This window comes from Pseudomonas sp. R3.Fl, from assembly GCF_023516765.1.
Lineage (GTDB): Bacteria > Pseudomonadota > Gammaproteobacteria > Pseudomonadales > Pseudomonadaceae > Pseudomonas > Pseudomonas citronellolis.
This window is the reverse complement of sequence record NZ_JAMGSO010000001.1, coordinates 230,687-346,029: the sequence shown is the minus strand read 5'-3', so window position 1 is coordinate 346,029 and position 115,343 is coordinate 230,687. Positions and strand designations below refer to the sequence as shown.

Sequence of the window (115,343 nt, the reverse complement as noted above, 5' to 3'; positions counted from 1 at the left end):
ATTCCAATCCAGCACGCCCAGCCGGCCGGCGCAGGCAAGGCCAACTGGCTGCCGGCGCCCAAGGGCGACTTCTACCTGCTGCTGCGCCTGTACCAGCCGGACGCCAGCATCCTCGATGGCAGCTACGCGCTGCCGCAGGTGACCCGCGCCCGCTAGCGGCGCGGCGGATCGCGGACGGAGTCCGCTCCTACAGAGAGGAATACCGGGCTTCACGGCGACCTGTAGGCGCGGGCCCTGCCCGCGATTTCGCGCGCAGGGCGCGCTCCTACATGGGAATGGCGTGGGTGGGGCGGCGTAGGTGCGACTGTCCTGCACCCCGCGCCGAGATGCGGCGGATAACCGCGAGCGGTTATGCGCCCTACGAACTCGCCGGCTGACGCTGAACCACCTGACCGCTCCGAACGACCCCCTCTCCCGCTTGCGGGAGAGGGCTGGGGAGAGGGCGCTCCTCCGCGAGTCTTTTCGTAGGAGCGAGCTTGCTCGCGAACAAACTCCGCTGCGGGGCTCGTTCGCGAGCAAGCTCGCTCCTACAGGGAGGAATGCCGGGCTTCACGGCGACCTGTGTAGGAGTGGGCCCTGCCCGCGATTTCGCGCGCAGGGCGCGCTCCTACATGGGAATGGCGCGGGTGGGGCGGCGTAGGCGCAACTGTTCTGCACCCCGCGCCGAGATGCGGCGTATAACCGCGAACGGTTATGCGCCCTACGAACTCGGCGGTTGACGCTGAACTATCCGACCACTCCGAACGGCCCCTCTCCCGCTTGCGGGAGAGGGCTGGGGAGAGGGTGCTCCTCCGCGAGTCTTTTCGTAGGAGCGAGCTTGCTCGCGAACGAACTCCGCTGCGGGGCTCGTTCGCGAGCAAGCTCGCTCCTACAGAGAGGAATACCGGGCTTCACGGCGACCTGTAGGAGCGGGCCCTGCCCGCGATTTCGCGCGCAGGGCGCGCTCCTACATGGGAACGGCGCGGGTGGGGCGGCGTAGGTGCGACTGTCCTGCACCCCGCGCCGAGATGCGGCGTATAACCGCGAACGGTTATACGCCCTACGAACTCGCCGGCTGACGCTGAACCACCCGACCGCTCCGAACGGCCCCCTCTCCCGCTTGCGGGAGAGGGCTGGGGAGAGGGCGCTCTTCCGCGAGTCTTTTCGTAGGAGCGAGCTTGCTCGCGAACAAACTCCGCTGCGGGGCTCGTTCGCGAGCAAGCTCGCTCCTACAGGGGAGTAGAGTGGGTGGGGTTGCGCAGGAGCGGATCTCATCCGCGAACCTCGCCGGTGGTTCCGGCTATCGCGGACAAGGTCCGCTCCTACGAAGAGCACTGGAGGCGCCATGGTTCGGGTGGCCCGGACCGCAAAAAAAATGGCGACCCGAAGGTCGCCCAAAACCACAGGTGCTGCTGCTCAGCGAACCCCGTCGCTGCGCAGGGCAGCCGGGGTGAATTTGGCGGCGGAGGAGGGTTCGCCGAAGCGGATCCAGCTCTTCTCCTGGTTCATCATGCCGCTGACCGCGTAACGGCCGGAGATCAGGTCATACAGGGACTCCAGGGCGTACCAGGGCACCTGCTGCTTGTAGTCCTGGGTCAGCATGGCCTCGCCCACGCGCCACAGTTGGCCGCGGCCGTCGTACTGGTCGGACAGGGCGATGCTCCAGGAGTCCTCGTCGACGTAGAAGCGGCGCTTGGCGTAGATGTGCCGCTCGCCCTGCTTCAGGTTGGCTTCCACCACCCAGACGCGGTGCAGCTCGTAGCGCGCCAGGTCCTGGTTGATGTGGCCGGCCTTGAGGATCTCGTCGTACTTGTGCTTCGGCGAGGCCAGTTCGTAGTTGTTGTAGGGGATGTAGATTTCCTTCTTGCCCACCAGCTTCCAGTCGTAGCGGTTGGGCGCGCCGTTGTACATGTCCAGGCCGTCTGAGGTGCGCAGGCCGTCCACTTCGGTGGTCGGGCTGTCGTAGGCCACCTGCGGGGCGCGGCGCACGCGGCGCTGGCCGGCGTTGTACTGCCAGGCCATGCGCGGTTCCTTCACCTGGTCCAGGGAGTCGTGCACCAGCAGCACGTTGCCGGCCAGGCGTGCCGGCTCGGTGACCCGCGACTTGTAGTAGTACAGGAGGTTTTCCGCGTCCTTGGCGTCCAGGTCGGCCATGCCCTTGGGCACCGCCAGGTCTTCCTCGTAGCGGATGGCGGTGAAGCTGCCGCTGGTCTGCGGCGCGGCGGTGACCGAGGCGCGCAGGATGTTCACGCCACGGAAGCGGGTGATGTGGTTCCACACCACTTCCAGGCCGTCCTTGGGAATCGGGAAGGCCACCCAGCGGCTGTCGGCGAAGCCCTGCAGGCCGTTGCCGCCTTCCACCAGGCTGGTCTTCAGCGCGCTGGTCTTGGCTGCCTGGTAGATGAAGTCCGGGACCACGGTGCTGCGGTGGCTCGGGTAGACGTTCATCTTGTAGTCGGGGTAGCGCTTGAACATCGCCAGCTGGCCTTCGGACAGCTTGGCCTTGTACTGCTCGACGTTCTGCGCGGTGATGGTGAACAGCGGCTTCTCGCTGGCGAAGGGGTTGCCGGGGAAGCCCTTGGCGTCCACCGCGGCGGCGTTCTGCGCCAGGCCACCGGTCCAGGCCGGGATGCTGCCGTCGGCGTTGCCGGCCTTTTCCGCGCCCAGCGGGGTGAGGCTGGTGCCCAGCTTGGCGGCTTCTTCCGGCGACACCGCGGCCAGCACGCTGCCGGCCAGCAGGGACAGGGTGAATGCGCCGATCACTCGTAGTGCTTTGTTCATCGTTGAGTCCTCGCGGATCAGAAGTTCACGCCGACACTGAACGCGAGGAAATCGCGGTCGATCAGGGTGTTGTAGTCGCCGCCGAAGAAGTTGGTGTACGACAGGCTGGCGGTGTAGGTGTTGCGGTAGTCGGCATCCAGGCCGAGGCTGATGGCCTTGGCGCCTTCGTTGAAGGTCGGGCCGTAGCCTTCCACGTCGTGGGACCAGGCGATGTTCGGCTTCAGGTTGATGCCGGCGATGGCGTTGCCGTACTCGAGGATGCCGCGGGCACGGTAGCCCCAGGAGGTGTTGGTGTAGAAGCCATGGCTGTTGTTCGGCGCCCACTGGCCGAACAGGGACGAGCGGCCGTAACGCATGGAGCTGGTGGGTTCCAGGTCGCTCAGGTGGGTCAGGCCCAGTTCGCCCACCACGGTCAGACGGTCGGCTCCCATCACCTGCTCGAAGAAGTGGGTGACGGTGGTCTGCGCCTGGGTCATCGGCTTGCGTTCGTAGCCGTGGTTGTCGGCGCCGGGAGCGCTCTGAATCGCCGAGCTGCCCGGTGCTATGGGGTTGAGCACGGCCAGGCTGACGTCCGAGGTGTTGATCTGCAGCGGCATGTTCGGCCGGTAGCTGAGCTCGCCGCTCCAGGCGGTACCGCTGGGCAGGGTGGTGGCGAAGCTCAGGCCGTAGAGGCGGATGTCCTCGGGGTATTCGACGAAATAGTTGCTGTTGCCCAGCACCGTGCTCAGGCCCATGCCCTGGACTACCGAGGAGCAACCCGGGCGGCCGCCGCAGGCGGCGCCCACGGCCGGCAGGATCTGCGCCAGCGAGGCCAGGGTGGCGGCATTGGCCGTCTGCGAGCTGTAGTAGAGGTTGCGGCTATGGTAGTTCATGGCGTAGGCGCCATACTCCACGTCGTCGGTCATCCAGCGCAGGGCCAGGCCCCACTGGCCGCTGTCGCGCGGGTCGCGATCACCGCTACGCGGCATGATCACCCCTTCGTCGTTGGCGAGGAAGCCCTGGCCGTTGGCCGCGGCGATGGGCTCGAACTGCGCCATCAGCGAGCCGAAGCCGGGCGCGGCGTTGTTGGCGTTGTTCAGGTTGCAGCCATGGGGAACCACGTCGTTGCCGAAGTAGGTGCCGCAGTTGTCCAGTACCGTCTTGTCCCAGCCGAGCTGGTAGAAACCCTCTACGGACAGGCTGTCGGTCACGCTCTGCGACAGGTAGAACATGTTCACCGGCAGCAGCGCTTCCTTGATCTCGGCGCCGGGGCGGCGTAGGGCGGAAACGTCGACGGGGTTGATGCTGTTGATGCTGTTGGGGATGAAGGTGCTCTCGCCCCAGCTCACCACCTGCTTGCCCAGGCGCACGCTGCCCGGCAGGTTCTTGATGTCGTAGTTGTGGTAGGCGAAGGCATCGAGCAACTGCACGCCGGAAGAGCGGGCGCCCTTGTCGCGGCCTTCGTCGCTGATGTCCTTGAACGGCCGGCTTTCATCCTTGAGTTCGAAGTCGTACCAGTACTTGCCGCGCAGGAACACGCCGGTATTGCCGTACTTCAGCTCCAGGTCGTGGATGCCCTTGAACAGTTTGCTGAAGGTCTCGCCCTTCTTGAAGTTCAGGCGACCGTCATCTTCGTTGTGGCCGACGATGTTGCCGCCGTTGTTGTAGCCGATGAAGTCCTTGTCCGGATCGCTCATGCCCCAACTGGCACCGATGGACAGGGAGGAGTCGAACTGCCCTTCGATCTCGCCGATGTTGAAGTTGACCGCTTTGGCAGGGGCGGCCACGCCCAGGGCGACGGCCAGCGCGAGCAGCTGCGGTTGGAAGAATCCAGGTCTTGTTATTGTTCTCATGAAACGCTCCAGTGCAGGGGGTGGAAGACTGCAGGCACAAGCTATGTGGAGCGCCGGGGGCGGATAAGCGCGCGAAAGTACGAGTGGCGTGTCGGAAGAAGGTATGAGTCGTGCTGTGGCGCGGGTTTCAGCGGGGTTCAGCAATGCGATGAATGGTCCTTCATTCACTGGTTCGGTGGGGCGTGGGAATCGTCTGAAGGAATTCCCCGTGGCAACGCGCGCACCGGGCCAGGGCCCGGTGCGTCAGGAGGTCAGAAGGGCGCCCGCGGGCGCGCGGATCAGATGAGGTAGCCGCCGTCCACCGCCAGGCTGATGCCGGTGGTGTAGCTGGAGGCGTCGCTGGCCAGGTAGAGCACGGCGCCGGCCATTTCCTCGGGGTTGGCCACGCGCTTGAGCGGCACCCGCTGCAGGATGCCGTCGAGCACCGCCTGGTTCTGCACCAGGGCGGCGGCGAACTTGGTGTCGGTGGGCCCCGGCAGCAGCGCGTTGCAGCGGATGCCGAAGGGCGCGCATTCCTTGGCGAAGACCTTGGTCATGCTGATCACCGCGGCCTTGGTCACCGAGTAGATGCCCTGCAGCTCGCCGGGGCTGATGCCGTTCACCGAGGCGACGTTGATGATGCTGCCGCCGCCTTGCGCCTGCATCAGCTTGCCGGCTTCCACCGACATGTAGAAGTAGCCGCGGATGTTGACGTCCACGGTCTTCTGGAAGGCGGCGACGTCGGTGTCCAGCACGTTGCCGTACTGCGGGTTGGTGGCGGCGTTGTTGACCAGGATGTCGAGGCGCCCGAAGCGTTCGCGGATCCAGGCGAAGGTGGCCTGGATCTGCTCCGGCTCGCCGATGTGGCAGGCCACGGCGCTGGCCTTGCCGCCGGCGGCCTGGATGGCTTCGGCCACCGCCTGGCAGCCCTCCAGCCGGCGGCTGGATACGATGACCTGGGCGCCCTGGCGGGCCAGCAGGTGGGCGATGGCTTCGCCGATGCCGCGGCTGGCGCCGGAAACGAAGGCGACCTTGCCGCTGAGGTCGAAGGGGGCGGGTGTGGACATGGGCTGCTCCGGGAACGGTTGCGAAAGGGGCCGGCCACCGCCCCCGGTCGGATCAGGAGGCGCGTCTAAGGGCGGGGCCGGCCAGGCGAGGATAGGCAGCGGGGCGGTGGGGCGATATCGCTCGGAAGTGCGATCAGGATGATGAATGGGGATGATGGGGCCGGCATGTGGCGTGCCGGCCCCGGCTGGCGCCTCAGACCTGCTCGCGGGCCGGCAGCATGGCGCGCAGCACGCCGTCGCGGCGCACGTGGTGGTGCCAGATGGCCGCGGCGGCGTGGCCGAGGATGAGGGCGAAGAGCAGGTACTGGGCAGTGACGTGGAAGGCCTTGGCCGCCTCGCGGGCGGCATCGGACAGCGGCAGCGGCGGGATTTCCACGAGCCAGAACAGGTTCACCGGGCGCTTGCCGAACAGCAGGCCGGTGAGCGGCATGAGGATCAGCAGCGCATAGAGCAGGGCATGGCCGGCCTTGGCGGCCAGCAGCGTGAGGCGCTCGTCGGCCGGCAGCAGCTGCGGTGCGCCATGGCGGGCGCGGACCAGCAGGCGAGTGACGGTCAGCGCCAGGACCGTGAGGCCCAGGGATTTGTGCAGGGTGAACACCCCGCCGACGCCGCCGAGCAGGCCGGCGAACAGGTCTTTGCCGTAGGGCAGGGCGATGATGGTCAGCACCAGGAGGGCGCTGAGCCAGTGGAGGGTGATCTGGGTGGGGGTGTAGCGGGCTTGGGTCACGGGGGTTCCTCTTTGCGGACGCTGGCCCGGCCTCGGGTGGGCGGGGCGTTTTTCTAGCGGGAGCGCAGGAGGGTAACCGAAGGGGGTGGCGGCTATTGGGGGAAGGCGTTGCAATTTGTTGTGAGGGGCGTTGGCTCCGGGGGCAAGAGCTCGCCCCAGCCCTCTCCCGCAAGCGGGAGAGGAGGCTGTTTGTGCCACCAGGGGCCGGTGTGGCCGGTGAAGCCCCGGCGGCACGCAGAGCGATAGGCAGCGCTAGAACCCACTTTCGCGCATGAACACCGCCGCCAGGTGCATCAACCCGTCCACCAGCAAGCTGCGGCGCTGGCCTTCGATCTGCAGGTGGCCGCGGGTTTCGTGGAGGTTCGGTGGCGCTTCGTCCAGCTGCACCAGCACGTGGAACAGCGGGCTGCTGGGCACCAACTGGTCGCCGTGGGGCTGCACCGCCAGCGGGCCGCCGTGGCGGGAGGCCAGGGCCGGTTGGCCCAGCTGGCCTATGCGCGTGGTGCCTATCTGCAGGACCTTGCCGGTGATGGCCCGGGGCACGCCCTCGGGGTAGAAGCGCACCGCGCTGCCTTCGCCCAGGCGCTGGATTTCGTCGGGGCCGACGTAGGCGTCTACCTGCCAGCTGCGTGGGTCGATGAGTACGCCCAGGGGCTCGCGGGTGCCTATCCATTGGCCGCCGCGCCAGTCCGGGTTCAGGTCCAGCCACTGGCCGGCGAAGGGCGCCTGCAGGTTCAGCCGGGCGATTTCCGAGCGGGCGGCGCGGGCTTCCTGGAATTGCACGCCGTAGCGCTGGCGGGTGGCGGCTTCCTCGGCCAGGCCGGCGGGGTCGGCCAATAGGCCGGCCAGGCGGGCGCGGTAGCCTTGCATGCTGGCTTCGTTGCCGGCCAGGCGGATGGTGATATCCGGCTGGTCGAGCACCACCAGGGTCTGCCCGGCCTGCACCGGGCCGGCCTTGCGCACTTGCTGCAGCAGCGCCGGGAAGGGCGCGTAGAGGCGCACCTGGTGCTCGGCGCGGGCCAGGCCCACGGCGTGGATCTGGCTGCGCCAGGGCACCGCGACCAGCAACAGGGCGGCCGCCAGCAGGAGGAGGAACAGGTGGCGGCGGCCGCGGCGCACTTCGCCGCGGTGTTGCCACCAGTGTTTCAGTTCGCGCCAGATCGGCTGCACGATGAACCAGGAGATTTCCACGGCGAAGAGAAAGATCCCGAGCAGTTTGAAGAAGAACAGGTAGACGGTCACCGCGATGCCGAGGAACAGCACCAGGCGGTACACCCAGGTGATCATGGCGAAGGCCACCAGCAGGCGCCGCTGGCGCGCCGGGAAGGCTTCCGGCCAGGCTTCGTCGAGCCCCAGCAGGTTGCGCCGCAGGGTGACCTTGGCCAGGGCCGTGGCGCGTTCGTGCAGGTTGGGGAAGTCGAGCAGGTCGGAGAGGATGAAGTAGCCGTCGAAGCGCATGAAGGGGCTGGCGTTCAGCGCCAGGGACAGCGCCCAGCTGGTGGTGGCGAGGTAGAGCAGGGCGTTGCGCAGCGGGCCCGGGTCGCTCAGCGCCCAGCCCAGGGTGGCCAGCCCGGCCAGGCCCAGTTCGGTGAGGATGCCGGCGCTGGCGATGGCCAGGCGTTGTTTCGAGTTGCGCAGCTTCCAGCTCTCGCCGGTGTCGGTGTAGAGCATCGGCCACATCACCACGAAGGCGATGCCCATGTGCGCCACCTTCAACCCCAGGCGCGTGGCCACCAGGGCGTGGCCCATTTCGTGGAGGGTCTTGGCCACCACCAGGGCCAGGGCGAAGCTGAGCAGGCCCTCGGTGGAGAAGGACTCCACCACGTCGTGGCGGAAGGTGTCCCACTGGTGCGCCACCAGGACGATGCCGAGCAGGCCCAGGCTCACCACCAGCACGCCCATGAAGGGGTGGAACAGCCAGCCCAGGGCGCCGGCCAGGCGCCGCAGGTGGCGTTGCGGGTGCAGCAGCGGGATGCGGAAGAACAGGTAGTGGTGCAGCCACCATTTCCAGGTCAGGAACTGCTTGCCCTCGCTGGCCTCGCGCAGGCGCTCCAGGGCCTGGGCGCCGGGGCGCACCAGCTGGTGGCGTTCGAGGAAGGCGCGAAAGCCCAGCACCTGCTCGACGTCGGGCTTGAGCGCGGTCTGCTCGGCGATGTCTTCGGCGATGCGCCGAGGCGTCTGTTCCCAGCGCAGCAGGCATTCGAACTCCAGCCAGCCGATGCGGAAGAAGCGGTTGGTGACGTTGTCGTGGATCACCCAGGCCGGCTCGCCGTCGGCATTGCTGCCGGCCTCGGCGATGTCGAGGTCGTCGCGCAGCGGCGGCGTGGGCAGGTCGTCGGCGGCGGCGTCCATCACCAGCCGGTCCAGGCGCGGGCGGCGGCCAGCGGCCGGCGCAGCAGGTAGTAGCCCAGCGGTACGCGCTCGCCATAGAGCTTGGCGGTGCCGTGCAGGCCCAGGCGGGCGTGGGCCGGGGCGCCCTCGACGCTGGCCAGCAGGCGGTAGGAGGCCACGCCGTCGTCGCCCGGGCGCGCTTCGTAGCTGGTTTCGAGGATTTCCCCGTGCAGCGGCGAGAGCGGGTAGGCGGTGAGGAACAGGGTGACCGGCGCGCCGCTGTCCAGGGCGATGGCGTCGGCCACCGGCAGCTGGATGCGCATGCCCGGCTGGCGGGGATCGGCGACCTGGAGGATGCGCTCGCCGGTGACCACCGGCTTGCCCAGCCAGTCGTTGGGATCGCTGTACACCGCCACCCCGGCGCGCGGCGAGAGCACCGTGGTGCGCGCCAGCTGCGCCTGCACCGCGGCCAGTTCGGCGCGGCGTTGCCGCGCGGTGCCGTTCAGCACCGCCAGCTCGCCCTTGCTCTGCGGGTTGTCGAAGGCGCGCTGGCTGGCCGCCAGCAGCTCGGCGTCGGCCACCGCGACTTCCTTGGCCAGCACTTCGGCGCGGCTGCGCAGGGTGGTTTCGTCGAGGGCGAACAGCGGGGTGCCGACCTCGACGCTCTGGTTCGGCCGCACCAGCATGCGGGCGATCACCCCGTCGATCGGCGAGCTGATCACCTGGGCGTTGCGCGACACCACCTCGGCCGGGGCCAGCGCGGTCTGCCGCACCGGCACCAGCAGCATCACCGCCAGCACCGCCACGCCGAGCAACAACTGGCGCCAGCTGGGGCGCCAGAAGCGCAGCGAGCGCGGCCTGCCGAAGGCGGCCCAGCAGTGCGCCCAGGTCTGGAACACGCCCTGCAGCAGGTTCTCCACCGAGGGCGCCGGGGCTTCGTCGAGGAGGAACACCAGCAGCCCCAGGCGCTGGCCGTGGCGGTCATGCAGGGGGATGACCCAGAGCCCGCTGGGCCACCACTCGGCCCAGCCTTCGGCGATGTCCTCGGGCACTTCCAGGGTTTCGCGGGGCAGCCAGCGCGGCGCGGCGTCCGCCACCTGGCCGCTCAGCCAGCGCCCGGCGCGGCGCAGCCAGACCAGGTAGGGCGAGTCCTCGGTGGGGCGCGCCAGGCCGGAGATGCACAGCAGCTCCAGCTGCTGGCCGTGCTGGGCCAGCACCAGCGCCTGGTGGAAGCGCAGCAGCGCGTAGAGGTCGTTGGCCATGGAGAAGGCCAGGGCGTTCAGCGACTCCGCGGCCAGGGCGCGGTCGCGCAGGTTGGCCAGGCTCAGCAGCAGCTGGGGTGGCGGAAACATCTCGCTCATGGCTGCCTACTCTTGCGCGTCGGGGAAGCGCGCGGTACCGCTCATGCCCGCGATCAGTTCAGGATAGGCCGCATCCAGGCGCGCCTCCAGCTCGACGGTCTGGGCCACGGCGTCGACCCGCGCGTTGATGGCGCTGACCTTGGCCGGATAGCGCTTGCCGGTCTCGTGGATCTCCACTTCCACGGGCATGCCGGGCTTGAGCTGTGGCAGCAGGGTGGAGGGCACGTTCAGGCGCACCTTGAGCGCGCCGTCGCTGACCAGGTCGAACAGCGGCGCGCCGGCCTGCACGGTCTGGTACGGCTTGACGTAGACCTTGGCCACGCGCCCGGCGAAGGGCGCCTGCACCTGGCAGTAGCCGGCCTGGGCGCGGGCCAGGGTGAGGGCGCCCTCGGCCTTGCTCACCTCGGTGGTGGCCATGGCCACTTCCAGTTCGCCGGCGGCGTCGAGCTTCTGCAGGTTGCGCTTGGCCGCCAGGTTCTGCCGGGCCATGCCCAGCTCGGCGGCGGCGACCTTGGCGCGGGCCTGCACTTCGACGCATTGCAGCTGGGCCAGCAGGGCGTCCTTGCCGACCTTCTGGCCGAGGCTGGCCTTGAGTTCGCCGAGGGTGCCGTTCATCTGGCTGGACAGGGTGGTTTCCAGGTCCGACACCAGCAGCACGCGGATGGCGTTGGGTTCGTCGCCGGCGGCAGGCGGCGGGAGGGCGGGATCGCCGTCGGCGGCGAACGCCGACGGCAGCAGGGCGAGGAACAACAGCGGCAGGAACGACAGGCAAGGCTTACGGCTGTGCGGCATTGGCGCTTCCTTCGTGGCTGCTGGAGGGGGCGTTGCTGGAGAGGTTGCTGCCAGAGAGGTTGCTGCCGGGCAGGCTCACGCTGCTGGCGGTGAGCAGGTTGCTGCCGGTCTCCTGTTCGAGGGTGCGCTGGATTTCCCGGGCCAGGGTCTTCACGTCGTGGTTCTCCACCTTGTCCGGCAGCACGGCGAAGCCCACCGAGTTGTACAGCCGGCCCCAGGCGGCCTGGGCGTCGGAGTAGGCGGCCTCGCGCTGGTAGCGCGAGAGCAGGTAGCGGCCCTCGGCGCGGATCAGTTCCAGCTCGGTGCCCAGGGCGGCGCTGCGGGCCTTCTGCGCGTAGTCCAGCAGGCTCTTGTCGACGCGCAGGCTGTCGTTGGCGAATTCCACTTCCTGGCGCGCCAGCTGGTAGCGTAGCAGGCCGACGCGGACCTGGGTGAGGATGGCCATGGACAGCGCGGTGCGGCGCATGTCGTCGGTCTTGGCCTGGGTCTGCTGGGCGGTGTTCAGCGCCGGGTACTGCAGCAGGCGCAGCAGGTTGATGGAGACCTGCACGCCGGTCTCGTTCCAGTGGTTGTTGTACAGGTACTTGTTGGAGTCGTACTGGTAGCCGTAGTTGACGCTGACGTTGGGCCACAACTGGGCCTTGGCGATCTTCAGGTCGTTCTCGTCGACGCGCTTGCGGTACCACTCCTCCATGATTTCCGGGCGGTGCTGCAGCGACAGCTGCTCCAGCTTCTCGACGTTGCTGGTGACCAGCGGCAGCGGCGGCTCGCTGGTGTCGGCCAGGAGCATCTTCGAGTTCGGCGGCAGCGACATCAGCGCGGCCAGCTCGGCGCGGGCGAACTCCAGGTCCTGGCGGCGCACGGTGAGCATGTACACCGAGTCGAGCAGGGCGCGCTGGTAGGCGAGGATGTCCTGGCGCGGCAGCAGGCCCTGGTTCTCGGCCTCGCGGGCGGCGGTGAGGGCGCGGTGGGTGCGCAGCAGGAGGTTGTCCACCTCCGGCAGCAGGCGCTGGGCGCCCAGGGCCCGCCAGTAGGCGTTGCGCACGTCCTGCATGACGTTCTGCGCCACGCGCTCGCGGCGCTCCTCGGCCATGTGGATCTGGTCGGCCTTCTGCTGGGTGCGGTAGTAGGCCACGCCGAAGTCCAGCAGGCTCCAGGACAGGCCCAGGCTGTCGATGTCGCGGTAGCGCTCCTCGGAGGTGGACGGGCGCAGGGACACCTGGCGGTCCTGGATGCCGATGGAGGTGCCGCCGGAGTCGTTGTTGCGCCCGGCGTAGCCGGCCGAGGCCACCAGGCGCGGCAGCATCTCGTGGGCGGTGACGTCGCGCAGGTCGGCGGCCAGGGCGCTTTCCAGCAGCTTCAGGCGGTAGTCGAGGTTGTATTTCAGGGCCCGCGCCGCGGCCTCGTAGAAGGTGATGGGCGCGTTCACCGGCTCCTGCTCGCGGTACATGCGCGCCTGGTCGTCGATGACGCGCTGGCGCATCTGCTGTTCGTCGTAGGGTTTGGACTCCATCAGCGAGGAGCAGGCGCCAAGCACGGTGCTGACGGCGATGATGGCACTCAAGGCCTTGAGGCGTTGTCCCGGCATAAGCGTTCCTTGTTGTTCCATGCGTGTTCTTTTCTGTCGATCCCGATTCAATTCGCGCTCCCCCTGCGTTGCGCGGCATCGCGGAGCTGTTGGCGGAAGCCGCGGGCGGTCTGCGCGGGCTTCTCGGCGGCCGGCACCAGGTCGCTGGCGCGCGGCGCCCAGAGCGAGGGTTCGCTGAGCAGGCCATCGGCGCTGAGGTTGGCGCGGCCGTGGCGGCCGTCGATCCAGGCCCTTTCCCGTTCGCTGGCCTCGCGGCTCTCGGCCACCGCCTGGGCCACGTACTGGCCGGGCACCAGGCCCAGGCCCGCGCCGATCGAGTCCGCCTCGACCTCGGGGGTGAGGAACAGGTCTGCGCGGTTGCCGTCCACGTGCCACATGGATTGCATGAGGCGCAGCTCGATGCTCTCGACTTCCGGCAGCACGAAGATCGCCGGCTCCAGGCCCAGGCCGGGGGCATTGCGCTGGCCGTCGCCGGGGCGCTGGCCGAAGTAGGGGCCGGCCGGCGGCTGGATGTAGGGCGAGGCGATCTCCAGGGTGATGGTCAGCTCGGCCTGGTCGGTGGCGCCGGCGAGGTCGGCGACGGTGTAGGTGAAGACGTCCTGCAGCACCCGGCCCAGGCCGGCGGCGGCGAGCACCTCGGGGTTGGTCTGGTCGATGCTGTAGGTGTAGCTGCCGTCGGCGTTGAGGGTGAGGAAGCCGTAGCGCCCGGCCAGCACCTGGCCGACGCTGCCGGCCGCGCCGCTGGCGTTTTCCGCGCCGACGCGCACACCGACCACGGTCAGGCGGTCGCCGCCGTCGACGTCGCTGTCGTTGGGCAGCACGTTGCCGCTGGCCTGGGGCGCGACCACCTGGTCGCTGGCGGTGTTGCTGTCGTTGCGCGCCACCGGGTTGTCGTCGGCGCCCTGGATGGTCACGGTCAGGCGCGCATCGGAGGTGGCGCCGGCGGTGTCGCGCATGCGGTAGGTGAAGACTTCGCGCAGGGTCTCGCCGGCGGTGCGCAGGGCCTGCACGACCGGGTCCGCGTTGTTCACCTCGTAGCGATAGCTGCCGTCGGCGTTGATCACCAGGGTGCCGTAGCGGCCCTGCAGCACGCTGCCGGCCGCGGCCACGGCGCCGGTCTCGCTGCTCACCCTGAGCACCTGGCGCGTCTCGCCGTTGGCCAGGCTGTCGACGTCGGTGTCGTTGTCCAGCACGTTGCCGGTGGGGTTCACGCCTGGGGTGGCGTTGTTCACCCCGCCGGCCTCCACGGCGATGGCGGCGTCGTCGTGGGCGATGGGGGTGTCGTTGGCGCCGTGGATGACGATGACCAACTGGGTGCTGCTGGTGAAGAACCAGGTGTCCGCGATGGTGTAGGTGAACACGTCGGTCAGCGTCTGACCCGCGGTGCGCAGGGCCTGCACCTCGGGGTTGGCGTTGTCCACGCGGTAGCTCCAGCTGCCGTCGGCGTTGAGCGTCAGGGTGCCGTAGCGGCCCTGCAGCGGCGTGCCGACCACGCCGTCGGGCGGGGTGCTGGTGTCGGTGCCGGTGCGGATTTCGGTGACGGTCAGCGGGTTGTTTTCCAGGTCGGTGTCGTTGTCCAGCACGTTGCCGCCGGGGTCGACGCCCGGCACGTTGTTGTTCAGGCCGCCGGCCTCGGTGGCGTCGGCGCCGTCGGGGTTGGCCACGGGCGGCGAGTTGAGGCCGAACACCACGATGTGCAGCTGGGCCAGGTCCACCAGGCCGCCGCCGTCGCGGACTTCGTAGGTGAAGTAGTCGCTGAGGGTTTCCAGCAGGCCCAGCTGCTGGACGATGGGGTTGCCGTTGTCGACGTGGTAGGTGTAGGTGCCGTCGGCGCCGATGATCAGTTGCCCGTAGAGGCCGTCGATGATGGTGCCGTTGGCATTGCTGGTGCCTGGGCTCACCGCCACCAGGGTGCCGCCGGCGCTTTCCTGGCCGCTGCGGATGCCGCTGACGTTCTTGCTGTCGCCGGCGTCGACGTCGGTGTCGTTGTCCAGCACGTTGCCGCTGGGGTCGAAGCCGTCGCTGATGTCCGGTTTCGCCGCCAGGGCCAGGTCCAGGTCGTCGTTGGCCACCGGGGTGTCGTAGGCGCCGCGGATGGTCAGGGTGAGCTGGGCGATGTCGCTGGCGCCGGCGGTGTCGTGCATGCGGTAGCTGAAGGTCTCGACCAGCGTCTCGCCGGCCTTCAGCGCCTGCACCCGGGCATCCTGGTTGTTCAGCACGTAGCTGAAGGCGCCGTTGGCGCCGATGGTCAGCGTGCCGTACTGGCCGCTGATCACCTGGCTGCCGCTGACAGTGGTGAAGGTGCCGCCGGCGGCCTCGGTGCCGGTGCGGATGCCGTCGACCGTCTTGCTGTCGCCGGCGTCCACGTCGGTATCGTTGGTCAGTACGTTGCCGCTGGGATTCACCCCCGGGGTGCCGTTGTTCACCCCGCCGGCCTCTACGGCCTCGGCGCTGTCGTTGACCGCCAGCGGGTTGTCGTTGCGGCCCTGGATGGTGATGGTCAGGGTGGCGGTGGTGGTGGCGCCGGCCAGGTCGCGCAGGGTGTAGGTGAAGGTTTCCTGCAGGGTGTCGCCGGCGGTGCGCAGGGCCTGCACCAGCGGGTTGGCGTTGTCCAGCACGTAGCTGAAGCTGCCGTCGGCGTTCAGCGTCAGGGTGCCGTAGGTGGCGATGAAGGCGCTGCCCACGCTGCCGATGCTGGAACCCTGGCGGAAGCCGGCCACGCTGAGCACGTCGCCGGCGTCCACGTCGCTGTCGTTGCCGAGCACGTTGCCGGTGGGGTTGCTGCCGGGCGTGCCGTTGTTCAGGCCGCCGGCCTCGATGGCGGTGGCGCTGTCGTTCTGCGCCACCGGGGTGTCGTTGGCGCCGCTGATGGTGATGCTGAGGGTGGCCTGGTCGGTGGCCAGGGCGGTGTCGATCACCGTGTAGGTGAAGGTGTCGACCAGTTGGTCGGCGCTGCTGCGCAGGGCCTGCACCCGCGGGTCGCTGTTGTCCAGGCGGTAGCGGTAGCTGCCGTCGGCGTTGAGCGTCAGCCAGCCGTACTGGCCGCGCAGTTCCACGCTGAGGCTGCCGGCGCTGCCGCTGCCGCCCTCGGCGCCGGTGCGCACGGCGCTGACGGTGGTGGTCTCGCCGTTGCCGGGGGAGTCGACGTCGCTGTCGTTGACCAGCACGTTGCCGGTGGGGTCGACGCCCGGCTGGTTGTTGTTGATGCCGCCGGCTTCCACCGCGGCGGCGCTGTCGTCGCGGGCCACCGGATTGTCGTTCTGGCCGTGGATGACGATCAGCAGGAAGGACGGGTCGGAGAAGCCGTCCCTGCCGTCGGTGAGGGTGTAGGTGAAGCCTTCGAACAGGCGGTCGGTGTCCAGCCGCAGCGCCTCGACGTCCGGGTTGGCGTTGTCCAGCGCATAGCTGTAGGTGCCGTCGACGTTGATGGTCAGGGTGCCGTAGGTGCCGACGATGACGGTGGGGCCGTTGCCGAGCAGGGGCGTGCCGTTCACCGTGGCCACGCTGATGGGGTCGCCGTCCGGGTCGAAGGCCAGGGTGGTGATGTCGCCGTTGGGGTCGCTGCCCGGGCTTGCGTTGTTCACCCCGCCTTTTTCCACGGCGGTGGTCACTACCACCTGGGCCACCGGCGGGTCGTTCACCCCGCGGATGGTGATGACCAGCTGGGCGCGGTCGGTGAGGCCTTCGGTGTCGGTGATCTCGTAGGTGTAGATGACCTGGATGCTCTGCCCGGCGGCCAGGCCCTGGATGCTCGCGTTGTCGCTGTTGACGTCGAAGGTGAAGGAGCCGTCGGCGCCGATGGTCAGGGCGCCGAAGGAATCCGGGTCGGTGATCTGCACGCCGTTCTGCTCGGCATAGGTGGCCTGGATCACGGTGCCGTTGCTGCCGGAGGTGCTGCCGGCGGCCACTGCGGTCATGCCGGGGGCGGACAGTTCGGTGGCCGAGCTGATGCCGGTCACGTGCAGGTTGCTGCTGGGCCGGTCGATGCGGTCGACGTCGGTGTCCACGCCGTTGCCGCCGGGCTGGGTGATCGGCCCCGGACGGCTGGGGAAGAGGATGACGTTGCCGCTGGGGTTGCTTTCCAGCGAGGGGTCGTTGGTGGCGGCGGCCTGGGCCACGGCCTGGTCGTCGCTGGCCACCGGGTTGTCGTGGGCGCCCTCGATGGTGATGCGCAGCTCGGCCAGGTCGCTCAGGCCGCCGGCGTCGGTGACGCGGTAGGTGAAGTACTCGAACAGCTGGTCGCCGACCACCAGGCGCTGCACCGAGGTGTTGTCGTTGTTCACCACGTAGGTGTAGCTGCCGTCGGCGCTGATGGTCAGGGTGCCGTAGGTGCCGGTGATGACCGTCGGGGTGCCGGCGACGACGTCGGTGATGCTGCCGGAGGCCGACTCGCGCAGGTTGCGGACGCCGGTGACGGCCATGGTCTCGCCGTTCTGGTCGACGTCGGTGTCGTTGTCCAGCACGTTGCCGGTGGGGTTCACGCCCGGGGTGCCGTTGTTCACCCCGCCGGCTTCCACCGCGGTGGCTTCATCGTTGACGCCCACGGGGGTGTCGTTGGCGCCGTGGATGGTGATGGTGATGGTCGAGGTGCTGGTGGCGCCGGCCAGGTCGGTGATGGTGTAGGTGAAGACTTCCGTCAGGGTGTTGCCGTTGAGCCGCAGGGCCTGCACGGTGGGGTTGTCGTTGTTGACGATATAGATGAAGCCGCCGGTGCTGGAAATGACCAGCCCGCCATAGGCCCCCTCGACGATGCGGAAGCTGTTCTCCGGCACCCCGGCTTCGGTGTCGCCCTGCACCCCGGCGCTGATCACCCGCAGGACGTCGTTGTTGGTGGCGATGTCGACGTCGGTGTCGTTGCTCAGCACGTTGCCGCTGGGGTCGGTGCCGGGGGTGCCGTTGTTGGTGCCGCCGGCCTCGACGGCGCTGGCCGTGTCGGGGTTGGCGATGGGCGCATCGTTGACCGGGTCGATGACGATCTGCACCTGGTCGGTGTCGCTCAGGGCGTCCTGTGGGTTCTGCCCGGGGATGCCGTCGTTGTTCGCGTCGCCGAAGTTGCCCTGGTCGTTGGTGACCATGGTCAGGGTTTCGCGGTCGCGGAAGGTGTTGAAGTCCTGGTTGCCCTTGTAATAGACCTGCGACAGCAGGACGTTCAGCTGCTGCAGGGTGCCGGTGAGCACCAGGGTGTTGCTGGCGCCGCCGGGCGGCGTGTCGTTCGGCCCCGGCGCCGTGGCGCTCTGCCAGAGCACGCCGTGCTGCACGCTGAGGGTGATGCTGAGGATGCCGCTGCCGGCGTCGGAGTCGGCCACGGCCAGGCCGGTCAGGTGCAGCACCGTGTCTTCCTGGCCGTGCTGGCCGGCGATGGTGTTGACCGGCGCTTCGTTGAGGTGCACGTAGCCGGCGTCGGCGGTGCCGCTGACGCCTTCGCCCAGGGCGATGCTGACGCTGCCCAGGCCGCTGGCGCTGGTGCCGGTGTCGGTGTCGATGCGCACCTGGAAGCGGTTGCTGGCGCTGAGCTGGACGCTCTGCGGCACCACGATCAGGTAGTTGCCGGCCGGCAGCAGGGCGAACTCGTAGTGGCCGTTGGCGTCGGTGAGGGTGCTGAACACGCGGTCGTCGCCGTTGCCGAAGATGCCGTCGGCGCCGGCCCAGGTCAGTTGCACGGTCAGCCCGGCGAAGCCGGTGCCGTCGGGCGTGGTGCTGTTGTCCGCCGACTGGGTGTCGTCCCACAGGGTGCCTTGCACCAGGCCCAGGCCGGCGCCTTCGCTGAGCACGTAGTTGTTCAGCCCGGCCGTGCCGTCCTGGCCGGTGCGCTCGCCTTCGCTGGTGCCGGCGGTGCCGGGCAGCGAGCCGCCCCAGCCGCCGGTCTCGAAGCTGGTCGGCAGGCTGGTCCAGGTCAGTACCGCCGCGCTGGACGCATCGTCCGCGACCACGGTGTTGGGCACGGTGACGGTGTAGATCACCTGCACCTTGTCGCCCACCGCCAGGCGGTCGAAGTCGACGGAGATGGCGCCGTTGGCGCTGACGCTGATGCCGGCCGGCAGGTTCGCCAGGTTCAGCGCCGTGCCGTTGATCAGGATGCTCTGCACCTGGTAGTTGCTGCCGTTGGGGAACTGGTCCTGCAGGTGCACGTTGTAGGCCGGTATCTCGCCGTTCTGGGTGAAGCTCACCGACACCGTGGTGGTCGTGGTGCCGACGCCCGGCAGGATGTCGACGACCTGTTTGTCCAGGCCGGTGAAGCTGGGCTCCACCACGCGCTCGAAGAGGATGTCGCTCTTGCCGCGGTCGACGTCCTGGCCCGCCTGGCCCACGTGCTCGATGGCCTGCACGCCGAGGGCGGCGCTGCTCTGGTTGCTGGCCACGTTGGTGACGCGCACGTTGAATTCCAGCACCACGCCTTCGATGTCGCTGTCGTTGGTTTCGGTGTTGGTCAGGTTGCCCAGGTTGAAGGTCACCGTCTGGGTGCCGTCGGGGTTGGTGACGATGCTCAGGTTGCTGGCATTGCCGTCGAACACACCGCTGGGCACGACGCCGCTGAGGTCGGCGTTGATCGCCTGGGCCACGGCGCTGTCCTGGTTGCCCTGCATCCAGACGCTGCCGCTGCTGACCAGGGTGCGGTCGCTGGACAGGCCGTTGAGGTTACTCGACACCAGGGCGATGAGGATGTTGTTCAGGTCGGCGGGAAGCAGCTCCAGCCCGGCGGCCAGCTCGATGCGGACCTGGTAGTTGGGGTTGTCGCCGGCGGGCACCAGCACCACCACGCGGTAGCGGATCACTTCGCCCACCGCGACGTTCTCGTTGAGCCCGGAGGTGTCCGTGGCGCCGCTGCCGTTGGTGGCCGGCGGGGTGTCCTGCATGCCGCCGACACGGGAGATGCGGATGCCGTTGCTGACCGGGAAGGGCAGGATGGAGTCGAGCCGGTAGTCGTTCAGGCTGCCGCCGTTGAGCACGCCGTCGGCGCCGCTGCGTTCGCCGGCGTTGGCGCCGTCGAGGCTGGTCCACTGCACCTGGGCGACGTTGTTGAATACCGCCTGGCCGGCGGCGCTGGCGTTCACCGTGCCGCGCAGGTGCAGGACGATGCTGCCGCCCTTGGCGATGTCGATGTTGGCGCCGCTGGCGGTGACCAGCTGGCCGCCCTGGATGACGAAGTCGACGCCGCCGTTGTTGGTGGCGCCGGAGTAGATGACGCCGGTGATGGTCACGCCGTCCAGCTCGCTGGGCAGGGTGTCCAGCAGGCTGATGTCGAAGGCCGCGTAGTCGTTGGCGCCGTTGCCGTTGCGGATGGTGATGGTGAAGTCCACCACGTCGCCTTCCTCGAAGCCGACGAAGTCGGGGACGGTGTCGACGGTCTGGGTGATCTGCAGGGTGGGCTCGCGCACCGTGATGGTCGGTGCGCCGCCGCTGAGGTTGACCTGGCGCTCCAGCGGCGTGGCGCCGTTGGCCGTGTCGCCGTCGGGGTCCTGGTAATGCAGGTTGGCGCTGTTCTGCAGCGATTTGTTGGCCTGGTTGCCGATGACGTTGCTGACTACCAGTTGCACGCGGATGACGAAGGTGTTGTTGCCGGTGTTGTTGTCCGCGTTGGTGGCGAAGGCGCTGAAGCTGAAGCGCGCGTCGACGCCGTCGGCGCCCAGGGTGCCGCCGACGCCGGCGATGCCGCTGATCACCACGTTGCCGGCGAAGTCCTGGGCCAGGCTGCCGCCGCTGCCCGCGGCGGTGAGGATCAGCTGGTAGCCCTGGCCGCCGTTGAAGCTGGTGTCCAGGCGCATGCCCGGCGGGATCAGGTCGTCGATGCTGAGGTTGCCGGTGCTGCCTTCGGGCAGGCGCACGACTATGTCGTAGAGCATGCTCTCGCCGACCACCAGGTTGCTGCCGGTGGTGTGGCTGGCGCTGGAGTCGCCGTCGTCCAGGCTGCCGCCGGCGAAGACCTTGCTGATCACCGGGGCGGCGACCTGCTGGTTGGCCAGCTCGGTGAGGTCGGCGCCGGGGAGGAAGTCGCTGCCGCCCTCGACGCTGGCGTAGTGGGACAGGCTCGCGGTGCTCTGCAGGGTGCGGCTGGCGGCCACCGCGGTGTTGACGGTGACGTCGTAGGTGATGACGACGATGTTCTGCCCGCTGTTGTCGGCGGCGGTGCCGGCCCGCCCGGGCAGCAGCGAGGCCACGGCGCCGGCGTCGAGGAAGGTGATGGTGTTGCCGGAGACGCTGTAGTCCACGTTCAGCTGCAGCAGGGTGCCGTCGCCGCGGTAGATCTGCAGGTTGGCCGCGGCCAGGCTGCCGCCGACGAAGGCCAGGTCCGGCGGCAGGGTGATGCTGGTGACCACGTCGAAGGCGCCGCCGCCGCCGCTGTTCTCGATGGCGGTGGCCAGGCGCAGGGTGTCGCCGGCATCGATGCCGCTGACGTCGCCATCGATCGCCGCAAGGTCGGTGACGTTGCCGCTGAAGGGCTTGCCGCCGGTGCCCGGCGCGGTCCAGGTGCCGCTGGTGCCGGTGACCGTGCCGTTGCTGCTGGAGACCACGCCGTGCTTGATGTCCAGCACCGGCTCGGCGATGGACACCACTTCCTCGACGTCCGAGGAGATCAGCGGCGTCTGGTCGATGGTGGTGGTCTGGCTGGACTGCGCGAGCACGTCCAGGGAACGCTGGTCGGCGAAGGGCTGGTCGCCGACGCGCAGGGTGAAGGTGACGACGATGCGCCCGCCGGCGGTCTGGCTGATCTCGTAGTCGCCGAAGTCGAACACGATCGAGTTGCCGGGGCCGACGGACACCGTGACCGCCCGCGTCGGGTCGCTGTCGCCGGCGCCGAAGTTCCACTGGTTGACGCCGTTGCCCTGGACCAGGTTGCCCAGGGCGCTGACGTCCAGCAGCGGCAGCGGCAGGTAGGCGGTGAGCTTGAAGTTCTCGTAGTCGCCGGTGAGCAGGTCGTAGGACAGCTGGAAGGTCACCAGGTCGCCCGGGCGCAGTTCGCCGGAAGCCGGCGGGGTGCCGCCGTTGACCTGGACGATGTCGATGTCCACCTGGCTGGTGGCGATGCTGCTGCTGGTGCTGGAGCCGTCGCTCTGGATGCCGCCGAGGTTGATCACGTCTTCGAGTACGGTGGCGGTGACGGTGGCGTCGTTGCCGAAGCTGTCGCCTTCGTTGATCTCGCTCTGCGGGTAGCTGGAGGTGTAGGCCTGGTCGATGAAGGCGTTGTAGCTGATCACCGCGGTGGTGGCGGCGGTCTGCACATTGTCGAAGGCCAGGTCGCCGAACAGCGCGCCGAGCAGTTCCGAGGCCTGGCGCAGCGACTCGCCGATGTCGATGACGATGCTGGTGGTGCCGTCGGCGTTGGCGGTGGCGGTGTAGAGCAGGTTGATGGTGCCGCTGGCGCCGTTCTGGCTGAGCGTCATGGTCAGCGGGCCGGTCAGCGTCTGGCCGTCGGCGAGGGTGTCGGTGATGGCGAACTGGCCTTCCTGGAGGATGTTCTCGCCGAAGGCGAAGTAGTCCGACAGGGCCACGTTGAGCACGTAGCGCAGGGTGTCGCCCGGGCTCAGGCCGGCGGTGCCGACGTCGGTCTGCAGCACCGCCTGCTTGTACAGGGTGATGGACTTGGCGACGAACTCGCCGCCGGTGCCGTCGCCGGTGGCGCTGAAGTCCACGTCGGTTTCCGGCGGCGTCAGGTCGCGCGGGTCCAGCGGCGTCCACTGGCCGGTGGCGCTGGGGGCGCCGAAGTCGATGTTGACCGCGTTGCCGGTGGCGGGGTCGAGCACGGCATTGCCGTCGGCGCCCACCTCGGGCACGTAGAAGGTCACGGTGGAGGTGGCCGGCGCGCTCAGGGTCGCGTAGGTGATGCTGTAGGCAGTGATGAAGATATTGTCGTTGGCGATGGCCGCGGCTATCGCCGTCGGGTCGGTCAGCACGCTGCCGTCGCGCAGGGTGATGGAGGTCAGGGTGCCGCCGGCGCCGGGGGTGATGGCGGTGACCTGGACGTCGCCCGGCACGTTCTGGGTGACCACCACGTTGTGCAGGGTCTGGCCGCTGGCCGGGGTGACGGTGACCGTCTGGTTGTGGGTGAAGTTGGGGCCGGTGGCGGTCTCGCCCTCGGTCATGTCGAGGTTCTGGGTGAGGTCGACGAGGGTCGGGTGGATCACCAGCGGGTGCAGCGTGGCTTCCACCAGGCTGGGGTCGACCGTGGGGTTGTTCAGCGAGTCGTTGCCGTACTCGAAGCCGCCGCGGGCGCCGATGGTCAGGTCCGGGTTGCCGCCGGTGAGGCTGGTGTCGGCCAGGTTGCTCAGGCTCGCGGTGATCTGCAGGGAGATGGTCGGCTGGTCCTGGGACACGCTGGCGTAGGGCACCTGCAGCACCACCATCTGGTCGCCCGGGCGCATGCCGACGCTGGCGGCGGTGATCACCAGCGGGTTGCCGTCGGGGCCCTTGGCCAGCGGGTGGGTGGCGTTGCCGTTGGCGTCGAAGGTGATGACGTAGCTCTTCACCGTCTGGCCCAGGTAGGTGGCGCTGACGAAGCTGATGCCGTCGTCGCCGTCCTTGCCGGTGGCCGGCAGGAACAGGTCGACGTAGGGCGCGTAGCCGACCTGGCTGGAGGCGTTGTTCAGGTCGACGGTGAAGGTGAACTGGCCGCCGATCAGCACGTCGCTGTCGGGCATGCTGATGCTCACCGTCGGCGCGGCGTCGGCCAGCAGGCCCTGGAAATGGTCGAGGGTGCTGGCGGACAGGGCGATGCTCTTGTCGAGGTCGCCGTGGCGCACCTCCAGGTTCCAGTCGCCGCCGGCGGCGCTGGCGCCCGTGGCGTTGCTGGAGGCGCCGACGTCGGCGCCGGTCCATTGCGCCAGGCGGTCGACCAGGGCCTGGCCGGCGCTGCCGGCGCCCACGGCGCAACCGTAGAGCTGGATGTCGGCGCCGGCGTCGAGTTCGCCGCGCCAGCTGTTCAGGGTGCTGCCGAACTGGTCGAGGTTGGCCGCGGTGAAGGTCTGGTTGCCCAGGGTGAACTGGCCGGAGGCGCCGTGGGAGAAGATCTGGATCGAGTCGACCTTGCCCAGCTGCGCCAGCGCCGCGCTGATCGCCGCCAGGGCGTCCTGGCCGGCATCCACCACCAGGGTGGTGACGTTGGCGGCGAGGTTGGCGGTCAACTGCTCGCGGTTCTCCACGCGGCTGTCCAGCACCACCAGGGTGCGCGGCTGGCCCGGGGCCTTGGCCGCGGCGGCGTCCGGGGTGCTGGGGGTGTGGCTGGCGTCGGCCTGGTCGGCGTGGTCGGTGGCGTGGTGCTGCTGGTCGGCGGCGGAGGCGGCGGCGCCGTCGAAGAGGATTCTGGGTTCCAGTGCCAAGGCCTGGCTGCGGGGGCGGAATGCAGCGATCGGACGGCTTGGTTTCGACATTTCCATACGAATACCCACATCAGAAATCAGCGATCGAAAAACAACGCCCGGACTTCTAACGCGAGCTTTCTCTGGCCATTAGCCTAGCCAGGAATCGTGAATTTGCTCAGTTTTGTTACATCAATTTCTTAAGGAAGTTTCTGAGGTATATGCACCGTACGAATTAATGCTCCCGGCAGTATTTCATGACCCAATGGTCATGATTCCTCGGGCGCTCTAGAACGCCTTTTCCTGCTGTGCAGCCGCGCTCTGGAAACAGCCATGGCCCGGATGTATTCATTTTGTGACAACCGGCTTCGAAGACGAAAACAACGCTGGGCGGGCAGGCGGGAAAACCCGCTGTAATGCCTTGGTGATTTCATATTGCCATTGCCTTTTCCAGCGCCAGCCCGCACCATGCGGCGCCGGCCCCCGTGGGGTGCCGGATGGTCCGCTGGCAGGAAGTGACGATGTTGTCGAACGGGCGAATGGGGGGCCCGCGGCGGAGGTTGCCGTGGCTGGCCACCGTGGTCGTGACCGCTACCTTTGCATGGTTCCCCGGGTGGCTGGAGGCGGACTGGGATTTCACCCTGATCGCCCGCCGCGCCGAGGCGCTGTATGGCCCGTTGGGGGCAGGGCGCGCGCGCATCGAGGCCTGGCAGCGGGTGCTGGCCGACGAGGTGGGCGCCGACGAGCAGGAGCAGCTGCGGGCGGTCAACGACTTCTTCAATCGCCAGCTGCGTTTCACCGACGACCTCGGCCTGTGGCACCAGGTGGACTACTGGGCCACGCCGGTGGAGGCCCTGCTCAAGGGGGCCGGCGATTGCGAGGACTTCGCCATCGCCAAGTACGTCAGCCTGCGCCACCTAGGGGTGCCGGCGCAGAAATTGCGCATCACCTACGTCAAGGCGCTGCGCCTGAACCAGGCGCACATGGTGCTGACCTACTACCCGCGGCCCGAAGCGGTGCCGCTGGTGCTGGACAACCTGATCGGCAGCATCCTGCCGGCCTCGCAGCGCGACGACCTGCAGCCGGTGTACGCCTTCAACGGCGAAGGGCTGTGGCTGGCCGACGGCGGCGGAGGCAAGCAGGTGGGCGACAGCAAGCGGCTGTCGCGCTGGCAGGACCTGTTGCGGAAAATGGAGGCCGAGGGGTTCCCCTCGCGCGAGTAGCGGAGTCGAGATGTCCCTGTTCAAACAACTCCTGATCGCCATCTGCCTGTTCCTGGTGGTGGCCTTCGGCGGCAGCTTCATGGTCGGCCTGGAAAGCTCCCGCGAGCAGTACGTCAACCAGTTGCGCTCCCACGCCCAGGACGCCGCGACGGCGCTGGGGCTGTCGCTCACCCCGAACATCGACGACCCGGCGATGGTCGAGCTGATGGTCAGCTCGATCTTCGACAGCGGCTATTTCGAGCGCATCCGCGTGGTCGACCTGACCACCGGCAAGGTGCTGGTGGAGCGCCAGGGCGTGCCGGACGCGGTGGCCTCGGGCGCGCCGCAGTGGTTCGTCTCGCTGATCGGCCTGCCGTCCGCCGGCGGCGACGCCGTGGTCAGCCGCGGCTGGACCCAGGCGGCGCGGGTGGAGGTGGTGAGCCACCCGATGTTCGCCATCGCCAAGCTCTGGCAGAGCGCCCTGGGCAGCCTCGGCTGGCTGCTGCTGTGCGGGGTGGCCAGCGCGTTGCTCGGCGCCTGGCTGCTGCGTCGCCAGTTGCGCCCGCTGGACTACATGGTGGCGCAGTCCCACGCCATCGCCCGCCGCGAATTCCTCAGCCTGCCGGAGCTGCCGCGCACTCCGGAACTGCGCCGCGTGGTGCAGGCGATGAACCAGATGGTGGAGAAGCTCAAGGCGCTGTTCCAGGAACAGGCCGAGCGCAGCGAACGGCTGCGCGACGAGGCCTACCAGGACAGCCTGACTGGGCTGGGCAACCGGCGTTTCTTCGACCTGCAGCTGCAGGCGCGGCTGAGCGCCGAGGAGCAGGTCAGCAGCGGCTACCTGCTGTTGCTGCGGGTGCTCGACCTCGCCGGCCTCAACCTGCGCCTGGGCGCCCAGCACACCGACGCCTTGCTCAAGGCGGTGGCCGAGCAACTGCAGCGCGCCAGCCAGGGCCTGGGCGCCGGGCGTACCCTGGCGCGCACCCGCGGTGGCGAGTTCGCCCTGCTGGCCCCCGGGCTGCTGGAGGAAGAAGCCGAGCAACTGGCCACGCGCCTGGAGGGCATGCTCGCCAGCCTGGCCAGCACCGGCGCCAGCGACCAGCCACGGGTCGCGGCCTTCGGCCTGGTGCCGTTCCACCCCGGCGAGGCGCCGGCCAGCCTGATGCTGCGCGCCGATGAGGCCCTGGCCCAGGCCGAACGCCAGCAGCACAGTGCCTGGGCGCGGCTGGACAGCGAGGCGGCGCCAGTGGCCGACGCGCGCCACAGCTGGCACCAACTGCTGGAGCGGGCGCTGCGCGAGAAGCGCTTCGAGCTGTACTTCCAGCCGGTGGTGGCCTGCGAGGACACGGAGCTGGTGCTGCACCACAAGGTGCTCTCGCGCCTGCCGGACGGGCAGGGCGGCAGCCTCGCGGCGGGCCGCTTCCTGCCCTGGCTGGAGCGCTTCGGCTGGTCGGCGCAGCTGGACCTGCTGATGCTCGACCTGACCCTGGCGCACCTGGCCGGCCACGACCAGGTGCTGGCGCTGAACCTTTCGGGCGCGCTGCTGCGCGACGAACGCGCCCTGGCCCGGGCCTTCGAACGCCTGCGCCAGCACCCGCAGTACGGCAGCCGCCTGGTGCTGGAACTGGAAGAGGACCAACTGCCCGACCAGGCCGCCCTGGAAGCGCTGACCCGCCGCCTGCGCGAGCTGGGCTACGGTCTGGCGCTGCAGCACTTCGGCGGGCGCTTCAGCATGATCGGCAACCTGGCGCGCCTGGGCCTGGCCTACCTGAAGATCGACGGCAGCCACATCCGCGCCATCGACGTGGAGAACGACAAGCGCCTGTTCATCGAGGCCATGCAGCACGCGGCGCACAGCATCGACCTGCCGCTGATCGCCGAACGCGTCGAGACCGAAGCGGAATTCCGCGTGCTGCGCGGGATGGGCATCGAAGGTGTGCAGGGGCAACTGTTCGGCGCACCGCGGCCGTGGGGGCGGGGTTAGCGACGGCTGTTCCGTCCCCCCGTAGGCGCGGGCCCTGCCCGCGATTCGCGCGCAGGGCGCGCTCCTACAGTTGGGTGTTCGTGTCACCGGGGTGTCCGGCGTGGCCGGTGAGTCCAATCGCGGACAAAGTCCGCTCCTACGCCCGCGCTTCCTGGAGCCGTAGGAGCAACTGTCTTGTGCCGAGGTGCTCTTCGTAGGATGGGTTGAGCTTGCGAAACCCATGCGGTTGCGCTGATGGGTATCGCTTCGCTCAACGCCATCCTACGAAAAGTCGTGCTTCCTGGAACCTACGCAGAAATATCCGCACGCATCGGAACGTTTCTTCAGAAGACCGAGCGAAACCCGCTCAGGAGACCAGGCGACATGAAGGTCACTGGGTCATTCCCCTTCGGGCCGGCGCAAGCGCTGTTCGCGATGTCAGATCAACCCCCCATCCTCCTCCTCGTCGATCAACCGATGCAGACCACCCAGCGCCTCACGCGCCTGGGTGCGGCTGAGCAGCTTGGAGCGCGCCGCCTCGGGCAGGTCGGTAATACGGATCACGCCCTTGGCCATCAACACCGAGATCAGGTCCTCCAGCACCCGGATCATCTCCAGGTCGCTGCGTTGCAGCTGGCGCAGGCTGTATTCGGCCTCGCGCCAGGCGTGCACTTCCTCGTCGTCGTCGGCCAGGCTGCCGCTCATGCCGGCGAAGGCGGCGCTTTCGACGCGTATCAGCCGGCCTTCGGCGTCACGCTGGATGTAAGGCATCGCCTCGTCTCCATCAGGTGTTCGGGATACCTGGCGACGCCCCGTGGGGCGCCGCCAGGCGGGCTCAGTGGTGCTCGGTCTTCACCAGCGGGTCGGCGCCGGCCACCAGCGACTTGACGATGTCCGCCGAGGTCGCGCCGTAGGTCTTGAGGTCGACGCCGGTGAGCTTGATGGTCACGTCGGTCGAGCTGTTCACCTGGCCGGTGGTGCTGATCTGCAGGGTCGAGGTCGCGGTGTCCACCTTCAGGTAGCTGAGGATGTCGTTGTGCGCGGCATCCGGCAGCAGGTCCACCAGGTCGATGCGGTCGCCGTCACCGGGCTTGAAGTCGGTGATGGTGTCGTTGCCGGTGTCGCCTGCGCGCCAGATGAAGGTGTCGGCGCCATCGCCGCCGGTCAGGGTGTCGTTGCCCTTGCCGCCGATCAGCAGGTCGTTGCCTTTGCCTCCGTCGAGGGTGTCGTTGCCCAGGCCGCCGTACAGGGTATCGTTGCCATCGCCGCCATTGAGGATGCTGTTGCCCGCGCCACCGTAGAGGATGTCGTGGCCGTCGCCGCCGTTGAGGGTGTCGGTGCTGCCATAGCCGTGCATCAGGTCGTTGCCGGTGGTGCCGGAGAACGAGTTGGTGGTGGTCGAGGCCACCGTGACGCTCAGCGTTTGCGTGGCGCTGGCCGTGCTGCCGTCGGACTCGGTGGCGATGGCGGTGACGCCCAGTGTCAGGGTGCCGTTGTAGCCGCTGGCCGGCAGCAGTTGCAGGTCGTGCAGCTGCGCCTGGGTGAAGCTCCAGCTGCCGTCGGCGTTGTGGGTGCCGCTGGTGAAGGTGGCGTCGTTGGGCACGCCGGTGATCTTCACTGAGAGGCTTTCCGAGCCGTCGGTATCGCTCAGGGCCGCGTTGATGCCGACGTTGATCGGCGCACCGTAGGTCTTGCCGCCCAGGGTGAAGGTCGGCGCGCCCAGGCTCAGGCTGGAGTCCTTGTCGGCGTCGCCGCCGTTGAGCACCAGCCAGTCGAAGTGGTAGTTGCCGCTGCTGCTGGCGGTGTAGCTCTGTACGCCACTGCCGTTGACGCTGGCGCCACGCTGCTCGGAGGAGGTCACCTGGATCAGCGTGCGGGTGCCGTCGGGACCGGTGACCACCAGCGCGACTATGTCGTTGAAGCCATTGCTGATCTCGCTGCTGGAGTTTTCGCCGTTGGTGAAGTTCCAGGCGAAGTTGACCTGGGTGCCGGCCTTGAGCGTGTAGTCCGAGCTGGTCAGCGAGCCGTCGACGACGTTGACGTTAGCGTTATGGGTGAGGGCGCCGCTCGGCGGGTTGATGCCGTCCAGCGCCCCGGAACTCAGGCCGGTCTCGGTTTCCAGGTTGGCCTGGGTGATTCCCTGGGTGGTGCTGATGCTGGTGGCGCCGGGGTTGAGCGCGAAGATGCTACCGCTGTTGAGCAGCGGCACGTCGGCCACCGGCGTGACGCTGACCGCCACCGTGGAGCTGGCGGTGCCGCCGTGGCCATCGCTGATGGTGTAGGTGATGCTGTCGCTGCCGCTGAAGTTGGCCTTGGGCGTGTAGGTCAGGGTGCCGTCGGCGTTGACCGTCACGCTGCCGTTGCTGGCGGAGGCGCTGGTGACGCTCAGGGCGTCGCCGTCGACGTCGCTGTCGTTGGCCAGCACGTTGAGGGTGACGGGCTTGTCTTCCTGGGTCGAGGCGCTGTCGGGCTTGGCCACCGGCGCATCGTTCACCGCGTTGATACCGATGGTCACGGTGGCGGTGGAGGTGCCGCCGTGGCCGTCGCTGACGGTGTAGGTGAAGCTGCCGGTGCCGTTGACGTCCTTGGCCGGGGTGAAGACGACGTTGCCGTTCTCCAGTTTCACCGTGCCGTTGACCGCGCCCTGCACGCTGAGGATGGACAGGCTGTCGCCGTCGACGTCGCTATCGTTGCCCAGCAGGGTATTGGCGGCGATGGTCAGGGCGGTGTCTTCGTTGGTCACCAGTTCGGCCAGGGGGTGGCTGAGGCCGCTGCCGCCGAGCACGCTGTAGCTGCCGCCGACGGGGGCCAGCTCGACCTTCAGCTGGGCGTTGCCGCCCTGGTCCCAGTAGAGGATCTCGATCTGGTGGTTGCCGCCCTGGGCGATGTTGAAGCTATCCGAGACGCGGGCCGTCGGGCTCTGGTTGGCGTCGTACTTGAACACTTCCACGCCGTCGATGCGGATGCTGAAGCCGTCGTCCGCCGTCACCCTGAACGTGTAGTTGCCGGCGGCGAGGTTGACCAGCCCGGTGAGCTGGACGATGGCGTCGGAGGTATTGGCCGGGTCGGTGTTGAGCGAGGCGGCGTCGCTGCCGAGGAACTTCTGCAGCTGCTTGTCGCCGCCCAGGTCGGTGCTCACGCCGTTGCCGTAGTCCAGCGCGGTGGCGGTGAAGGTGGCGCTGGGCGCGGTCTTGGCAATGAAGGCGCTGATCATGCTCAGGCTGGTCAGGTTGTTGCCGTCGGTGCCCTCGCGGTAGCCCCAGTAGTTGCCCTGCAGGCCGCCGACCAGGTAGTGGTCGTTGACCGCCACGGGGTTGTCGTTGACCGGGGTGACGTTGACGGTGAGCTTGTTCGGCGTGCTGTCGAAGGCGCCGTTGCTGTCCTTCACCGAGAAGGTGAAGCTGGCGTAGTTGTTGCCGTTGGCGTTGGCCGCCGGAGTGAACGCCAGCTTGCCCAGGTCGGCCGCGGCGATCACCTGGCCCTGGGTGACGGCGACGCCGTCGAAGGTCAGGCTGCCGGCGCCGGGCAGGCTGTCGATGCGCACCGCGCTGAGGGCGTCGTTGTGGTCGACGTCGTTGAAGCCGAAGTCGATGGCGCTGAAGCTGCGGCTGCTGTCTTCATCCAGGGTGATGGTGCCGTCGCTGCCGGTGGGCGCGTCGTTGGCGCCGGTCACGGTGATGGTCACGGTGGCCGGGGCGCTGGTGGCGCCTTCACTGTCCTTGGCGGTGTAGGTGAAGCTGACCTGGCGGCTTTCGCCCGGGGCCAGGCTGTCGAAGTCGCTGCCCGGGTTGAATACGTAGCTGCCGTCGCTGTTGAAGGTCAGGTTGCCGTTGCCGGCACCCAGGCCGCTGACCAGGGCGTAGCCATTGGGGTTGACCGGGCTGTCGATGTCGCTGGCGGCCGGCACCTGGTCGCTGAGCACGCTGTTTTCGCCGGTGGTCTTGCTGTCGTTGGCGGCCACGGGGGCATCGTTGACCGGGGTGACGGTGAGGGTGACGGTGGACTCGGCGGTGCCGTTGTGGCCGTCGTCGATCACTACGGTGAAGCTGTCGCTGCCGTTGTAGTTCGGGTTCGGGGTGTAGGTGTAGTGACCGGTTGCGGCGTCCAGCACCAGGGTGCCGTGCTTCGGTTCGTCGCCCGACTTCAGGGTGTAGGTGAGGGCATCGCCATCGACATCGCTGGCCACGACCTGGCCGGAAACCGCGGTGTCCTCGGCGGTAGTCTTGCTGTCGTCGGTAGTCACCGGTGCATCGTTCACCGCTGTGACGGTGAGGGTGACAGTGGACTCGGTGCTGCCGTTGTGGCCGTCATCGATCACCACGGTGAAGCTGTCGTCGCCGTTGTAGTTCGGGTTCGGCGTGTAGGTGTAGTGGCCCGTTGCAGTGTCGAGCACCAGGGTGCCGTTTGCCGGTCCGCTACTTGGCTTCAGGGTATAGGTGAGGGCATCGCCATCGACATCGCTGGCCACGACCTGGCCGGAAACCGCGGTGTCCTCGGCGGTGGTCTTGCTGTCGTCGGAGGTCACCGGGACATCGTTCACTGCCGTGACGGTGAGGGTGACGGTGGACTCGGCGGTGCCGTTGTGGCCGTCGCTGACCACCACGGTGAAGCTGTCGTCGCCGTTGTAGTTCGGGTTCGGCGTATAGGTGTAGTGGCCAGTTGCGGCGTCCAGCACCAGGGTGCCGTTTGCCGGTCCGCTACTCGGCTTCAGGGTGTAAGTGAGGACATCGCCATCGACATCGCTGGCGACGACCTGGCCGGAAACCGGAGTGTCTTCCAGTGTGGTCTTGTTGGCGTTCTCGGCCACCGGCAGGTCGTTCACCGAGTTCACGGTGATGTCCAGCGTCGAGCTGGCGCCGGTGTTGGTGGTGTAGGTGATCTGCGGCACGGCGCCGTGGTAGTTGGCGTCCGGGGTGAAGCTGTAGCTGCCGTCCGCCTTGATCACGATGCTGCCGACGCCGACGATGGTGGTGCCTGTGCCGGCGGCGATGTTGCCGCTGAAGCCGGCGACGCTGTAGCTGCTTACGCTCAGCGTGTTGTCCACGTCGCTGTCGTTGTCCAGCACGTTGCCGGTCACGCTGCCGTCGTCCTCGTCCATGCTCGCGACGTTCGGGAGCAGCACCGAGGGATCGTCCACCGGGGTGACGTCCAGGGTGAATGTGTGCGAAGCGCTGTCGAAGGCGCCGGCGCTGTCCTGCACGCTGAAGCCGAAGCTGGCGTAGGGGGCGCCATTGTCGTTGGCGTCGGGGGTGAATGTCAGCTTGCCGAGGTCGGCGGCGGCGATCACCTGGCCCGGGACGACGGCGACGCCGTCGAAGGTCAGGCTGCCGGCGCCCGGCAGGCTGTCGATGCGCACGGCCTGCAGGTGCTGGCCGGCATCGGCGTCGTTGAAGGCGAAGTCGGCGGCGCTGAAGCTGTGGCTGCTGTCCTCGTCCAGGCTGGCGCTGCCATCGGCGCCCTGCGGCGGGGTGTTGCCGCCCACCTGCACGGTCAGGCTGCTGCTGGCGCTGGCGCCATGGCTGTCGCTGATCTCGTAGTGGATCACCACGCTGCCGCTTAGGTTCTCGGCGGGCACGAAGTTCAGGGTGCCGTCGGGGTTGATGCTGACGCTGCCCTGGCTGGGGTCGGCGAGCACGGCCTTGGTGACGCTGAGCGTATCGCCGTCGACGTCGCTGTCGTTGCCGAGCACGTCGATGCTCGGCAACGCCACGTTGATCGGCGTCAGCGCCTGGTCGGCGTTGGCCACCGGCGCATCGTTGGTGCCGGTGATGGTCAGGGTCAGGGTGCTGCTGCCGGTGGCGCCGTGTTCATCGGTCACCGTGAAGCCGATCTGCAGCACTTTCACCTGGTTCGCGGCCAGGCTGTCGTAGGCCGCGTCCTTGGCATCGAAGACCCAGCTGCCGTCGCTGTGCAGGGTGAAGCCGGCCGGCGCGGCGCCGTCGACGGAGTAGCTCAGCTGGGCGCCATGGTCGACGTCGCTGGCCTGCAACTGGCCGGTGATTTCGCTGACCGGCTTGAGCTGGTCGACCAGGGCCTGGTTGTTTGCACCGTTGTTGGTGAGGGTCCAGCCCGAGCTGCCTTGTACCGCCTGGCCGACCGAGCCGACGACGCTGGCTTGCGGCGGCAGGTTGCTCAGCACCAGGGTGGAGTCGACGGAGCTGTCGCCGCTGTCCGCCACGCCGATCACCAGGGTGTAGGTGCCCGGCTGGTCGAAGGTGTGGCTGAAGGTCTGCGGGCCCGAGGTGCCGTAGTCGCCCACCGCGGCGACGCTGCTCAGCAGGGTGACGACCTGGCCGTTGACCTGCACGAAGGCGAAGTCGTTGTAGGGTGCGTAGTCCTGGGTGGTGAAGGTCCAGTTGAAGCTGATGGCTTCGCCCGGCTGGGTGGTGGTGATGGTCAGCGTCAGCGCCGAACCATCGGTGGCGCCGGCGACGACGCCCGGCTGCAGGCTGCCGCCCTCCACGGCGCTGGCGCTGGCGGCCTGGGCCACCGGTGCATCGTTGCTGCCGACGATGTTGACGGTGACGCTGGACTGGGTGCCGTCCGCGCTCTGGACATTGAAGGTGTCGGTCAGGGTTTCGTTCAGCTTGAGCTCGTTGTAGGCCGAATCGGCGGTGTAGCTCCAGGTGCCGTCGGCGGCGAGGGTGAAGTGGCCGTATTGGCCGGCGACGTTGGTCTGCTCGACGAAGGTGGCCGGGCTGTCGACGTCGGTGACGGTCAGTTGGCCGCCGGTGCTGATCGGGGCGTTGGTCTCGTTGATGCTGACCTGGGCGCCGGTGATGACGGCGGCGTCGTTGGTGCCGTCGATGGTCACGCTGACGCTGGAGGTGGTGCCGTCGGCGCTCGTCACGGTGAAGGTGTCGGTCAGCGATTGGCCGACGCTCAGCTGGTTGTAGGCCGAATCGGCGGTGTAGCTCCAGGTGCCGTCGGCAGCCAGGTTGAAGTGGCCGTACTGGCCGGCGACGTTGGTCTGCTCGATGAAGGTGGCCGGGCTGTCGACGTCGGTGACGGTCAGTTGGCCGCCGGTGCTGATCGGGGCGTTGGTCTCGTTGATGCTGACCTGGGCGCCGGTGATGACGGCGGCGTCGTTGGTGCCGTCGATGGTCACGGTGACGCTGGAGGTGGTGCCGTCGGCGCTGGTGACGGTGAAGGTATCGGTCAGCGATTGGCCGACGCTCAGCTCGTTGTAGGCGGAATCGGCGGTATAGCTCCAAGTGCCGTCGGCAGCCAGAGTGAAGTGGCCGTACTGGCCGGCGACGTTGGTCTGCTCGATGAAGGTAGCCGGGCTGTCGACGTCGGTGATGGTCAGTTGGCCGCCGGTGCTGATCGGGGCGTTGGTCTCATTGAGGCTGACCTGGGCGCCGGTGATGACGGCGGCGTCGTTGGTGCCGGTAACCGTGATGGTGATGGTTTGCGGATCGCTCAGCGCACCGTTGTCATCCTTGGCTTGGTAGGTGAAGGTGACGTCGCGGCTGACACCGGCTGGCAGACTGTCGAAGTCCTGGCCCGGATCGAAGGTATAGCTGCCATCTCCGTGGAAGGTGAGCGTGCCGTTGCCGGTACCGACATCACTGGCCAGTTGGTAGCCCGTGATTGTGCCGTCGACGTCGCTGGCGACCGGGACCTGACCGTTGAGCACGGTGTTTTCACCGGTAGTCGCACTGCCGGCCTGAGCGACCGGTGCGTCGTTGGTGCCGGTAACGGTGATGGTGATGGTCTGCGGGGCGCTCAGCGCGCCGCTGTCATCCTTGGCCTGGTAGGTGAAGGTGACGTCGCGGCTGACACCGGCCGGCAGGCTGTCGAAGTCGTGGCCTGGATCGAAGCTATAGCCGCCATTGGAGTTGAAGGTCAGCGTGCCGTTGCCGGTGCCGACATCGGTAGTCAGCTGGTAACCGGCAATGGTGCCGTCGACATCGCTGGCGGCCGGGACTTGGCCATTGAGAACGGTGTTCTCTTCAGTCGCAGCGCTGCCAGCCTGAGCGACCGGAGCGTCGTTGGTGCCGGTAACCGTGATGGTGATGGTCTGCGGAGCGCTCAGTGCGCCGCTGTCGTCCTTGGCCTGGTAGGTGAAGGTGACGTCGCGGCTGACACCGACGGCCAGGCTATCGAAGTCGTGGCCCGGATCGAAGGTATAGCCGCCATTGGAGTTGAAGGTCAGCGTGCCGTTGCCGGTGCCGACATCGGTGGCCAGCTGGTAGCCGGTAATGGTGCCGTCGACATCGCTGGCGGCCGGGACTTGGCCATTGAGGGTGGTGTTCTCTTCGGTCGTCGCGCTGCCAGCCTGGGCCACCGGAGCGTCATTGCTACCCGTGACGGTAATAGTGATGGTCTGCGGATCGCTCAGGGCGCCGCTGTCATCTTTGGCCTGATAGGTGAAGGTGACGTCGCGGCTGACACCGGCCGGTAGGCTGTCGAAGTCGTGACCCGGATCGAAGGTATAGCCGCCATTGGGGTTGAAGATCAGCGTACCGTTACCGGTGCCGACATCAGTCGTCAGTTGGTAGCCGGCGATGGTGCCGTCAACGTCGCTGGCGGCCGGGACTTGGCCGTTGAGAACGGTGTTCTCTTCGGTCGTGGCGCTACCAGCCTGAGCGACTGGTGCATCGTTGGTGCCGGTGATCGTGATGGTCAGGGTGCTGGAGCTGGTAGCTCCCTGCTCATCGGTGACGATGACCGGGATGCTGATGACCTGCGTCTCACCATCCGCCAGATGCTGGTAGGCCGAGTCCTTGCCGTCGAAGGTCCAGCTGCCATCGGTCTTCAGGGTGAAACCGGCCGGTGCATTGCCGTCGATGCTGAAGGTCAGGACCGCGCCGTCATCGGCGTCTGTGGCCACCAACTGGCCGGTGCTCACCTGGTCTTCGTCCACCGCTGCGCTGGCAGCCTGAGCGATGGGGATGTCATTGGTGCCGGTGACGGTAATGGTCAGAGTGCTGGTGTCGGTTGCGCCCTGGTCATCGGTAACGACTACCGGAATGCTGATGATCTGCGTCTGACCGGCAGCCAGGTGCTGGTAGGCGGCATTGCTGGCGTCGAAGGTCCATTTGCCGTCCTGATCCAGCGTGAAGCCAGCGGGCAAGGGGCTGTCCGAGCTGAACTGCAGTTGAGCGCCTTGGTCTGCATCGGTGGCCTGCAACTGGCCATTGATCTGGCTGTCCTCGTTGACAGCCGCAATGGCGGCCTGAGCGACCGGCGCGTCATTGGTGCCAGTGACGGTAATAGTCAGGGTGCTGCCACTGGTAGCGCCTTGGTCATCGGTGACGACCACCGGGATGCTGATGACCTGCGTCTGGCCGGCAGCCAGGTGCTGGTAGGCAGCGTCACCGGCATCGAAGCTCCACTTGCCATCCTGGCCCAGGGTGAAGCCGGCGGGCAGAGGATTGTCGGAACCGAACTGCAGCTGCGCCCCTTGGTCGGCGTCGCTGGCCTGCAACTGGCCATTGATCTGGCTGTCTTCGTTGACCGCTGCAGTGGCCGCCTGAGCTACCGGAGCATCGTTGGTGCCGGTCACGGTGATAGTGATGGTCTGCGGATCGCTCAGTGCGCCGCTGTCGTCCTGGGCCTGGTAGGTGAAGGTGATGTCACGACTGACACCAGCCGGCAGACTGTCGAAGTCCTGACCCGGATCGAAGGTATAGCTGCCATTGGGGTTGAAGGTCAGCGTGCCGTTGCCGGTGCCGACATCGGTGGCCAGCTGGTAGCCGGTAATGGTGCCGTCGACATCGCTGGCGGCCGGGACTTGGCCATTGAGGGTGGTGTTCTCTTCGGTCGTCGCGCTGCCAGCCTGAGCGACCGGTGCGTCGTTGGTGCCGGTCACTGTGATGGTGATGGTCTGCGGGGCGCTCAGTGCGCCGCTGTCATCCTGGGCCTGGTAGGTGAAGGTGATGTCGCGGCTGACACCAGCCGGCAGGCTATCGAAGTCCTGGCCCGGATCGAAGCGATAGCTGCCGTCGCTGTTGAAGGTCAGCGTGCCGTTACCAGTGCCGACACCACTGGCCAACTGGTAGCCGGCGATGGTGCCGTCGACATCGCTCGCAGCCGGAACCTGGCCATTCAGCACATCGTTCTCGGCGGTAGTCGCGCTGCCAGCCAGGGCCACCGGTGCGTCGTTGGTGCCGGTAATGGTCAGCGTCAGAGTGCTGGTGTTGGTGGCTCCCTGCTCGTCGGTGACGATCACCGGGATGCTGATGACTTGGGTCTCGCCATCCGCCAGATGTTGGTAGGCCGGGTCCTTGCCGTCGAAGGTCCAGCTGCCATCGGTTTTCAGGGTGAACCCGGCCGGGGCATTGCCATCGATGCTGAAGGTCAGGACGGCGCCATCATCGGCGTCAGTGGCTACCAGTTGGCCTGTGCTCACCTGGTCTTCGTCGGCTGCTGCGCTGGCAGCTTGGGCGACGGGGGCATCGTTGGTTCCGGTGACGGTGATGGTGATGGTCAGGGTGCTGCCACTGGTAGCCCCCTGGTCATCGGTGACGACCACCGGGATGCTGATGACCTGGGTTTGTCCCGCAGCCAGGTGCTGATAGGCGGCATCGCTGGCGTCGAAGCTCCACTTGCCATCCTGGCCCAGGGTGAAGCCGGCGGGGAGGGGGCTGTCGGAGCCGAACTGCAGCTGGGCCCCCTGGTCGGCATCAGTGGCCTGCAGTTGGCCATCGATCTGGCTGTCTTCGTTGACCGCGGCACTGGTGGCCTGGGCCACCGGTGCGTCGTTGGTGCCGGTAATGGTCAGCGTCAGAGTGCTGGTGTTGGTGGCGCCATGCTCGTCGGTAACGATCACCGGAATGCTGATGACTTGGGTCTCGCCATCGGCCAGATGCTGGTACGCCGGGTCCTTGCCGTCGAACGTCCAACTGCCATCGGCTTTCAAGGTGAAGCCGGCCGGTACGTTGCCGTCGATGCTGAAGGTCAGGACAGCACCGTCGTCGGCGTCGGTGGCCGTCAGTTGGCCGGTGCTCACCTGATCTTCGTCGGCCGCTGCGCTGGATGCCTGCGCTATCGGCGCATCATTGGTGCCGGTGAGGGTGATGGTCAGGGTGTTGCCGGCGACTGCGCCCTGGTCGTCGGTGACCAGGTAGGGAATGCTGATGACCTGCGTCTGGCCTTCGGCAAGGTGCTGATAGGCAGCATCGCTGGCGTCGAAGGTCCACTTGCCGTCCTGATCCAGCGTGAAGCCGGCGGGGAGGGGGCTGTCGGAGCCGAACTGCAGCTGCGCCCCTTGGTCTGCGTCGGAGGCCTGCAACTGGCCATTGATCTGACTGTCTTCGTTGACGGCGGCAGTGGCAGCCTGGGCCACCGGTGCATCGTTGCTGCCGGTCACGGTAATGGTGATGGTCTGCGGATCGCTCAGGGCGCCGCTGTCATCCTTGGCCTGGTAGGTTAAGGTGACATCGCGACTGACACCAGCCGGCAGACTGTCGAAGTCCTGGCCCGGATCGAAGCGATAGCTGCCATCGGGGTTGAAGGTGAGTGTGCCGTTACCAGCGCCGACATCGTTGGTCAGCTGGTAGCCGACGATGCTTCCGTCGACATCGCTGGCCGCCGGCACCTGGCCATTCAGGACGCCGTTCTCGCCAGTAGTTGCGCTGTCCGCCTGGGCCACCGGTGCGTCGTTGGTGCCGGTAATGGTCAGCGTCAGAGTGCTGGTGGCATTGGCTCCCTGGTCGTCAGTGACGATTACCGGAATGCTGATGACCTGGGTTTCGCCATTGGCCAGATGCTGGTACGCCGGGTCCTTGCCATCGAACGTCCAGCTGCCGTCGGCTTTCAGGGTGAAGCCGGCCGGTGCGTTGCCGTCGACGCCGAAGGTCAGGACCGCACCGTCATCGGCGTCGGTGGCCGTCAGTTGGCCAGTGCTCACCTGGTCTTCGTCGGCTGCTGCGCTGGCGGCTTGGGCCACCGGTACGTCATTGGTGCCGGTAACCGTGATGGTCAGGGTGCTGCCACCGGTAGCCCCCTGGTCATCGGTGACGACCACCGGGATGCTGATGACCTGGGTTTGTCCCGCAGCCAGGTGCTGGTAGGCGGCATCGCTGGCGTCGAAGCTCCACTTGCCGTCCTGGCCCAGGGTGAAACCGGCGGGCAGGGGGCTATCCGAGCCGAATTGCAGTTGGGCGCCCTGGTCGGCATCGCTGGCCTGCAGTTGGCCGTTGATCTGACTGTCTTCGTTGACGGCGGCATTGGTGGCCTGGGCCACCGGCGCATCGTTGCTGCCGGTCACGGTAATGGTGATGGTCTGCGGATCGCTCAGTGCGCCACTGTCATCCTTGGCCTGGTAGGTGAAGGTGACGTCACGGCTGACACCAGCTGGCAGGCTGTCGAAATCCTGACCCGGATCGAAGCGATAGCTACCGTCGCTGTTGAAGGTCAGCGTGCCGTTACCTGTGCCAACCCCACTGGCCAACTGGTAACCGGCAATGCTGCCGTCGACATCGCTCGCAGCCGGCACCTGGCCGCTCAGCACATCGTTCTCGGCGGTAGTCGCGCTGCCTGCCTGAGCCACCGGCGCGTCATTGGTCCCGGTGACGGTAATGGTCAGGGTGCTGGAACTGCTGGCGCCCTGGTCGTCGGTCACCACTACCGGGACGACGATCACCTGGGTCTGGCCTTCGCCCAGGTGCTGGTAGGCCGGGTCCTTGCCGTCGAAGCTCCAGCTGCCGTCGGGCTGCAGGGTGAAACCGGCGGGAGCTTTGCCGTCCACAGTGAAGGTCAGGCTGCTGCCGGTGTCGGGGTCGCTGGCGGCGATCTGGCCGGTGAGCTGCCCGTCCTCGGTGGCCTGGGCCTGGGCGTTGCTGGCCTGCGGTGTGTCGTTGGCGCCCTGGATGTCGATGTTGATCACCCGGGTGTCGCTGGCCCCGGACGGGTCGCGGACGGTGACGGTGAAGCTGTCCTGCGGATGCTGGCCGGCCGGCAGGGCGTTCACCGCGGCGGCGTCGACCACGTAGACGTAGCTGCCGTCAGAATTGACCGTGAGCTGGCCGAAGGCGCCCTTGGCGCTGCCGCTCCAGGTCAGTTGGTCGCCGTCGACGTCGCTGGCCTGCAGCTGGCCCTTGATGTCGGCGAAGCTGTCGTTGGCCGCGGTGTCGACCAGGGTGGCGCCGTAGCTGCCGCTGGCCACCGGGGCGTCGTTGACTGCGCTCACGCCGATGTCGACGGTCAGGCTGCTGGACGCGCCGCGGTTGTCGGTGACCGTCACCACGAAGCTGTCGGCGCCGTTGTAGTCGGGGTTGGGCAGGTACTGCCAGGTGCCGTCGGCATTGACGATCAGGCTGCCGTTGGCCGGGCCCCGGGCGAGGGAGTAGGTGAGGCTGTCGCCGTTCGGGTCGCGGGCCTGGAAGGCGCCTTGCAGCAGGGTGTCCTCGGCGGTGCTCAGCTGCAGGCCGGCGAGGGCGTTGCCCTGGTCGTCGACGAAGCTGGGCGCGAGGTTCGGCGCCTGCTCCTGCTGGCGTTCGCCGTCGCCCTGGCCGGCAGCGCCCGGGCCGCTGGTGGTGTAGCCGATGCTCGGGTCGACGTGGCCGCCGGTTTCCTCCAGCAGCACGAAGCTGTGGCCGCCGCCGGCCGGGCCGCTGCCACCTGCGCTGGCGCTCGGGCCGGCCGCGGTGGGGGCGAGGGTCTGGGTCGGGTCGGCGCCGGCGGCGATGGCTTTCTGCAGTTCCTCGGCGCTGGCCGTGACGGCGGGCTGGGCTGGCGCATGGGGTGCCAGTTCGCTGGCGCTCAGCTGGCTGTCGCGGCCCAGGTCGAGCACGCGGCCGTCAGGCAATTGCAGGGCCACCGCGCCGGCGTCGCCGGTCTGCACCAGGTCGCCGAGGAACAGGCGGTCGCCCTCGACCAGCACCCTGCGCTGCCCCTCGGCGGATACCGCCAGCACTTGCCCGATGACGCTTTTCACCACTGCGACGACGCTGCTCATTGCACTTCTCCCCTGAGGCTGCTGCTGGCGTGCCGGCCGGGTCGCGGCCCTGATGGCGGCGCGCCAGGTGGCATTCCCTTGTCTGCTGAAGCTGGAAAACCGGCGTCAATTAATTGGCTTAATGAGTTTTCGCGATTAGGTTTATGCCAATCTATTGACCATTTTCGAGGCATCCTAAACAATTGGCAAAACGATGTCACTGTGATGTCAAAGGGCCCCGCGAAAAAATTTTCCACGGGATTCCGGGCACCAGCGACCTCCTCACGTGCAGCGCATTCGCCGGTCCTTCGATGCCACCCCTGGGTACACGAATCGCTGTCCATATCCCTGCGATAAGGATGTTCAAACCATGCGTTTGCGTTTCGTGCCCCTGTTGCCCCTTGCGCTCTACTGCGCGGCCCCGGCCCATGCCACCACCCTGAACGAAGCCATGCAGCGCGCCATGGACGTGCATCCGGAAATCCAGGCCGGGGTGAACAGCCGCCTGGCCGCCGACCAACAACTGCGCGCCGCCCAGGGCGGCTACCTGCCTTCGGTCGACCTCACCGCCGGCTATGGCCGCGAGGGCGCCGACAACCCCACCACCCGCGGCGAGGGCGACCACTGGCGGACCATGAACCGCGGCGAGTCGGCGCTGAGCCTGCGGCAGATGGTGTTCGACGGCTTCGCCACCTCCAGCGAGGTGGGCCGCCAGAAGGCCACGGTGAATTCCCGCGCCTATGCGCTGCTGGGCACCGCCGAGCGCACCGGGCTGGAAGTGGCGCAGGTCTACACCGACGTGCTGCGCCGCCAGGAGATGGTCCGCCTGGCCGAGGAGAACCTGAAGAGCCACCAGCGCATCTACGACCAGATCAGCCTGCGCAGCGCCCGCGGCGTCGGCCGCCTGGCCGACCAGGACCAGGCCGAGGCGCGCCTGGCCCAGGCGCGCAACAACCTGCTCACCGAGCAGACCAACCTGGCCGACGCGCGCACCAACTACCTGAGCGTGGTTGGCGCCGAGCCGCTGGAGCTGAGCGAGCCGGCCGGCCTGCCGGGCCTGCTGCCGCAGGACCTGCAGGATGCGCGCCGGCAGTTGCTGGAGAACAGCCCGATCCTGCGTTCGGCCGAGTCCGACGTGGCCGCCGCCGAGAAGCAGTACGAAGCGGCCAAGGCGCCGTTCTACCCGCGCTTCGACGCCGAGCTGTCGCGCAACGCCGACAACAACCTTTCCGGCGACCCGGGCCACAACAACGATTGGCAGGCCATGCTGCGCATGCGCTACAACCTGTTCGCCGGCGGCAGCAACAAGGCCGAGCTGCAGTCCAAGTCGTACCTGGCCAACCAGGCCCTGGACGTGCGCAACAACGCCCTGCGCCAGCTCAACGAGGAACTCGGCCTGGCCTGGAACGCCCTGGCCAACGCCCGCGATCAGCTGCCCATCGCCCGCCAGTACGTGGACTACAGCAGCCGCGTGCGCGAGGCCTACCAGAAGCAGTTCAGCATCGGCGAACGCACCCTGCTGGACCTGTTGGACAGCGAGAACGAACTGTTCAACGCCTCGCGCCGTCTGGTCGACCTGCGCTACACCGAGCTGTTCACCCAGTACCGGGTGAAGGCCACCCTGGGCGAGCTGCTCAAGAGTCAGGGCGTGGTCGCGCCCCTGGCCAGCGTGGCCAGCGAAGACGTCAAACCCCAGGTGCAGCTGCCCGGCCTCAACTGAGCCGGCCGCGCGCCCAACCCCCGGAGTAGCCCCGCGTGGATCAGGAAACCAGCCAAGTCCCCTTGAGTCGTGATCCGCGCGTCCTGCTGGACGACCCGCTGCTGGACAGCCTGCTGAGCCTCTGCGCGCTGCATCGCAAGCCGGCCAGCCGGGCGATGCTCACCAGTGGCCTGCCGCTGCCCGGGCAGCGCCTGTCCGCCGAGCTGCTGCCGCGCGCGGCGGCCCGCGCCGGCTTGCAGGGGCGCCTGCTGCGGCGGCCGCTGGAGCGGATCCCGGCCATCGCGCTGCCGGCCATGCTGCTGCTGCGCGACGGCCGCTGCGCCGTGCTGCTGGGCTGGGAGGCCGGCGGCGAGGCGCGCCTGCTGCTCAGCGAAAGCGACGGCGGCGAAGTGCGGGTGGCCCGCGAGCTGCTGGCCGAGGACTACGCCGGCCAGGCCTTCTTCGCCCAGCCGCAGCACCAGCATGACCTGCAGCACGGCGAGATGATCCCCCGCGCGCGGCGCTGGTTCCGCGACACTCTCATGCGCTCGCGCTGGCTGTACGTCGACGCGGTGGCGGCGAGCCTGCTGATCAACCTCATCGCCCTGGCCGCGCCGCTGTTCGTGATGAACGTCTACGACCGCGTGGTGCCCAACCAGGCCGCCGCCACCCTGTGGGTGCTGGCCGTCGGCATCAGCGGCGCCTACCTGTTCGACCTGCTGCTCAAGACCCTGCGCGGCCTGTGCCTGGACCTGGCCGGCAAGAAGACCGACCTGATCATCAGCGCGACGCTCTTCGAGCGCATCGTCGGCATGGACCTGAAGCAGCGCCCGGCGCGGGTCGGCAGCTTCGCCCAGAACATCCACGAGTTCCAGACGCTGCGCGACTTCCTCGCCTCGCTGACGCTGACCAGCCTGATCGACCTGCCGTTCACCCTGCTGATCCTGTTGGTGATCGGCATCATCGGCGGGCCGCTGGTGTTCGTCCCGCTGCTGGCCTTCCCGCTGGCCGCCGGCATCGGCTGGCTGCTGCAGAAGCCGCTGGTGGAAACCATGAACCGCACCATGGCCCTGGCCGCCGAGCGCCAGTCGAGCCTGATCGAGACCCTCGCCGGGCTCGACGCGGTCAAGGTCAACAACGCCGAGAGCGAGCGCCAGTACCTGTGGGAGCAGACCATCGGCACCCTCGGCCGCCTGGAATTGCGCGTCAAGCTGCTGTCCAGCCTGGCGATGAACCTGACGCTGCTGATCCAGGCCCTGGCCGGGGTGGTGATGATCATCGGCGGCGTCTACCTGATCATCGCCGGCGACCTCAGCATGGGCGGCCTGATCGCCTGCTACATGCTCAACGGCCGCGCCCTGGGCCCGCTGACCCAGCTCTCCGGGCTGATCCAGCGCTACCAGCAGGCGCGCCTGACCATGCACAGCACCGACCAGATGATGGCCCTGGAGCAGGAACGCAGCAGCAGCGAGCGCCCGCTGAGCCGCCAGCAGCTGCAGGGTGGCATCGAGCTGCGCCAGCTGAACTTCGCCTACCCGAACCAGCAGGTCGAGGCGCTGCACGACATCAACCTGGTGATCCGCCCCGGCGAGAAGGTCGGCATCATCGGCCGCAGCGGCTCGGGCAAGAGCTCCCTGGCCAAGCTGATCGTCGGCCTGCACCGCGCCGACAGCGGCAGCCTCTTGGTGGACGGCGTCGACACCCGCCAGTTGGACGTCAGCGACCTGCGCCACAACATCGGCTACCTGCCCCAGGACATCAACCTGTTCAGTGGCAGCCTGCGCGACAACCTGGTGGCCGGCGCGCGCTACGTCGACGACGAGACGGCGCTGCGCGCCGCCGAGCTGGCCGGGGTGCACGAGTTCGCCCGGCTGCACCCGCAGGGCTACGAACTGCAGGTGGGCGAGCGCGGCCTGAACCTCTCCGGCGGCCAGCGGCAGAACGTCGCCCTGGCCCGCGCGCTGCTGCTGGACCCGCCGATCCTGCTGCTCGACGAGCCGACCAGCTCCATGGACAACGCCGGCGAAGAGCGCCTGAAGCAGCGCCTGCAGCCGCTCATTGCCGACAAGACGCTGCTGCTGGTCACCCACCGCGCTTCCATGCTCAGCCTGGTGGAGCGCCTGGTGATCGTCGACCGAGGGCGGATCATCGCCGACGGGCCCAAGGACGTGGTGCTGGACGCATTGAAGAAGGGGCAGATCAGTGTCGCTTAATCCGTTCGGCCTCTTCGGCCAGTCCATCCGCGGCTATTTCCGCGGCAGCGAGGACCTTTCCGGGCAGCCGCTGCCGGAAGTCAGCAAGGCCCTGGTGGAGGACGCCCCGCGGGTGGTGCGCCTGACCATCTGGGCGCTGGTCGGCTTCGCCCTGTTCCTCGGCCTGTGGGCGCACTTCGCCGAGATCGACGAGGTGACCCGCGGCGAAGGCAAGGCGATTCCTTCGTCCAAGGTGCAGAAGATCCAGAACCTGGAAGGCGGCATCGTCTCGCAGATATTCGTCCACGAAGGCCAGGTGGTGCAGGCCGGCGAATCGCTGATGCGCCTGGACCCGACGCGCTTCCAGTCCAACGTCGGCGAGACCGAGGCCGACCGCCTGGCCATGTTCCTGCGCGTGGAGCGCCTTTCCGCCGAGGTGGAGGACCGCGAGCTGCGCATTCCCGACGACGTCCGCGCCAAGGTCCCGGGCCAGGCCGGCAGCGAGGAGGCACTGTTCCACAGCCGCCAGCAGCAGCTCAAGGACGAGGTCGCCGGCCTGGAGCAACAGCTGGTGCAGAAGCAGCAGGAGCTGCGCGAGTTCGCCTCCAAGCAGGCGCAGTACCGCAATAGCCTGGAGCTGCTGCGCCAGGAGATCGCCATGTCCGCGCCGCTGGTGGGGCAGGGCGCCATGTCCCAGGTGGAGCTGCTGCGCCTCAAGCGCGCCGAGGTGGAGAACCGCGGCCAGCTGGACGCCACCAGCCTGGCCATCCCCCGCGCCGAGGCGGCGATCAAGGAAGTCGAGCGCAAGGTCGCCGAGACCCGCGCGCGCTTCCGCAGCGACGCGCTCAAGGAACTCAACGAGGCGCGCACCGACCTGAGCAAGGCCGAAGCCACCGGCAAGGCCCTGGAGGACCGCGTCAACCGCACCCTGGTCACCTCGCCGGTGCGCGGCATCGTCAAGCAGCTGCTGGTGAACACCATTGGCGGGGTGATCCAGCCGGGCAGCGACCTGGTGGAAATCGTCCCGCTGGACGACACCCTGCTGGTGGAAGCGCGCATCCGCCCGCAGGACATCGCCTTCCTGCACCCCGGACAGAAGGCCATGGTCAAGTTCACCGCCTACGACTACACCATCTACGGCGGCCTGCCGGCGGAACTGGAGCAGATAGGCGCCGACACCGTCACCGACGAGGACGGCAACAGCTTCTACCTGATCAAGCTGCGCACCCGCAAAAGCCACCTGGGCAGCGACGAGAAACCGCTGCTGATCATCCCCGGGATGGTCGCCAGCGTGGACATCATGACGGGCAAGAAGAGCATTCTCAGTTACCTGCTCAAGCCCATCCTGCGGGCGCGGGCGGAGGCTTTGCGGGAGCGTTGAGGCGTACTGCTGGGGGCGCTGGCATTTTCGTAGGAGCGAGCTTGCTCGCGAATGGAGTTCCCCGGTGGCTGCGGTGTATTGGGTTGACTCCGCTCCCTCTCCCCAACCCTCTCCCTGAAGGGAGAGGGGGCTGTCCGGAGTGGGTGGGGAATTCGGAGTCATCCTGAAACTCCTCACTCCCCTCGTCATTCCCGCGAACGCGGGAACCCAGTGACTGTGCAGGGCTCGTGCGGAGGTTTTGTGGGGGCACTTGTAGGAGCGAGCTTGCTCGCGAACTGTGTTTCCCGGCGGCTGCGGTGCTTTCGGTGGACTCCGCACCCTCTCCCTGAAGGGAGAGGGGGCTGTTCGGAGTGGGTGGGGAATTCGGAGTCATCCTGAAACTCCTCACTCCCCCCGTCATTCCCGCGAACGCGCACTACTGTCCGGAATATTTATCGGGGAAAGTCTGGAGGGCTTGCGGGGGCTGAAGGCACGGGTTAAACCGTTGAGCGCCAACTCAACCTCACAGCCCCCGCAAGATGTTCAGGATAAGCCGTTTTCACGATGTTCTAAAAGCGCTGCCTCGCGGCGTCTTCGATCGACTGGTCGCCGAGCATGGCGCCGACAAGCACAGCAAGCGCTTTGGCAGTTGGGATCACCTGGTGGCCATGGTGTACGCCCACCTGGCAGGCGCGAGCAGCCTGCGTGCGCTTGAAACCAGCTTCAACAGCCACCCCCATCAGCACTATCACCTGGGTACGGGCCCGATCCGACGTTCCACCCTGGCCGACGCCAACGAACGCCGTAATACCGAGGTCTTCGCCCAGGCAGCGCACTACCTGATGGCGGGCGTCTGCCGGCAGTTACGCCGTGACGGGAAAGAACTGCTGTACCTGCTGGATTCCACCACGATCCCCCTCAAGGGCCCTGGCTTCGACGAATGGACGCTGTCCAATCGAACCCGCTCCCAGGGGCTGAAAGTCCATGTGCTGTATGCCGAGCAGGCGGCTGCGCCCGTGCACTGCAGCTTCAGCGCAGCCAACGTCAACGACGTTGATGAAGGCAGGAGGTTGAACATCGAACCGCAGGCCACCTACGTGTTTGACAAGGGTTATTACGACTTCAACTGGTGGGCGAGCCTGGATGCCCAGAAGGCCCGCTTCGTCACACGATTCAAGTCCAATGTGCAGCTCAAGGTCCTGGCTCAGCGCGAGATCCCCCAGCAAGACCGGGAAACGATCCTGCGAGACGAAGAGGTGAGTTTCTCCAACCGCAACCCAGGTGGCCGGCGGCGTAATCACTACACCCAGCCCCTGCGGCGGATCCTGGTGAACCGCCCAGGCGATGAGCCGCCTCTGAGCCTGGCGACCAACGACCTGAGTAGCCCGGCGGCAGAAATCGCCGAGCGCTACCGGGATCGCTGGCGGATCGAGCTGTTTTTCAAATGGATCAAGCAACACCTGAAGGTCAGGCGTTTCCTGGGCCGTAGCGAGAATGCCGTGCGCCTCCAGATTCTCTGTGCGCTGATCAGCTATTTGCTGCTGAGTCTTTACCAACGCAGAACGGGAACGCAGCAGAGCCTGTGGATGTTGATGGTGGAGGTGCAGGCGACGCTGTTTCAGCGCCCTGGTCTAGAGGCCGAACGTTACCGACGACGACAGGAGCGAATGCGCGAAATCAACCTGCGTCAGGGGCAGCTGTTAATAGCATGAGGCGTGCCGGACAGCAGTGCGCGAACGCGGGAACCCAGTGACTGTGCAGGGCTCGTGCAGAGGCTTCGCAGGAGCGCCAAGGGCTCTTGTAGGAGCGAGCTTGCTCGCGAATGGAGTTCCCCGGTGGCTGTGGTGTATCGGGTTGACTCCGCTCCCTCTCCCCAGCCCTCTCCCTGAAGGGAGAGGGGGCTAGTCCGTGCCGAGAGGTGGCCTGGTTTCAGCCGGCAGTCAGGGTGCTAGCCGTCTGACTCTAGAACATCAGCATCTGCCCAACGGTCCCCTCTCCCTTCAGGGAGAGGGCTAGGGAGAGGGCGCTCTTCATGCTCTTCGAATTCCTCCCGCCCCTCAACCCCACATGACCTCAGACTGGCTCCTGGCAGACATCCACCCAATCAGCCTCGACCAGGCTCGCCAGGCGTTCCGGGGCGATGCGCACGGCGCTGTGCAGGGCGCCGGCCGCCGGCAGCACTTCGTCGAAGGCGCGCAGCGACACGTCGCAGTACACCGGCAGCGGGCTGGCCAGGCCGAAGGGGCAGACGCCGCCCACCGGGTGGCCGGTGAGTTCCACCACTTCCTCGGCGCCGAGCATTTTCGCCTTGCCGCCCAGGGCTTCCTTGAGCTTGCGGTTGTCCAGGCGGGCGTCGCCGCGGGCGACCACCAGCACGGTGCGCTCGCCCACCCGCAGCGACAGCGTCTTGGCGATGCGCCCCGGCTCCACGCCGTGGGCCTCGGCGGCCAGGGCGACGGTGGCGGTGCTGGTGTCCAGTTCGATGATGGTGATGTCGGGGGCCTTCTCGGCGAAGAAGGCGCGGACCGATTCCAGGCTCATGCTGGGGCTCCTTGCTCGGGGTTTCTCGGGAACCGGCCAATCTAGGGCCTCGGGCGGCGGGCGTCCAGCCTGGCGGGGGCGTTCGTCGCGCCGGCTTGCCCGGTCGCCGGGCCTGTCTATCGTTCTTCCTGTTTGCCGCCATCGCCGCTCGGGCGGTGCCGACGAACGGTCTGCGCTGTTGTCGATCGCGCCCCGCGCGCATCGACTACCAGGCAGAGCGGGGCAGTGGGCCCACTCGACTTCACGAGAAGAGGAGAACCACCATGCGCTTCATGGCGATAGTCAAGGCCACCGCGGATTCGGAGGCCGGCGTCATGCCCTCGGAAGAGCTGCTGACGGCCATGGGCAAGTTCAACGAGGAGCTGGTCGCCGCCGGGGTGATGCTCGCCGGCGAAGGCCTGCAGCCCAGCTCGAAGGGCGCCCGGGTGCGTTTCGACGGCGCCTCGCGCACGGTCGTCGACGGCCCCTTCGCCGAGACCCGCGAGCTGATCGCCGGCTTCTGGCTGCTGCAGTGCGACTCGTTGCAGGAGTGCATTGACTGGATCAAGCGCTGCCCCAGCCCCTTCGACGGCCCGTCGGAGATCGAGATCCGCCAGGTCTTCGAGGCCGAGGACTTCGGCGCCGAATTCACCGAGGAACTGCGCGAGCAGGAAGAACGCCTGCGCGCCCGCATCGCCGGCAAGGACTGAGCCGGCAGGAGACTCCAGATGAAAATCCAGGCCTACCTGATCTTCGACGGCAACTGCGAGCAAGCCTTCACCCGCTATGCCGAGGTGCTAGGCGGCAAGCTGCCGATGCTCATGCGCTTCAAGGACGCCCCGGACATGGGGCAGATTCCACCCGACGCCGCCGACCGCGTGATGCACGTGCGCCTGGAGGTGGGCGACCAGGTGCTGATGGGTTCGGACAATTGCCCGCCGATGCCCTACGAGGGCACCAAGGGCGTGTCCGTCTCCCTGCAGGTGGACAGCAAGGCCGAGGCCCGGCGCATCTACGAGGCCCTGAGCGAAGGCGGCCAGGTCACCATGGAACTGCAGCAGACCTTCTGGGCCGCCGCCTTCGCCATGTTCACCGACCGCTTCGGGGTGCCCTGGATGGTCAACTGCGAGCAGGACCGCTGAGCGCCGCCGAAGACGGGCCCAGCGGATGGCGCGGCCTCAGGGCTTGCCGGCCGCCTGGGCCTGCTGCTTCAGGCGTTCGGCGATCTTCTGGTTCACGTCCTGCTGCACCTGGTCGATGCTGAAGCTGGCCGGGCGTTGGCTCGGCGGCCACTCGACGAAGCTCTGCAGGAACTGCGCGGCGCGCAGGGTGCCGAAGGCGATCAGGTGGCCGTTGTCCACCAGCCATTTGTTGTACTGGTTGGACACCACGTCGGCGCTCTCGTACGGGTCCATGCGCAGGTTGTACAGCTTGGGCACCCGCAGGCAGACGAAGGGCTCGCTCCACACCTCGAAGCCGCCGGGCTTGCGCTGTTCGCAGAACACCAGCTTCCAGTCGCCGAAGCGCGTGGCCACCAGCAGGCCGTCGTCGTTGAAGTAGTAGAAGTCGTCGCGCGCGCCCTTGGGCGCCTTGCCGGTGAGGTAGGCGAGCTGGTCGTAGCCGTCCAGGTGCACCTTGAAGCTCGGCCCGCCGCTCAGCGGCGCCCAGCCCTTGAGCAGCTTCTGCTTCACCTCGGGCACGCCGGCGGCGGCGAGCAGGGTGGGGAACCAGTCCAGCCCGGAGAACATCTCGTTGGACACCTGCCCGGCCTGGATGTGGCCCGGCCAGCGGACCATCGCCGGCACGCGGAAGGCGCCCTCGTAGTTGGAGTTCTTCTCGTTGCGGAACGGGCTGGTGGCGGCGTCCGGCCAGGTGTAGCGGTTCGGGCCGTTGTCGGTGGTGTAGACGACGATGGTGTTGTCGCTGATCTTCAGCTCGTCCAGCGCCTTGAGCAGCTTGCCCACGTCGCCGTCGTGCTCGAGCATGCCGTCGGCGTAAATGTTGTCGGGCATGCCGCTCTGGCCCTTCATCGCGTCGCGCACGTAGGTGTTGGCGTGCATGCGCGTGGTGTTCATCCAGACGAAGAACGGCTTGTCGGCCTTGGCCTGCTTGTCGATGAAGTCGATCGCCGCCTGGGTGGTCTCGTCATCGATGGTCTGCATGCGCTTCTTGTTCAGCGCGCCGGTGTCCTCGATGCGGCCGTCGGCATAGGAGTGGATCACCCCGCGCGGCATGAAGTGCTTGGCCAGCGGGTCGTTCGGGTCCTTCGGCCAGGTGGGCGACTCGGGGGCCTCCTCGACGTTGAGGTGGTAGAGGTTGCCGAAGAACTCGTCGAAGCCGTGGTTGGTCGGCAGGTATTCGTCGCGGTCGCCCAGGTGGTTCTTGCCGAACTGCCCGGTGGCGTAGCCGGCGGCCTTGAGCGCCTGGGCGATGGTGATGTCGCGCGCCTGCAGGCCCACCGGCGAGCCGGGGATGCCGACCTTGGTCAGGCCGGTGCGCAGCGGCGACTGCCCGGTGATGAAGCTGGCGCGGCCGGCGGTGCAGCTGTTCTCGGCGTAATAGTCGGTGAACAGCATGCCTTCGTGGGCGATGCGGTCGATGTTCGGCGTCTTGTAGCCGAGCAGGCCCATGGAATAGGCGCTGATGTTCGACTGGCCGATGTCGTCGCCGAAGATCACCAGGATGTTCGGTTTCTCCGCCGCGCCGGCGACCAGGGTGGTGGCGGCCAAGGCGGTGGCCAGGGCTAGGCGGGGCAACCAACTGCGTGTGCGCTGCATGGCGCGGCTCTCCGTAAGGCTTGGGGTACGGGCCCGGCATGGGGCGGGGAGAGGGCATTGATAGCGGCGGGCAGGGCGGGCGCCTATCGCACCGAAGCACGACATTCATCAGCGTGATGGTATGACTGTGCGCTGTAGGGAATGCGGGTTGGCGGGCATGACAGGAGGATGTGGGGCTGACAGAAATGTTCGATAATCGCACCGATAGTCGATAATCGCATTGTTTGGCCCCCGGCCCCGGCGCTACTGTCTTGCCCATCGGCATCCTCGGATGCCCTGGACCCCAAGACGAGACCGACAATGGCTGAACTCCTGACCCTGCGCGAAGCGGTCGAGCGTTTCGTGAACGACGGCGATACCGTCGCCCTCGAAGGCTTCACCCACCTGATCCCCACCGCCGCTTCCCACGAACTCATCCGCCAGGGCAAGAAAGACCTGCACCTGGTGCGCATGACTCCCGACCTGGTCTACGATCTACTGATCGGCGCCGGCTGCGCCCGCAAGCTGACCTTCTCCTGGGGCGGCAACCCCGGCGTGGGTTCGCTGCACCGCCTGCGCGACGCGGTGGAGAAGGGCTGGCCGCAAGCGCTGGAGATCGACGAGCACAGCCACGCCGACCTGGCCAACTCCTACGTGGCCGGCGCCTCCGGCCTGCCGTTCGCCGTGCTGCGCGCCTACGCCGGCTCCGACCTGCCGAAGGTCAACCCGAACATCAGGTTCATCAACTGCCCGTTCACCGGCGAGCAACTGGCCGCCGTGCCCTCGGTACGCCCGGACGTCACCGTGATCCACGCGCAGAAGGCCGACCGCAAGGGCAACGTGCTGCTGTGGGGCATCCTCGGCGTGCAGAAGGAGGCCGCCCTGGCCGCCAAGCGCTGCATCGTCACCGTGGAAGAGATCGTCGACGACCTCAACGCGCCGATGAACGCCTGCGTGCTGCCGACCTGGGCGCTGTCCGCCGTCTGCCACGTGCCCGGCGGCGCGCACCCGTCCTACGCCCACGGCTACTACGAGCGCGACAACCGCTTCTACCAGGCCTGGGACCCGATCGCCCGCGACCGCGAGACCTTCACCGCCTGGATCGACACCTACATCCGCGGCACTAAGGATTTCGCCGAGTTCCAGAAGAAAATCGCGGAGGGCAAATGATGAGCGCCTACAGTACCAATGAAATGATGACCGTGGCCGCCGCCCGTCGCCTGAAGAACGGCGCGGTCTGCTTCGTCGGCATCGGCCTGCCGTCCAAGGCCGCCAACCTGGCGCGCCTGACCTCCTCGCCGGACGTGGTCCTGATCTACGAATCCGGCCCCATCGGCGCCAAGCCCAGTGTGCTGCCGCTGTCCATCGGCGACGGCGAGCTGGCCGAAACCGCCGACACCGTGGTGCCCACCGGCGAAATCTTCCGCTACTGGCTGCAGGGCGGGCGCATCGACGTCGGCTTCCTCGGCGCCGCCCAGGTCGACCGCTTCGGCAACATCAACACCACCGTGATCGGCGACTACAACAAGCCGAAAGTGCGCCTGCCCGGCGCCGGCGGCGCCCCGGAGATCGCCGGTTCCGCCAAGGAAGTGCTGATCATCCTCAAGCAGTCGCACCGCACCTTCGTCGACAAGCTGGCCTTCATCACCTCGGTCGGCTTTGGCGAGGGCGGCGACCACCGCCAGCAGCTCGGCCTGCCCGGCAAGGGCCCGGTGGCGATCATCACCGACCTGTGCATCATGGAGCCGGAAGCCGGCAGCAACGAATTCATCGTCACCGCGCTGCACCCGGGCGTGAGCCGCGAGCAGGTGATCGAGAACACCGGCTGGGCCATCCGCTTCGCCGAGCAGGTCGTCGAGACCGTGGCGCCCACCGAGGTCGAGCTGGAAGCCCTGCGCGCCCTGGAAGCCCGCACCGCGGCCGCCCACGGCCAGCAAGGGGGTGAGGAATGAGTCGCGAGGTCTACATCTGCGACGCCGTGCGCACGCCCATCGGCCGCTTCGGCGGCGCGCTCTCGGCGGTGCGCGCCGACGACCTGGCCGCCACCCCGATCAAGGCCCTGGTCGAGCGCAACCCGCAGGTCGACTGGGCGCAGCTGGACGAGGTCTACCTCGGCTGCGCCAACCAGGCCGGCGAGGACAACCGCAACGTCGCGCGCATGGCGCTGCTGCTGGCCGGCCTGCCGGAGAGCATCCCCGGCGTGACCCTCAATCGCCTCTGCGCCTCGGGCATGGACGCGGTGGGCACGGCCTTCCGCGCCATCGCCAGCGGCGAGATCGAGCTGGCCATCGCCGGCGGCGTGGAATCCATGTCCCGCGCGCCCTACGTGATGGGCAAGGCGGACAGCGCCTTCGGCCGCGGCCAGAAGATCGAGGACACCACCATCGGCTGGCGCTTCATCAACCCGCTGATGAAGGCCCAGTACGGCGTCGACGCCATGCCGCAGACCGCCGACAACGTCGCCGACGACTATAAGGTCAGCCGCGCCGACCAGGACGCCTTCGCCCTGCGCAGCCAGCAACTGGCCGGGCGCGCCCAGGCCGCCGGCTACTTCGCCGAGGAAATCGTCCCGGTGGTGATCAAGGGCCGCAAGGGCGAGACCGTCGTCGACACCGACGAACACCCGCGCCCGGACACCACCGCCGAAGCCCTGGCCAAGCTCAAGCCGGTCAACGGCCCGGACAAGACCGTCACCGCCGGCAACGCCTCGGGCGTCAACGACGGTTCGGTGGCGCTGATCCTGGCTTCCGCCGAGGCGGTGAAGAAACATGGCCTGAAACCCCGCGCCAAGGTGCTGGGCATGGCCAGCGCCGGCGTCGCCCCGCGGGTCATGGGCATCGGCCCGGTGCCGGCGGTGCGCAAGCTGCTGGAGCGCCTGAACCTGGCGGTGGGCGACTTCGACGTCATCGAACTGAACGAGGCCTTCGCCGCCCAGGGCCTGGCGGTCACCCGCGAGCTGGGCATCGCCGACGACGACGCCCGCGTCAACCCCAACGGCGGCGCCATCGCCCTCGGCCACCCGCTGGGCGCCAGCGGCGCCCGCCTGGTCCTGACTGCGGTGCACCAATTGGAGAAGAGCGGCGGCAAGCGCGGCCTGTGCACCATGTGCGTGGGCGTGGGGCAGGGTGTGGCGCTGGCGGTTGAGCGCGTCTGAGGCTGTCCATTGGTTTCCCGCGTTCGCGGGAATGACGGGTCGAGAGTCGTGTTTTCCGACGTCATTCCCGCGAACGCGGGAACCCAATAAACCTGCAACAATCCCCGGCGCCCGCATTACAGCGGGCGCCGCTCATGAATGAACGGGAGTCCCCGATGCCTACCGTCAAGCTCGCCGATGGCGAACTGAACTACCTCCTCGAAGGCCCGGCCGGCGCGCCGGTGCTGGTGCTGTCCAACTCCCTGGGCACCGACCTGCACATGTGGGACGCGCAGATCCCGGCCTTCACCCAACACTTCCAGGTGCTGCGCTACGACACCCGCGGCCACGGCGCCTCGCTGGTCAGCGAGGGCCCCTACAGCATCGAACAGCTCGGTGGCGACGTGCTGGCCCTGCTGGACGCGCTGAACATCGCCAAGGCCAGCTTCTGCGGCCTGTCCATGGGCGGCCTGATCGGCCAGTGGCTGGCGATCAACGCCCCCGAGCGCATCGAGCGCCTGGTGCTGTGCAACACCGCCGCCAAGATCGGCACCCCGGAAGTCTGGAACCCGCGCATCGACACCGTGCTTTCCGGTGGCGCCCAGGCCATGCGCGACCTGCGCGACGCCTCCATCTCGCGCTGGTTCACCGCCGACTTCGCCGAGGCCCAGCCGGGCAAGGTCGAGCCCATCGTGGCCATGCTGGCGCAGACCTCTCCCGAGGGTTACGCGGCCAACTGCGCCGCGGTGCGCGACGCCGACTTCCGCGAGCAGCTGGGCGCCATCCGCGCGCCGACCCTGGTCGTCTGCGGCAGCGGCGACCCGGTGACCACCACCGAGCACGGCCGCTTCATGCAGGAACGCATCCAGGGCGCCGAACTGGTGGAATTCCACGCCGCGCACCTGTCCAACGTCCAGGCCGGCGACGCCTTCAGCGACAAGGTGCTGGCCTTCCTCCGCGCTTGATGTTCCGGCGGCGCAACTGTCTTGCCGACTGCGCCGAGGTGCTTTTCGTAGGATGGGTTGAGCTTGCGATACCCATCGGACCCTGGTGATGGGTATCGCTTCGCTCAACCCATCCTACGGGGTGCCAACCGCGGTGGTTCTATGTAGGAGCGCGCCCTGCGCGCGATTCGCGGGCAGGGCCCGCTCCTACAGGTTCACGCCGAACGGTTCCCTCTCCCTCTGGGAGAGGGCTGGAAGTCAGGCGTAATCGCGGATAAATCCGCTCCTACAGGTTGACGCCGAATTTTCCGTGCGCGCCGAACGGCTCCCTCTCCCTCTGGGAGAGGGCTGGGGTGAGGGAACGGAATCCCCTCGAACCCCAGCGGCCCCGGCCAACACCGTCGATTGCCCGCCTCAGGATTTCAACTCCTCCAGCTCCCGATACAACTCCAGCGCCTGCGGGTTGGCCAGGGCGTCGGTGTTCTTCACCGGCCTGCCGTGCACCACGTTGCGTACCGCCAGCTCGACTATCTTGCCGCTGAGGGTGCGGGGGATGTCGGCCACCGCGATGATCTTCGCCGGCACGTGGCGCGGGGTGGTGTTGGCGCGGATGGTCCGGCGGATTTTCTCTTCTAGCGCCTCGTCCAGCTGCACGCCTTCGCGCAGGCGCACGAACAGCACCACGCGCACGTCGCCCTGCCAGTCCTGGCCGATGGCGATGGATTCCAGCACCTCGTCGACCTTTTCCACCTGGCGGTAGATTTCCGCCGTGCCGATGCGCACGCCGCCGGGGTTGAGCACGGCGTCGGAGCGGCCGTGGATCACCAGGCCGCCGTGGGCGGTTTCCTCGGCGTAGTCGCCGTGGGCCCAGATGCCGGGGAAGGTGGCGAAGTAGGCGTCGTGGAATTTCTCGCCCTGCGGATCGTTCCAGAAGCCCACCGGGATCGACGGGAAATGCCGGGTGCAGACCAGCTCGCCCTTGCCGCTGCGCAGGCGCCTGCCGTCGTCGTCCCAGACTTCCACCGCCATGCCCAGGCCCTTGCATTGCAGCTCGCCGCGCCACACCGGCGCTGTGGGGTTGCCCAGGGCGAAGCAGGAGACGATGTCGGTGCCGCCGGAGATGGACGACAGGCACAGGTCGGCCTTGATGTCGCGGTAGACGTAGTCGAAGCTTTCGTGGGCCAGCGGCGAGCCGGTGGAGAGCAGCGTCTGCAGGCTGTCCAGGCTATGCGTCTGCGCTGGCTTCACGCCGGCTTTTTCCAGCGCTGCGATGTATTTGGCGCTGGTGCCGAAGACCTTGATGGCTTCGGCGTCGACCAGGTCCATCAGCCGCTCCGGGCCGGGGTGGAAGGGCGAGCCGTCGTAGAGCACCAGGCTGGCGCCCACCGCCAGGCCCGAGACCAGCCAGTTCCACATCATCCAGCCGCAGGTGGTGTAGTAGAACAGCACGTCGCCGGAGTGCAGGTCGGTGTGCAGCGCGTGTTCCTTGAGATGCTGCAGCAGCACGCCGCCGGTGGAATGGACGATGCACTTGGGCACGCCGGTGGTGCCGCTGGAGTAGAGGATGTACAGCGGATGGGTGAAGGATACCGGGGTGAATTCGGGTTCGCCGCCGCTCTGGTAGAAGTCGTTCCACAGGGTGATCCGTGCAACGGATTTGCAATCCGTCGCACGGGCCTCCGGGCGCGCATAAGGCACCAGCACCAGCTCTTGCAGCGAGGGTAACTGCGCCAGTATCTCGTTGAGCTTGCCGGTCAGGTCCTGCAGCTTGCCGGCATAGCGGTAGCCGGCGCAGGCGATCAGCACCTTGGGCTCGATCTGGCCGAAGCGGTCGATCACCCCCTGGGTGCCGAAGTCCGGCGAGCAGCTCGACCAGGTGGCACCCAGGCTGGTGGCGGCGAGCATCCCCACCAGGGTCTGCCAGGTGTTGGGCATGAAGGCCGCCACGCGGTCGCCCGGGCCCACCCCGGCAGCGCGCAGGCTGCGTTGCAGGCCGGCGACCTGGGCGGCCAGCTCGGCATGGCTGAGGCTTTCGCGGCTGCCGTCTTCGCCAATGGCCACCACCGCCGTGGCTTCGTCACGGCGGCGCAGCAGGTGTTCGGCGAAGTTCAGGGTGGCGCCGGGGAACCAGCGCGCGTCGGGCATCCGCGGGCCTTCCTCCAGCACCGTGCGCGGCGGGCTGTGGAAGCGCACGTCGAAGCCATCGACGATGGCCTGCCAGAAGGCCTCGCGGTGCTCGATGCTCCAGGCGTGCAGGGCGGGGTAGTCGGCCAGCGCCAGGCCATGGCGCTGGTTGACCTGGCGGCGGAAGGCGTCCATCCGGCTGGCGGCGATGCGTTCGGCGGAAGGGGTCCACAAGGGTTTCATAGGGGCGTCCGTCCATCCACTGCTTGTCCTGTCAGTGTGGCACGGGATGGCGACGTCTTCCGCCCGGCGACGATCCGGCGATGGCCCCCGCCGGCTGGCGGCGGGGGCGGGCGCTCACTGGGCGACCCAGCCGCCGTCCATGTTCCAGGCGGCGCCGCGCACCTGGGCGGCGGCCTCGCTGCAGAGGAACAGCGCCAGCTCGCCCAGTTGCCCGGGGGTGACGAACTCCAGCGACGGCTGCTTTTCCGCCAGCAGGTCGTGGCGCGCCTGCTCGGGGCTGGCGCCCTCGGCCACGCGCGCGTCTATCTGCTTCTGCACCAGCGGCGTCAGCACCCAGCCGGGGCAGATGGCGTTGCAGGTGATGGGCGTGGTGGCGGTTTCCAGGGCGACGCTCTTGGTCAGGCCGATCACCCCGTGCTTGGCGGCGACGTAGGCGCTCTTGCCGGCGGAGGCCACCAGGCCGTGGGTGGAGGCGACGTTGACGATGCGCCCCCAGTTGCGCCGGCGCATGCCCGGCAGCGCCAGGCGGGTGCTGTGGAACACCGCGGAGAGGTTGATGGCGATGATCGCGTTCCAGCGTTCCACCGGGAAGTCTTCCACGGCGTCCACGTGCTGGATGCCGGCGTTGTTGACCAGGATGTCCAGCGCGCCGAACTCGCGCTCGACGTAGGCGATCATCTCGGCGATCTGCGCCGGCTCGGCCATGTCCGCCGGGTGGTGGCCGAGCCGCGTGCCGTGGCGGCCCAGCTCGGTCAGGGCGCCCTCGACATCGCCGAAGCCGTTGATCACCACCTGGGCGCCGGCCGCGGCCAGGCTGTGGGCGATGCCCAGGCCGATGCCGCTGGTGGCGCCGGTGACCAGCGCGATCTTGCCTTTGAGGTTCATGGTCGTTTCTCCTGCCTGTGGCGGCTCTCAGCGGGCCGCCGGGTGGTACACGGCATCAAACGATGCCGGTTGCGTAGAAGGTAGCGATCACCACGAAGACCGCCAGGGTCTTGATCAGGGTGATGGCGAAGATGTCCTTGTAGGCCTCGCGGTGGGTCAGCCCGGTGACCGCCAGCAGGGTGATGACCGCGCCGTTGTGCGGCAGCGTGTCCATCCCGCCGCTGGCCATGGCGGCGACGCGGTGCAGCACCTCCAGGGGGATGTTGGCGGCGTGGGCGGCGGCGATGAACTGTTCGGACATGGCCGCCAGGGCGATGCTCATGCCGCCGGAGGCCGAGCCGGTGATGCCGGCCAGGGTGGTGACGGTGATGGCTTCGTTGACCAGCGGGTTGGGGATGCTCTTGAGCGCATCGGCCAGCACCAGGAAGCCCGGCAGCGAGGCGATGACCGCGCCGAAACCGTATTCCGAGGCGGTGTTCATGGCCGCCAGCAGGGCGCCGGACACCGCGGTCTTGCTGCCCTCGGCGAGGCGGCTGCGGATCGCCCGGTAGCTGCTGACCAGCACCAGCAGGATGCCCAGCAGCAGCGCCGCCTGCACCGCCCAGATGCCGGTGAGCTTGCTCACGTCGCTGGCCACCGGCGCGGCCATGCCGGCCAGTTGCAGGCTGTGGGTCTTGCCGTAGAGCTGCGGAATCCAGTGGGTGAACAGCAGGTTGGCCACGCCCACCAGCACCAGCGGCGACAGCGCCAGCAGCGGGTGGGGCAGGGCGATGTCGCCGGCGGTTTCCGGCTCGTTGCGCAGCTCGCGGCCATAGCCTTCGCCGGCGGCGCGGGCGCGCCCGGCCTGGCGGCGCAGGAACAGCATGCCGGCGAAGAACACGAACAGGCTGCCGATCAGCCCCAGCCAGGGCGCGGCCCAGCCGTTGGTGCCGAAGAAGGCGGTGGGGATGATGTTCTGGATCTGCGGGGTGCCGGGCAGGGCGTCCATGGTGAAGCTGAAGGCGCCCAGGGCGATGGTCGCCGGGATCAGCCGCTTGGGGATGTCGCTCTGGCGGAACATCTCGGCGGCGAAGGGGTACACCGCGAACACCACCACGAACAGCGACACGCCGCCATAGGTGAGCAGGGCGCACACCAGCACTATCACCAGCATGGCCTGGCGGGTGCCGAGCAGGCGGATGGCCGCCGCGACTATGGAGCGCGAGAAGCCCGACAGCTCGATGAGCTTGCCGAACACGGCGCCGAGCAGGAACACCGGGAAGTAGAGTTTGACGAAGCCGACCATCTTCTCCATGAACACGCCGGTGAAGGCCGGCGCCACCGCCGACGGGTCGGTGAGGAGCACGGCGAGCAGCGCCGCGATGGGGGCGAAGAGGATGACGCTGTAGCCGCGGTAGGCGGCCAGCATCAGCAGGGCGAGGGCGGCGAGGGCGATGACCACGCTCATGGGCAGTTCTCCTGGAACTGCGCGGCACGGCGGCCGCGCATGATTATTGTGGTGGTGGCGGGAACGCCGGCGGTTACCAGAGCGGCAGCACGTAGCTGAGGATCAGCCGGTTCTCGTCCAGGTCGTTGCCGAAGTGGCTGGAACGCACGGTGGCGTTGCGCCATTTGACGCCGAAGTTCTTCAGCGGACCGCTCTGCACCACGTAGCCGATGTCCGTGTTGCGCTCCCACTCCTTGCCCTCCGGCTTGCCGGCGCCCAGCTCGATGTCGTCGCCGGACAGGTAGCGCGTCATGAAGGTCAGGCCGGGCACGCCCAGGGCGGCGAAGTCGTAGTCGTAGCGTAGCTGCCAGGACTTTTCGTCGCGGTTGGCGAAGTCGCCGATCTGCACGAAGTTGACCAGGAAGGCGTCGGTGCCGCCGATGTAGGCGAAACCGGTGTCGCCGTTCATGACCTGGTAGCCGGCGCCGAAGGCGTGGCCGCCGAGGCTGTAGGTGAGCATGGCGCCGAAGGCGCGGTTGTCGACGTTGCTATGGCCGTCGTCCTTGGAGCGGGCGAAGCGCAGGTCGGTCTTCAGCGATTGGCCGTCGGCGATGGGCAGCACGTGCAGCAGGTTGACGATGTGCTGGTCGTACAGGCCGTCGAGCTTGGCGTAGTTGTAGCCGGTGGTCAGCTGCGGCGTCCATTTGTAGCTCAGGCCGGCGAAGTCGAAGCGGTCGCTGTCGGCGCTGGCGACGATGCCGCGGGCGTTGCCGGTGGTGAGCGTCATGTCCTCGCTGTCGGAGGAATCGCGCTGGCTGACCTGGCGCAGGCGGCCGGCGTCGAAGGTCAGGCCGGCGAACTCGGTGGAGTTCAGGTGCGCGCCCTGGAAGGTCTGCGGCAGCAGGCGCGAGTCGTTGGCCAGCACGCTGGGCAGCTTGGGCAGCAGGGTGCCGACCTTGAGCACGCTGTGGGAGGCGCGCAGTTTGGCGGTCAGGCCCAGTTCGCTGTAGTCGTCCTGGGCGCCGTGGACCTTCTCGCGGTCGCGCGGCAGCAGGCCGGAGCCGGCGCGGTCGGGGCTGGAGTCGAGCTTCACGCCCAGCAGGCCGATGGCGTCGACGCCCACGCCGATGGTGCCCTCGGTGAAGCCGGATTCGTAGCGCAGCAGGAAGCCCTGCGCCCATTCCTCCTGTTTCGACTGGGGCGCGGCGTCCTGGCGGAAGTCACGGTTGAAGTAGAAGTTGCGCAGTTCGAGGCTGGCCTTGCTGTCGGCGAGGAAATCGGCCTGGACGGGGAGCGCGATGCCGAGGGTGGAGCCCAGGGTGGCGAGGGCGACGGCATGGTTGAGCGGGGTTCTGCTCATGTTTGCTAGTACTCCTGGCGCGGCGCGGCGGCGAACCGGGGCGGGCCGTGGGCCCCGTGGGTAACGTTCGTGCGCGGACGGCGTTGGTTGTTGTTATGTCGGCGTGCGGCGGATGGCCGCCCGGGCCGGATAGCGAGAACCGTGCCAGATATTTAACTAGCTGATTTTAAAGTGATTTATTTGGATTTGCGGAAAGCGTGCGCCGGGCTTTGTCTCCATTCGTGGACAAAGGCGATTGCCATGTGCCTGAAGGCACCTGGAATTCGGTTTGTCTCTAAACGTAGAAAAGTCTCTGTTTCAGGACGAAAGGCCGAGGGCGGCCATCTTCTTGTACAGCGTCGAGCGGCCCAGCCCCAGGCGCCGCGCGGCCGCCTCGACGTTGCCGGCCTGTTCGGCCAGCACGTTGCCGATCAGCTCGCGCTCGAAGGCCTCGCGCGCGGCGTAGAAGTCCTGGCCCTCGGCCAGGCTGGCGCGGTTGCCGTCCGCCTGCGCCGGCGGCGCCTGCAACGGGCCGAGGGCGGCGCGCAGGGCCTGGGCGTCCAGCTGCGCCCGGTCGTTGAGCAGCACCGTGCGCTCCAGCAGGTTGCGCAGCTCGCGCACGTTGCCCGGCCAGGCGTGGCGGCGCAGCAGGGCGAGGGCGTCGGCGTCCAGCTCGTAGAGGGCGTGGTTGTCCTCGCGCAGGTCGTCGAGGATCGCCTCGCACAGCGCCGGCAGGTCCTCCAGGCGCGCGCGCAGCGGCGGGATCCCGATGGGCACCACGTTGATGCGGTAGTACAGGTCGGCGCGGAAGCGGCCCTCGCGCACGGCCTTGTCCAGGTCGATGGAGGTGGCCGCGATCAGCCGCACGTCGCTGCGCAGCACTTCGTTGGAGCCCACCGGCTCGAATTCCTTCTCCTGCAGCACGCGCAGCAGCTTGCTCTGCAGCGGCAGGGGCATGTCGCCGATCTCGTCGAGGAACAGGGTGCCGCCCTGGGCGATCTGCAGCTTGCCCGGGCGGCCCTTGCGGTCGGCGCCGGTGAAGGCGCCCGGCGCGGTGCCGAAGAACTCCGCCTCCAGCAGGGTTTCCGGAATGGCCGCGGCGTTGATGCTGACGAAGGCCTTGCCGGCCCGCGCCGAGGCGCTGTGGATGGCGTGGGCGAGCAGTTCCTTGCCGGTGCCGGTCTCGCCCAGCAGCAGCACCGGCGCCTCGCTGGTGGCGGCGCGGCGGGCGCGGCGCTTGACCTCCAGGCTGGCGCTGCCGTTGCCGATGAAGTGCGCCAGGCTGTACTTGGCCTGGCGCGCCTGCAGCAGCGAGCGGGTGGAGGCCAGCTCCTGGCGCATGCGCTGGTAGCGGCTGAGCAGCGGCGACAGCGAGCGCAGCTCGTCGAACAGGGCGAAGCCGATGGCGCCGATGACCTGCCCGGCGTCGTCGCGGATCGGCATGCGCATCACCACCAGCGGGTCGCGCGGCATGTCGAGGATGTCCAGCAGCATCGGCCGGCCGCTGCGCACCACCTCGCGCATGAGGCTGCCGGGGATCACGCTCTCCACCGGCCGGCCGACGGCCTGCTCGGCCTCGTCCAGGCCGAAGCGCTGGGCGTAGCGCTGGTTGATCCAGACGATGTTGGCGTCGCGGTCGACGATCACGGTGCCCTCGCTGAACTGCTCGAAGATTTCGAACAGCGAGCGGATCGCCAACTGGCGGACGCTCTGGTAGTCCGTGAGGGGGGAGTTGTCGTGCATGGGCGGCCTGGTGCTTGGGGGGGCTTTGAGCGGGCACTGTACCGGGATGTGGGGGGTGGGTCAGTAGGGAAGGGCGGAGTATGGGTTGGGCGCTGGTGTGGCGGGGGAGCCCGCAACCCTCTCCCCAGCCCTCTCCCTGAAGGGAGAGGGGGCTAGTCCGTGCCGAGAGAAGGCCAGGTTTCAGCCGGCAGTCTCTGTGCTAGCCGGCTAACGCCGAAATACCAACGCACGCCGAACGGTCCCCTCTCCCTTCAGGGAGAGGGTTAGGGAGAGGGCGCTCTCAACCCCAGCCCCAGCACAATCGGGAAACCCCGTTCGCGAGCAAGCTCGCTCCTACACCAAGCCAGTCCGTGCCTGCACTCTTCAGTGATTGCCGACTGACTCATGAGCATCCAAGCACACCGAACAGTCCCCTCTCCCTTCAGGGAGAGGGCGCTCTCAACCCCGAACACCCAAGCCCCCGGGAAACACCATCACTCCGCCGCCTGCATCCCCTGCGTCTGCTTCGCCTGCTTGTAACGCAGCGCCACCGCCGGCACCGGCGAGGCCTTGCCGGTTTCCACCCAGCGGCGGATGCGCGCGGCGTCGGCCACGTGGGTGCGCTTGCCGAAGGCGTCGAGCAGGGCCAGGGCCACCGGGCGGCCGTTCATCACCGTGACCATCACCAGGCAGTGCCCGGCCTGGTTGGTGAAGCCGGTCTTGGTCAGGCGGATGTCCCACTTGCCGGCGCGCACCAGCGGGTTGGTGTTGAAGAAGCTCAGCGCGTAGTTCGGGTGGCTGAAGCGCGCGTCCTTGGTCGCGGTGGTGCTCAACTCGCGGATCAGCGGGTACTGGTAGGCGGCCTTGACCAGGCGGATCAGGTCATGGGCGGTGGAAGTGTTGTCGATCGACAGGCCGGTGGGCTCCACGTAGTGGGTGTGCAGCATGCCCAGGGACTTCGCCTTGGCGTTCATCGCCTTGACGAAGGCCACGCTGCCGCCCGGGTAGTGGTGGGCCAGGCTGGCGGCGGCGCGGTTTTCCGAGGACATCAGCGCCAGCAGCAGCATCTGCCGGCGGTCGATGCGGCTGCCCAGGTGCACGCGGGAGAACACGCCCTTCATCTCGGCGGTCTCGGAGATGTCCACGTCGATCTGCTCGTCCAGCGGCAGCTTGGCGTCGAGCACCACCATGGCGGTCATCAGCTTGGTCACTGAGGCGATCGGGCGGACCACCTCGGGGTTGCTGGAATACACGACCTTGTCGGAGTTCAGGTCCACCACCAGGGCGCTGCCGGAGGCCAGGACCAGCTGGCCGGGGGTGACTTCCGCCTTGCTGGCGGCGAGGGAGGGCAGGGCGAAGGCAAGGGTACAGGTGAAGAAAAGGCCCAGGATCGAACGACGAGTGTTCATGGATGTGATTCGCACAAGTGGAAGGGTCTACATCCATGTAGGCAATTTCCCAGAATTCTAATCCATGACCGGGGCCCGTGCATCAGCCCGGCAGTGGCCTGGAGGAAAGAATTTCAAGGGCTTGCAGGCACAAGTGCGTGTATCACTTTGAAAGCGCAACGGCGGGAATGAGAAAGTGTCTCGCCAAGTGTTGCGAAATGCGAATCCCGGGCCTGGGTGTCGGCTGTCGGATTATTCCAAGTGTCTGATTCTCAAGGTGTTGTACTTCTGTGGCATGAAGCTTGACTGGCTAAGCTGTAGAGAACGAGGCGGATCGCGGGGTTGCGTTTACCTTTACGTTAACGTAAAGATGCTCCGCGAGCCGCCGACCGGCCGGTCATGCCCATGCCTGTGGGCCCGGTCGTGAGCCCAGTCCCAGAACAAGCACAACAAGGGAACGCCATGAATCACCCGAGCTATACCCGTGGCCGCCAGGACAAGCCGCTGCTGGCCATGACCATAGGCGCTGCCTTCGACGACACCGCCAGCCGTTTCGCCGACCGCGAGGCGCTGGTGGTGCGGCATCAGAACCTGCGCTACACCTGGGCCCAGCTGGCCGGGGCGGTGGACGCCACGGCCCGCGCCTTCCTCGCCCTGGGCCTGCGCCAGGGCGACCGCCTGGGCATCTGGGCGCCGAACTGCGCGCAGTGGTGCATCACCCAGTTCGCCAGCGCCAAGATCGGCGCCGTGCTGGTCAACATCAACCCGGCCTACCGCGCCAACGAGCTGGAGTACGCGCTGAAGCAGTCCGGCTGCCGCTGGCTGGTGTGCGCCGACGCCTTCAAGACCTCCGACTACCACGGCATGCTCGCCGAACTGCTGCCGGAGCTGCGCGACTGCCGCCCGGGCGAGCTGAACAGCGCGCGCCTGCCGGAACTGAGCGGGGTGGTCAGCCTGGCCGCCCAGGCCCCGGCCGGGTTCCTCCGCTGGGACCAGCTGGAGGGCATAGGCGCCTCGGTATCCGCCGAGGAACTGGCGCAGCGCCAGGCGCTGCTGCAGTTCGACGAGCCGATCAACATCCAGTACACCTCCGGCACCACCGGCTTCCCCAAGGGCGCCACCCTCAGCCACTACAACATCCTCAACAACGGCTACATGGTCGGCGAGAGCATCGGCCTCACCGAGCACGACCGCCTGGTGATCCCGGTGCCGCTGTACCACTGCTTCGGCATGGTGATGGGCAACCTCGGCTGCATGACCCACGGCGCCACCATGATCTACCCGGCGCCCAGTTTCGAGCCGGAGGCGACCCTGGCCGCCGTGGCCGAGGAACGCGCCACCGCGCTGTACGGCGTGCCCACCATGTTCATCGCCGAGCTGGACCACCCGCGCCGCGCCGAATTCGACCTGTCCAGCCTGCGCACCGGGATCATGGCTGGCGCCACCTGCCCGATCGAGGTGATGCGGCGGGTCATCAGCGAGATGCACATGGCGCAGGTGCAGATCGCCTACGGCATGACCGAGACCAGCCCGGTGTCGCTGCAGACCGGCCCGGACGACGAGCTGGAAATCCGCGTGACCACCGTCGGCCGCACCCAGCCGCAGCTGGAAAGCAAGATCATCGACGGCGACGGCCGCATCGTCCCGCGCGGCACCATCGGCGAGCTGTGCACCCGCGGCTACAGCGTGATGCTCGGCTACTGGAACAACCCCCAGGCCACGGCCGAGGCCATCAGCCCGGCGCGCTGGATGCTCACCGGCGACCTGGCGCTGATGGACGAGGCGGGCAACGTGCGCATCGTCGGGCGCAGCAAGGACATGATCATCCGCGGCGGCGAGAACATCTATCCGCGCGAGATCGAGGAATTCCTCTACACCCACCACGCCGTGGCCGACGCCCAGGTGATCGGCATCCCCGACGACAAGTACGGCGAGGAGCTGGTGGCCTGGGTCAAGTTCCACCCCGGCCACGGCGTCGACGAGGAGGAACTGCGGGCCTTCTGCAAGGCGCGCATCGCCCACTTCAAGGTGCCGCGCTACTTCCGCTTCTGCGACGAGTTCCCGATGACGGTGACCGGCAAGATCCAGAAGTTCCGCATGCGCGAGATCAGCATCGAGGAACTGCGTGGCTGACGGACGCGAGGCGCCATGCCGGTAGAGAAGGGCACCATCTCCATCCGCCTGGTCAACGAGGCCCTGGCCGAGCCCGTTCGCCAGGGCCTCGACGCGTCCGCGCTGCTGGCCGCGGCGGGCATCGCCGGCGAACTCGTCGGCAAGCCCTACGCGCGGGTGCCGATCCAGGCCTATTCGCGGCTCTGGCTGCGTTTGGCGAAGGCGCTGGACGACGAATTCTTCGCCATGAACCGGCGGCGAATGAAGTCCGGCAGCTTCAACTTCATGGCCCGCACGGCGATCCACGAAGCGACCCTGGAGGCTGCGCTGGAGCGTGCCCTGGCCTTCCTAGGCCTAGTCTTCGACGGCCTGCAGCCACGCCTGGTGAGCCAGGACGGGGTGGCCGCCATCCAGCTCGACGAGGGCGCGGCGCCGGCGCAGCGGGCCTTCTGCTACTTCACCCTGTACCTGATGGTCCACGGCCTGGCCTGCTGGCTGGTGGGCCGGCGCATCCCCATCCTCGCCATCGACCTGCGCAGCCCGCAGCCGGACTACATCGAGGACTACCGGGTGATGTTCAGCGACAACCTGCGCTTCGCCCGCCGGCAGACGCGCCTGCTGTTCAACGCCGAGGCCCTGGCCCTGCCGGTGCGCCGCGACGAACGCGAGCTGCGGCGCTTCCTGGTCGGCGCCCCGGCCAACATCCTGGTGCGCTACCGCGACCCGCAGAGCCTGGCGGCGCGCATCAAGGCCTACCTGCGCAGCCAGCGCTGCGAGCGCTGGCCGGACCTGGAGGCACTGGGCAGCCACTTCTACATGGCGTCCTCGACGCTGCGCCGCAAGCTCGCCGCCGAGGGCCAGTCGTACCAGGCGCTGAAGGACCAGCTGCGCCGCGACCTGGCCATCGCCCGCCTGGACGCCGGCGAAGGCAACTTCGCCGAACTGGCCGAGGAACTCGGCTTCGCCGACACCAGCGCCTTCTACAAGGCCTTCCGCAAGTGGACCGGCTCCACCCCCGGCCAGTACCGCGCGCTGATGCAGCAGGAAAACGACTGGCCCGACGCCTCCAGAAATCCCCCGCCAGGCCGATAGCCTGGGGCACTCCCACGTTCCAAGGACCTCCGCCCATGTTCCTGACGCGCCTTTCGATCCAGTGGAAGATCACCCTGCTGGCCGGCCTCTGCCTGCTGTGCACCGTGGCCTTGCTGGTGGGCAGCTCGCTGCTGCGCATGAACCACAACCTGCAACTGGTGAAGACGGCCAACGCACAGATGCTCGAGGACGCGGCCCAGGCGCGCATGCAGGCGCGGGCCGAGCAGCAGGCGGAGACCATCCAGCGCTTCTTCACCGACGTCTACCACTTCGGCGACCAGTTCAGCCGCCAGGTCGCCCAGCTGCGCGCCCAGAGCGCCCGGCACGGCGTCGATGCGCAGGTGCTGCGCGAGGACCTGGTGAAGCTGGTGCACGACGGCCTGAAGTCCAACCCGACGCTGCTCAGCCTCTACGTGGTGTTCGAGCCCGAGGCCCTCGACGGCCAGGACGCCCGCTTCGCCGGCCAGGAGGCCCTGGGCAGCAACGAGAAGGGCCGCTTCGGCGCCTACTGGGCGCAGAAGGCCAGCGGCGACAGCAGCCTGGCGGTGACCGAGGCGATGATCGCCGACGCCACCGCGATGCTCGACGGCACCCCGTTCAACACCTGGTACCAGTGCCCGAAGCAGAACCTGCGGCCCTGCGTGCTCAACCCGTACTTCGACGATGCCTCCGGCCAGCGCGTGCTGATGACCACCGTGGTGTTCCCGCTGATGGAGAACGGCAAGCTGCTGGCCGTGGTCGGCGCCGACATCAGCCTGAGCCGTCTGCAGCAACTGGCCCTGGACGGCGACCGCGCGCTCTACGACGGCCAGGGCGCCATCCGCATCCTCAGCCCGGCCGGGCTGCTGGCCGGCGACAGCCAGGACGCCAACCAGCTCGGCCAGCCGCTGGCCAAGTCCGTGGCCAACGCCGCCGAACTGCTCGCCGTGCAGGCCGCCGGCGCGCCCAGGGCGCTGATGGGCGAGGACAAGCTGCAGGTGGTCGAGCCGCTGCAGGCCATCCCCGATTCGAAGAACTGGGGCGTGCTGCTGGAAGTGCCGCGCCCGGTGCTGCTGGAGCCGTCGCTGAAGCTGCAGGGTGAGCTGGATGCGCGCAACCTCAGCGGCGCGCTCTGGGAAACCGCCTTCGGCGTCGGCCTGGCGCTGGTGGTGCTGGTCCTGCTATGGCTGACTGCCCGCGGCGTGACGCGCCCGATCCTCGGCGTGGCCGGCATGCTGCGCGACATCGCCAGCGGCGAGGGCGACCTGACCCAACGCCTGAAATACCAGGGCCAGGACGAACTCGGCGAGCTGGCCGGCTGGTTCAACCGCTTCCTCGACAAGCTGCAGCCGATCATCCGCGACGTGAAAGCCTCGGTGCAGGACGCCCGCGCCACCGCTGACCAGTCCGCCGCGCTGTCGACCCAGACCAGCGCCGGCATGCAGCAGCAGTTCCGCGAGATCGAGCAGGTGGCCACCGCCTCCCAGGAAATGAGCGCCACCGCCCACGACGTGGCCAACAGCGCAGCCCAAGCCGCCGACGCCGCCCGCGGGGCCGACGGTGCCACCCGCGACGGCCTGGCGGTGATCGACCAGACCACCCGCGCCATCGACGAACTGGCCCGCGACATGAGCCAGGCCATGACCCAGGTCGAGGGCCTGGCGGCCAGCAGCGAGCAGATCGGCTCGGTGCTGGAAGTGATCCGCGCCATCGCCGAGCAGACCAACCTGCTGGCCCTCAACGCCGCCATCGAAGCGGCCCGCGCCGGCGAGGCCGGGCGCGGCTTCGCGGTGGTGGCCGACGAAGTGCGCAACCTGGCCAAGCGCACCCAGGACTCGGTGGAAGAAATCCGCCAGGTGATCGAAGGCCTGCAGAACGGCACCCGCGAAGTGGTCACCGCCATGCACAGCAGCCACCAGCAGGCCCAGGGCAGCGTCAGCCAGGTGGAGCAGGCGGTGGCGGCGTTGCAGCGCATCGGCGAGGCGGTGGGGGTGATCAACGACATGAACCTGCAGATCGCCAGCGCCGCCGAGGAACAGAGCGCGGTGGCCGAGGAGATCAACCGCAACGTGGCGGGTATCCGCGACGTGACCGAATCGCTGTCGGGCCAGGCCCAGGAGTCGGCGCAGATCAGCCAGTCGCTGAACGACCTGGCGAATCACCAGCAGGGGTTGATGGGGCAGTTTCGGGTGTGACCGGCAGGTGGGGGGCTCCCCATACCTGTAGGAGCGAGCTTGCTCGCGAACAGGATTCCCCGGCGGCTGCGGCGTTGGATGCAAGAGCGCCCTCTCCCCAACCCTCGGCTGCGCGCCCCGCCCTGAAGGGAGAGGGGGCTGTCCTGAGCGGCGTCAGACTCAGGCGCAGTCCTACACCCCGTCATTCCCGCGAACGCGGGACGCGGCTCCATCGCGAACAGCGCTTGCGCTGGCCCGAAGGGGAATAACCCAGTGACGTAGGGCGCATAACCGTTCGCGGTTATCCGCCGCTGGCCGGAACACTGGCGTTGCCGGGGGGCAATCGCGGACGAAGTCCGCTCCTACGTCCGTGTTTCCTGGAACCGTAGGAGCGGACTCTGTCCGCGATCAGCCCTTGCTCACACTGGCCGCGGTCTGGCCGAAGAGGATCTTCTTGCCTTCCTCGGTCACCGACGGCCGCGACGAATACGCCTGGCCTTTCTCATAGGCGCGCACGGTCGCCGGCCGTGCCGCTATGCCTTCGAACCAGCGCTTGAGGTGGGGGAAATCGTCCAGGTCCTGCTGCTGGCGCTGCCACGGCACCACCCAGGGGTAGCTGGCCATGTCGGCGATGCTGTAGTGCTCGCCGGCGAGATAGGGCACTTTCGCCAGGCGCTTGTCCATCACGCCGTACAGGCGGTTGGTCTCGTTGACGTAGCGCTGCATGGCGTAGGGCAGCTTTTCCGGCGCGTATTGCACGAAGTGGTGGTTCTGCCCGGCCATCGGGCCCAGGCCGCCGACCTGCCAGAACAGCCATTCCAGCACCGTCTTGCGCCCGCGCACGTCGGCCGGCATGAACTGCCCGGTCTTCTCCGCGAGGTAGACGAGGATGGCGCCGGACTCGAACACGCTGATCGGCTCGCCGCCGTCCGCCGGGGCGCTGTCGATGATGGCGGGCATGCGGTTGTTCGGCGAGAAGGCGAGGAACTCCGGCTTGAACTGGTCGCCGGCGCTGATATCGACGGGGTGGATGCGGTAGTCGAGCCCCGCCTCTTCGAGGAACAGGGTGATCTTGTGGCCGTTGGGGGTGGGCCAGTAGTACAGCTCGATCATGGGACCTCCTGAAATGGCGACGCCCCGGCACCGTGCCGGGGCGTGCAACGCCCGCGCCCAGGAGAGCGGCGCGGGCTAAAAGCCAAGACTATAGCTTTACTTGCGGTCGATCCAGACGGTCTGCGGGTTGAGGAACTCGCGCAGGCCGAAGTGCGACAGCTCGCGGCCGAAACCGCTCTTCTTCACGCCGCCGATCGGCACGCGCGGATCGGAGGCGGAGAAGCCGTTGATGAACACGCCGCCGCTGACCAGGCGCCGCGCCATGTGCTGGGCCTTGGCCTTGTCGGCGCTCCAGATGGCGCCGGACAGGCCGAACTCGCTGTCGTTGGCCAGTTCCAGGGCGTGCTCGGCGTCGCGCGCGACGATGACCGATGCCACCGGGCCGAAGATTTCCTTGGCGAAGGCGGTGTTGCCCGGCTTCACGTCGGCCAGCACGGTCGGCGCGTAGTAGTTGCCTTCGCCTTCCAGCTTGTGGCCGCCCAGCAGCAGGCTGGCGCCGTCGGCGATGGCCTGTTGCACCTGGCCGTGCAGCTCGTCGCGCAGGTCGAAGCGGGCCATGGGGCCGACGAAGGTGTCGTCCGCCAGCGGATCGCCGATCTTCAGCGCCTTGACCGCGGCCAGCAGCTTCTCGGTGAAGGCCGGGGCGATGGATTCTTCGACGATCATGCGCTTGGCGGCGATGCACACCTGGCCGCAGTTGCCGAAGCGGCTGGCCACGGCAGCTTTCACGGCGGCGTCCAGGTCGGCGTCGGCCAGCACGATGAAGGCGTCGGAACCGCCCAGTTCCAGCACGCACTTCTTCAGCGCGGCGCCGGCCTGGGAGGCGATGGCCGCGCCCGCGCCCACGCTGCCGGTCACGGCGATGGAGGCGATGCGCTCATCGGCGATGGCCTTGGAGACCAGCGGCGGCTCCACGTTCAACACGTCGAACACGCCCTCGGGCAGGCCGGCCTGCAGCCAGGCATCGCGCAACTGGTAGGCGCAGCCCATGACGTTCGGCGCGTGCTTGAGCACGTAGGTGTTGCCGCCGAGGATGATGCTCACCGCGCCGCGCATGACCTGCCAGGTGGGGAAGTTCCACGGCATCACGGCCAGCACCGGGCCCAGCGGCAGGTAGGAGATGTACGCGCCTTCGATGCTGGTCTTCTCGTCTTCCAGCATGGCCGGGCCGTGCTCGGCGTACCAGTCGCAGAGGTTGGCGCACTTGTTGATCTCGCCGCGCGCCTGGGTGACCGGCATGCCCATTTCCCGGGCTTCCATGCGGGCCATGGGCTCGACGCTGGCGCGCAGCACCTCGGCCATCCTGCGCAGCACGGCGACGCGCTCGGCCACCGGGGTTTCGCGCCACTGGCGGAAGGCGGCGTCGGTGCGGGCCAGGGTGCTTTCCAGCTGGGCGGCGTCTTCGAAGGGGTAGCGGGCCAGTTCCTGGCCGGTGGCGGGGCTGCGCGAGATGGCAGCGGGGATGGCGGCGATCTGGTTCATGGAAGGTCCTTGCACGGCAGGTGGGGCTGGCCGCCGTCGGTCGGCGGCGTCGGTTGTCCGGCCGGCGCCACTGGCGCCGGCATGGGGAAGAAAGTAAGGTGGCGCTTCATTCATGACAAATGAATAATTCAGAAAGGATCATTCTCCCGGAGAGAAACGTGGACCTGACCCAACTGGAGTTCTTCCGCGCCGTCGCCCAGGACGGCAGCATCACCGCCGCCGCGGGCCGCCTGCACCGCGTGCCGTCGAACCTGACCACGCGCATCAAGCAGCTGGAAAGCGAGCTGGGCGCCGAGCTGTTCATCCGCGAGAAGTCGCGCCTGCGCCTGTCGCCCACCGGGCGCAGCTTCCTCGACTACGCCGAGCGCATCCTCGACCTGGTGGAAGAGGCGCGCCAGGTGGCCAGCGGCGCCGAGCCCCACGGCAGCTTCTCCCTGGGCTCGATGGAAAGCACTGCGGCGGTGCGCATCCCCGAACTGCTGGCGCGCTACCACCAGCGCTTCCCCAAGGTGCAGCTGGACCTCTCCACCGGCCCGTCGGGCGAGATGATCGACGGCGTGCTCTCCGGCCGTTTCATCGCCGCCTTCGCCGATGGCCCGGCCAACCATCCGCAACTGGACGGCCGCCCGGTGTTCCAGGAGGAGCTGGTATTGATGAGCGCCCAGGGCCACCCGCCGGTGCGCGACGCCCGCGACGTGGCGGGGGAAACGGTGTTCGCCTTCCGCGACACCTGCTCCTACCGCAAGCGCCTGGAAGGCTGGTTCGCCGAGCAGCGCGTGGTGCCGGGCAAGATCATGGAGATGGAGTCCTACCACGGCATGCTGGCCTGCATCGCCGCCGGCGGCGGGGTGGCGATCATCCCCAAGGCGATGTTCGACAGCCTGGCCGGCGGGCGCAACGTGACCATCCACCACCTGGCCCCCAGCCACGCCGAAGCCACCACCTGGCTGTTCTGGCGCCGCGGCACCGACACCCCGGCATTGCGCGCCTTCATCGGCCTGCTGGAGCCGGAGCAGCGGGAGGCGGCGTAGGGCGTACAACCGTTCGCGGTTGTACGCCGATACACCAAGGCCTGTCCCGGGCGACGTGGCTGGGTCCGGAGCGCTCTCCGGCGGGGCTTCGTTGCGGGGTCTGGTGTGAGCTTGGGGTGAGGTCAAACGGCGTATAACCGCGAACGGTTATACGCCCTACGGTGCTGTTTATTGGGTTATTCCCCTTCGGGCCAGCGCAAGCGCTGTTCGCGATGGAGCCGCGTCCCGCGTTCGCGGGAATGACGGGGTGTGAGGACTGCGCCCGAGTCTGACGCCGCTCCGGACAGCCCCCTCTCCCGCTTGCGGGAGAGGGCTGGGGAGAGGGCGCTCTTGCATCCAACACCGCAGCCGCCGGGAAATCCTGTTCGCGAGCAAGCTCGCTCCTACAGGTATGGCGACCCCTACTAAATGAAAACGACCCCTCCCGGGGCCGTTTCCATCATCAATGCGCCGCAGCCTTCACCGTCCTTGGCGGCGCGTGCTCTGCATGCTCGTTCTCCTCGTCGATCACCGGCACCTCGTTGCCGTCCTTGTCGTGCAGCTTGCCGTTGAGGAAGTAGTCGCCCTCGTTCAGCGCGGCGATGTCGCGGTAGCGCAGGGTGCGCTCCTCGGCGGCGACGAACACCGACTGCTGGTCCGAGTTGCCGGTCTTGAAGTGGTTGAACAGCAGGTTCAGGGCAATGGCCATGATGGCCGAGGAGCTGATGCCGGAGTGGAAGATGGTTTCCACCCAGCCCGGGAAGTTGTGGTAGAAGTTCGGCGCCGCGATCGGCAGCATGCCGAAGCCCAGGGCGGTGGCGACTATCACCAGGTTCATGTTGTTGTGGTAGTCCACCTTCGACAGGGTGCGGATGCCGCTGGCCGCCACGGTGCCGAACAGCACCAGGCCGGCGCCGCCGAGCACCGCCGGGGGCACCGCGGCCACCACCCGGCCGACCACCGGCAGCAGGCCGAGGGTCACCAGGATCAGCCCGCCGGTGGCCACCACGTAGCGGCTCTTCACGCCGGTCACGGCCACCAGGCCGACGTTCTGGGCGAAGGCGCTCTGGGTGAAGGAACCGAAGATCGGCGCCAGGATGCTCGACAGCATGTCGGCGCGCAGGCCGTTGCCCAGGCGCTTGGAGTCCACCTTGGTGCCGATGATCTCGCCCACGGCGAGGATGTCCGCCGAGGTTTCCACCAGGGTCACCAGGATCACGATGCACATGGAGATGATCGCCGCCAGGTGGAAGGTCGGCATGCCGAAGTGGAAGATTTCCGGCATGGCCAGCATCGGGCCTTCGGTGACCTTGGAGAAGTCGGTCATGCCCAGGGCGTAGGCGATGCCGGTGCCGATCACCATGGCCAGCAGGATCGACAGGCGCGAGATGGCGGCGCTGCCCAGCTTGCTCAGCAATAGCACGATGACCAGGGTCACCGCGGCCAGGCCGATGTTCGCCGTGCTGCCGAATTCCGCCGCCTTGGGGTTGCCGCCCATGGCCCAGCGCGCGGCCACCGGCATCAGCGTCAGGCCGATGGTGGTGATGACCACGCCGGTGACCAGCGGCGGGAAGAACTTGGTGATGCGCGAGAACACCGGGGTGATCAGCAGGCCGATGGCCGAGGCCGCCATCACCGCCCCCAGCACCGCGGGGATGCCGCCGCCTTGGTAGCCGGTGGTGAGGATGGCGAGCATGGTCGCCACCCCGGCGAAGGACACGCCCTGCACCAGCGGCAGCTGGCTGCCGAAGAAGGGCAGGCCGAGGGTCTGCAGCAGGGTGGCCAGGCCGCCGGCGAACAGCGACGCGGCGATCAGGGTGCCGATCTCGGCGGGCGACAGGCCGGCGGCCTGGCCGAGGATCAGCGGCACGGCGACGATGCCGCCATACATGGTCAGAACGTGTTGCAGGCCGTACGCCAGGTTGGCGCCGACACCGAGGTTCTCGTCTTCCGGGCGGGTGCTGGAAGACGCTACAGCTGAACGGTCATTCATGGCTGGAGGACTCGCTTGTTTTTGTTGTGCCGAGCACTGTAAACACGGTTGTTCCTGTTTGGCTACTGCCTTGTATACAAAATATTGTTCGACACTCTGAACTATCTGATTCGAAAGAGAAAATAATCTTCCGCGAAATGCGCAGGCGACCGCCTGCACGCCGTCCGGAACGAAGCAAGAACCTGGCCATGTCGTCAGGAATTTTGGATGCAGGGGTGCCGTAGGTCGGCACGGCCCGCGTGGCGCGAGGGCCCGACCATCGCGGCGGCCATGGAGCGAGGTGGCCAGAGGGAAGAAGTGCACGGAAGTCGGGCGCCGCGGCCTCAATATGGTGCCGCCTACGCCCGGCTTCACGGAATGCGGGCGCGCAAATGAAAAACGCCGCGACGGGGAACCGTTCGCGGCGTTTTCGCAGGGGCGGGGAGGAGCTTCAGATCATGAAGCGCAGGATGTCCGCCCGGTTCATCTCGGTGCGGCCTTCCTCGTACCAGCGCGGGATGACGTCCTTCAGGCCTTCCTTGGTGTCGTCCAGGTTGAACGGCGCCGGGTAGCGCTTCTTGCGGTAGGAATAGATGTAGTAGGTGCCGTCGCGGTAGAGGATGCGGTCGAAGGTGTAGAAGCCGATGTGCGAGCCGTTGCAGCGCGCGGTCAGCACCACGTCGCCTTCCTCGTAGGGCAGGGCGCCCTCGGCGCATTCGTAGGTGAAGAACTCGCGCACGTCGTCCCAGTCCACGCCGCTGCTGGCGCGCAGGAAGCCCTCGGCGGTGGTCTCGGAGTCCTCGGAGTGGTCGCTGTACCAGATGAACAGCGGGATGCTCTGGTTGGACTCCTCGCCCAGCCAGCTCTCGCCGTCCAGGTACTGCGCGGTGCGCGCCAGGCCCGCCTGCATGCGGCGGTGGTTCCAGCGGTAGTCTTCCAGGGCCTCGTCGAAGGCCTCGTTGTCGGCGCTGGGCAGCACGCCCTCGGTGGCCTTGAGTTGTCCGACGCGGGCCAGGTGCTGCTGGTAGAGCGCGGCGTCCTGGATCACCACGGCGTTATCGCGGGTCAGGCTGACGCCGATCTCGGTGAAGTTGGCGCTGCCGAGGATGACCACGTCCGGCTCGATCAGGTAGAGCTTCCAGTGGATGCTCTGCTGGTAGCGGAAGTCGACGGACAGCGCCAGGTCGTCGCCGCTCTCGCCGATGCAGTACTCGATGAAGTCCGGCGAGGTGAAGGAGTTGATGGTCCCGACCACTATGTCCAGACGGTTGCCGTTGGCGCGCAGGCTTTCCACCAGGGGTTCGGTGCCGGCGGCGAAGGCGGTGACGACCGTGATCTTCTTGTCGCGCTGTTGGCCGAGGTAGCCCGCGAGGTCGTTCTGATTATCGAGGATCTGCATAGGTTCTCCAGCAGCATGGGTTCCGCAAAATGTAGGCATTGTCGCACGCCGTTGGGGAGGTTTCACGCTTGGTGCGTAAAGGCTTGCGGTAGAGCAGGGGGCTTGGTTTTTTTGTAGGAGCGAGCTTGCTCGCGAAGCGTGCTCGCCGGCGGCTATGGTGTTTCCGGTTGACTCCGAACCCTCTCCCCAGCCCTCTCCCTGAAGGGAGAGGGGGCCAGACCGTGCCGAGAGAAGGAATGGCTTCAACCTGAAACCACCGGCGTGCCCGGCTAACTCAGGAGCATTCGCACACACCGAACGGTCCCCTCTCCCTTCAGGGAGAGGGTTAGGGAGAGGGCGCTCTCAACCTCAGCCCCGCAACTCCCGGTGAACTCCATTCGCGAGCAAGCTCGCTCCTACGAAAAGCCAACCCCAAAAAAAAGCCCGCCGTAAGGCGGGCCGAAGCGGAACCAAAGGAGTCTTTCAATCGCCCATGCCATCCTCGATGGCGATGCCCTGCTTGCGCATCCGGGCGATCAGCTGGGCGCGGGTTCCCGGCAGGTTGAGCATGGTTTCGTGGCGAATCCCTGCTACTTCCTCCGCGCTGTACGGCTGGTAGCTGGCCGGCATGCTGTTGCCGGCCATGCCGTCCTTGCGCAGCAGCCAGTTGAGCATGTCCGCCAGCTGCGCATCGTTGAGCGCCGACATCGACATGCCCGGCACCCGCACCAGGAACTGGCGGCCGCCCTCCACCTTGAGGAAGTTGCCGACGAAGCCGAGCATCCTCGGCACGTCGTTGGCCTTGGAGCCGGCGCCGTTGGACAGGTGGCAGCCCGCGCACTGCAGCTGGTAGTTGGTGGCGTTGCTGTAGCCGGCCTCGGCGATCGGCGTCTGCGGCGCCTCGTTGCCCGGCGCGTGTTTCTGGTGCGGGTCGGGGATGCTGCGGGCCTGGGCCGCCGAGGCGGCCAGCAGGCACAGCAGCGCGAGGGTCGGCAGCGAGCGCTTCATCTGCCCTACACCGCGACGCCGCGGATGACCGAGACGGTGCAGTGGTAGATGTGCGACTTGGCCGCCAGGCACCAGTTCACGTCGTTGTTGTTGAACGGACGGTAGGCCGGCTCCTCGCTGTCGTTGCGGGTGCAGGCGCACTGGTTGCAGCTGTGCTTACCGCAGCAGTCGTTATAGGAAATGATGTAGTTCTTGCCGTCGGCCGGGTTGTGGCAGGTGCCGACCCAGGCCACTTGCGACACCTCGGTGCCCGGCGGGCAGCTGGACACGCTGCCGCCGCAGCAGGAGCAGAGGAAGCCGTCGATGGAGCAGTAGCGCCAGTAGTCGCAGCTGTTGGGGTCGCCCGGGTCGCCGGCCATCGGCTTGTCGGCGGCCAGGGCCTTGCCGGTGCGATCGATGGGCAGCAGCACCGGCAGGGCGGCGCCGGCCACCAGCAACGAACCCATGCGCGAGAGCAGCTTGCGCCGCGAAGTGGTGTCGGCGATGCGACGGGAGGAGCGCTCGAAGAGCTGGTCGAGGAATTTCATCGGTTATCCCTTTTTATTGTTCAGTGGGCGCTGTGCGAGTGCGCGTGGCCAGGCTCGTGGCTGTGAACCTGAGGCTGCTGGGCCTGCAGGTACTGCTGCAGGGTGGCGCTGCCCAGGTGCTCGGCCTCGAACAGGCTGTCCAGGTGCTCGCGGGAGTTGACCAGGCCCTTGGCGCGCAGGACGCCGTTCTGGTCGATCAGCGCCGCGTAGGGCAGCTTGCCGATCTGGTAGGTCATGCCCACTTCCGGGCCGACCACGTAGGTGGCGCCTTCGAGCTTGTGCTCGGCGATCAGCGCCTGCTGCGCGGCCGGCTCGCCGTCGCTGACGAAGACCACGTCCAGGCGCTGCGCCTGTTCCTTGGCGATGGACTTGATCGCCGGCAGCAGCGACTTGCAGATCGGGCAGGTGGGCGAGAGGAAGAACAGCAGCTGGGCCTTCTCGCCGGCGTAGCCGAAGTTCACCGGGCGGCCGTGGCGGTCGGCGGCGGTGACCTGCGGGGCCGGTTCATTCACGGCGACGCCCTTGTCGACCATCAGCGCGCCGGCCGGGGCGATGCGCCCGTGCAGCACGCCGATCTGGCGCACCAGGCCCATGACGACGAATGCCAGTGCCAGCAGCAGGCACCAGAGCAGGATGTTGGAAACGATCATGGCTTCCATGGTTCACCTTCCAATGAGTTTGAGCAGACGGGGGCCGTTGGCCAGCAGGCCGTCGGCGGAGACGTAGAGGAGCAGGGCGACGGCGCTGGCGGCCAGCGTCACGAAGCCGTCGAACAGGCCCAGGTCGCGGGCCTGCGGCTGCAGGCTGGCGAGCAGGGCCAGGGCGATGAGCACGGCGTTGCGCGCCAGCAGCACCGGGCGCAGCGGCTGGGCCTGGTCGGGCCCGGCGCAGCCGCAGTCGATGTCGCGACGGCCGCGCCACAGGTTGACGCCGATGGCCGCGGCGTACAGCGCCAGCAGCAGGGCGGCGGCCAGGGCCGCCAGCGAACGGCTGGCCGGCACCAGCAGGGCGAAGGCGACGGCGCCTTCCACCAGCGGCAACACGCGGGCGGCGGGCTTGAGCAGGGCCTGCGGCAGCAGCTGGTAGTCCTCCAGCTGCCGCGCGAAGCGCCCCGGCGCGCGCCACTTGTGGCTGGCGGCGCTGGCCAGGATCACCGCCACCGAGACGGCGCCGGCGATCACGTAGATGGGATCGGCTTGCATGGTCGTGCCTCTGTCAGTGGGTCAGGACCTGGGTGGCGGTCTTGGCGATCTTTTCCACGGTGCCGGTGTGCTTGCCGGCCTTCAGGTCGAAGATCTCCAGGCCGCCTTCGACGTTGGCGCCATACAGCAGCGGGGCGTCGTCGCTGGTGGCGGTCATGCTCCAGACCGGGGCCGGGGCGCTGAGGGTGCCGATCTTCTTCTGCGTCTTCAGATCGTAGACCCAGATGTCGGTGCTCGGGTCTTCCCACTTCATCGGCTCGTGCTGGTCGTGCATCAGCACGTACAGGCGGTTCAGCTTCGGCGCCAGGGCCAGTTCCTGCCAGCCGCCGGGGGCCCAGCCGGCCTTGCGTTCGGCGTCGGTGACCAGCGACCAGGTCGGCAGCACCTTGGGCTGCTTGCCGGAAAAGTCGATGGCGTGGATGACGCCCTCGGTGGTGGTGAAGTAGTAGGTCTCGCCATTGTTGATGGCACGTTCCACCAGCTTCTCCTTGTTCGGGTCGAAGAACGGCGTGCGGCTGCGGGCGGTTTCCTTGCCGTCTTCGCCGAGGGTCACCAGCTGCACGCTGCCGTCGCCGCACAGCGAGGCGAAGGCGCGCTTGCCCACCGGGTAGTTGAGCACGCAGCCGGGGATGGCGATCTCGGCGGTCACCGCCTTGGCCTGGGTGTCGACCACGGTCACCGAGGTGGACGGGGTGAAGTTGTAGACGTAGGCGAAGCGGTCGTCGCCGCTGACCGCCAGGCCGTAGCGCTGGGTCAGGGATTCGGAGCGCTTGCTGGGGATCACCACTTCCCAGGAGGGGGACAGGGTGGAAGTGTCCCAGGCGGTCAGCACGTCGGTGCGGGTGCCGCGGGTGCCGCGCGAGTAGTACAGGTCGGCGGTGTACAGGGTGTGCTGGTCGTGGCTGAGGGTCGAGGGCGCGGCGAAGCCGGTGCTGACCATGCCGAGCATCTTCTTCTGCGCCGGGTCCACCACGGTCACGCGGCCGGTCACGAAGCTGTCGAACTCCACGTCGACGACGTAGGCGCGGTGCGGGTCCGGCGGGAACGGCAGGGTCGTCTGGCCGACGGTCTCCGGCGGCAGGTCGGCGAATGCGCCGCCGACGGCGGCCAGCGAGACGCCTAGCGCCAGCGTGGTACGAGCAAGGATCCTGGTTATTCGCATGGGGGGTGGCTCCCTCGATTTTATTGGATGGTCGGACCGCGGACCGGTGTGGGCAGAAGACTGCAGCCCTAGTCTGCCCGGCGTTGCCCGGTGCTGCCTTGTTCTGCGTGCCAAGCCCTTGTCTGTCCCTGACAGGGCTTGTGCCGGCGTGCCAGGGCAAGCATCGGCGGGGTTCGCGCGGCGCGCCCTACCGTTGGTCGGCGGGCTTCACGCAGGGCAGGGCGATGCAGAACATGGCGCCATGGGGCTCGACGTTCTGCGCCCAGATGTCGCCGCGGTGGCGCGAGACGATGTTGCGGCACAGCGCAAGGCCGATGCCGTTGCCGCTGACCTTGGAGCTGAAGAAGCCGTCGAACAGCCGCTCCCGCGCGCCGGCGTCGATGCCGCGGCCGCGGTCCTCGACGCAGAGCAGGGCGCTGTCGCCCTCGCGGCGGGTGTGGATGCGCAGCCGGCGGCGCTCGGCGGGCAGCTCGGCCATCTCTTCGATGGCGTTGAAGGCCAGGTTGAGGATCACCTGGCCGATCAGCACCTTCTCGCAGCTCACCGGCAGCGCCTCGGCGCAGGGCGCCAGCTCCAGGCGCACGCCGGCCGGCTGGCCCTTGAGGTCGATGAAGTAGCGGGCGTCGGCCAGCAGCTCGTTGAGGTCGACGCGCTGCTCGGCCTGCTCAAGGCGCACCACGTACTCGCGCACGCTCTTGATGATCTCCGAGGCGTGCTCGATCTGCCGCACCGCGCTGTCCAGGCCCCAGGCCACGTTCGGTTCGACCTCGCCCTGCTGGCCGAGGCGGATCACCGAGCCCTCGATGAAGTTGCGCGTGGCCGCCAGCGGCTGGCTCAGCTCGTGGGCGATGGCCACGGCCATCTCGCCCATGGCGTTGTAGCGCGCCAGGTATTCCAGCTTCTGCTCGCTCTGCCGGCGGGCCTCCTCGGCGCGCACCTGCTCGCTGACGTCGCGGAACAGCAGCAGGTGGCCCTTGAGGTCGTCCTCGATCTCGATGTAGCGGCAGGTGGCGTGGTGCCAGCGCCAGTCGCCGTCGCAACGCCGTAGGTGGTAGCCGACGCTGTAGGGCTCGCGGCTCGGCGGCGTGCGCGAGAGGTGCTGGAGCAGGCGCTGGCGGGATTTCTCGTCGCAGGCGTCGAGGAAGTTGCGCCCCAGGTGGCGGCGGTCCGCGGCGCCCAGCAGGGCCAGGGCGGAATCGCTGATGAAGCGGATGTCGCCGTCGGGGCCGAGCACCGCCACGCCTTCGGCCAGGTCCTGCATGAAGGCCTTCAGCCGGCTTTCGGTGCGCTTCAGCTCGCGCTTGACCTTGTCTTCCTTGGAGATGTCGCGGAACTGCACCATCAGCACGTCGCGCTCGGCCAGGTGCACCAGGGTGGCGGTCGCCTCGGAAAGGATGTCCACGCCCTGCTTGGAGCGGTAGCACCACTCGATGGCGCGTTGCCCGGTGCGCGCCGCGCCCTCCAGCCAGCGCAGGCCGATGGAGCGGCGGTACTTGGGCGCCGGGTTGGTCATGTCCGGGGCCTTCAGCGGCACCAGTTCCTCCAGGCTGAAGCCCAGGGCCTGCAGCGCGGCGCTGTTGGCCCAGAGGATCTCCTTGGTCTGCGCGTCGTGCAGCAGGATGCACAGCGGCATGGCCTCGATGAGCGCGTGGAAGTCGGTTTCGGCAGGCTGGAACATGGCGGGCAACTCTTGGCGATGCGCGTTCCCGGACGCGGGGCACGGCTTTTATAGCGCGCAGCCTAGCGCGTCGGCGCTAGGAAACAACCCGGCGGGCACTAGGGGATTCCTTTAGCGCGCGGGCGGCACGCCCCAATAGAGGCCCGCTCGGCACGCTCCCTACACTGGGCCCCATCGACGGCCGCCGGCTCCCACCGGACGGCCGGCCCACAAGAAACAGGGAGACGCCCATGCCGCGTTCAGCCGCCGCCGCCACAGATTCGCCCCTCGCCAGCCGTGCCAGCCTGTTCGAGCAGGTGCTCGACGAGGTCCGCCAGCGCCGCGACGAGTTCGATGCCCGCTCCCATGTGCCGCGCGACATGATCGAGCGCTTTATCGAGGCCGGCATCTACCGCTCCGCCACCCCGCGCTGCTTCGGCGGCGACGCGCTGCCGCCGGCCGAGTTCCTGCGCCTGATCGAGCGCATCGCCGAGGCCGACGGCTCCGCCGGCTGGGTGGCCAGCTTCGGCAGCGCCAGCACCTACCTCACCGCGCTGCCGCGCGAGACGCTGGCCGAGCTGTACGCCGACGGCCCGGACCTGGTGTTCGCCGGCGGCCTGTTCCCGATCCAGCCGGCCGAGCAGGTGGAAGGCGGCTGGCGCGTCAGCGGCACCTGGAAGTTCGCCAGCGGCTGCAAGGGCGCCGACGTGCTCGGCGTCGGCATCGGCCTCGGCGGCCCCGGCGGCAAGCCGCGCACCGCGCTGCTGCGGGCCCGCGACGTGGAGATCGTCGAGAACTGGGAAGTGGTCGGCCTGAAAGGCACCGGCAGCCACGACCTGCGCCTGGACAAGGTTTTCGTGCCCGACGCCTGGACCTTCATCCGCGGCGGCCAGAGCAGCATCGACGAGCCGCTGTACCGCTACCCGACCATCGCCTACGCCGCCCAGGTGCTGGCGGTGGTCAACCTCGGCCTGGCCCGCGCCGCCCTCGACGAGATCGCCCGCATGGCCTCCGGCAGCGGCGTGACCGGTGCGCCCAGACTGGCCGACCGCGCCTACGTGCGCATCGAGCTGGGCAAGGCCGAGGCGCAGCTGCACGCCGCGCGCGGCTTCTTCTACGACGCCACCGGGCAGGTCTGGGAATCCATCCTCGCCGGCAACCCGGTGACCCCGGAGCAGGTCAGCCTGCTGCGCCTGTCCGCCGTGCACGTGTCCCGCGCCGGCGCCGAGGTGGTGCAGCGCGCCTACGCCCTGGCCGGCACCACCGCCATCTACCTGCGCCACCCGCTGCAGCGCTACCTGCGCGACGCCATGGTGGTGACCCAGCACGCCTTCCTCAGCGACGGCATGTACGACGGCGCAGGCTCCGTGCTGCTCGATGTGCCGCCGTTCCCCGGCTACCTCTGATCGACCACAAGGACAACAAATCATGACCCGACCCACCGCCGAACCCATGCGCGTGCTGTTCTGCATCGGCATCACGCAGAACTTCTTCGACCTGCCCACCGGCGAAGGCATCAGTGTCTGGAAGGGCTTCAGCCAGATGCTGGGCGAACTGGGCGCGCTGCCCGGCATGAACGTGCTCGGCGTGCTCGACGACGACCGCCTGATGGTCGGCGCCTCCAACACCGCGCCCTGGACCGTCTACATCATGGCCGACGTCGACTGCCACCAGACCGTGGTCGACGCCTGCAACCTGTTCCGCACCGTGCAGGTCGGCCAGTACAGCCTGTGGAAGTACGCCCGGATCGAGGCCCGCGTCGGCCGTCCGCTGAGCATTCCCGAAGCGGCGCGGAGCTGAGCCATGGGCCAGGCCTTGGAGCAGTTGCAAGCGCGCCTGCAGCGCCTTGAAGGCGAGGCCGCCGTGCGTCGCCTGATGGCCCGCTACATGGACCTCTGCGACGTTCCGCGCGACAGCCGGGCGCTGCAAGCCGAACTGGCCGAGCTGTTCGCCGAGGACGCCGTCTGGGAAGGCCTGGGCGCCCGCGCCGAGCAGAGCTTCGGCCGCCATGAAGGGCGCGCGGCGGTGGCGGCGTTCGTCGCCGGCTACCTGCCGCCGGCCGAGCACTTCGCGCTCAACCTGCACTTCCTCGGCAGCGAGTCGATCGAGGTCGGGGAGGGCGGCGACACCGCGCGCGGCCAGTGGCTGATGCAGCAACTGTCGACCTATGTCGACGGCCGCAGCGAGCTGTTCGGTACCCGCCTGAACCTGGACTTCCGCCGCGTCGGCGAGGCCTGGCAGATCATCCATTTCCGTACCCGGCGGCTGCTGGCCATGCCGCTGGGCGCACTCGCGGAGGGCGAGGCATGAGCATCTTCGTCAGCGAATTCGAGCTGGGCGGCGCCGGCAAGCGCGTCGCCGTCAAGGATACCATCGACATCGCCGGCCATCCGACGCGTTGCGGCAGCCGCGCATTGGCCGACAGCGCACCCGCGCAACACCACGCCGAAGTGGTGCAGCGGGTGCTGGACGCCGGCTGGCGCATCGTCGGCAAGACCAACCTGCACGAGCTGGCCTTCGGCGTCACCGGCATCAACGACTGGAGCGGCACGCCGCGCAATCCGCAGGCGCCGGAGCGCGTGCCCGGCGGCTCGTCCAGCGGCTCGGCCGCGGCGGTCGGCGCGGGCCTGGCCGATATCGCCCTGGGCACCGACACCGGCGGCTCGGTGCGGGTGCCGGCGGCCTGCTGCGGCGTGGCCGGGCTCAAGCCGAGCTTCGGCCGCGTCAGCCGCGTGGGCGTACATCCGGAACATAGCAGCCTGGATTGCGTCGGCCCGTTCGCCGCGAACATGGCCGACCTCGTCGCCGCCATGCAGGTGCTCTGCCCCGGCTTCGGCGCCGTGAACCTGCCCGGCGCCAACGCCCGCGTGGCCTTCCTCGAAGTGCCCGCCGACCCGCACATCCAGGCCTGCCTGGGCGCCGCCGCCGACCGCGCCGGCTGGCGCCAGGCGAGCCTCTACCTGGGCGAGTTCGAGGCGGCCTTCGAGGCCGGCCTCGTCGTCATCAACCACGAGAACTGGGCGGCGCTGGGGCAATTCACCGGCAAGGGCCTGCTGGGCGCCGACGTCGAGCAGCGCCTGCTCGCCGCCGGGCGCACCAGCGCCGCGCAGCTGGCCGAGGCCGAAGGCGTGCGCGCGAGCTTCACCCGCGCCATCGACTCCGCCCTGGACGATTACGAAATCCTGCTGCTGCCGACCCTGACCAGCCTGCCGCCGCTGCTCAGCGATGCGCGCAGCGGCAAGAGCGTGGCGGCGCTGACCTCCCTGGTCCGCCCCTTCAACCTCAGCGGCCACCCGGCGCTGAGCGTGCCGGTGGAGCTGGAGCACGGCGGCCTCAAGGTCGGCCTGCAGATCGTCGGCCGCAAGGGCGACGACGAACGCGTCTGCGCCTTCGGCGCGCAGCTGGAACAGGCATTGGCCGTCGAGCGGCCGACGAACAAGAAAATGGCATGAGGAGACACCCATGAGCGCCCCTGAATACCGGCTGATCGCCAAGACGGGCAGCCCCGAGCAACTGGTCCAATCCGACCGCGTCGACGTATCGCTGTACCACGACCCGGCGCTGTTCGAGGCCGAGCTGGAGAAAATCTTCTACCGCACCTGGGTGTGGGTCGCCCACGACAGCGAAGTGCGCAACCCCGGCGACTTCAAGACCACGATGATCGGCCGCCGCCCGGTCATCGTGGTGCGCGACAAGAAGGGCCAGGTCAACGTCCTGGAAAACCGCTGCCGCCACCGCGGCGCCACCGTCTGCGAAAAGCACAAGGGCAACGCCACCGGCTTCACCTGCCCGTACCACAGCTGGTCCTACGGGCTGGACGGCAAGCTGCGCGCGCTGCCGTACCCGGACGGCTACGAGGACATCCTCGACAAGGCCGAGCTGCCGCTGACCAGCCTGCGGGTGGAAAGCTACGCCGGCATGATCTTCGCCAGCTACGACGCCGACATCGAGCCGCTGGAGGACTTCCTCGGCGGGGCGAAGCACTGGATGGACCTGTTCATGAAGCAGGGCGCCGGCTTCCCGATCAAGGTCCAGGGCGAACACAAGTTCACCTTCAAGGGCAACTGGAAGATCCAGCTGGAGAACACCACCGACGGCTACCACTTCCCCATCGTGCACAAGTCGTGGATGTCCTCGGTGGACGACGAGACCAGCGAGATGCTCTCGTTCATGACCGACCCGCAGGCGGTGACCCACGCCCTGGGCAACGGCCACAGCGTGATGGTGATGGTCCCCGAGCACGTCGACCTCGACCACGACGATGGCACCGAGCAGCTGCAGGAGCGCTTCGCCCACGTCACCGAGGAACTGTCGAAGACCATGGAGCCTGCACAGGTACGGCGCATCGTCCGCTCGCTGCACGGCGCCGGCTTCAACCTCAACCTGTTCCCCAACGTGGCCATGTCCATGTCGTTCTTCCGCGTGCTGCGCCCGGTGTCGGTCACCGAGACGGAAATCCGCCACGTCGCCTTGGGGATGGACGGCGGCCCGGAGATCGCCAACCGCGAGCGCCTGCGCATCCACGAGCACTTCCAGGGCCCGTTCGGCTTCGGCAGCCCGGACGACGCCGAGGCCTGGGACCGCGTGCAGCGCGGCTCCTACGCCGGCCCCGAGGCGCCGATCCTGGTCAACCGCGGGCTGAACCGCGAAGTCGTGGCCGAGAACGGCGACAAGGTTTCCCACGCCACCGACGAAGGCGGCATGCGCGAGGCCTACCAAATGTGGAAGAGGATGATGAGCCAATGAGCAACGACACCCTGAACGGCTTCTCCGGCCCGCTGGCCAAGGCCATCGAATTCATCTGGCGCGAGGCCGAGCTGCTCGACCGCAAGGACTATGCGCAGTGGAGCGGCCTGTGGAGCGAGGAGGGCATCTACGTGGTGCCCATCGACGCCGAGGGCGACGACTTCGCCGCCAGCCTCAACTACGCCTTCGACGACGCGCGCATGCGCGCCCTGCGTATCGAGCGCCTGAGCGCCGGCTTCTCGCCCTCGGCGGTGGATTCGGCGAAGACCGTGCGCACGGTGTCGCGCTTCCGCCTGGTGGAGGCCGCCGGCGATCTCGTCGAAGTGCATTCGGCGCAGATCCTCTACGCCTACAAGCGTGGCGTGCACACGCCCTTCGTCGCCGACCTGGAGCACCGCATCCGCTTCGCCGCCGAAGGCCCGCGCCTGGAGCGCAAGGTGGTGCGCCTGATCAACGCCCAGGACGCCCTGGGCGCCATCGGCTTCCTGCTCTGAGGATGCAGCCATGACCCGTACCGCACTCGTCACCGGGGCCTCGCGCGGCCTCGGCGAATGCATCGCCCGGCGCCTGCATGGCGCCGGCTACCGCGTGGCCCTGGCCGACGTGCGCCTGGGCGACGCCCAGCGCCTGGCCGATGAACTCGACCCCAGCGGCGCCAGCGTGCTGGCGGTGGAACTGGACGTGCGCGAGAAGGCCGACTTCGAACGCGCCCGCGACCTGCTGCAGGCCAAGTGGGGCGGCTGCGACATCCTGGTGAACAACGCCGGGGTGTCCAGGGTCGCCGCGCTGATGGACATCACCCCGGAGGAATTCGACGCCTCGCTGGCGGTGAACCTGCGCGGCACCTTCGTCGCCTGCCAGGTGTTCGGCGCGCACTTCGCCAGCCGTGGCTTCGGCCGCATCGTCAACATCGCCTCGCTGGCCGGGCAGAACGGCGGCACCGCCACCGGCGGCCACTACGCCGCGGCCAAGGGCGGCGTGGCGACGCTGACCAAGGTCTTCGCCCGTGAACTGGCGCCGGCCGGCGTCACCGTCAACAGCATCTCCCCGGGCCCGCTGGACCTGCCGGTGGTGCGCGAGACTGTGGCCCCGGAACGCCTGGAACAGATCCTCAAGACCATCCCGGTGGGCCGCCTGGGCGATCCGGACTACGTCGCCGACAGTGTGCTGCTGCTGGTCGCCGACAACGCCAGTTCGGTGACCGGCGCCTGCTGGGACATCAACGGCGGCCTGTTCATGCGCTGAGAAAGCCGGCGGATGACGCGGCGCGTTATTCGCCCTACGCCGAACCCCAACGTAGGGCGAATAACCGGCACGGTTATCCGCCGCAACCGGGATGGCGGCCAGCGCGCCGCCCGCCCTGAAGCCTTGCAAGGTAAGACCATGATGAAGGTAAGAATCCAAAGGATCGTCGACGAAGCCCTGGACATCCGTTCTTTCCGCCTCGTGCGCAGCGACGGCCAGCCGTTCGACGCCTACGAGCCGGGCGCCCACGTCGACGTCACCGGCCCCACCGGGGTGACCCGCCAGTACTCCCTGTGCAGCCCGCCGGAAGATCGCGCCGCCTACCTGGTGGCGGTGAAGAAGGAAGCCGCCTCCCGCGGCGGCTCCGCGGCCCTGCACGAGCAGGTGGAAGAGGGCATGGAGCTGGAAATGGGCGCCCCGCGCAACCTGTTCCGCCTGGCCGCGGAAGCCCGCGAGCACGTGATGTTCGCCGCCGGCATCGGCGTGACGCCGCTGCTGAGCATGGCCTACAAGCTCAACGCCCGGGGCGAGCCCTACGTGCTGCACTATTTCGCCCGCTCGCCGGAGCACGCGGCCTTCGTCGAACTGCTGTCCGGCCCGGTGTTCGCCGGCAAGGTGGAATTTCACTACGGCGTGGAGCCGGCGGACCTTGAAAGCGAACTGGCCGCCAGCCTGGCACGCGCCCCGGCAGTGGCCCACGTCTACACCTGCGGCCCTGCGCCGTTCATGAACAAGGTGGTGGACGTCGCCAGGCGCAGCCGCAGCGAAGACGCCATCCACCTGGAACACTTCCAGGCCGACCCGGCCGCCAACGCCGCCCCGGCCGGCAGCTTCGAAGTGGAGCTGGCCAGCAGCGGCGTGGTGCTGCAAGTGCCGGCCGACGCCAGCCTGGTGGACGTGCTCCAGGCCCATGGCTGCGACATCGACACCGAATGCCGCGAAGGCATCTGCGGCACCTGCATAGTGGAAGTGCTGGAAGGCGAGCCGGAGCATCGGGACAATTGCCTGTCGAGCAAGGAGAAGGCTTCGAACAGGCAGATTTGCGCCTGTGTTTCGCGGGCCAGGTCGGCGCGGTTGGTGCTGGACCTCTGACACCTGCTCTTCTCTTCGTAGGAGCGAGCTTGCTCGCGAACGGTGCTTCACCCGGGCTTATGGTGTTTGCCCCGAAGAGCGCCCTCTCCCTAACCCTCTCCCTGAAGGGAGAGGGGACCGTTGGGCAGGGTTTGAAGTTATGGCGTTAGCCGGCTAGCGCAGAGATTTCCGGCGGAAACCATCACCTTTCTCGGCACGGACAAGCCCCCTCTCCCTTCAGGAAGAGGGCTGGGGAGAGGGGACGGAGCCAAGCTTAGGCACCTGTGTTACCGACGAACTCCATTCGCGAGCAAGCTCGCTCCTACAGGAAAGCCCCGAAGCCCCCTTACGGCACCCCCAGGTCCAAAACCTCCCGCACCAGCAGCGCAATGCTGGAAACCCCCATCTTCTCCTTGATCTTGGTGCGGTGCACATCCACCGTCTTCACGCTGATGTTCAGCTCGCGGGCGATCACCTTGCTGGCCTTGCCGTCGATCACCATGCCCAGCACCTCGCGCTCGCGCCCGGTCAGCAGGTCCAGGCGCTGCTGCAGCTGGCGCTTCTGTTCGGCGCCGGCGTGCACCTGCACCGCGGCTTTCAGCGCGGCCTGGATGCGCTCCAGCATCTGCTGCGGGTTGTAGGGCTTCTCGACGAAATCCAGCGCGCCGTTCTTCATCGCCTGCACCGACATGGGGATGTCGCCGTGGGCCGAGACGAAGATGATCGGCAGCGCCGCGCTGCGCTCGTTGAGCATGGCCTGCAGCTGGAAGCCGCTGGTTTCCGGCATGCGCACGTCGAGCACGAGGCACGCGGGGCTGCCGGGGTCGTAGTGGGCGAGGAATTCCTCGGCGCCGGCGAAGCACTGCGCCTGGATGCTGACCGACTCCAGGAGCCAGGCCAGCGAGGTGCGCAGGTCCTTGTCGTCGTCGACGATGTAAACAACGGGTTTGCGGGTATCCATCAGGGCACTGCCACGGTTCTTCTTATTAGGTCTGGCTCGCAGTCTTCGCTGCGGCACGCACGGGCGGGCGCACAGGCGCCCAGGGGCCAGCATACCCAGGCGGCGCCGGGCTGGCGATAAAGAAACCCCCTAGTCGACTAAAGGCCAGCCACCGCCGCCATGGGATTCGCCTGGATACCGCGCCTGGCCGCGGGGCCGTAGATTGGCAAGCATCGACAACCGGCCACAAGGGCGCGCCATGAACAACCTGAGCCAGACCCAGATCGACTTCCGCAACGCCATGGCGCGGCTGCCCGCCGCGGTGAACATCATCACCAGCGACGGCCCCGGCGGGCGCTGCGGCATCACCGCCAGCGCGGTCTGCTCGGTCACCGACTCGCCGCCCACGGTACTGGTGTGCATCAACCGCGGCAGCGCCAGCCACGAACCCTTCCGCGCCAACGGCCACCTGTGCATCAACGTGCTGCGCGGCGAGCAGGAAGAACTGGCCCGGCACTTCGCCGGCATGACACAGGTGCCGATGGCGGAACGCTTCGCCTCGGCCCTGTGGGAAGAGGGCTGCGCCGGCGTGCCGGTGCTGCGCGACGCCCTGGTCACCCTGGAAGGGCGTATCAGCGAGTGCAAGGAAGTGGGCTCGCATTCGGTGCTGTTCGTCGAACTGGAACGTGCCGCGGTGCGCGAGCAGGGCGACAGCCTGGTGTACTTCAACCGCCTGTTCCACCGCCTGGACGGCGTGTCGGCGGCGGCCTGAGGGGCGGGGCAGGGGGCTTTCATCACTGCGCGGCATGATGACTATCGACGCCGACGCGTGGCCATGCGCGAGGCATGTGGTTAGAGTCCGGCTCAAAGCCACGCCCGCGCACTAGGCGCGCGGGCCCTGACCGGAGCCTCCATGAAGTCCCTGTCCGAAACCGCCTTTTCCATGCTCGACCTGGTGCCCATCCGCGACCAGGGCACCGTCAGCGAGGCGCTGAACAACGCCGTCGAGGTGGCCCGCCACGTCGAGCGCCTCGGCTTCACCCGCTACTGGCTGGCCGAGCACCACAACATGGACGGCATCGCCAGCTCGGCGACTTCCGTGCTGATCGGCCACATCGCCGGCAAGACCGCGCGCATCCGCGTCGGCTCCGGCGGGGTGATGCTGCCCAACCACCCGCCGCTGGTGATCGCCGAGCAGTTCGGCACCCTCGCCAGCCTCTACCCGGGGCGCATCGACCTGGGCCTGGGCCGCGCTCCCGGCGCCGACCAGGCGACCATGCGCGCCCTGCGCCGCGACCGTATGCTCGGCGACGGCGAAGACTTTCCCGAGCAGGTCGCCGAGCTGGAAATGCTCCTCGGCCCGCGCCGCCCGCAGCAGAGCCTGCTGGCCATCCCCGGCGAGGGCACGCGGGTGCCGATCTGGCTGCTCGGCTCCAGCCTGTTCAGCGCCCGCCTGGCGGCGGAGAAGGGCCTGCCCTATGCCTTTGCGTCGCACTTTGCGCCGCGCTACCTGCATGACGCGCTGCGCATCTACCGGCAGAACTTCAAGCCCTCGGCCATTCTCGAACAGCCCTACGCGATGATCGGCGTGCCGCTGATCGCTGCGCCTACTGATGAAGAGGCCGAGTACCTGGCGACCACCGCGTTCCAGCGCGTGCTGGCGCTGATCCGCGGCGAAAGCCTGAAGCAGAAGCCGCCGGTGGAGCGCATGGCCGGCCTGTGGCTGCCCCACGAGCAGGAAGCAGTGGGCAACTTCTTCGGCCTGGCGGTGATCGGCGGCCCGGAGAAGGTGCGCAGCCGCCTGGAGATCCTTGTCGAGCAGACTGGGGCGGATGAGATCATCTTTACCAGTGATATCTACGACCATGCCTTGCGCCTGCGTTCGTTGGAGATCGTTGCTGGGTTGCGTTGATTCCAACGGCGCTTTGGTGTTTGTCGGTTACGTCGGCGCCGGGGGAATTCCTTTCCCTCACCCCAGCCCTCTCCCAGAGGGAGAGGGAGCCGTCCGTGCCAGCGGTGAGAATGGTGTTCGCCGGCAGCGCCAGAGTGGCCGGCAGACATAGAACTTCCAGCTTGCGCCGAACTGGCTCCCTCTCCCTCCGGGAGAGGGCTGGGGTGAGGGGACCAGCGCCAACCCGAAGCACCCCCACCCCCAGCCACCCCCGCTGTCCAATCCGCTCATCCACATAAGTCCCTTTCGACATTGCCGCAGCAACCGCCCGGCGCGAACATCCCGGTACTCCCTACAAGAACAAGCCAGGAGTTCCGCGATGCGCCCCTATGCCGCCGCCGCTGCCGAATTCGATTACGCGGCCACCGCCCGAGACACCCTCGCCGGCAGCCTCGACGCCCTCAACGCCTGCGTCGAATGCTGCGACCGCCATGCCCCGTCCGGGCGCGTCGCCCTGTACTGGGAAGGCCGCAACGGCGAACGCGCCGAATACAGCTTCGCCCAGCTGCAGGCCCTGTCCGCACAGTTCGCCAACCTGCTGCACGACCTGGGCGTGCGCCCCGGCGACCGTGTCTCCGGCATGCTGCCGCGCACCCCCGAGCTGCTGGTCACCATCCTCGGCACCTGGCGCCTGGGCGCGGTCTACCAGCCGCTGTTCACCGCCTTCGGGCCCAAGGCCATCGAGCACCGCCTGGGCATCGCCGGCAGCCGCGTGCTGGTCACCGACGCCGGCAACCGCGCCAAGCTCGACGAAGTGCCCAACGCCCCGCCGATCATCACCGTCAGCGGCGGCCAGGCGATCCCGACCGGCGACCTCGACTTCTGGAGTGCCCTGGAAGGCCGCTCCGAGCAATTCGAACCGGTCCTGCGCAGCGGCGAAGACCCCTTCCTGCTGATGTTCACCTCCGGCACCACCGGCCTGGCCAAGCCGCTGGCCGTGCCGCTCAAGGCCATCCTGGCGTTCACCGGCTACCTGCGCGACGCCGTGGACCTGCGCCCCGAGGACCGCTTCTGGAACCTGGCCGACCCGGGCTGGGCCTACGGCCTTTACTACGCCGTCACCGGCCCGCTGGCCCTGGGCCACGCCACCACCTTCTACGAAGGCGCCTTCACGGTGGAGAGCACCTGCCGGATCATCCGCCAGTACGGCATCACCAACCTGGCCGGCTCGCCCACCGCCTACCGCATGCTCAAGGCCTCGGCCGCCGAGGTGGAGCGTGAGCTCAAGGGCCGCCTGCGCGCGGTGAGCAGCGCTGGCGAGGCGCTGACCCCGGAGGTGATCCGCTGGTTCGCCGAGGGCCTGGGGGCGACCATCCACGACCACTACGGGCAGACCGAGCTGGGCATGGTCCTGGCCAACCACCATGGGCTGCAGCACCCGGTGCACCTGGGCTCGGCCGGCTACTCCATCCCCGGCCACCGCGTGGTGGTGCTGGGCGAGAACGGCGAGGAACTGCCCGCCGGCCAGCCCGGCATCCTGGCCATGGACCGCAAGCGCTCGCCGCTGATGTGGTTCGCCGGCTACCAGGGCATGGAAACCAGGGCCTTCGTCGGCGACTACTATCTCAGTGGCGATACCGTGGAGCTGAACGCCGACGGCAGCATCAGCTTCGTCGGCCGCTCCGACGACCTCATCACCACCTCCGGCTACCGCGTCGGCCCGTTCGACGTGGAAAGCGCGCTGATCGAGCACCCGGCGGTGATGGAAGCCGCGGTGATCGGCAAGCCCGACCCGGAGCGCACCGAACTGGTCAAGGCCTACGTGGTGCTCTGCCCGCAGCACCAGCCCAGCCCGGAGCTGGCCGAGGAGCTGCAGCAGTACGTGCGCAAGCGCCTGTCGGCCCACAGCTACCCGCGGGAAGTGGAGTTCATCGCCGAACTGCCGAAGACCCCCAGCGGCAAGATCCAGCGCTTCCTCCTGCGCAACCAGGAGATAGCCCGGCAACAAGAGGCGGCCGAACGCGCGGCCGCGCAGCACTGATTCGGAGAGATTCCATGCAGATTCAGGACAAGGTATTCCTCATCACCGGCGGCGGCTCCGGGCTCGGCGCGGCCACCGCGAAAACCCTGGTGGAGGCCGGCGCCCGCGTGCTGCTGGCTGACGTCAACGCCGAGGCCGGCGCCGCCCGCGTGGCCGAGCTGGGCGAGGGCAGGGCGCGCTTCGTGCGCACCGACGTGACCAGCGAGGCCGACGGCCGCGCCGCCGTGGAAGCCGCGCTGGAAAGCTTCGGCGCGCTGCACGGGCTGGCCAACTGCGCCGGCGTGGCGCCGGCCGAAAAAGTCCTAGGGCGCAATGGCCCGCACGGCCTGGACAGCTTCGCCCGGGCCATCAACATCAACCTGGCGGGCAGCTTCAACATGCTGCGCCTGGCCGCCGAGGCCATGGCCCGCAACGAGCCGGACGCCGGCGGCGAGCGCGGCGTCATCGTCAACACCGCCTCGGTGGCGGCCTTCGACGGGCAGATCGGCCAGGCCGCGTATTCGGCGTCCAAGGCCGGGGTGGTCGGCATGACCCTGCCCATCGCCCGCGAACTGGCGCGCCACGGCATCCGCGTGATGACCATCGCCCCCGGCATCTTCGAAACGCCGATGATGGCCGGCATGCCCCAGGAAGTCCGCGACTCCCTCGGCGCCAGCGTGCCCTTCCCGCCGCGCCTGGGCCGCCCCGACGAATTCGCCGCGCTGGTCCGCCACATCGTCGAGAACAGCATGCTCAACGGCGAGGTGATCCGCCTCGACGGCGCCATCCGCATGGCCGCCAAGTGACAGGAGTAACGAAAATGAACGATCCCGTAGTCATCGTCAGCGCCGTCCGCACGCCCATGGGCGGCTTCCTCGGCGACTTCAAGGACACCAGCGCCGCCACCCTCGGCGCCGCCGCCGTGCGCGCCGCCATCGAGCGCGCCAAGCTGGGCGCCGACCAGATCGACGAAGCCATCCTCGGCTGCGTGCTCTCCGCCGGCCAGGGCCAGGCCCCGGCACGCCAGGCGGTGCTCGGCGCCGGGCTGGACCGCGGCACGCCCTGCACCACGATCAACAAGATGTGCGGCTCGGGCATGAAGGCGGTGATGCAGGGTCACGACGCGCTGCTGGCCGGCAGCGCCGGCGTGGTGCTGGCCGGCGGCATGGAGAGCATGTCCAACGCGCCCTACCTGCTGGAGCGCGCCCGCACGGGCTACCGCATGGGCCACGGCAAGGTGCTCGACCACATGTTCCTCGACGGCCTCGAAGACGCCTACGACAGGGGCCGGCTGATGGGCACCTTCGCCGAGGACTGCGCGCAGAGCTACGGCTTCACCCGCCAGCAGCAGGACGACTACGCCATCGCCTCGCTGACCCGCGCCCAGCAGGCCATGCGCGACGGCCGCTTCGCCGCCGAGATCGTCCCGGTGACGGTCAAGGCCGGCAAGGAAACCCGCGAGGTCAGCCAGGACGAGCAGCCGCCGAAGGCGAAGCTGGACAAGATTCCGACGCTGAAACCGGCGTTCCGCGAGGGCGGCACCGTCACCGCGGCCAACTCCAGCTCCATCTCCGACGGCGCCGCCGCGCTGGTGCTGATGCGCCTGTCCGAGGCCGAGAAACGCGGCCTGGCGCCGCTGGCGGCGATCCGCGCGCATTCCTCCTACGCCGCCGCGCCGAACCTGTTCCCCACCGCGCCGGTGGGCGCCATCCAGCGCCTGCTGCAGCGCAGCGGCTGGGGCCTGGGCGAGGTGGACCTGTTCGAGGTCAACGAAGCCTTCGCCGTGGTGGCCATGGCCGCCATGCGCGAGCTGGACATCCCCCACGCCAAGCTCAACGTCCACGGCGGCGCCTGCGCCCTGGGCCACCCGATCGGCGCCTCGGCGGCGCGCATCCTGGTGACCCTGCTCTCGGCGCTGCAGCAGTACGACCTGAAGCGCGGCATCGCCTCGGTGTGCATCGGCGGCGGCGAAGCCACGGCCATCGCCGTCGAGCGCCTGTAAGGAGCGAAGCATGATTCCCAGCGAAGAAGACCTGCAGATCCGTGATGTCGCCCGCCAGTTCGCCCAGGAGCGGCTGAAGCCCTTCGCCGCCGAGTGGGACCGCGAGCACCGCTTCCCGGCCGAAGCGCTGAAGGAAATGGCCGATCTCGGCTTCCTCGGCATGCTGGTGGCCGAGGAGTGGGGCGGCGCGCAGACCGGGCACCTGGCCTACGCCATGGCCCTGGAGGAAATCGCCGCAGGCGACGGCGCCTGCTCCACCATCATGAGCGTGCACAACTCGGTGGGCTGCATGCCCATCGCCAAGTTCGGCACGGACGAGCAGAAGCGCCAGTTCCTGGTGCCCCTGGCCCGCGGCGAGATGATCGGCGCCTTCGCCCTCACCGAGCCCCAGGCCGGCTCCGACGCCAGCTTCCTGAAGACCCGCGCACGCCGCGACGGCGACCACTACGTGCTGAACGGCAGCAAGCAGTTCATCACTTCCGGCAGCCACGCCGGACTGGTGATCGTCTTCGCCGTCACCGACGCGGCGGCCGGCAAGAAGGGCATCAGCGCCTTCATCGTGCCCACCGACACCCCCGGCTACCGCGTGGTGCGGGTGGAAGACAAGCTCGGCCAGCACGCCTCGGACACCTGCCAGATCGCCTTCGATGACCTGCGCATCCCGGCCAGCTACCGGCTGGGCGAGGAGGGCCAGGGCTACGCCATCGCCCTGGCCAACCTGGAGGGCGGGCGTATCGGCATCGCCTCCCAGGCGGTGGGCATGGCCCGCGCCGCCTTCGAATACGCCCGCGACTACGCCCACGAGCGCGAGACCTTCGGCAAGCCGATCATCCAGCACCAGGCGGTGGCCTTCCGCCTCAGCGACATGGCCACCGAGATAGCCGTGGCCCGGCAGATGGTCCACCACGCGGCGAGCCTGCGTGAGGCGGGCCTGCCGTGTCTGACGGAAGCCTCCATGGCCAAGCTGTTCGCCTCGGAAATGGCCGAGCGGGTGTGTTCGGCGGCGATTCAGACGCTGGGGGGGTATGGTTATCTGCAGGATTACCCGGTGGAGCGTATCTATCGGGATGTGCGGGTGTGCCAGATCTATGAGGGCACCAGCGATGTGCAGCGGTTGGTGATTGCGCGGAGCCTGTAAAGAGCGCCCTCTCCCTAACCCTCTCCCTGAAGGGAGAGGGGACCGTTCGGTGTGCTTGGATGTTCTGGAGTCAGCCGGCAGCACCGAAGGTTTCCGACTGAAACCATCACCTTTCTCTGCACGGACAAGCCCCCTCTCCCTTCAGGGAGAGGGCTGGGGAGAGGGGACGGAGCCAGGCCCAGGCACCTGCGTTGCCGACGAACTCCATTCGCGAGCAAGCTCGCTCCTACGAACCCTCGACACCTCGAACCCTACCCATCCCCCCGAAACCGCCCCCGATACTCCGTCGGCGTCACCCCCAGCCTCTGCACGAACACCAGCCGCATCCGCGCCGCGCTGCCGAAGCCGCAGCGCCAGGCCACCACCTTCAGCGGCAGCCCGCTGCCCTCCAGCAACCCCCGCGCCGCGTCCAGCCGGGCGCGCTGGACGAACTCCGCCGGGGGGATGCCCGCCTCGCGGACGAACACCCGGGCGAAGGTGCGTTCGCTCATGGTCGCCACCGCCGCCAGTTCCGCCACCGACAGCGCGTCGGTGAGATGGGCCTGCACGTGGCGCTGTACCCGGGCGATGGGCGAATCGCCATCCGCTGGCGCCTGTAGATAGGGGCTGAACTGCGATTGCCCACCCTGGCGCTGGGCCACCACCAGCAGGCGCTTGGCCACGCTCAGCGCCACCGCCGGGCCGTGGTCCTCGGCCAGCAGCGCCAGGGCCAGGTCGATGCCGGCGGTCACGCCGGCGGAGGTCACCAGCGCGCCGTCGCGCACGTGGATGCTGTCGGGCTCCACCCTTGCCCGCGGGAACAGCTGCGCCAGGCGCGCGGCGTCGCCCCAGTGGGTGGTGACGCGCTTGCCGTCCAGCAGCCCGGCATGGCCGAGGAGGAAGGCGCCGGTGCAGATCGAGCCGTAGCGCGGCGTCTCGGCACAGGCCTGGCGCAGCCAGGCGAGGAGGGTGGTGGAAGGCTCCTCGGCGGGCAATTGCGGGCCGCCGGGCACCAGCAGGATGTCGAAGCCGCCGACGGCGCCGTCCAGCTCGTGCTGCGCGCCCAGCAACTGGCCGTTGGAGGCGGGGATGGGGAAGCCACGTTCGGCCAGCGTCAGCACCTGGTAGCCGCTGCCCGGCGCGACGAAGGCATTGGCTTCGGCGAAGACGTCCAGCGGGCCGGCGACGTCCAGCGCCTGCACGCCGGGGAACAGCAGCATGGCCACGCGTTTCATGGCGGATTCCTGGCGACGAATGGGCTTGCCATTGTGGTGCCGTGGTTGGCTGGCAGCAAAGCGGAAAATGAATCGAATCCTGCCAGTCCGGGGGCTTTTTACCGCAGGTGAAAGGGCGGTCAATCCATTCAGCCAGGTTGGCAAGCCCTTATTGTTACGTGTTGCGCAGTAATCCCTTGTCGTATTGCCTCTGTGTCCGGAACGGCCGTTCAACTAAATTTGTATACACGGCAAGGCCAAATGGCCAGCACGCCGGAAATCGGAGAATCCCACCATGAAACGCACCCTGTTCAGCCTGTTCGCCATCCCCCTGATGGGCGCCGCTTTGGCCGCCAATGCCGCCGACGCCGCGCCCGTGGTCTACCACTACGGCATGCAGCTCGACGTGGCCAAGGTGATCAGCATCGAGCAAGCCAACGACCGTTGCGAAGTCGCCCCGGCGAAAATGACCTACGCCGACTCCAAGGGCCAGGTCCACGTGCTCGAGTACCTGCGCCAGACCGAGATGTGCAGCGACATCTGACCCTCCCAGCGCAACGGGCGGCGTTCTTCCGCCGCCCGCGCCGCGCGACTCTGCCTCATTCTGCTCGACCTTCCTCGCAACCTTCCTTCTGCAACCGCGGCCAGTCGGCTATCTGCAAGAGCACGTCGCTCAGCGCCTGGGCGGCGCTGGAGAGCTTGTGCTCGGCCAGGCTGAACAGGCCCACGCGGCGTTCCACCGTGGGTTCGTAGAGGTCCACGCAGCGCGCGCCCAACTCCTCCATCTGCTTCACGCACAGGCGCGGCACCGCGCTCACTCCCAGCCCCTGGGCGACCATGCGCCCGACGGTGACCAACTGGTGGCTCTCGAAGGCCACCGCCAGCTTGCCGTGGCTGGCCGCCACGCTGTCTTCCAGCAGCAGACGCACCGCCGAGGGCCGCTGCAGGGTGATGAAGGGCTGCTGCAGCAGCTGCGCCCAGGTCAGCCGGCGCTGCCCGGCCAGGGGCGAGCCGGCCGGCAGCACGGCGACGAAGCGGTCGCTGTAGAAGGCCTGGAAGCTCAGGCCGTCGAGGCTGTCCGGCTCGAAGGCGATGCCCAGCTCGACGCGGCGGTTGCGCACCATCTCCAGCACCTGTTCGTTGATCACGTCGTGCACCGCCACGTTCACCTTCGGGTGGCGCTGGCGGAAGGCCATGAGCGCGCCCGGCAGCAGGTTGCCGGCGAAGGAGGGCATGGCGGCGATGGAGACCTTGCCCAGCTGCAGGGTGAAGTGCTGGCGCAGCAGCTCCTCGGCGTTGTCCCAGTCGGCCAGCAGGCGCCGGGCGATGGGCAGCAGGGTCTCGCCCTCGGGGGTGAGGGCTACGCTGCGGGTGGTGCGCACCAGCAACTGCCCGCCGAGGGATTCCTCCAGGTTCTTGATCGCCAGGCTCAGGGCCGGCTGCGACAGGTGCAGGCGCTCGCCGGCCTGGGCGAAGCTCAGGCTCTGCGCCACGGCGAGGAAGGCGCGCAGTTGCTTGACGGTCATTGATAAGTAAAGCCGAATAATCGATTGGAAAAACAAACTTAACAAATCAGTCCCCAGCGGTGAAGCTGCAGACGCTCTCCGACCGGCCGGTCGGAAACCCAAACTACAAGAGAGGCAGCAGCAGATGGCAGGACTCGACAAGCGGGTTGGCAGTTACGCGGAGGCCCTGGCCGGGCTCACCGACGGCATGACGGTACTGGCGGGCGGCTTCGGCCTGTGCGGCATCCCCGAGAACCTCATCGCCGAGATCCGCCGCCTGGGCGTGAAGGGCCTGACGGTGGTGTCGAACAACTGCGGCGTCGACGGCTTCGGCCTGGGCGTGCTGCTGGAAGACCGGCAGATCCGCAAGATGATCGCCTCCTACGTCGGCGAGAACGAACTGTTCGAACGCCAGCTGCTGTCCGGCGAACTGGAAGTGGAACTCACCCCGCAAGGCACCCTGGCCGAGAAACTGCGCGCCGGCGGCGCCGGCATCCCGGCCTTCTTCACCGCCACCGGCTACGGCACCCCGGTCGCCGAGGGCAAGGAAGTGCGGGAGTTCAACGGCCGCCCGCACATCATGGAACAGGCCATCACCGGCGACTTCGCCATCGTCAAGGGCTGGAAGGCCGACCACTACGGCAACGTCATCTACCGCCACACCGCGCAGAACTTCAACCCGGTGGTGGCCACCGCGGGGCGCATCACCGTGGTCGAGGTGGAAGAGATCGTCGAGCCGGGCGAACTGGACCCCACCCAGATCCACACCCCCGGCATCTACGTCGACCGCATCATCCAGGGGACCTTCGAGAAGCGCATCGAAAAGCGCACCGTGCGTTCCTGAGCCCACCGGACAAGAGAGACAAGAAGATGGCACTGACCCGCGAACAGATGGCCCAGCGCGTGGCGCGCGAACTGCAGGACGGCTACTACGTGAACCTCGGCATCGGCATCCCGACCCTGGTGGCCAACTACGTGCCCGAGGGCATGGAAGTGATGCTGCAATCGGAGAACGGCCTGCTCGGCATGGGCGCCTTCCCCACCGAGGAAAACCTCGACGCCGACATGATCAACGCCGGCAAGCAGACCGTGACCGCCGTGAAGGGCGCGTCGATCTTCTCTTCCGCCGAATCCTTCGCGATGATCCGCGGCGGCCACGTCGACCTCACCGTGCTCGGCGCCTTCGAGGTGGACGTGCAGGGCAACATCGCCTCCTGGATGATCCCCGGCAAGCTGGTGAAAGGCATGGGCGGCGCCATGGACCTGGTGGCCGGCGCCGACAACATCATCGTCACCATGACCCACGCCTCCAAGGACGGCGAGTCCAAGCTGCTCGACCGCTGCAGCCTGCCGCTGACCGGCGCCGGCTGCATCCGCAAGGTGCTCACCGACCTGGCCTACCTGGAGATCATCGACGGCGCCTTCGTCCTGCGCGAGACCGCGCCGGGGGTGAGCGTCGCCGAGATCGCCGAGAAGACCGCCGGGCGGCTGATCGTGCCGGATGACGTGAAGGAAATGACCTTCTGACACCCCCTGTAGGAGCGGGCCCTGCCCGCGATCGCGCGCAGGGCCAGGAGTAGCACCCGTAGGATGGTGTTGAGCGAAGCGATACCCAGCATGGGTTTCGCAAGCTCAACCCATCCTACGAAAAGCACCTCGGCGCAGCCGGCAAGGCAGTTGCTCCAACGAACAGCCGCTTGGGAGAAAGACATGCAAGACGTAGTGATAGTCGCCGCCACCCGCACCGCCATCGGCGCCTTCCAGGGCAGCCTGGCGAACATCCCCGCCCACGAACTGGGCGCCATCGTCATCCGCGAGTTGCTGCAGCGCAGCGGCGTGAAGCCCGAGCAGGTGGACGAGGTGATCCTCGGCCAGGTGCTCACCGCCGGCTCCGGGCAGAACCCGGCGCGCCAGGCCGCCATCGCCGCCGGGCTGCCCCATGCGGTGCCGGCGCTGACGCTGAACAAGGTCTGCGGCTCGGGCCTCAAGGCCCTGCACCTGGCCGCCCAGGCCATCCGCTGCGGCGACGCCGAGGTGGTGATCGCCGGCGGCCAGGAGAACATGAGCCTGTCGCCCTACGTGCTGCCCAAGGCGCGCACCGGCCTGCGCATGGGCCATGCGCAACTGGTCGACAGCATGATCGTCGACGGCCTGTGGGACGCCTTCAACGACTACCACATGGGCATCACCGCCGAGAATCTGGTGGACAAGTACGGCATCAGCCGCGAGGAGCAGGACGCCTTCGCCGCCGCCTCGCAGCAGAAGGCCGTGGCCGCCATCGAGGCCGGGCGCTTCCGTGACGAGATCGTCCCGGTGAGCATCCCGCAGCGCAAGGGCGAGGCGCTGAGCTTCGACACCGACGAGCAGCCGCGCGCCGGCACCACCGCCGAGGCCCTGGCCAAGCTCAAGCCGGCGTTCAAGAAGGACGGCAGCGTCACCGCCGGCAACGCCTCCAGCCTCAACGACGGCGCCGCCGCCGTACTGCTGATGAGTGCCGCCAAGGCCAAGGAACTGGGCCTGCCGGTGCTGGCACGCATCGCCTCTTATGCCAGCGCCGGCGTCGATCCGGCGATCATGGGCATCGGCCCGGTTTCCGCCACCCGCCGCTGCCTGGACAAGGCCGGCTGGCAACTGGCCGAGCTGGACCTGATCGAGGCCAACGAAGCCTTCGCCGCGCAATCCCTGGCGGTGGGCAAGGAACTGGGCTGGGACGCCGCCAAGGTCAACGTCAACGGCGGCGCCATCGCCCTGGGCCATCCCATCGGCGCCTCCGGCTGCCGCGTGCTGGTCAGCCTGCTGCACGAAATGCTCCGCCGCGATGCGAAGAAGGGCCTTGCCACCCTGTGCATCGGCGGTGGCCAGGGCGTGGCCCTGGCCCTGGTCCGCGACTGATCGAGCCCCGCGTGCCGGTGTGACGGACGCCCCGGACGAACTCCGGGGCGTTCGGCGTTACAAAGAAAAATAACTCCAAGAAAATCGAGGTAGGAAAAATGAACGCGAAACTGCAACTGCAGGAAAGCCGTTCCGCGCGCTTCGCCATGGCCTGCTCGGCCTGGGCCGAGCGCTGGTTCCCGGACTCCTGGGTGTTCGCCACCCTGGCGGTGCTGATCGTGGCCGTGGCCACCCTGGCCATGGGCGCGTCCCCCGGCGACACCGCCAAGGCCTTCGGCGACGGCTTCTGGAGCCTGATCCCCTTCACCATGCAGATGGCCTTCGTGGTCATCGGCGGCTACGTGGTCGCCAGTTCCGGCCCGGCCTCGCGGCTGATCGCGCTGCTGGCGCGGGTGCCGAAGAACGGCCGCTCGGCGGTGGCCTGGGTGGCCGTGGTGTCGATGCTCGCCTCGCTGCTCAACTGGGGCCTGAGCCTGGTCTTCGGCGGCCTGCTGGTGCGCGCCCTGGCCCGCCGCACCGACCTGAAGATGGACTACCGCGCCGCCGGCGCCGCGGCCTACCTGGGCCTGGGCGCGGTCTGGGCGCTGGGCCTGTCGTCCTCCGCCGCGCAGTTGCAGGCCAACCCCGGCAGCCTGCCGCCGTCAATCCTCGCCATCACCGGGGTGATCCCCTTCACCGAGACCATCTTCCTCTGGCAGTCCGGCCTGATGCTGCTGGCCCTGGTGGTGGTGTCGGTGGTGATCGCCTACATGACCGCGCCGGGCGAATCCAGCGCCCGCGATGCCGATGCCTGCGGCGTGGACGTCAGCTTCACCCCGCCGCACATGAGCAAGCCCAGCCGCCCCGGCGAATGGCTGGAGCACAGCCCGTTGCTGATCCTGCTGCTGGTGGCCCTGGCCGCCGGCTGGCTGTTCCACGAGTTCGCCACCAAGCCGGCGATCCTCGCCATCTCCGGGCTGAACACCTACAACCTGCTGTTCCTGATGGTCGGCGCGCTGCTGCACTGGCGCCCGCGCAACTTCCTCGACGCCGTGGCCCGCGCGGTGCCGACCACCACCGGGGTGCTGATCCAGTTCCCGCTGTACGGCTCCATCGCCGCCATCATGACCACCGTGAAAGGCACCGACGGCGCCACCGTGGCGCACCACATCTCCACCTTCTTCGTGCAGATCGCCTCCCACGACACCTACGCGTTGCTGATGGGCGTGTACTCCGCGGTGCTGGGCTTCTTCATCCCCTCCGGCGGCGGCAAGTGGATCATCGAGGCGCCCTACGTGATGCAGGTAGCCACCGAGCTGAAGTACCACCTGGGCTGGGCGGTGCAGATCTACAACGCCGCCGAGGCGCTGCCGAACCTGATCAACCCCTTCTACATGCTGCCGCTGCTCGGCGTGCTGGGCCTGAAGGCCCGCGACCTGATCGGCTTCTCCTTCGTCCAGCTGCTGGTCCACGTGCCCCTGGTGCTGTTCCTGCTCTGGGCCCTGGGCACCACCCTGCAGTACCTGCCGCCGGTCATGCCGTAACCACGCAGACGGCTGCCAACGGCAGAGCCCGGGCACCGCGAGGTGCCCGGGCTTTTTCATGGGTGGCCCGCCGGAGGTTCCGGCAATCGCGGAGATGGCTTCTCGTAGGAGCGAGCTTGCTCGCGAACAGATTCCGCTGCGGGGCTCATTCGCGAGCAAGCTCGCTCCTACGAAGAGCGCCTCGGCGCGGCCGGCAAGACAGTAGCGTAGGGCGCATAACCGTTCGCGGTTATACGCCGTTGGCCCGGCACACTGTTGCGACGGCCAACCTGTAGGAGCGGGCCCTGCCCGCGATTCGCGCGCAGGGCGCGCTCCTACAGGGAATGGCGCGGGCGGGGCGGCGTAGGAGCGGATCTCATCCGCGAATCGCGCCGGAACCTCCGGCTATCGCGGACAAGGTCCGCTCCTACGCTGTTTTCCGGGTTCCCGTAGGATGGGTTGAGCGAAGCGATACCCATCGCCATGGCCGCATGGGTTCCGCGAAGGAGAAGCCCAGGCTCGGCCATGGCGTCGGGGATGGCATGGGTGTAGCGGCGTATAACCGCGAACGGTTATACGCCCTACGCCACCACCACCCGTTGCGGGTCGGCGGCTTCGCGGGCGGCCTTGCGGCTGGGCTGGGGCGGGTAGATCCACTGGGTGTTGATCTGGCGCTTGAGGGCCTTGGCCTCGGCGCCCTGCAGCTTGACCTGGCGTTCCCAGCCCTCGGTGTAGACCGCGCCCCAGGGGCCCAGGTCGAGGCAGGTGACGTAGACCGGCTGGGCGTAGGCCTGGGTGGACAGGCCGAGGAGGTCGGCGGCGACGTTGTAGCCGGCGCTGCGGCCCATGTTCATGGCGTGCTGGCAGGACATCAGCGCGTGGTTGCCCGCATCGTCCACCTGCGCCAGGGCCACGTCGCCGGCGGCGAATACGGCGTCCACGCCTTTCACCCGCAGGTCGCGCGTCACGTGCAGGCGGCCGAGGGTGTCACGTTCGCCGGGCACCTGGGCGGTCAGCGGGCTGGCGTGCATGCCGGCGGTCCAGATCACCGTCTTGGCCTCGATGCGTTCGCCGGTGGTGGTGTTCAGGCCGTCGGCGTCGATGGCGTTGACCGCGGCGCCGAGGAAGCGCACCACGCCCAGCTCGTCCAGGGCCTGCTCGATCTGCGGGCGCGGGCCGGGGCCCAGGTCGGAGCCGATGACGTGGCTGCGCTCGACTATCACCACCCGCACCTCGGCATCCTCGCCCAGCACGCGGCGTACCCGCTCGGGCAGCTCGCAGGCGATCTCGATGCCGGTGAAGCCGCCGCCGGCCACCACCACCGTGTTGCGCGCGTCGCTCGGCGGCAGGTCGGCCAGGCGCGCCAGGTGCACGTCCAGGGCGCTGGCTTCGTCGGTCTGGTCGATGCTGAAGGCGTGCTCGGCCAGGCCGGGGATGGCCGGGCGGAACAGGCGGCTGCCGGCGGTCAGCACCAGGCGGTCGTAGGCGAGGCTGAAGCGTTCGCCGCGCTCGTTCACGGCTTCGACGCTGCGCTCGCCGGTATGGATGCGCTCGACGTTGCCCTGCACGTAGCGCACCCCTGCGGCTTCGAACAGCGGCAGCAGCGGCGTGGTCATGGCGTGCGGGGCGGCCTCGTGCAGGCGCGGGCGCAGGTGCAGCAGCGGCTCGGGGGCGACCAGCGCGACTTCGACGTCGCCGCGGCCGTGCTGGTCGAGGACGCGGGCGGCGCCCAGCGCGGCCCACATGCCGGCGAAACCGGAACCGATGACGAGGATGCGTTGTTGCATGGCGTGACTCCTGGGAAGGGAAAATTCGTGAAGGGGATACTAGGCGTTCGGCGGGCGGGGAATAACGGACAATCCTGGCGAAAACCGGCAGTCCAATCCTCCGAGTGCTTGGACGTGGCTGCCGGTAGCGCCTAGGCTGCTTTGGGTCCACTCAGCACATCGTCGCCCAGCCCTTGTTCGTGTAACCCCGCAGCGGAATCCGTTCGCGAGCAAGCTCGCTCCTACGAAAATCGAAAACCGAAAACAACCGAGAGCAGTGCCATGAATTTCAATCTGCAAGACAAGCTCGCCCTGGTCAGCGGTTCCACCAAGGGCATCGGTTTCGCCATCGTTCAGGGCCTGGCGCGCGAGGGCGCGCGGGTGGTCCTCAACGGCCGCAGCCAGGCTTCGGTGGACGCCGCCCTGGCCAAGCTGCGCGAGCAGCAGCCCGATGCCCGCGTCGAGGGTTTCGCCGGCGACCTGTCGCAGCCTTCGGCCATCGCCGAACTGGTGGGCCGCTACCCGCAGGTGGACGTGCTGGTGAACAACCTGGGTATCTTCGATCCCAAGCCCTTCGCGGAGATTCCCGACGAGGACTGGGAGCGCTTCCTGCAGGTCAACCTGCTCTCCGGCGTGCGCCTCAGCCGCGCCTATCTGCCGGGCATGAAGCAGCGCAACTGGGGGCGGGTGGTGTTCATCAGCAGCGAGAGCGGCGTGCAGATTCCGGTGGAGATGATCCACTACGGCGTCACCAAGACCGCCCAGCTCGGCCTGTCCCGCGGGCTGGCGGAGGACTGCGCCGGCACCGGGGTGACGGTCAACGCGGTGCTGCCGGGGCCGACGCATTCCGAGGGCGTCGACGAGTTCGTCGGCAAGCTCTCCGGCGGCCAGCCGTTCGCCGAGTTCGAGGCGGAGTTCTTCCGCAGCGCGCGGCCCAGCTCGCTGCTCAAGCGCTTCACCACGCCGGAGGAGGTGGCCAACCTGGTGGTGTACGTCTGCTCCGAGGCGTCCTCGGCCACTAACGGCGCGGCCTTGCGCGCCGACGGCGGGGTGGTGCGTTCGGCTTTCTGAGGCGCGTGGCTGCGCGGCTTCAGGCGATCTGCCGGAGCAGGTCGCGCAGCTTGTCCAGGGCCGGGTCGATGTCCAGCTTCTCGATGGCACCGAAGCCCATCAGCAGGCCCTGGCGCACCGGCTCGCGGTCGTAGAAGCCATCCAGCGGGTAGATGCCGACTTCCAGCTTGCGCGCCAGCTCCACCAGCAGCGGCAGCTTCACCGGCACCTTGAACAGCAGTGCCAGGTGGAAGCCGGCGTTGGACGGCACCGCCTGCAGCCAGGGCGAGAGGTCGCCCTCGACGCGCGCCAGGATGCGTTCGCGGCGCGTGGCGTAGATGCCGTGGCAGCGGCGGATGTGCTTGAGCAGGCAGCCGTCGGCGATGAACTTGGCCAGCGCCCACTGCGCCAGGGTCGAGCTGTGCCAGTCGTTCAGCTGCCGCGCGCGCAGCAGGGCCGGGCGCAGGCCCGGCGGCACCACCAGGTAGCCCAGGCGCAGTTCCGGCAGCAGCGTCTTGGAGAAGGTCCCGACGTAAGCCACGAGGCCCAGGCGGTCGAGGCTGTGCAGCGTCTCGTGGGGGCGGCCTTCGTAGCGGAATTCGCTGTCGTAGTCGTCCTCGACGATTACCGCGCCCAGCTCCGCGGCCCGCGCCAGCAGGGCCTGGCGCCGCGCCTCGCTCATCGGCATGCCGAGGGGGAACTGGTGCGCCGGGGTGCAGTAGATCAACTGGGTGCCGTCGGGGATGCGCTCCACGCACAGACCCTCGGCGTCCACCGGCACGCTGACGATTTCCGCGCCCTGCATGGCGAACTGCAGGCGCGCCGGCGGGTAGCCGGGGTCTTCCATGGCTACCCGGGTGCCGGGGCGCACCAGCACCCGGGCCAGCAGGTCGAGGGCCTGTTGCGCGCCGTTGCAGACGATGACGTCCTCGTCGCGGCACTGCACGCCGCGGCTGTAGGCGATGTGTCGGGCAATGGCGTCGCGCAGGCTGGGCAGGCCCTCGGGCTGCGCGTAGACCGCCCGCGGGCCCTGCATCTGGCGCAGGGCGAAGTGCACGCAGCGGCGCCAGTCCTCGTGGGGGAAGGTGGCGAGGCTGCTGGCGCCGCCGAGGAAGTCGGCGCGCAGGGTGACGCCGGCGTGGGGGTGGACGATGCGCGTCTGCAGCGCCTCCCAGGTGTCGATGGCCTCCTGGGCGGCGTAGCGGATGGTCTGCGGGCGCTGCTCGTGGCGCGGCACCCGGGCGTTGACGAAGGTGCCGCTGCCGACGCGGCCGACCAGCACGCCCTCGTAGGTGAGCTGGGCGTAGATGTCCGACACCGTCTTGCGCGACAGGCCCAACTGCTCGGCCAGCAGGCGACTGGGCGGCAGCCGCGCGCCGGCGGCCAGGCGCCCGCTGTCGATGGCCTCGCGCAGCTGCGCGTAGAGTTGCCCGCCAAGGTCCTTCTGGCCCTGGATGACGATATGCAACTCCATGAATGCCTCTCCGCGCTCGCTGTGTATTGGCGGAAGATTAGCCAGCGGCCGGGCCCGGCGCGAAGTTGCGTAGCGGTTTTTCGTCGGATTGGCCACCCTGGCGCGGTGGCGCGCCCGGCAGAATGGCCTTCATCTACCTTCGAGGAACTTCGCCATGGAACCACGCCTGGACTACTACACGGCCTCGCCGGAAGCGCTCAAGGCGATCCTGGCGCTGGAGGCGGCGACCTTCGACCTGTCCATCGAGAAGCCGCTGCTGGAACTGGTCAAGGTGCGCGTCTCGCAGGTCAACAACTGCGCGTTCTGCGCCGACATGCATGCGCTGGAGGCGCGGCGCAGCGGCGAGTCGGAGCGGCGCCTGTACGCCGTGGCGGTGTGGCGCGACTCGCCCTTCTTCAGCGACCGCGAGCGGGCCGCGCTGGCCTGGTGCGAGGCGGTCACGCTGCTGTCGCAGTCCAACGTGCCCGACGAGGTCTACCAGCAGCTGCGCAGCCAGTTCGACGAGCGCGAGGCGGTGGACCTGACCGTGGCCATTTCCGCCATCAACTGCTGGAACCGCCTGGCGGTGAGCTTCCGCCAGCTGCCGGCGCTCTAGCGCCGCCGGGGTTGCCGCGGCAGGCTGCCGGGCAGGGCGTAGTAGCGGGCCCGCGCGGCCGGGCTGGCGCGCCAGCGGCGTTCGGCGGCGAGGTCGTCGGCCCAGCGCTCCAGGTCTTTTTCGGCGGGGTGCGGGAAGAGTCGGCGCAGCAGTCGGGCGAACATGGCGGTCACCTCTGTAACTCTTTAAGTGTGTTTATACGGTTACTCAAGGCTGTATTCTGCGCTCGCCTTGTAACCTGTCAATAGTTGTTTAAAGAGTTACTGCGCCATTCGTCCGGGCAGACGCAGCCCGGCATCCGGAATAGGCCTTGGTGGGGAAGGGGAAAGGCGGCTGCGGCGGGCGCCGCAGCCGGGACGGGGCTCAGTCGAGGATGGTCAGGGTGACGTCGATGTTGCCGCGGGTGGCGTTGGAGTAGGGACAGACGATGTGCGCGCGGTCCACCAGGGTCTGCGCCTGGTCGCGCGGCAGGCCGGGCAGGGAGATGCGCAACTCCACCTCGATGGCGAAGCCGGTGGGCACCGGGCCGATGCCGACCACGCCCTCGATGGACGGGTCCTTGGGAATCGCCAGCTTGTCGCGGGCGGCGACGAACTTCATGGCGCCGAGGAAGCACGCCGAATAGCCGGCGGCGAACAGCTGCTCCGGGTTGGTGCCGCGGGCGCCGTTGCCGCCCAGTTCCTTGGGCGTGGTCAGTTCCACGTCGAGCACGCCGTCGGAGGAAATGGCGCGTCCCTCGCGGCCACCGGTGGCTTCGGCGTAGGCGCGGTACAGCACGTTGTCGATGGACATGGCAGGGCTCCTGATCAGGGAAGGGGACTGAACAGTCTTGGCCAGGCTGGCGCGGCTCGCCAGTCGCCCGATGCTGTAACTTGAAAACGCCTGGACGAGGGTTACCATGGGCGTCGACATCCCGACACCGGAGCGAGCATGCGCGAAACCACCCCCCAGCCGCCCTACATCCTCGCCGACCACCCGGTGCTGGACTTGCTCAACAGCCTGAGCCGCGCCGATGCCGCGGCCCTGTCGGTCTCCGATGCCTGGCACAGCGACGCCGACGTGCAGCACTGGCTGCGCCTGCTGAGCCTGCCGGCGGAAGGCGCGGATTTCGCCGAGGGCGAGCTGCTGGCCGCCGCCATCGAGCTGCGCGAGACCCTGCGCGAGCTGGTGAGCAAGCGCAAGCGTGGCGAGCCGGCCGACCCGGCGCGCTTCAACGCCTTCCTGCGCAAGGTCGCGAGCTACCCGCAGCTGGATTGGGACGGGCAGGGCGCGCATCTGCGCCACCAGGCCGTCAAGCCCGGCGCCGAATGGCTGCTGGCGCCGCTGGCGGAGCAGGGCGCGCAATTGCTTGCCGAGGGGGATTTCGAGCTGGTCCGCGTGTGCGAGCACCCGGACTGCACCCTGTGGTTCTACGACCGCACCAAGTCGCACCGCCGGCGCTGGTGCAGCATGGCCCTGTGCGGCAACCGCCACAAGGTCGCCGAACACCGCAAGCGCCAGCGCCAGGGCGACGCCTGAGGCTCAGCGCGGGCAGCTTGCGGCGGCCCGCGCCGGCTGCCAGGTGCCGGCCGCTCCCAGCAGCAGGGCGGCGCCGGCCGCCAGCAGCGCCGGGCTGAAGCTGCCGTCCAGGTGATAGAGCGCGCTGGAGGCCAGCGGCCCGACGATCTGCCCCACGCCGTACACCGCGGTCATGGCCGCCAGCATGTTGAAGCGCACTTTCGCCGCCGCCAGGCGCGCGGCGGGCAGGGCGATGGTCGGCGTGCCCATGAAGGTCCCGCCCACCAGCAGGGCGCTGGCCAGGTAGGCCGGGGCGCTGTGCTGCAGCACCGGCAGGATCACCCCCAGCGCCTGCACCAGCAGGTTCGCCGCCAGCGCCCGGCGCGTGCCCAGGCGCCCGTGCAGCCAGTGCCAGAAGAAGCACGACGGCGCCGCCGCCAGGCCGAACACCGCCCAGGCCTGCAGCGGCGACAGCGCGCCGCCGCGCATCAGCAGCGGCAGGTAGGTGGCGGTGATGATGTAGCCGAAGCCGGCCAGGCCGTAGATCAGCAGCAGGCTCGCCGGCGCCATGGGCACAGCGGGCGCTGCGTGCGTCGCCGTCTTGGCGGGCGCGGGCGCGGGGCGGCCCAGCGCCGGCCAGGCCAGCAGGGCGAGAACGCTCCCGGCGCCGGCCAGCAGCAGCCAGATCGCCGGGCTGCCCAGGCCCGCGCCATGGCCGCCGGCGATCAGCTCGGCGGAAATCAGGATGCCCAGGCCCACCCCGGAGAACATCAGCGGCGCGCCGCCGTGGCGTTGCATCACGTGCAGCAGCCACACCGAGGCGCCTACCAGCGCCACCGCGCTGAGCACCCCGGCCAGCAGGCGCACGCCGATGGCGAACCAGGCCGGCGCCGGCACCGCCATGGCCGCCAGCCCCAGCAGGGTGCCCACCAGGGCCACGCGGCACAGGCTCGCCGCCAGGCGTTCCGGGCAGCGCGCCAGGGCCAGCGCGCCCAGCAGGTAGCCGGCATAGTTGGCCGAGGCGGCCAGCGAGCCGCCATTCACGCTGAGCACGCCTTCGCCGACCATCAGCGGGTAGAGCCCGGTGAAGGCGAAGCGGCCGAAGCCCATGCCGATGGCCAGGATGAGCGCGGCGCTCAGCGCCAGCGCGAGTTCCCTGCGTTGCTTCACGCGGCGGCCCCCAGGGTTTCGCGGAAGCGTTCGAAGGCGCCGGTGGCGTAGCCTTCGCGCCAGACCAGGAGGATGTCCACGCTCATGATCGGCAGCAGTCGCAGCGCCGGCGGCTCGCGCTGCAGGTCGAGCAGCGAGCGCGGCAGGATGCCCACGCAGGCGCCGGCGGCGACGCAGGCCAGGATGCCGTGGTAGGAACCCACTTCCTGCACCTGCACGCGCGCGCCCTCGGCGTTCAGCCAGTCCTCGGCGATCTGCCGGTAGGTGCAGCCGCGGGCGAAGCCGGCCAGGGTGCGCACCTGCACGTCGCCCGGCCCGCGCACCGGCGGGTGGTCGCCGGGCAGGGCCAGCAGCAGTTCCTCGTGGAACACCGCCTGGCCCAGCAGGCCGCGCTCCAGGGCCGCTTCGAAGCCGGGTTCGGCGCGCAGCGCATCCGGGTGGGCGACCAGCGCGCAATCCAGGCGCCGCGACAGCACGCCGTCCACCAGCGCCTGGCTGGTGCCGGTGCTGACTTCCAGCTGCACCTGCGGGCAGGCGCGGTGGTAGGCCGCCAGCGGGCCGGGCAGGCGGCTGGCGGCGGTGCTCTCCATGCTGCCCAGGCGCAGGCTGCCGGTGGCCTCGTGGGGGTGCAGCGACTGCCGCGCCTCGGCGGCCAGGGCCAGGAGCTTCTCGGCATAGGCGAGGAACTCGCGGCCCTGGTCGGTCAGCGCCATGCGCTTGCCGTCGCGCAGGAACAGCGCCACGCCCAGGTCTTCCTCCAACTGGCGGATGCGCGTGGTGACGTTCGACTGCACCCGCTGCAGGCGCGCGGCGGCGCGGGTCACGCTCTGTTCCTCGGCGACGCAGCGGAAAATTTCCAGGCTGGATAGGTCCATCGATGATCTCTGTTGGAGAATGTATTGCGTAGAATATTCTCTGTATGAGATTTTAAGTCAACCATCGATCAGCCCAAGAGATCACCGCCATGCCCCTTCGCCAACTGCTCGGCATCGAACACCCCATCATCCAGGCGCCCATGGTCGGGGTCTCGACCCCGGCGCTGGCCGCCGCCGTGTCCGAGGCCGGCGCCCTGGGCTCCATCGGCCTGGGCGCGAGCAGCCCGGCGCAGGCCCGCGAGCTGATCGCCCAGGTGCGCGCGCTGACGGCGAGGCCGGTGAACTTCAACCTGTTCTGCCACCACCCTGGGCAGGCCGACGCCGCCCGCGAGGCCGCCTGGGTGGAACACCTGCGGCCGCTGTTCGAGGAGCTGGGCGGCGAGCCGCCGGCGGCGCTGCGGGAGATCTACCGCAGCTTCGTCGATGATCCGCAGATGCTGGAGGTGCTGCTGGAAGAGCGCCCGGCGGTGGTCAGCTTCCACTTCGGCCTGCCCGCGCAGGGCTGGATCGATCGGCTGAAGGCCGCCGGCATCGTCCTGCTCGGCTGCGCCACCAACCTGGCGGAGGCCCGCGCCGTCGAGGCCGCCGGGCTGCACGCGGTGGTCGCCCAGGGCTACGAGGCGGGCGGGCACCGCGGCATCTTTGAGCGCGACCACGATGAGCGCATCGGCACCCTGGCCCTGGTCGGCAGCCTGGCGCCGGCGCTGAAGGTGCCGGTGATCGCCGCCGGCGGCATCATGGACGGCCGCGGCATCCGCGCCGCCTTCGCCCTGGGCGCGCAAGCGGTGCAGATGGGCACGGCCTTCGTCGCCTGCCCGGAATCCTCGGCCAACGCCGCCTACCGCGCGGCGCTGCAAAGCGAGCGGGCCTGGCACACCGAGGTGACCGCGGCCATCTCCGGGCGCCCGGCGCGCGGCCTGCCCAACCGCCTGTTCAGCGACCTGCAGCGCGCCGACGCCCCGGCGCTGCCGGACTACCCCATGGTCTACGACGCCACCAAGGCCCTGGTCGCCGCGGCCAAGGGCAATCCCGACTTCGCCGTGCAATGGGCCGGCCAGGGCGCGCCCCTGGCCCGCGAGCTGCCGGCGGCGGAGCTGGTGGCCACGTTGGTGACGGAGGCCGACCTGTAGGAGCGAGCTTGCTCGCGAACCAGCCCCGCTGCGGAATCTGTTCGCGAGCAAGCTCGCTCCTACGAAGAGCACCCCGCGCAAGATAGTTGCCCCTACTCCGAACCCTCGTGTAGGAGCGCGCCCTGCGCGCGAAATCGCGGGCAGGGCCCGCTCCTACAGGTTTCCGGGAGGCACCTGTAGGAGCGGATTCATCCGCGATAGGCCTCAGTCGGCAGCCAGACCCGCCGCCGGCCGCGGCCGCCAACGTTCGGCAAGAAGCACCCCGGCGAGGGTCAGCGCGCCGCCGTACAGGTGGTGCACGCCCAGGCGCTCGTCCAGCAGCGCGGCGGCGATGGCCGCGGTGACCAGCGGCAGCAGGTTGAAGAACAGCGCCATGCGGTTCGGGCCCATCTCCTGCACCCCGCGCATCCACGCCAGGGGCGCGGCGATGGAGGCCAGCAGGCCGGCGTAGGCCACCAGCGGCAGGTTGCCGGCGTCCAGGCCGTGGTGCGGCGAGAGCAGGTACATCGGCAGCATCGCCAGCACCGCCACCAGCACCTGCAGGTACAGCAGCTGCAGCCCCGGCAGGCGTATCTGCCATTTCTTCAGCAGCACGCCGTAGAGGCCGTAGGCGAGGGTGGCCACCAGCATCATGCCGTCGCCCGGGCCGATGCCCTGGTGCGGCAGGCTGGCCAGGTCGCCGTGGGCGATCACCAACAGCACGCCCAGCAGCGACAGCAGCGAGCCGAGCACGCCGCCGGCGTTGAGCCGCTGGCCGAGCAGGGCGCTGGCAAGGCCCAGGGACATCAGCGGCATCAGCGCGAGGATGATGCCCATGTTGGTGGCGCTGGTCAGGGACGCGGCGTAGTAGGCCAGGCTCTGGTACACGGCCATGCCCAGCAGGCCGAGCACCACGATCTTCGGCAGCAGCGGGGCGATCTGCGCGCGCCGCGCCAGCAGCGGGCGCAGCACGAAGGGGCTGAGCAGCACGGCCACCGCCAGCCAGCGGAAGAAGCCGATCTCGGCCGGGGCGATGCGGCCCACGGCGAGCTTGTTGACCACGGTGTTGCCGCCCCAGACGAGCACGGCGAAGAGCGGGAAGAAATAGGTCATTGCAGCGGACATCTGTGAAGGACGGGCGCTATTGTCCCGCCGTCCGGAATGGCGCTTATACTTCATTCCGGACAACTCGCCACGCCATCCGGACATGCCCACGAAGAAATACATCCCCCTGCCGCTGCCGGACCATGTGGCCCTGCCGGCGCCGCTGTACTTCCGCTACGAC

The 115,343-nt window shown here is 68.4% G+C and carries 79 protein-coding genes and 2 pseudogenes (2 of these 81 running past the window's edge); 42 read left to right on the top strand and 39 right to left on the bottom strand.

Annotated features, from left to right (window positions below; all coding sequences use genetic code 11):
• Positions 1-156, top strand: partial view of a DUF1254 domain-containing protein gene (locus M8R19_RS01240; RefSeq protein ID WP_249916777.1) — the 3' end only. It extends 1,272 nt beyond the left edge of the window; 156 of the gene's 1,428 nt are visible here — the last part of the coding sequence; the start codon falls outside the window, past its left edge; it ends in the stop codon at positions 154-156.
• Between the two features lie 1,239 nt (positions 157-1,395).
• On the opposite strand, the gene M8R19_RS01235 is transcribed toward M8R19_RS01240, so the two are convergent.
• The 9 genes from M8R19_RS01235 to M8R19_RS01195 all read right to left on the bottom strand — a co-directional run bounded on the left by M8R19_RS01235 (position 1,396) and on the right by M8R19_RS01195 (position 23,806).
• The gene (locus tag M8R19_RS01235) at positions 1,396-2,760 is read right to left on the bottom strand and encodes a DUF1329 domain-containing protein (RefSeq protein ID WP_249916776.1); all 1,365 of its coding nucleotides are present in this window, start codon (positions 2,758-2,760) and stop codon (positions 1,396-1,398) included.
• A 17-nt stretch (positions 2,761-2,777) separates the two neighbouring features.
• Positions 2,778-4,592, bottom strand: coding sequence for a DUF1302 domain-containing protein (locus tag M8R19_RS01230; protein ID WP_249916775.1), 1,815 nt, complete (start codon positions 4,590-4,592; stop codon positions 2,778-2,780).
• Between the two features lie 278 nt (positions 4,593-4,870).
• Complete coding sequence (locus M8R19_RS01225) at positions 4,871-5,638, bottom strand: SDR family oxidoreductase (RefSeq protein ID WP_043271625.1); 768 nt, start codon at positions 5,636-5,638, stop codon at positions 4,871-4,873.
• Positions 5,639-5,831: 193 nt separating this feature from the next.
• Positions 5,832-6,365 (bottom strand): cytochrome b, encoded by a 534-nt coding sequence (locus M8R19_RS01220; RefSeq protein WP_249916774.1) that lies wholly within the window; start codon positions 6,363-6,365, stop codon positions 5,832-5,834.
• 252 nt (positions 6,366-6,617) lie between these two features.
• Positions 6,618-8,717 carry a site-2 protease family protein gene (locus M8R19_RS01215; protein ID WP_249916773.1) on the bottom strand — a complete coding sequence of 700 codons (2,100 nt, stop codon included), beginning with the start codon at positions 8,715-8,717 and terminating at the stop codon, positions 6,618-6,620.
• Positions 8,717-10,057, bottom strand: coding sequence for an efflux RND transporter periplasmic adaptor subunit (locus M8R19_RS01210; RefSeq protein ID WP_249916772.1), 1,341 nt, complete (start codon positions 10,055-10,057; stop codon positions 8,717-8,719). Before M8R19_RS01210 ends, M8R19_RS01215 begins: the two co-directional genes overlap by 1 nt.
• A gap of 6 nt (positions 10,058-10,063) precedes the next feature.
• Complete coding sequence (locus tag M8R19_RS01205) at positions 10,064-10,849, bottom strand: efflux RND transporter periplasmic adaptor subunit (RefSeq protein ID WP_116423403.1); 786 nt, start codon at positions 10,847-10,849, stop codon at positions 10,064-10,066.
• Positions 10,833-12,437, bottom strand: coding sequence for a TolC family protein (locus tag M8R19_RS01200; RefSeq protein WP_249916771.1), 1,605 nt, complete (start codon positions 12,435-12,437; stop codon positions 10,833-10,835). Before M8R19_RS01200 ends, M8R19_RS01205 begins: the two co-directional genes overlap by 17 nt.
• Before the next feature lie 47 nt (positions 12,438-12,484).
• Positions 12,485-23,806, bottom strand: a complete 11,322-nt coding sequence (locus M8R19_RS01195; RefSeq protein WP_249916770.1) for a cadherin-like domain-containing protein — start codon at positions 23,804-23,806, stop codon at positions 12,485-12,487.
• Between the two features lie 443 nt (positions 23,807-24,249).
• On the opposite strand from M8R19_RS01195, the gene lapG reads away from it, so the two are divergent.
• Together lapG and lapD are read left to right on the top strand one after the other, a co-directional pair.
• A complete protein-coding gene (lapG, locus tag M8R19_RS01190) occupies positions 24,250-24,951 on the top strand; it encodes a cysteine protease LapG (RefSeq protein ID WP_116423406.1) in 702 nt (233 codons plus the stop codon).
• Between the two features lie 10 nt (positions 24,952-24,961).
• On the top strand, positions 24,962-26,914 hold the full coding sequence (gene lapD / locus M8R19_RS01185; protein ID WP_249916769.1) for a cyclic di-GMP receptor LapD: 1,953 nt from the start codon (positions 24,962-24,964) through the stop codon (positions 26,912-26,914).
• A gap of 417 nt (positions 26,915-27,331) precedes the next feature.
• Here the strand turns inward: lapD and M8R19_RS01180 are convergent, their stop codons facing one another.
• Positions 27,332-27,664: a hypothetical protein gene (locus M8R19_RS01180; RefSeq protein WP_009622277.1), complete on the bottom strand. Its 333-nt coding sequence runs from the start codon at positions 27,662-27,664 to the stop codon at positions 27,332-27,334.
• A 64-nt stretch (positions 27,665-27,728) separates the two neighbouring features.
• A complete protein-coding gene (locus tag M8R19_RS01165; RefSeq protein ID WP_283939434.1) occupies positions 27,729-40,799 on the bottom strand; it encodes a retention module-containing protein in 13,071 nt (4,356 codons plus the stop codon).
• A gap of 349 nt (positions 40,800-41,148) precedes the next feature.
• Between M8R19_RS01165 and M8R19_RS01160 the strand changes: the two genes are divergently transcribed.
• The 4 genes from M8R19_RS01160 to M8R19_RS01145 all read left to right on the top strand — a co-directional run bounded on the left by M8R19_RS01160 (position 41,149) and on the right by M8R19_RS01145 (position 47,741).
• On the top strand, positions 41,149-42,498 hold the full coding sequence (locus M8R19_RS01160) for a TolC family outer membrane protein (RefSeq protein ID WP_043272926.1): 1,350 nt from the start codon (positions 41,149-41,151) through the stop codon (positions 42,496-42,498).
• Positions 42,499-42,533: 35 nt separating this feature from the next.
• The gene (locus M8R19_RS01155; protein ID WP_249916768.1) at positions 42,534-44,690 is read left to right on the top strand and encodes a type I secretion system permease/ATPase; all 2,157 of its coding nucleotides are present in this window, start codon (positions 42,534-42,536) and stop codon (positions 44,688-44,690) included.
• Entirely contained in the window at positions 44,680-46,050 is a 1,371-nt protein-coding gene (locus tag M8R19_RS01150; protein ID WP_074979338.1) for an HlyD family type I secretion periplasmic adaptor subunit, read from the top strand. The genes M8R19_RS01155 and M8R19_RS01150 overlap by 11 nt, the downstream gene beginning before the upstream one ends.
• Positions 46,051-46,568: 518 nt before the next feature.
• Entirely contained in the window at positions 46,569-47,741 is a 1,173-nt protein-coding gene (locus tag M8R19_RS01145) for an IS4 family transposase (RefSeq protein ID WP_249916767.1), read from the top strand.
• 361 nt (positions 47,742-48,102) lie between these two features.
• Here the strand turns inward: M8R19_RS01145 and M8R19_RS01140 are convergent, their stop codons facing one another.
• Positions 48,103-48,570: a YbaK/EbsC family protein gene (locus M8R19_RS01140; protein ID WP_249916766.1), complete on the bottom strand. Its 468-nt coding sequence runs from the start codon at positions 48,568-48,570 to the stop codon at positions 48,103-48,105.
• A gap of 263 nt (positions 48,571-48,833) precedes the next feature.
• Here M8R19_RS01140 and M8R19_RS01135 point away from each other — a divergent pair, with 263 nt between their 5' ends.
• Together M8R19_RS01135 and M8R19_RS01130 are read left to right on the top strand one after the other, a co-directional pair.
• Entirely contained in the window at positions 48,834-49,259 is a 426-nt protein-coding gene (locus tag M8R19_RS01135; RefSeq protein WP_009622245.1) for a YciI family protein, read from the top strand.
• Positions 49,260-49,277: 18 nt separating this feature from the next.
• The gene (locus tag M8R19_RS01130) at positions 49,278-49,691 is read left to right on the top strand and encodes a VOC family protein (protein WP_074979334.1); all 414 of its coding nucleotides are present in this window, start codon (positions 49,278-49,280) and stop codon (positions 49,689-49,691) included.
• Between the two features lie 36 nt (positions 49,692-49,727).
• Here M8R19_RS01130 and M8R19_RS01125 read toward each other — a convergent pair whose 3' ends face one another.
• On the bottom strand, positions 49,728-51,326 hold the full coding sequence (locus M8R19_RS01125; RefSeq protein WP_249916765.1) for an arylsulfatase: 1,599 nt from the start codon (positions 51,324-51,326) through the stop codon (positions 49,728-49,730).
• A 300-nt stretch (positions 51,327-51,626) separates the two neighbouring features.
• Here M8R19_RS01125 and M8R19_RS01120 point away from each other — a divergent pair, with 300 nt between their 5' ends.
• From M8R19_RS01120 to pcaD, 4 genes are all read left to right on the top strand, one after another.
• Complete coding sequence (locus M8R19_RS01120) at positions 51,627-52,475, top strand: CoA transferase subunit A (protein ID WP_058489861.1); 849 nt, start codon at positions 51,627-51,629, stop codon at positions 52,473-52,475.
• A complete protein-coding gene (locus M8R19_RS01115) occupies positions 52,475-53,257 on the top strand; it encodes a CoA-transferase subunit beta (protein WP_074979330.1) in 783 nt (260 codons plus the stop codon). Before M8R19_RS01120 ends, M8R19_RS01115 begins: the two co-directional genes overlap by 1 nt.
• Positions 53,254-54,459: a 3-oxoadipyl-CoA thiolase gene (pcaF, locus tag M8R19_RS01110; protein WP_249916764.1), complete on the top strand. Its 1,206-nt coding sequence runs from the start codon at positions 53,254-53,256 to the stop codon at positions 54,457-54,459. Before M8R19_RS01115 ends, pcaF begins: the two co-directional genes overlap by 4 nt.
• A 155-nt stretch (positions 54,460-54,614) precedes the next feature.
• Positions 54,615-55,403, top strand: a complete 789-nt coding sequence (gene pcaD / locus M8R19_RS01105; RefSeq protein ID WP_249916763.1) for a 3-oxoadipate enol-lactonase — start codon at positions 54,615-54,617, stop codon at positions 55,401-55,403.
• A 393-nt stretch (positions 55,404-55,796) separates the two neighbouring features.
• On the opposite strand, the gene M8R19_RS01100 is transcribed toward pcaD, so the two are convergent.
• From M8R19_RS01100 to pbpG, 6 genes and pseudogenes are all read right to left on the bottom strand, one after another.
• The gene (locus M8R19_RS01100) at positions 55,797-57,749 is read right to left on the bottom strand and encodes an acetoacetate--CoA ligase (protein ID WP_249916762.1); all 1,953 of its coding nucleotides are present in this window, start codon (positions 57,747-57,749) and stop codon (positions 55,797-55,799) included.
• Positions 57,750-57,863: 114 nt separating this feature from the next.
• Complete coding sequence (locus M8R19_RS01095) at positions 57,864-58,634, bottom strand: 3-hydroxybutyrate dehydrogenase (RefSeq protein ID WP_249916761.1); 771 nt, start codon at positions 58,632-58,634, stop codon at positions 57,864-57,866.
• Positions 58,635-58,689: 55 nt separating this feature from the next.
• Positions 58,690-60,081: a GntP family permease gene (locus M8R19_RS01090; RefSeq protein ID WP_074979319.1), complete on the bottom strand. Its 1,392-nt coding sequence runs from the start codon at positions 60,079-60,081 to the stop codon at positions 58,690-58,692.
• Positions 60,082-60,154: 73 nt separating this feature from the next.
• The gene (locus M8R19_RS01085) at positions 60,155-61,420 is read right to left on the bottom strand and encodes an OprD family porin (protein WP_058072184.1); all 1,266 of its coding nucleotides are present in this window, start codon (positions 61,418-61,420) and stop codon (positions 60,155-60,157) included.
• Between the two features lie 266 nt (positions 61,421-61,686).
• A pseudogene (locus M8R19_RS01080) lies at positions 61,687-63,142 on the bottom strand (sigma-54 interaction domain-containing protein); the annotation flags it as partial.
• A 473-nt stretch (positions 63,143-63,615) separates the two neighbouring features.
• Positions 63,616-64,530, bottom strand: a complete 915-nt coding sequence (pbpG, locus tag M8R19_RS01075; RefSeq protein ID WP_249916760.1) for a D-alanyl-D-alanine endopeptidase — start codon at positions 64,528-64,530, stop codon at positions 63,616-63,618.
• Positions 64,531-64,971: 441 nt separating this feature from the next.
• Between pbpG and M8R19_RS01070 the strand changes: the two genes are divergently transcribed.
• From M8R19_RS01070 to M8R19_RS33350, 4 genes and pseudogenes are all read left to right on the top strand, one after another.
• Positions 64,972-66,642 carry an AMP-binding protein gene (locus M8R19_RS01070; protein ID WP_249916759.1) on the top strand — a complete coding sequence of 557 codons (1,671 nt, stop codon included), beginning with the start codon at positions 64,972-64,974 and terminating at the stop codon, positions 66,640-66,642.
• A 15-nt stretch (positions 66,643-66,657) separates the two neighbouring features.
• A complete protein-coding gene (locus M8R19_RS01065) occupies positions 66,658-67,713 on the top strand; it encodes an AraC family transcriptional regulator (RefSeq protein WP_116423420.1) in 1,056 nt (351 codons plus the stop codon).
• A gap of 35 nt (positions 67,714-67,748) precedes the next feature.
• Positions 67,749-69,029 (top strand): annotated as a pseudogene (locus M8R19_RS33355) (methyl-accepting chemotaxis protein); the annotation flags it as partial.
• Between the two features lie 102 nt (positions 69,030-69,131).
• Positions 69,132-69,887, top strand: a complete 756-nt coding sequence (locus tag M8R19_RS33350; RefSeq protein WP_370311555.1) for a methyl-accepting chemotaxis protein — start codon at positions 69,132-69,134, stop codon at positions 69,885-69,887.
• A 387-nt stretch (positions 69,888-70,274) separates the two neighbouring features.
• Here the strand turns inward: M8R19_RS33350 and M8R19_RS01055 are convergent, their stop codons facing one another.
• Positions 70,275-70,979 carry a glutathione binding-like protein gene (locus M8R19_RS01055; protein WP_074979305.1) on the bottom strand — a complete coding sequence of 235 codons (705 nt, stop codon included), beginning with the start codon at positions 70,977-70,979 and terminating at the stop codon, positions 70,275-70,277.
• A 96-nt stretch (positions 70,980-71,075) separates the two neighbouring features.
• Positions 71,076-72,461, bottom strand: coding sequence for an NAD-dependent succinate-semialdehyde dehydrogenase (locus M8R19_RS01050; RefSeq protein WP_116423423.1), 1,386 nt, complete (start codon positions 72,459-72,461; stop codon positions 71,076-71,078).
• A 158-nt stretch (positions 72,462-72,619) separates the two neighbouring features.
• Here M8R19_RS01050 and ptrR point away from each other — a divergent pair, with 158 nt between their 5' ends.
• Complete coding sequence (gene ptrR / locus M8R19_RS01045; RefSeq protein WP_009622223.1) at positions 72,620-73,492, top strand: putrescine utilization regulator PtrR; 873 nt, start codon at positions 72,620-72,622, stop codon at positions 73,490-73,492.
• A 442-nt stretch (positions 73,493-73,934) separates the two neighbouring features.
• On the opposite strand, the gene M8R19_RS01040 is transcribed toward ptrR, so the two are convergent.
• From M8R19_RS01040 to M8R19_RS01005, 8 genes are all read right to left on the bottom strand, one after another.
• Entirely contained in the window at positions 73,935-75,464 is a 1,530-nt protein-coding gene (locus tag M8R19_RS01040; protein ID WP_249916757.1) for a nucleobase:cation symporter-2 family protein, read from the bottom strand.
• A gap of 430 nt (positions 75,465-75,894) precedes the next feature.
• Positions 75,895-76,842 carry a phospholipase D family protein gene (locus M8R19_RS01035; protein ID WP_249916756.1) on the bottom strand — a complete coding sequence of 316 codons (948 nt, stop codon included), beginning with the start codon at positions 76,840-76,842 and terminating at the stop codon, positions 75,895-75,897.
• 462 nt (positions 76,843-77,304) lie between these two features.
• Positions 77,305-77,829 carry a cytochrome c family protein gene (locus M8R19_RS01030; RefSeq protein WP_249916755.1) on the bottom strand — a complete coding sequence of 175 codons (525 nt, stop codon included), beginning with the start codon at positions 77,827-77,829 and terminating at the stop codon, positions 77,305-77,307.
• Between the two features lie 5 nt (positions 77,830-77,834).
• Positions 77,835-78,356 (bottom strand): methylamine dehydrogenase light chain, encoded by a 522-nt coding sequence (locus M8R19_RS01025; protein WP_009622218.1) that lies wholly within the window; start codon positions 78,354-78,356, stop codon positions 77,835-77,837.
• A 20-nt stretch (positions 78,357-78,376) separates the two neighbouring features.
• Positions 78,377-79,015 carry a methylamine dehydrogenase accessory protein MauD gene (gene mauD / locus M8R19_RS01020; protein WP_074979292.1) on the bottom strand — a complete coding sequence of 213 codons (639 nt, stop codon included), beginning with the start codon at positions 79,013-79,015 and terminating at the stop codon, positions 78,377-78,379.
• A 3-nt stretch (positions 79,016-79,018) separates the two neighbouring features.
• Positions 79,019-79,558 carry a MauE/DoxX family redox-associated membrane protein gene (locus M8R19_RS01015; protein WP_249916754.1) on the bottom strand — a complete coding sequence of 180 codons (540 nt, stop codon included), beginning with the start codon at positions 79,556-79,558 and terminating at the stop codon, positions 79,019-79,021.
• Between the two features lie 13 nt (positions 79,559-79,571).
• A complete protein-coding gene (locus tag M8R19_RS01010) occupies positions 79,572-80,720 on the bottom strand; it encodes an amine dehydrogenase large subunit (protein ID WP_069865173.1) in 1,149 nt (382 codons plus the stop codon).
• Between the two features lie 187 nt (positions 80,721-80,907).
• A complete protein-coding gene (locus M8R19_RS01005) occupies positions 80,908-82,398 on the bottom strand; it encodes a sensor histidine kinase (RefSeq protein ID WP_249916753.1) in 1,491 nt (496 codons plus the stop codon).
• A gap of 230 nt (positions 82,399-82,628) precedes the next feature.
• Here M8R19_RS01005 and M8R19_RS01000 point away from each other — a divergent pair, with 230 nt between their 5' ends.
• The 8 genes from M8R19_RS01000 to M8R19_RS00965 all read left to right on the top strand — a co-directional run bounded on the left by M8R19_RS01000 (position 82,629) and on the right by M8R19_RS00965 (position 89,460).
• Positions 82,629-83,783, top strand: coding sequence for an acyl-CoA dehydrogenase family protein (locus M8R19_RS01000; protein ID WP_249916752.1), 1,155 nt, complete (start codon positions 82,629-82,631; stop codon positions 83,781-83,783).
• A 22-nt stretch (positions 83,784-83,805) separates the two neighbouring features.
• Positions 83,806-84,177, top strand: a complete 372-nt coding sequence (locus M8R19_RS00995) for a hypothetical protein (RefSeq protein WP_009622212.1) — start codon at positions 83,806-83,808, stop codon at positions 84,175-84,177.
• Between the two features lie 3 nt (positions 84,178-84,180).
• Positions 84,181-84,687, top strand: a complete 507-nt coding sequence (locus tag M8R19_RS00990) for a nuclear transport factor 2 family protein (RefSeq protein ID WP_249916751.1) — start codon at positions 84,181-84,183, stop codon at positions 84,685-84,687.
• On the top strand, positions 84,684-85,829 hold the full coding sequence (locus M8R19_RS00985) for an amidase (protein WP_249916750.1): 1,146 nt from the start codon (positions 84,684-84,686) through the stop codon (positions 85,827-85,829). Before M8R19_RS00990 ends, M8R19_RS00985 begins: the two co-directional genes overlap by 4 nt.
• Before the next feature lie 10 nt (positions 85,830-85,839).
• Positions 85,840-87,123 (top strand): aromatic ring-hydroxylating oxygenase subunit alpha, encoded by a 1,284-nt coding sequence (locus M8R19_RS00980; protein ID WP_249916749.1) that lies wholly within the window; start codon positions 85,840-85,842, stop codon positions 87,121-87,123.
• Positions 87,120-87,617: an aromatic-ring-hydroxylating dioxygenase subunit beta gene (locus tag M8R19_RS00975; RefSeq protein WP_043272669.1), complete on the top strand. Its 498-nt coding sequence runs from the start codon at positions 87,120-87,122 to the stop codon at positions 87,615-87,617. Before M8R19_RS00980 ends, M8R19_RS00975 begins: the two co-directional genes overlap by 4 nt.
• A gap of 10 nt (positions 87,618-87,627) precedes the next feature.
• On the top strand, positions 87,628-88,368 hold the full coding sequence (locus M8R19_RS00970) for an SDR family NAD(P)-dependent oxidoreductase (RefSeq protein WP_064583285.1): 741 nt from the start codon (positions 87,628-87,630) through the stop codon (positions 88,366-88,368).
• Between the two features lie 138 nt (positions 88,369-88,506).
• The gene (locus tag M8R19_RS00965) at positions 88,507-89,460 is read left to right on the top strand and encodes a PDR/VanB family oxidoreductase (RefSeq protein ID WP_249916748.1); all 954 of its coding nucleotides are present in this window, start codon (positions 88,507-88,509) and stop codon (positions 89,458-89,460) included.
• Between the two features lie 325 nt (positions 89,461-89,785).
• On the opposite strand, the gene M8R19_RS00960 is transcribed toward M8R19_RS00965, so the two are convergent.
• Positions 89,786-90,400, bottom strand: coding sequence for a response regulator transcription factor (locus tag M8R19_RS00960; protein ID WP_116423435.1), 615 nt, complete (start codon positions 90,398-90,400; stop codon positions 89,786-89,788).
• A 238-nt stretch (positions 90,401-90,638) separates the two neighbouring features.
• Between M8R19_RS00960 and hpaC the strand changes: the two genes are divergently transcribed.
• The 6 genes from hpaC (at position 90,639) to M8R19_RS00930 (ending at position 97,430) form a co-directional block, all read left to right on the top strand.
• Positions 90,639-91,151 carry a 4-hydroxyphenylacetate 3-monooxygenase, reductase component gene (gene hpaC, locus M8R19_RS00955; RefSeq protein ID WP_043314882.1) on the top strand — a complete coding sequence of 171 codons (513 nt, stop codon included), beginning with the start codon at positions 90,639-90,641 and terminating at the stop codon, positions 91,149-91,151.
• Positions 91,152-91,292: 141 nt separating this feature from the next.
• A complete protein-coding gene (locus tag M8R19_RS00950; RefSeq protein WP_009622195.1) occupies positions 91,293-92,291 on the top strand; it encodes an LLM class flavin-dependent oxidoreductase in 999 nt (332 codons plus the stop codon).
• 358 nt (positions 92,292-92,649) lie between these two features.
• A complete protein-coding gene (locus M8R19_RS00945; protein ID WP_249916747.1) occupies positions 92,650-94,311 on the top strand; it encodes an acyl-CoA synthetase in 1,662 nt (553 codons plus the stop codon).
• 14 nt (positions 94,312-94,325) lie between these two features.
• Positions 94,326-95,096, top strand: coding sequence for a 3-hydroxyacyl-CoA dehydrogenase (locus M8R19_RS00940; RefSeq protein WP_249916746.1), 771 nt, complete (start codon positions 94,326-94,328; stop codon positions 95,094-95,096).
• Positions 95,097-95,110: 14 nt separating this feature from the next.
• The gene (locus M8R19_RS00935; RefSeq protein WP_249916745.1) at positions 95,111-96,292 is read left to right on the top strand and encodes an acetyl-CoA C-acyltransferase; all 1,182 of its coding nucleotides are present in this window, start codon (positions 95,111-95,113) and stop codon (positions 96,290-96,292) included.
• Between the two features lie 10 nt (positions 96,293-96,302).
• Complete coding sequence (locus M8R19_RS00930; RefSeq protein ID WP_058072454.1) at positions 96,303-97,430, top strand: acyl-CoA dehydrogenase family protein; 1,128 nt, start codon at positions 96,303-96,305, stop codon at positions 97,428-97,430.
• A 251-nt stretch (positions 97,431-97,681) separates the two neighbouring features.
• Here the strand turns inward: M8R19_RS00930 and M8R19_RS00925 are convergent, their stop codons facing one another.
• Positions 97,682-98,644 carry a GlxA family transcriptional regulator gene (locus tag M8R19_RS00925; RefSeq protein ID WP_116423441.1) on the bottom strand — a complete coding sequence of 321 codons (963 nt, stop codon included), beginning with the start codon at positions 98,642-98,644 and terminating at the stop codon, positions 97,682-97,684.
• Positions 98,645-98,918: 274 nt separating this feature from the next.
• Between M8R19_RS00925 and M8R19_RS00920 the strand changes: the two genes are divergently transcribed.
• Positions 98,919-99,167: a DUF2790 domain-containing protein gene (locus M8R19_RS00920; RefSeq protein ID WP_009622183.1), complete on the top strand. Its 249-nt coding sequence runs from the start codon at positions 98,919-98,921 to the stop codon at positions 99,165-99,167.
• A gap of 55 nt (positions 99,168-99,222) precedes the next feature.
• On the opposite strand, the gene M8R19_RS00915 is transcribed toward M8R19_RS00920, so the two are convergent.
• The gene (locus M8R19_RS00915; protein ID WP_249916744.1) at positions 99,223-100,149 is read right to left on the bottom strand and encodes a LysR family transcriptional regulator; all 927 of its coding nucleotides are present in this window, start codon (positions 100,147-100,149) and stop codon (positions 99,223-99,225) included.
• Positions 100,150-100,273: 124 nt separating this feature from the next.
• On the opposite strand from M8R19_RS00915, the gene M8R19_RS00910 reads away from it, so the two are divergent.
• The 4 genes from M8R19_RS00910 (at position 100,274) to M8R19_RS00895 (ending at position 104,543) form a co-directional block, all read left to right on the top strand.
• Positions 100,274-100,972, top strand: a complete 699-nt coding sequence (locus M8R19_RS00910; RefSeq protein ID WP_009622180.1) for a CoA transferase subunit A — start codon at positions 100,274-100,276, stop codon at positions 100,970-100,972.
• 26 nt (positions 100,973-100,998) lie between these two features.
• A complete protein-coding gene (locus M8R19_RS00905; protein WP_074979263.1) occupies positions 100,999-101,655 on the top strand; it encodes a CoA transferase subunit B in 657 nt (218 codons plus the stop codon).
• A 183-nt stretch (positions 101,656-101,838) separates the two neighbouring features.
• Complete coding sequence (locus M8R19_RS00900; protein WP_009622176.1) at positions 101,839-103,020, top strand: acetyl-CoA C-acetyltransferase; 1,182 nt, start codon at positions 101,839-101,841, stop codon at positions 103,018-103,020.
• A 98-nt stretch (positions 103,021-103,118) separates the two neighbouring features.
• Positions 103,119-104,543: a short-chain fatty acid transporter gene (locus M8R19_RS00895; RefSeq protein WP_074979259.1), complete on the top strand. Its 1,425-nt coding sequence runs from the start codon at positions 103,119-103,121 to the stop codon at positions 104,541-104,543.
• Between the two features lie 560 nt (positions 104,544-105,103).
• Here the strand turns inward: M8R19_RS00895 and M8R19_RS00890 are convergent.
• Positions 105,104-106,309, bottom strand: a complete 1,206-nt coding sequence (locus tag M8R19_RS00890; RefSeq protein WP_249916743.1) for an NAD(P)/FAD-dependent oxidoreductase — start codon at positions 106,307-106,309, stop codon at positions 105,104-105,106.
• Positions 106,310-106,570: 261 nt separating this feature from the next.
• Between M8R19_RS00890 and M8R19_RS00885 the strand changes: the two genes are divergently transcribed.
• Complete coding sequence (locus M8R19_RS00885) at positions 106,571-107,359, top strand: SDR family NAD(P)-dependent oxidoreductase (RefSeq protein WP_074979254.1); 789 nt, start codon at positions 106,571-106,573, stop codon at positions 107,357-107,359.
• Between the two features lie 19 nt (positions 107,360-107,378).
• Here the strand turns inward: M8R19_RS00885 and pdxR are convergent, their stop codons facing one another.
• Positions 107,379-108,812: a MocR-like pyridoxine biosynthesis transcription factor PdxR gene (gene pdxR, locus M8R19_RS00880; protein ID WP_116423446.1), complete on the bottom strand. Its 1,434-nt coding sequence runs from the start codon at positions 108,810-108,812 to the stop codon at positions 107,379-107,381.
• A gap of 154 nt (positions 108,813-108,966) precedes the next feature.
• Here pdxR and M8R19_RS00875 point away from each other — a divergent pair, with 154 nt between their 5' ends.
• Positions 108,967-109,407, top strand: coding sequence for a carboxymuconolactone decarboxylase family protein (locus M8R19_RS00875; protein ID WP_043272695.1), 441 nt, complete (start codon positions 108,967-108,969; stop codon positions 109,405-109,407).
• On the opposite strand, the gene M8R19_RS00870 is transcribed toward M8R19_RS00875, so the two are convergent.
• Positions 109,404-109,571: a hypothetical protein gene (locus tag M8R19_RS00870; RefSeq protein WP_249916742.1), complete on the bottom strand. Its 168-nt coding sequence runs from the start codon at positions 109,569-109,571 to the stop codon at positions 109,404-109,406. The two genes, M8R19_RS00875 and M8R19_RS00870, sit on opposite strands and share 4 nt — an antisense overlap.
• A gap of 199 nt (positions 109,572-109,770) precedes the next feature.
• Positions 109,771-110,199, bottom strand: a complete 429-nt coding sequence (locus M8R19_RS00865) for an organic hydroperoxide resistance protein (protein ID WP_009622165.1) — start codon at positions 110,197-110,199, stop codon at positions 109,771-109,773.
• A gap of 138 nt (positions 110,200-110,337) precedes the next feature.
• Between M8R19_RS00865 and M8R19_RS00860 the strand changes: the two genes are divergently transcribed.
• Positions 110,338-110,925 carry a CGNR zinc finger domain-containing protein gene (locus tag M8R19_RS00860; RefSeq protein ID WP_249916741.1) on the top strand — a complete coding sequence of 196 codons (588 nt, stop codon included), beginning with the start codon at positions 110,338-110,340 and terminating at the stop codon, positions 110,923-110,925.
• A gap of 3 nt (positions 110,926-110,928) precedes the next feature.
• Here the strand turns inward: M8R19_RS00860 and M8R19_RS00855 are convergent, their stop codons facing one another.
• Both M8R19_RS00855 and M8R19_RS00850 read right to left on the bottom strand, forming a co-directional pair.
• Positions 110,929-112,074: a YbfB/YjiJ family MFS transporter gene (locus M8R19_RS00855; protein ID WP_249916740.1), complete on the bottom strand. Its 1,146-nt coding sequence runs from the start codon at positions 112,072-112,074 to the stop codon at positions 110,929-110,931.
• Positions 112,071-112,949, bottom strand: a complete 879-nt coding sequence (locus M8R19_RS00850; protein WP_249916739.1) for a LysR family transcriptional regulator — start codon at positions 112,947-112,949, stop codon at positions 112,071-112,073. The genes M8R19_RS00855 and M8R19_RS00850 overlap by 4 nt, the downstream gene beginning before the upstream one ends.
• 89 nt (positions 112,950-113,038) lie before the next feature.
• On the opposite strand from M8R19_RS00850, the gene M8R19_RS00845 reads away from it, so the two are divergent.
• Positions 113,039-114,079 carry an NAD(P)H-dependent flavin oxidoreductase gene (locus M8R19_RS00845; protein WP_249916738.1) on the top strand — a complete coding sequence of 347 codons (1,041 nt, stop codon included), beginning with the start codon at positions 113,039-113,041 and terminating at the stop codon, positions 114,077-114,079.
• A 204-nt stretch (positions 114,080-114,283) separates the two neighbouring features.
• Here M8R19_RS00845 and M8R19_RS00840 read toward each other — a convergent pair whose 3' ends face one another.
• On the bottom strand, positions 114,284-115,171 hold the full coding sequence (locus M8R19_RS00840) for a DMT family transporter (protein WP_249916737.1): 888 nt from the start codon (positions 115,169-115,171) through the stop codon (positions 114,284-114,286).
• 94 nt (positions 115,172-115,265) lie between these two features.
• On the opposite strand from M8R19_RS00840, the gene M8R19_RS00835 reads away from it, so the two are divergent.
• On the top strand, positions 115,266-115,343 hold the start of the coding sequence (locus M8R19_RS00835) for an AraC family transcriptional regulator (protein ID WP_249916736.1). It continues 714 nt past the right edge of the window; the window shows 78 of its 792 coding nt (coding positions 1-78); the start codon lies at positions 115,266-115,268; the stop codon falls past the right edge of the window.

Bases quoted from the DNA above. Each gene is read 5' to 3' on its own strand.
- M8R19_RS00905 (WP_074979263.1), top strand. From the start codon at position 100,999: ATGGCACTGACCCGCGAACAGATGGCCCAGCGCGTGGCGCGCGAACTG.
- M8R19_RS00995 (WP_009622212.1), top strand. From the start codon at position 83,806: ATGACCCGACCCACCGCCGAACCCATGCGCGTGCTGTTCTGCATCGGC.
- M8R19_RS01160 (WP_043272926.1), top strand. From the start codon at position 41,149: ATGCGTTTGCGTTTCGTGCCCCTGTTGCCCCTTGCGCTCTACTGCGCG.
- M8R19_RS00920 (WP_009622183.1), top strand. From the start codon at position 98,919: ATGAAACGCACCCTGTTCAGCCTGTTCGCCATCCCCCTGATGGGCGCC.
- M8R19_RS00850 (WP_249916739.1), bottom strand. From the start codon at position 112,949: ATGGACCTATCCAGCCTGGAAATTTTCCGCTGCGTCGCCGAGGAACAG.
- M8R19_RS01210 (WP_249916772.1), bottom strand. From the start codon at position 10,057: ATGAGCGAGATGTTTCCGCCACCCCAGCTGCTGCTGAGCCTGGCCAAC.
- M8R19_RS01085 (WP_058072184.1), bottom strand. From the start codon at position 61,420: ATGAGCAGAACCCCGCTCAACCATGCCGTCGCCCTCGCCACCCTGGGC.
- M8R19_RS01140 (WP_249916766.1), bottom strand. From the start codon at position 48,570: ATGAGCCTGGAATCGGTCCGCGCCTTCTTCGCCGAGAAGGCCCCCGAC.
- pdxR (WP_116423446.1), bottom strand. From the start codon at position 108,812: ATGGAGTTGCATATCGTCATCCAGGGCCAGAAGGACCTTGGCGGGCAA.
- M8R19_RS01015 (WP_249916754.1), bottom strand. From the start codon at position 79,558: ATGCAAGCCGATCCCATCTACGTGATCGCCGGCGCCGTCTCGGTGGCG.
- pcaD (WP_249916763.1), top strand. From the start codon at position 54,615: ATGCCTACCGTCAAGCTCGCCGATGGCGAACTGAACTACCTCCTCGAA.
- M8R19_RS00910 (WP_009622180.1), top strand. From the start codon at position 100,274: ATGGCAGGACTCGACAAGCGGGTTGGCAGTTACGCGGAGGCCCTGGCC.
- M8R19_RS00860 (WP_249916741.1), top strand. From the start codon at position 110,338: ATGCGCGAAACCACCCCCCAGCCGCCCTACATCCTCGCCGACCACCCG.
- M8R19_RS01095 (WP_249916761.1), bottom strand. From the start codon at position 58,634: ATGAACCTCAAAGGCAAGATCGCGCTGGTCACCGGCGCCACCAGCGGC.
- lapD (WP_249916769.1), top strand. From the start codon at position 24,962: ATGTCCCTGTTCAAACAACTCCTGATCGCCATCTGCCTGTTCCTGGTG.
- M8R19_RS00945 (WP_249916747.1), top strand. From the start codon at position 92,650: ATGCGCCCCTATGCCGCCGCCGCTGCCGAATTCGATTACGCGGCCACC.
- M8R19_RS00950 (WP_009622195.1), top strand. From the start codon at position 91,293: ATGAAGTCCCTGTCCGAAACCGCCTTTTCCATGCTCGACCTGGTGCCC.
- M8R19_RS01145 (WP_249916767.1), top strand. From the start codon at position 46,569: ATGTTCAGGATAAGCCGTTTTCACGATGTTCTAAAAGCGCTGCCTCGC.
- M8R19_RS00840 (WP_249916737.1), bottom strand. From the start codon at position 115,171: ATGACCTATTTCTTCCCGCTCTTCGCCGTGCTCGTCTGGGGCGGCAAC.
- M8R19_RS00935 (WP_249916745.1), top strand. From the start codon at position 95,111: ATGAACGATCCCGTAGTCATCGTCAGCGCCGTCCGCACGCCCATGGGC.
- pbpG (WP_249916760.1), bottom strand. From the start codon at position 64,530: ATGAACACTCGTCGTTCGATCCTGGGCCTTTTCTTCACCTGTACCCTT.
- M8R19_RS01065 (WP_116423420.1), top strand. From the start codon at position 66,658: ATGCCGGTAGAGAAGGGCACCATCTCCATCCGCCTGGTCAACGAGGCC.
- pcaF (WP_249916764.1), top strand. From the start codon at position 53,254: ATGAGTCGCGAGGTCTACATCTGCGACGCCGTGCGCACGCCCATCGGC.
- M8R19_RS01035 (WP_249916756.1), bottom strand. From the start codon at position 76,842: ATGCAGATCCTCGATAATCAGAACGACCTCGCGGGCTACCTCGGCCAA.
- M8R19_RS00930 (WP_058072454.1), top strand. From the start codon at position 96,303: ATGATTCCCAGCGAAGAAGACCTGCAGATCCGTGATGTCGCCCGCCAG.
- M8R19_RS01230 (WP_249916775.1), bottom strand. From the start codon at position 4,592: ATGAGAACAATAACAAGACCTGGATTCTTCCAACCGCAGCTGCTCGCG.
- M8R19_RS01010 (WP_069865173.1), bottom strand. From the start codon at position 80,720: ATGCGAATAACCAGGATCCTTGCTCGTACCACGCTGGCGCTAGGCGTC.
- M8R19_RS01180 (WP_009622277.1), bottom strand. From the start codon at position 27,664: ATGCCTTACATCCAGCGTGACGCCGAAGGCCGGCTGATACGCGTCGAA.
- M8R19_RS01050 (WP_116423423.1), bottom strand. From the start codon at position 72,461: ATGAACCAGATCGCCGCCATCCCCGCTGCCATCTCGCGCAGCCCCGCC.
- M8R19_RS01030 (WP_249916755.1), bottom strand. From the start codon at position 77,829: ATGAAGCGCTCGCTGCCGACCCTCGCGCTGCTGTGCCTGCTGGCCGCC.
- M8R19_RS01090 (WP_074979319.1), bottom strand. From the start codon at position 60,081: ATGAGCGTGGTCATCGCCCTCGCCGCCCTCGCCCTGCTGATGCTGGCC.
- mauD (WP_074979292.1), bottom strand. From the start codon at position 79,015: ATGGAAGCCATGATCGTTTCCAACATCCTGCTCTGGTGCCTGCTGCTG.
- M8R19_RS00870 (WP_249916742.1), bottom strand. From the start codon at position 109,571: ATGTTCGCCCGACTGCTGCGCCGACTCTTCCCGCACCCCGCCGAAAAA.
- M8R19_RS00875 (WP_043272695.1), top strand. From the start codon at position 108,967: ATGGAACCACGCCTGGACTACTACACGGCCTCGCCGGAAGCGCTCAAG.
- M8R19_RS00915 (WP_249916744.1), bottom strand. From the start codon at position 100,149: ATGACCGTCAAGCAACTGCGCGCCTTCCTCGCCGTGGCGCAGAGCCTG.
- M8R19_RS01135 (WP_009622245.1), top strand. From the start codon at position 48,834: ATGCGCTTCATGGCGATAGTCAAGGCCACCGCGGATTCGGAGGCCGGC.
- M8R19_RS01215 (WP_249916773.1), bottom strand. From the start codon at position 8,717: ATGGACGCCGCCGCCGACGACCTGCCCACGCCGCCGCTGCGCGACGAC.
- M8R19_RS01055 (WP_074979305.1), bottom strand. From the start codon at position 70,979: ATGATCGAGCTGTACTACTGGCCCACCCCCAACGGCCACAAGATCACC.
- M8R19_RS01025 (WP_009622218.1), bottom strand. From the start codon at position 78,356: ATGAAATTCCTCGACCAGCTCTTCGAGCGCTCCTCCCGTCGCATCGCC.
- M8R19_RS00940 (WP_249916746.1), top strand. From the start codon at position 94,326: ATGCAGATTCAGGACAAGGTATTCCTCATCACCGGCGGCGGCTCCGGG.
- M8R19_RS01130 (WP_074979334.1), top strand. From the start codon at position 49,278: ATGAAAATCCAGGCCTACCTGATCTTCGACGGCAACTGCGAGCAAGCC.
- M8R19_RS01100 (WP_249916762.1), bottom strand. From the start codon at position 57,749: ATGAAACCCTTGTGGACCCCTTCCGCCGAACGCATCGCCGCCAGCCGG.
- M8R19_RS00895 (WP_074979259.1), top strand. From the start codon at position 103,119: ATGAACGCGAAACTGCAACTGCAGGAAAGCCGTTCCGCGCGCTTCGCC.
- M8R19_RS00985 (WP_249916750.1), top strand. From the start codon at position 84,684: ATGAGCATCTTCGTCAGCGAATTCGAGCTGGGCGGCGCCGGCAAGCGC.
- M8R19_RS01195 (WP_249916770.1), bottom strand. From the start codon at position 23,806: ATGGAAATGTCGAAACCAAGCCGTCCGATCGCTGCATTCCGCCCCCGC.
- M8R19_RS01205 (WP_116423403.1), bottom strand. From the start codon at position 10,849: ATGCCGCACAGCCGTAAGCCTTGCCTGTCGTTCCTGCCGCTGTTGTTC.
- M8R19_RS00990 (WP_249916751.1), top strand. From the start codon at position 84,181: ATGGGCCAGGCCTTGGAGCAGTTGCAAGCGCGCCTGCAGCGCCTTGAA.
- M8R19_RS01115 (WP_074979330.1), top strand. From the start codon at position 52,475: ATGAGCGCCTACAGTACCAATGAAATGATGACCGTGGCCGCCGCCCGT.
- M8R19_RS00960 (WP_116423435.1), bottom strand. From the start codon at position 90,400: ATGGATACCCGCAAACCCGTTGTTTACATCGTCGACGACGACAAGGAC.
- M8R19_RS00890 (WP_249916743.1), bottom strand. From the start codon at position 106,309: ATGCAACAACGCATCCTCGTCATCGGTTCCGGTTTCGCCGGCATGTGG.
- M8R19_RS01005 (WP_249916753.1), bottom strand. From the start codon at position 82,398: ATGTTCCAGCCTGCCGAAACCGACTTCCACGCGCTCATCGAGGCCATG.
- M8R19_RS01125 (WP_249916765.1), bottom strand. From the start codon at position 51,326: ATGCAGCGCACACGCAGTTGGTTGCCCCGCCTAGCCCTGGCCACCGCC.
- M8R19_RS01000 (WP_249916752.1), top strand. From the start codon at position 82,629: ATGCCGCGTTCAGCCGCCGCCGCCACAGATTCGCCCCTCGCCAGCCGT.
- M8R19_RS01225 (WP_043271625.1), bottom strand. From the start codon at position 5,638: ATGTCCACACCCGCCCCCTTCGACCTCAGCGGCAAGGTCGCCTTCGTT.
- M8R19_RS00865 (WP_009622165.1), bottom strand. From the start codon at position 110,199: ATGTCCATCGACAACGTGCTGTACCGCGCCTACGCCGAAGCCACCGGT.
- M8R19_RS01165 (WP_283939434.1), bottom strand. From the start codon at position 40,799: ATGAGCAGCGTCGTCGCAGTGGTGAAAAGCGTCATCGGGCAAGTGCTG.
- M8R19_RS00980 (WP_249916749.1), top strand. From the start codon at position 85,840: ATGAGCGCCCCTGAATACCGGCTGATCGCCAAGACGGGCAGCCCCGAG.
- M8R19_RS00975 (WP_043272669.1), top strand. From the start codon at position 87,120: ATGAGCAACGACACCCTGAACGGCTTCTCCGGCCCGCTGGCCAAGGCC.
- M8R19_RS33350 (WP_370311555.1), top strand. From the start codon at position 69,132: ATGCAGCAGCAGTTCCGCGAGATCGAGCAGGTGGCCACCGCCTCCCAG.
- hpaC (WP_043314882.1), top strand. From the start codon at position 90,639: ATGAACAACCTGAGCCAGACCCAGATCGACTTCCGCAACGCCATGGCG.
- M8R19_RS01120 (WP_058489861.1), top strand. From the start codon at position 51,627: ATGGCTGAACTCCTGACCCTGCGCGAAGCGGTCGAGCGTTTCGTGAAC.
- M8R19_RS00845 (WP_249916738.1), top strand. From the start codon at position 113,039: ATGCCCCTTCGCCAACTGCTCGGCATCGAACACCCCATCATCCAGGCG.
- M8R19_RS00965 (WP_249916748.1), top strand. From the start codon at position 88,507: ATGATGAAGGTAAGAATCCAAAGGATCGTCGACGAAGCCCTGGACATC.
- M8R19_RS00885 (WP_074979254.1), top strand. From the start codon at position 106,571: ATGAATTTCAATCTGCAAGACAAGCTCGCCCTGGTCAGCGGTTCCACC.
- M8R19_RS00970 (WP_064583285.1), top strand. From the start codon at position 87,628: ATGACCCGTACCGCACTCGTCACCGGGGCCTCGCGCGGCCTCGGCGAA.
- M8R19_RS01235 (WP_249916776.1), bottom strand. From the start codon at position 2,760: ATGAACAAAGCACTACGAGTGATCGGCGCATTCACCCTGTCCCTGCTG.
- M8R19_RS00900 (WP_009622176.1), top strand. From the start codon at position 101,839: ATGCAAGACGTAGTGATAGTCGCCGCCACCCGCACCGCCATCGGCGCC.
- M8R19_RS00925 (WP_116423441.1), bottom strand. From the start codon at position 98,644: ATGAAACGCGTGGCCATGCTGCTGTTCCCCGGCGTGCAGGCGCTGGAC.
- lapG (WP_116423406.1), top strand. From the start codon at position 24,250: ATGTTGTCGAACGGGCGAATGGGGGGCCCGCGGCGGAGGTTGCCGTGG.
- M8R19_RS01040 (WP_249916757.1), bottom strand. From the start codon at position 75,464: ATGAATGACCGTTCAGCTGTAGCGTCTTCCAGCACCCGCCCGGAAGAC.
- M8R19_RS01070 (WP_249916759.1), top strand. From the start codon at position 64,972: ATGAATCACCCGAGCTATACCCGTGGCCGCCAGGACAAGCCGCTGCTG.
- M8R19_RS01200 (WP_249916771.1), bottom strand. From the start codon at position 12,437: ATGCCGGGACAACGCCTCAAGGCCTTGAGTGCCATCATCGCCGTCAGC.